The 112357-nt window shown below is 66.8% G+C and carries 106 protein-coding genes and 3 pseudogenes (1 of these 109 cut by a window edge); 50 read left to right on the top strand and 59 right to left on the bottom strand.

Going from position 1 to position 112357, the window contains the following annotated elements:
• Both HWX25_RS17990 and HWX25_RS17985 read left to right on the top strand, forming a co-directional pair.
• Positions 1-731, top strand: the 3' portion of a protein-coding gene (locus HWX25_RS17990) for an SDR family oxidoreductase (RefSeq protein WP_175909482.1). It extends 28 nt beyond the left edge of the window; only the last 731 of its 759 coding nucleotides appear in the window; its start codon lies beyond the left edge, outside the window; it ends in the stop codon at positions 729-731.
• 147 nt (positions 732-878) lie between these two features.
• A complete protein-coding gene (locus HWX25_RS17985) occupies positions 879-1856 on the top strand; it encodes a helix-turn-helix domain-containing GNAT family N-acetyltransferase (protein WP_175909480.1) in 978 nt (325 codons plus the stop codon).
• Between the two features lie 13 nt (positions 1857-1869).
• Here HWX25_RS17985 and HWX25_RS17980 read toward each other — a convergent pair whose 3' ends face one another.
• The 4 genes from HWX25_RS17980 to HWX25_RS17965 form a co-directional block, all read right to left on the bottom strand.
• Complete coding sequence (locus HWX25_RS17980; protein ID WP_059819300.1) at positions 1870-2202, bottom strand: cupin domain-containing protein; 333 nt, start codon at positions 2200-2202, stop codon at positions 1870-1872.
• A gap of 145 nt (positions 2203-2347) precedes the next feature.
• Complete coding sequence (locus HWX25_RS17975; protein WP_175909478.1) at positions 2348-3826, bottom strand: sensor domain-containing diguanylate cyclase; 1479 nt, start codon at positions 3824-3826, stop codon at positions 2348-2350.
• A 143-nt stretch (positions 3827-3969) separates the two neighbouring features.
• Positions 3970-5064 (bottom strand): potassium channel family protein, encoded by a 1095-nt coding sequence (locus HWX25_RS17970; RefSeq protein ID WP_175909476.1) that lies wholly within the window; start codon positions 5062-5064, stop codon positions 3970-3972.
• A 60-nt stretch (positions 5065-5124) separates the two neighbouring features.
• Positions 5125-6459: an FAD-binding oxidoreductase gene (locus tag HWX25_RS17965; RefSeq protein WP_175909474.1), complete on the bottom strand. Its 1335-nt coding sequence runs from the start codon at positions 6457-6459 to the stop codon at positions 5125-5127.
• 239 nt (positions 6460-6698) lie between these two features.
• Between HWX25_RS17965 and HWX25_RS17960 the strand changes: the two genes are divergently transcribed.
• Complete coding sequence (locus tag HWX25_RS17960) at positions 6699-7346, top strand: hypothetical protein (RefSeq protein ID WP_175909472.1); 648 nt, start codon at positions 6699-6701, stop codon at positions 7344-7346.
• Between the two features lie 211 nt (positions 7347-7557).
• Here HWX25_RS17960 and HWX25_RS17955 read toward each other — a convergent pair whose 3' ends face one another.
• Positions 7558-7767, bottom strand: coding sequence for a hypothetical protein (locus HWX25_RS17955; protein ID WP_059464641.1), 210 nt, complete (start codon positions 7765-7767; stop codon positions 7558-7560).
• Positions 7768-8299: 532 nt separating this feature from the next.
• On the opposite strand from HWX25_RS17955, the gene HWX25_RS17950 reads away from it, so the two are divergent.
• Both HWX25_RS17950 and HWX25_RS17945 read left to right on the top strand, forming a co-directional pair.
• Positions 8300-9154, top strand: coding sequence for a helix-turn-helix domain-containing protein (locus HWX25_RS17950; RefSeq protein ID WP_059464640.1), 855 nt, complete (start codon positions 8300-8302; stop codon positions 9152-9154).
• A 120-nt stretch (positions 9155-9274) separates the two neighbouring features.
• A complete protein-coding gene (locus tag HWX25_RS17945) occupies positions 9275-10942 on the top strand; it encodes an ATP-dependent helicase (RefSeq protein WP_175909469.1) in 1668 nt (555 codons plus the stop codon).
• 57 nt (positions 10943-10999) lie between these two features.
• On the opposite strand, the gene HWX25_RS17940 is transcribed toward HWX25_RS17945, so the two are convergent.
• Positions 11000-12559 carry a methyl-accepting chemotaxis protein gene (locus tag HWX25_RS17940; protein WP_059533983.1) on the bottom strand — a complete coding sequence of 520 codons (1560 nt, stop codon included), beginning with the start codon at positions 12557-12559 and terminating at the stop codon, positions 11000-11002.
• Between the two features lie 228 nt (positions 12560-12787).
• Here HWX25_RS17940 and HWX25_RS17935 point away from each other — a divergent pair, with 228 nt between their 5' ends.
• Positions 12788-14302: an MDR family MFS transporter gene (locus tag HWX25_RS17935; protein ID WP_175909467.1), complete on the top strand. Its 1515-nt coding sequence runs from the start codon at positions 12788-12790 to the stop codon at positions 14300-14302.
• 75 nt (positions 14303-14377) lie between these two features.
• Here HWX25_RS17935 and HWX25_RS17930 read toward each other — a convergent pair whose 3' ends face one another.
• Complete coding sequence (locus tag HWX25_RS17930) at positions 14378-15376, bottom strand: quinone oxidoreductase (protein WP_175909465.1); 999 nt, start codon at positions 15374-15376, stop codon at positions 14378-14380.
• Between the two features lie 125 nt (positions 15377-15501).
• Between HWX25_RS17930 and HWX25_RS17925 the strand changes: the two genes are divergently transcribed.
• The 6 genes from HWX25_RS17925 (at position 15502) to HWX25_RS17900 (ending at position 20078) form a co-directional block, all read left to right on the top strand.
• The gene (locus HWX25_RS17925) at positions 15502-16416 is read left to right on the top strand and encodes a LysR family transcriptional regulator (RefSeq protein ID WP_175909544.1); all 915 of its coding nucleotides are present in this window, start codon (positions 15502-15504) and stop codon (positions 16414-16416) included.
• A 95-nt stretch (positions 16417-16511) separates the two neighbouring features.
• A complete protein-coding gene (locus HWX25_RS17920; RefSeq protein WP_059819307.1) occupies positions 16512-17072 on the top strand; it encodes a GNAT family N-acetyltransferase in 561 nt (186 codons plus the stop codon).
• A gap of 9 nt (positions 17073-17081) precedes the next feature.
• Entirely contained in the window at positions 17082-17921 is an 840-nt protein-coding gene (locus tag HWX25_RS17915; protein WP_059819308.1) for a MerR family transcriptional regulator, read from the top strand.
• Positions 17922-18046: 125 nt separating this feature from the next.
• On the top strand, positions 18047-19027 hold the full coding sequence (locus HWX25_RS17910; RefSeq protein ID WP_059698331.1) for a sulfonate ABC transporter substrate-binding protein: 981 nt from the start codon (positions 18047-18049) through the stop codon (positions 19025-19027).
• Positions 19028-19378: 351 nt separating this feature from the next.
• Positions 19379-19582, top strand: a complete 204-nt coding sequence (locus HWX25_RS17905; RefSeq protein WP_059691886.1) for a cold-shock protein — start codon at positions 19379-19381, stop codon at positions 19580-19582.
• A gap of 271 nt (positions 19583-19853) precedes the next feature.
• A complete protein-coding gene (locus HWX25_RS17900) occupies positions 19854-20078 on the top strand; it encodes a hypothetical protein (protein WP_175909463.1) in 225 nt (74 codons plus the stop codon).
• Positions 20079-20211: 133 nt separating this feature from the next.
• Here HWX25_RS17900 and speB read toward each other — a convergent pair whose 3' ends face one another.
• Positions 20212-21174 (bottom strand): agmatinase, encoded by a 963-nt coding sequence (gene speB, locus HWX25_RS17895; protein ID WP_175909461.1) that lies wholly within the window; start codon positions 21172-21174, stop codon positions 20212-20214.
• Positions 21175-21493: 319 nt separating this feature from the next.
• On the bottom strand, positions 21494-21616 hold the full coding sequence (locus HWX25_RS33745) for a hypothetical protein (protein ID WP_257792235.1): 123 nt from the start codon (positions 21614-21616) through the stop codon (positions 21494-21496).
• Here HWX25_RS33745 and HWX25_RS17890 point away from each other — a divergent pair.
• The 5 genes from HWX25_RS17890 (at position 21606) to HWX25_RS17870 (ending at position 26879) form a co-directional block, all read left to right on the top strand.
• Complete coding sequence (locus HWX25_RS17890; RefSeq protein ID WP_175909459.1) at positions 21606-22280, top strand: lysoplasmalogenase; 675 nt, start codon at positions 21606-21608, stop codon at positions 22278-22280. The two genes, HWX25_RS33745 and HWX25_RS17890, sit on opposite strands and share 11 nt — an antisense overlap.
• A 243-nt stretch (positions 22281-22523) precedes the next feature.
• Positions 22524-24101, top strand: coding sequence for an NAD(P)/FAD-dependent oxidoreductase (locus HWX25_RS17885; protein ID WP_175909457.1), 1578 nt, complete (start codon positions 22524-22526; stop codon positions 24099-24101).
• A 21-nt stretch (positions 24102-24122) separates the two neighbouring features.
• Complete coding sequence (locus tag HWX25_RS17880; RefSeq protein WP_175909455.1) at positions 24123-25061, top strand: SDR family NAD(P)-dependent oxidoreductase; 939 nt, start codon at positions 24123-24125, stop codon at positions 25059-25061.
• Positions 25058-25963 carry a metal-dependent hydrolase gene (locus HWX25_RS17875; RefSeq protein ID WP_059819313.1) on the top strand — a complete coding sequence of 302 codons (906 nt, stop codon included), beginning with the start codon at positions 25058-25060 and terminating at the stop codon, positions 25961-25963. Before HWX25_RS17880 ends, HWX25_RS17875 begins: the two co-directional genes overlap by 4 nt.
• A 4-nt stretch (positions 25964-25967) precedes the next feature.
• Entirely contained in the window at positions 25968-26879 is a 912-nt protein-coding gene (locus tag HWX25_RS17870; RefSeq protein ID WP_175909454.1) for an alpha/beta fold hydrolase, read from the top strand.
• Here the strand turns inward: HWX25_RS17870 and HWX25_RS17865 are convergent.
• Complete coding sequence (locus HWX25_RS17865; RefSeq protein ID WP_175909452.1) at positions 26834-27394, bottom strand: putative glycolipid-binding domain-containing protein; 561 nt, start codon at positions 27392-27394, stop codon at positions 26834-26836. The two genes, HWX25_RS17870 and HWX25_RS17865, sit on opposite strands and share 46 nt — an antisense overlap.
• Positions 27395-27668: 274 nt before the next feature.
• Here HWX25_RS17865 and HWX25_RS17860 point away from each other — a divergent pair, with 274 nt between their 5' ends.
• From HWX25_RS17860 to HWX25_RS17840, 5 genes and pseudogenes are all read left to right on the top strand, one after another.
• Positions 27669-28562: an urea transporter gene (locus tag HWX25_RS17860; RefSeq protein WP_175909450.1), complete on the top strand. Its 894-nt coding sequence runs from the start codon at positions 27669-27671 to the stop codon at positions 28560-28562.
• The gene (locus HWX25_RS17855) at positions 28537-29313 is read left to right on the top strand and encodes a class II aldolase/adducin family protein (protein ID WP_059526390.1); all 777 of its coding nucleotides are present in this window, start codon (positions 28537-28539) and stop codon (positions 29311-29313) included. Before HWX25_RS17860 ends, HWX25_RS17855 begins: the two co-directional genes overlap by 26 nt.
• A 59-nt stretch (positions 29314-29372) precedes the next feature.
• Positions 29373-29561, top strand: coding sequence for a 4-oxalocrotonate tautomerase (locus tag HWX25_RS17850; protein WP_014898956.1), 189 nt, complete (start codon positions 29373-29375; stop codon positions 29559-29561).
• A gap of 116 nt (positions 29562-29677) precedes the next feature.
• Positions 29678-29898, top strand: a pseudogene (locus tag HWX25_RS17845) (hypothetical protein).
• A 154-nt stretch (positions 29899-30052) separates the two neighbouring features.
• The gene (locus HWX25_RS17840) at positions 30053-34894 is read left to right on the top strand and encodes an NAD-glutamate dehydrogenase (RefSeq protein ID WP_175909448.1); all 4842 of its coding nucleotides are present in this window, start codon (positions 30053-30055) and stop codon (positions 34892-34894) included.
• 25 nt (positions 34895-34919) lie between these two features.
• On the opposite strand, the gene HWX25_RS17835 is transcribed toward HWX25_RS17840, so the two are convergent.
• The 6 genes and pseudogenes from HWX25_RS17835 to HWX25_RS17810 form a co-directional block, all read right to left on the bottom strand.
• Positions 34920-35780 (bottom strand): class I SAM-dependent methyltransferase, encoded by an 861-nt coding sequence (locus tag HWX25_RS17835; RefSeq protein ID WP_175909445.1) that lies wholly within the window; start codon positions 35778-35780, stop codon positions 34920-34922.
• A 25-nt stretch (positions 35781-35805) separates the two neighbouring features.
• A pseudogene (locus HWX25_RS17830) lies at positions 35806-35886 on the bottom strand (VOC family protein); the annotation flags it as partial.
• Positions 35853-36065 carry a ribbon-helix-helix domain-containing protein gene (locus tag HWX25_RS33905; RefSeq protein WP_175909443.1) on the bottom strand — a complete coding sequence of 71 codons (213 nt, stop codon included), beginning with the start codon at positions 36063-36065 and terminating at the stop codon, positions 35853-35855. The pseudogene HWX25_RS17830 and the gene HWX25_RS33905, both read right to left, overlap by 34 nt.
• Positions 36066-36162: 97 nt before the next feature.
• Complete coding sequence (locus tag HWX25_RS17820; RefSeq protein WP_175909441.1) at positions 36163-36996, bottom strand: arylamine N-acetyltransferase; 834 nt, start codon at positions 36994-36996, stop codon at positions 36163-36165.
• A gap of 141 nt (positions 36997-37137) precedes the next feature.
• Positions 37138-37833, bottom strand: a complete 696-nt coding sequence (locus HWX25_RS17815) for a hypothetical protein (protein WP_059526404.1) — start codon at positions 37831-37833, stop codon at positions 37138-37140.
• A gap of 246 nt (positions 37834-38079) precedes the next feature.
• Positions 38080-39564 carry an amidase gene (locus HWX25_RS17810; protein WP_059819326.1) on the bottom strand — a complete coding sequence of 495 codons (1485 nt, stop codon included), beginning with the start codon at positions 39562-39564 and terminating at the stop codon, positions 38080-38082.
• Between the two features lie 415 nt (positions 39565-39979).
• Here HWX25_RS17810 and HWX25_RS17805 point away from each other — a divergent pair, with 415 nt between their 5' ends.
• The 3 genes from HWX25_RS17805 (at position 39980) to HWX25_RS17795 (ending at position 42649) form a co-directional block, all read left to right on the top strand.
• Positions 39980-40414 (top strand): universal stress protein, encoded by a 435-nt coding sequence (locus tag HWX25_RS17805; RefSeq protein ID WP_059526413.1) that lies wholly within the window; start codon positions 39980-39982, stop codon positions 40412-40414.
• A gap of 469 nt (positions 40415-40883) precedes the next feature.
• Positions 40884-41132 carry an adhesin gene (locus tag HWX25_RS17800; protein ID WP_175909439.1) on the top strand — a complete coding sequence of 83 codons (249 nt, stop codon included), beginning with the start codon at positions 40884-40886 and terminating at the stop codon, positions 41130-41132.
• A gap of 230 nt (positions 41133-41362) precedes the next feature.
• Positions 41363-42649 (top strand): divalent metal cation transporter, encoded by a 1287-nt coding sequence (locus HWX25_RS17795; RefSeq protein ID WP_175909438.1) that lies wholly within the window; start codon positions 41363-41365, stop codon positions 42647-42649.
• A 36-nt stretch (positions 42650-42685) separates the two neighbouring features.
• Here the strand turns inward: HWX25_RS17795 and HWX25_RS17790 are convergent, their stop codons facing one another.
• The 16 genes and pseudogenes from HWX25_RS17790 to HWX25_RS17715 form a co-directional block, all read right to left on the bottom strand.
• Positions 42686-43087, bottom strand: a complete 402-nt coding sequence (locus HWX25_RS17790) for a PPC domain-containing DNA-binding protein (protein WP_175909543.1) — start codon at positions 43085-43087, stop codon at positions 42686-42688.
• Between the two features lie 119 nt (positions 43088-43206).
• A pseudogene (locus tag HWX25_RS17785) lies at positions 43207-43383 on the bottom strand (hypothetical protein); the annotation flags it as partial.
• Between the two features lie 80 nt (positions 43384-43463).
• The gene (locus tag HWX25_RS17780; protein ID WP_059819331.1) at positions 43464-44864 is read right to left on the bottom strand and encodes an MFS transporter; all 1401 of its coding nucleotides are present in this window, start codon (positions 44862-44864) and stop codon (positions 43464-43466) included.
• Between the two features lie 28 nt (positions 44865-44892).
• On the bottom strand, positions 44893-46137 hold the full coding sequence (locus HWX25_RS17775) for an FAD-dependent oxidoreductase (RefSeq protein WP_175909436.1): 1245 nt from the start codon (positions 46135-46137) through the stop codon (positions 44893-44895).
• Positions 46134-47096 (bottom strand): VOC family protein, encoded by a 963-nt coding sequence (locus tag HWX25_RS17770; RefSeq protein WP_059698302.1) that lies wholly within the window; start codon positions 47094-47096, stop codon positions 46134-46136. Before HWX25_RS17770 ends, HWX25_RS17775 begins: the two co-directional genes overlap by 4 nt.
• A gap of 18 nt (positions 47097-47114) precedes the next feature.
• Positions 47115-48605, bottom strand: coding sequence for an aldehyde dehydrogenase (locus tag HWX25_RS17765; protein WP_175909434.1), 1491 nt, complete (start codon positions 48603-48605; stop codon positions 47115-47117).
• A gap of 89 nt (positions 48606-48694) precedes the next feature.
• Positions 48695-49522 (bottom strand): aspartate dehydrogenase, encoded by an 828-nt coding sequence (locus HWX25_RS17760; RefSeq protein ID WP_175909432.1) that lies wholly within the window; start codon positions 49520-49522, stop codon positions 48695-48697.
• Positions 49515-51185 (bottom strand): thiamine pyrophosphate-binding protein, encoded by a 1671-nt coding sequence (locus HWX25_RS17755; RefSeq protein ID WP_059819335.1) that lies wholly within the window; start codon positions 51183-51185, stop codon positions 49515-49517. The genes HWX25_RS17760 and HWX25_RS17755 overlap by 8 nt, the downstream gene beginning before the upstream one ends.
• Entirely contained in the window at positions 51178-51975 is a 798-nt protein-coding gene (locus HWX25_RS17750; protein ID WP_175909430.1) for an SDR family oxidoreductase, read from the bottom strand. The genes HWX25_RS17755 and HWX25_RS17750 overlap by 8 nt, the downstream gene beginning before the upstream one ends.
• Positions 51972-52829: an IclR family transcriptional regulator gene (locus HWX25_RS17745; RefSeq protein WP_059819336.1), complete on the bottom strand. Its 858-nt coding sequence runs from the start codon at positions 52827-52829 to the stop codon at positions 51972-51974. The genes HWX25_RS17750 and HWX25_RS17745 overlap by 4 nt, the downstream gene beginning before the upstream one ends.
• Entirely contained in the window at positions 52826-53722 is an 897-nt protein-coding gene (locus HWX25_RS17740) for an alpha/beta fold hydrolase (RefSeq protein WP_175909429.1), read from the bottom strand. Before HWX25_RS17740 ends, HWX25_RS17745 begins: the two co-directional genes overlap by 4 nt.
• 18 nt (positions 53723-53740) lie before the next feature.
• Positions 53741-54268: a cupin domain-containing protein gene (locus HWX25_RS17735; RefSeq protein ID WP_059526452.1), complete on the bottom strand. Its 528-nt coding sequence runs from the start codon at positions 54266-54268 to the stop codon at positions 53741-53743.
• Positions 54269-54302: 34 nt separating this feature from the next.
• A complete protein-coding gene (locus tag HWX25_RS17730) occupies positions 54303-55073 on the bottom strand; it encodes an SDR family oxidoreductase (protein ID WP_175909427.1) in 771 nt (256 codons plus the stop codon).
• On the bottom strand, positions 55066-56136 hold the full coding sequence (locus HWX25_RS17725; RefSeq protein WP_059819338.1) for an aromatic ring-hydroxylating dioxygenase subunit alpha: 1071 nt from the start codon (positions 56134-56136) through the stop codon (positions 55066-55068). The genes HWX25_RS17730 and HWX25_RS17725 overlap by 8 nt, the downstream gene beginning before the upstream one ends.
• Positions 56137-56190: 54 nt before the next feature.
• The gene (locus tag HWX25_RS17720; RefSeq protein WP_059526461.1) at positions 56191-56502 is read right to left on the bottom strand and encodes a recombinase-like helix-turn-helix domain-containing protein; all 312 of its coding nucleotides are present in this window, start codon (positions 56500-56502) and stop codon (positions 56191-56193) included.
• Position 56503: 1 nt separating this feature from the next.
• Positions 56504-56821: a non-heme iron oxygenase ferredoxin subunit gene (locus tag HWX25_RS17715; protein ID WP_006758060.1), complete on the bottom strand. Its 318-nt coding sequence runs from the start codon at positions 56819-56821 to the stop codon at positions 56504-56506.
• A gap of 449 nt (positions 56822-57270) precedes the next feature.
• Here HWX25_RS17715 and HWX25_RS17710 point away from each other — a divergent pair, with 449 nt between their 5' ends.
• Entirely contained in the window at positions 57271-58350 is a 1080-nt protein-coding gene (locus tag HWX25_RS17710) for a porin (RefSeq protein ID WP_175909425.1), read from the top strand.
• A gap of 112 nt (positions 58351-58462) precedes the next feature.
• On the opposite strand, the gene HWX25_RS17705 is transcribed toward HWX25_RS17710, so the two are convergent.
• The 3 genes from HWX25_RS17705 to HWX25_RS17695 all read right to left on the bottom strand — a co-directional run bounded on the left by HWX25_RS17705 (position 58463) and on the right by HWX25_RS17695 (position 60889).
• Entirely contained in the window at positions 58463-59407 is a 945-nt protein-coding gene (locus HWX25_RS17705; protein WP_175909423.1) for an IclR family transcriptional regulator, read from the bottom strand.
• A gap of 352 nt (positions 59408-59759) precedes the next feature.
• Positions 59760-59966, bottom strand: coding sequence for a hypothetical protein (locus tag HWX25_RS17700; protein WP_044843168.1), 207 nt, complete (start codon positions 59964-59966; stop codon positions 59760-59762).
• Between the two features lie 317 nt (positions 59967-60283).
• Complete coding sequence (locus HWX25_RS17695; RefSeq protein WP_175909421.1) at positions 60284-60889, bottom strand: alpha-ketoglutarate-dependent dioxygenase AlkB; 606 nt, start codon at positions 60887-60889, stop codon at positions 60284-60286.
• 252 nt (positions 60890-61141) lie between these two features.
• Here HWX25_RS17695 and HWX25_RS17690 point away from each other — a divergent pair, with 252 nt between their 5' ends.
• Complete coding sequence (locus HWX25_RS17690; RefSeq protein WP_059526477.1) at positions 61142-61726, top strand: malonic semialdehyde reductase; 585 nt, start codon at positions 61142-61144, stop codon at positions 61724-61726.
• A 6-nt stretch (positions 61727-61732) separates the two neighbouring features.
• On the opposite strand, the gene HWX25_RS17685 is transcribed toward HWX25_RS17690, so the two are convergent.
• Complete coding sequence (locus HWX25_RS17685) at positions 61733-62881, bottom strand: metallophosphoesterase (protein ID WP_175909419.1); 1149 nt, start codon at positions 62879-62881, stop codon at positions 61733-61735.
• Positions 62882-63383: 502 nt separating this feature from the next.
• Between HWX25_RS17685 and HWX25_RS17680 the strand changes: the two genes are divergently transcribed.
• The 5 genes from HWX25_RS17680 to HWX25_RS17660 all read left to right on the top strand — a co-directional run bounded on the left by HWX25_RS17680 (position 63384) and on the right by HWX25_RS17660 (position 69337).
• Complete coding sequence (locus tag HWX25_RS17680) at positions 63384-63677, top strand: hypothetical protein (protein WP_059819343.1); 294 nt, start codon at positions 63384-63386, stop codon at positions 63675-63677.
• Entirely contained in the window at positions 63674-64723 is a 1050-nt protein-coding gene (mdtN, locus tag HWX25_RS17675) for a multidrug transporter subunit MdtN (RefSeq protein WP_175909417.1), read from the top strand. Before HWX25_RS17680 ends, mdtN begins: the two co-directional genes overlap by 4 nt.
• A complete protein-coding gene (locus tag HWX25_RS17670) occupies positions 64704-66764 on the top strand; it encodes an FUSC family protein (RefSeq protein ID WP_175909415.1) in 2061 nt (686 codons plus the stop codon). The genes mdtN and HWX25_RS17670 overlap by 20 nt, the downstream gene beginning before the upstream one ends.
• Positions 66751-68298, top strand: a complete 1548-nt coding sequence (locus HWX25_RS17665; protein WP_059819346.1) for a TolC family protein — start codon at positions 66751-66753, stop codon at positions 68296-68298. The genes HWX25_RS17670 and HWX25_RS17665 overlap by 14 nt, the downstream gene beginning before the upstream one ends.
• A gap of 331 nt (positions 68299-68629) precedes the next feature.
• Positions 68630-69337, top strand: coding sequence for an MgtC/SapB family protein (locus HWX25_RS17660; protein WP_059526501.1), 708 nt, complete (start codon positions 68630-68632; stop codon positions 69335-69337).
• Between the two features lie 46 nt (positions 69338-69383).
• On the opposite strand, the gene HWX25_RS17655 is transcribed toward HWX25_RS17660, so the two are convergent.
• Positions 69384-70103 carry an autoinducer binding domain-containing protein gene (locus tag HWX25_RS17655; protein WP_175909412.1) on the bottom strand — a complete coding sequence of 240 codons (720 nt, stop codon included), beginning with the start codon at positions 70101-70103 and terminating at the stop codon, positions 69384-69386.
• A 73-nt stretch (positions 70104-70176) separates the two neighbouring features.
• Between HWX25_RS17655 and HWX25_RS17650 the strand changes: the two genes are divergently transcribed.
• The 3 genes from HWX25_RS17650 (at position 70177) to HWX25_RS17640 (ending at position 72251) form a co-directional block, all read left to right on the top strand.
• A complete protein-coding gene (locus tag HWX25_RS17650) occupies positions 70177-70620 on the top strand; it encodes a DUF4902 domain-containing protein (protein ID WP_175909410.1) in 444 nt (147 codons plus the stop codon).
• A 209-nt stretch (positions 70621-70829) separates the two neighbouring features.
• Entirely contained in the window at positions 70830-71438 is a 609-nt protein-coding gene (locus HWX25_RS17645; RefSeq protein ID WP_059526508.1) for an acyl-homoserine-lactone synthase, read from the top strand.
• A gap of 51 nt (positions 71439-71489) precedes the next feature.
• On the top strand, positions 71490-72251 hold the full coding sequence (locus HWX25_RS17640) for a hypothetical protein (protein WP_175909408.1): 762 nt from the start codon (positions 71490-71492) through the stop codon (positions 72249-72251).
• A gap of 576 nt (positions 72252-72827) precedes the next feature.
• On the opposite strand, the gene HWX25_RS17635 is transcribed toward HWX25_RS17640, so the two are convergent.
• Both HWX25_RS17635 and ribA read right to left on the bottom strand, forming a co-directional pair.
• Positions 72828-73397, bottom strand: a complete 570-nt coding sequence (locus tag HWX25_RS17635) for a GNAT family N-acetyltransferase (protein WP_244138779.1) — start codon at positions 73395-73397, stop codon at positions 72828-72830.
• A 263-nt stretch (positions 73398-73660) separates the two neighbouring features.
• Positions 73661-74311, bottom strand: a complete 651-nt coding sequence (ribA, locus tag HWX25_RS17630) for a GTP cyclohydrolase II (RefSeq protein ID WP_059819351.1) — start codon at positions 74309-74311, stop codon at positions 73661-73663.
• A 177-nt stretch (positions 74312-74488) separates the two neighbouring features.
• Here ribA and HWX25_RS17625 point away from each other — a divergent pair, with 177 nt between their 5' ends.
• Positions 74489-74950: a CBS domain-containing protein gene (locus tag HWX25_RS17625; protein ID WP_059468448.1), complete on the top strand. Its 462-nt coding sequence runs from the start codon at positions 74489-74491 to the stop codon at positions 74948-74950.
• A 153-nt stretch (positions 74951-75103) separates the two neighbouring features.
• Here HWX25_RS17625 and HWX25_RS17620 read toward each other — a convergent pair whose 3' ends face one another.
• On the bottom strand, positions 75104-75433 hold the full coding sequence (locus HWX25_RS17620; RefSeq protein WP_059526514.1) for a DUF4148 domain-containing protein: 330 nt from the start codon (positions 75431-75433) through the stop codon (positions 75104-75106).
• Positions 75434-75946: 513 nt separating this feature from the next.
• On the opposite strand from HWX25_RS17620, the gene HWX25_RS17615 reads away from it, so the two are divergent.
• Entirely contained in the window at positions 75947-76345 is a 399-nt protein-coding gene (locus tag HWX25_RS17615; RefSeq protein WP_059526516.1) for a GreA/GreB family elongation factor, read from the top strand.
• A 168-nt stretch (positions 76346-76513) separates the two neighbouring features.
• Here the strand turns inward: HWX25_RS17615 and HWX25_RS17610 are convergent, their stop codons facing one another.
• Positions 76514-77596, bottom strand: a complete 1083-nt coding sequence (locus HWX25_RS17610) for a porin (RefSeq protein WP_059698265.1) — start codon at positions 77594-77596, stop codon at positions 76514-76516.
• Between the two features lie 565 nt (positions 77597-78161).
• Here HWX25_RS17610 and HWX25_RS17605 point away from each other — a divergent pair.
• Entirely contained in the window at positions 78162-78536 is a 375-nt protein-coding gene (locus HWX25_RS17605; protein WP_082725381.1) for a YXWGXW repeat-containing protein, read from the top strand.
• A 285-nt stretch (positions 78537-78821) separates the two neighbouring features.
• Here HWX25_RS17605 and HWX25_RS17600 read toward each other — a convergent pair whose 3' ends face one another.
• Positions 78822-79208 (bottom strand): helix-turn-helix domain-containing protein, encoded by a 387-nt coding sequence (locus HWX25_RS17600; protein WP_059526520.1) that lies wholly within the window; start codon positions 79206-79208, stop codon positions 78822-78824.
• Between the two features lie 253 nt (positions 79209-79461).
• On the opposite strand from HWX25_RS17600, the gene HWX25_RS17595 reads away from it, so the two are divergent.
• A complete protein-coding gene (locus HWX25_RS17595; protein WP_175909404.1) occupies positions 79462-79938 on the top strand; it encodes a nuclear transport factor 2 family protein in 477 nt (158 codons plus the stop codon).
• Positions 79939-80101: 163 nt separating this feature from the next.
• On the opposite strand, the gene HWX25_RS17590 is transcribed toward HWX25_RS17595, so the two are convergent.
• Together HWX25_RS17590 and HWX25_RS33740 are read right to left on the bottom strand one after the other, a co-directional pair.
• Complete coding sequence (locus HWX25_RS17590; protein ID WP_175909402.1) at positions 80102-80713, bottom strand: cysteine hydrolase family protein; 612 nt, start codon at positions 80711-80713, stop codon at positions 80102-80104.
• Between the two features lie 233 nt (positions 80714-80946).
• Positions 80947-81072, bottom strand: a complete 126-nt coding sequence (locus HWX25_RS33740; RefSeq protein WP_279610119.1) for a hypothetical protein — start codon at positions 81070-81072, stop codon at positions 80947-80949.
• Between the two features lie 189 nt (positions 81073-81261).
• Here HWX25_RS33740 and HWX25_RS17585 point away from each other — a divergent pair, with 189 nt between their 5' ends.
• Positions 81262-81795 carry a VOC family protein gene (locus HWX25_RS17585; protein ID WP_175909400.1) on the top strand — a complete coding sequence of 178 codons (534 nt, stop codon included), beginning with the start codon at positions 81262-81264 and terminating at the stop codon, positions 81793-81795.
• A gap of 40 nt (positions 81796-81835) precedes the next feature.
• On the top strand, positions 81836-82591 hold the full coding sequence (locus HWX25_RS17580; protein ID WP_059691849.1) for a glucose 1-dehydrogenase: 756 nt from the start codon (positions 81836-81838) through the stop codon (positions 82589-82591).
• Between the two features lie 138 nt (positions 82592-82729).
• On the opposite strand, the gene HWX25_RS17575 is transcribed toward HWX25_RS17580, so the two are convergent.
• The 4 genes from HWX25_RS17575 to HWX25_RS17560 all read right to left on the bottom strand — a co-directional run bounded on the left by HWX25_RS17575 (position 82730) and on the right by HWX25_RS17560 (position 90463).
• On the bottom strand, positions 82730-84247 hold the full coding sequence (locus HWX25_RS17575; protein ID WP_244138778.1) for a cytosine permease: 1518 nt from the start codon (positions 84245-84247) through the stop codon (positions 82730-82732).
• 321 nt (positions 84248-84568) lie between these two features.
• Positions 84569-86065 (bottom strand): efflux transporter outer membrane subunit, encoded by a 1497-nt coding sequence (locus HWX25_RS17570; protein ID WP_175909396.1) that lies wholly within the window; start codon positions 86063-86065, stop codon positions 84569-84571.
• A complete protein-coding gene (locus HWX25_RS17565; RefSeq protein ID WP_175909394.1) occupies positions 86062-89235 on the bottom strand; it encodes a multidrug efflux RND transporter permease subunit in 3174 nt (1057 codons plus the stop codon). The genes HWX25_RS17570 and HWX25_RS17565 overlap by 4 nt, the downstream gene beginning before the upstream one ends.
• A gap of 13 nt (positions 89236-89248) precedes the next feature.
• Positions 89249-90463: an efflux RND transporter periplasmic adaptor subunit gene (locus tag HWX25_RS17560; protein ID WP_175909392.1), complete on the bottom strand. Its 1215-nt coding sequence runs from the start codon at positions 90461-90463 to the stop codon at positions 89249-89251.
• A gap of 79 nt (positions 90464-90542) precedes the next feature.
• Between HWX25_RS17560 and soxR the strand changes: the two genes are divergently transcribed.
• Positions 90543-91019, top strand: a complete 477-nt coding sequence (gene soxR / locus HWX25_RS17555; protein WP_175909390.1) for a redox-sensitive transcriptional activator SoxR — start codon at positions 90543-90545, stop codon at positions 91017-91019.
• Between the two features lie 45 nt (positions 91020-91064).
• Here soxR and HWX25_RS17550 read toward each other — a convergent pair whose 3' ends face one another.
• Entirely contained in the window at positions 91065-91826 is a 762-nt protein-coding gene (locus tag HWX25_RS17550; RefSeq protein ID WP_175909388.1) for an SDR family oxidoreductase, read from the bottom strand.
• 114 nt (positions 91827-91940) lie between these two features.
• On the opposite strand from HWX25_RS17550, the gene HWX25_RS17545 reads away from it, so the two are divergent.
• On the top strand, positions 91941-92852 hold the full coding sequence (locus tag HWX25_RS17545) for a LysR family transcriptional regulator (protein WP_059819361.1): 912 nt from the start codon (positions 91941-91943) through the stop codon (positions 92850-92852).
• Between the two features lie 22 nt (positions 92853-92874).
• Here HWX25_RS17545 and HWX25_RS17540 read toward each other — a convergent pair whose 3' ends face one another.
• Positions 92875-93528, bottom strand: coding sequence for a TetR family transcriptional regulator (locus tag HWX25_RS17540; RefSeq protein WP_059819362.1), 654 nt, complete (start codon positions 93526-93528; stop codon positions 92875-92877).
• A gap of 148 nt (positions 93529-93676) precedes the next feature.
• Between HWX25_RS17540 and HWX25_RS17535 the strand changes: the two genes are divergently transcribed.
• Together HWX25_RS17535 and HWX25_RS17530 are read left to right on the top strand one after the other, a co-directional pair.
• Positions 93677-94969: an NAD(P)/FAD-dependent oxidoreductase gene (locus tag HWX25_RS17535; RefSeq protein WP_175909386.1), complete on the top strand. Its 1293-nt coding sequence runs from the start codon at positions 93677-93679 to the stop codon at positions 94967-94969.
• Positions 94970-95017: 48 nt separating this feature from the next.
• Positions 95018-95407 carry a DUF3331 domain-containing protein gene (locus HWX25_RS17530; RefSeq protein ID WP_175909384.1) on the top strand — a complete coding sequence of 130 codons (390 nt, stop codon included), beginning with the start codon at positions 95018-95020 and terminating at the stop codon, positions 95405-95407.
• Here the strand turns inward: HWX25_RS17530 and HWX25_RS17525 are convergent.
• Together HWX25_RS17525 and ggt are read right to left on the bottom strand one after the other, a co-directional pair.
• Complete coding sequence (locus tag HWX25_RS17525; RefSeq protein ID WP_175909382.1) at positions 95404-96732, bottom strand: dicarboxylate/amino acid:cation symporter; 1329 nt, start codon at positions 96730-96732, stop codon at positions 95404-95406. The two genes, HWX25_RS17530 and HWX25_RS17525, sit on opposite strands and share 4 nt — an antisense overlap.
• Before the next feature lie 230 nt (positions 96733-96962).
• The gene (ggt, locus tag HWX25_RS17520; protein ID WP_059526557.1) at positions 96963-98714 is read right to left on the bottom strand and encodes a gamma-glutamyltransferase; all 1752 of its coding nucleotides are present in this window, start codon (positions 98712-98714) and stop codon (positions 96963-96965) included.
• Positions 98715-99057: 343 nt separating this feature from the next.
• Here ggt and HWX25_RS17515 point away from each other — a divergent pair, with 343 nt between their 5' ends.
• A complete protein-coding gene (locus tag HWX25_RS17515; RefSeq protein WP_059526560.1) occupies positions 99058-99936 on the top strand; it encodes a MurR/RpiR family transcriptional regulator in 879 nt (292 codons plus the stop codon).
• Between the two features lie 27 nt (positions 99937-99963).
• On the opposite strand, the gene HWX25_RS17510 is transcribed toward HWX25_RS17515, so the two are convergent.
• The 3 genes from HWX25_RS17510 to HWX25_RS17500 all read right to left on the bottom strand — a co-directional run bounded on the left by HWX25_RS17510 (position 99964) and on the right by HWX25_RS17500 (position 103381).
• Entirely contained in the window at positions 99964-101310 is a 1347-nt protein-coding gene (locus HWX25_RS17510) for a nitrate/sulfonate/bicarbonate ABC transporter ATP-binding protein (protein ID WP_175909380.1), read from the bottom strand.
• A gap of 11 nt (positions 101311-101321) precedes the next feature.
• Complete coding sequence (locus tag HWX25_RS17505) at positions 101322-103076, bottom strand: ABC transporter permease subunit (RefSeq protein WP_175909378.1); 1755 nt, start codon at positions 103074-103076, stop codon at positions 101322-101324.
• Between the two features lie 80 nt (positions 103077-103156).
• Positions 103157-103381 (bottom strand): phosphate transporter, encoded by a 225-nt coding sequence (locus tag HWX25_RS17500; protein WP_175909376.1) that lies wholly within the window; start codon positions 103379-103381, stop codon positions 103157-103159.
• 255 nt (positions 103382-103636) lie between these two features.
• Between HWX25_RS17500 and HWX25_RS17495 the strand changes: the two genes are divergently transcribed.
• The 3 genes from HWX25_RS17495 (at position 103637) to HWX25_RS17485 (ending at position 106201) form a co-directional block, all read left to right on the top strand.
• Complete coding sequence (locus HWX25_RS17495; protein ID WP_175909374.1) at positions 103637-104581, top strand: metallophosphoesterase; 945 nt, start codon at positions 103637-103639, stop codon at positions 104579-104581.
• Positions 104582-104604: 23 nt separating this feature from the next.
• Positions 104605-104946 carry a cupredoxin family copper-binding protein gene (locus HWX25_RS17490; RefSeq protein ID WP_059692210.1) on the top strand — a complete coding sequence of 114 codons (342 nt, stop codon included), beginning with the start codon at positions 104605-104607 and terminating at the stop codon, positions 104944-104946.
• Positions 104947-105061: 115 nt separating this feature from the next.
• Positions 105062-106201 carry a patatin-like phospholipase family protein gene (locus HWX25_RS17485; RefSeq protein ID WP_175909372.1) on the top strand — a complete coding sequence of 380 codons (1140 nt, stop codon included), beginning with the start codon at positions 105062-105064 and terminating at the stop codon, positions 106199-106201.
• Positions 106202-106228: 27 nt separating this feature from the next.
• Here the strand turns inward: HWX25_RS17485 and HWX25_RS17480 are convergent, their stop codons facing one another.
• Complete coding sequence (locus HWX25_RS17480; protein WP_175909370.1) at positions 106229-106933, bottom strand: SDR family oxidoreductase; 705 nt, start codon at positions 106931-106933, stop codon at positions 106229-106231.
• Between the two features lie 122 nt (positions 106934-107055).
• Between HWX25_RS17480 and gcvA the strand changes: the two genes are divergently transcribed.
• Positions 107056-107955, top strand: coding sequence for a transcriptional regulator GcvA (gene gcvA, locus HWX25_RS17475; RefSeq protein WP_175909368.1), 900 nt, complete (start codon positions 107056-107058; stop codon positions 107953-107955).
• 605 nt (positions 107956-108560) lie between these two features.
• Here gcvA and HWX25_RS17470 read toward each other — a convergent pair.
• The 3 genes from HWX25_RS17470 to HWX25_RS17460 all read right to left on the bottom strand — a co-directional run.
• Complete coding sequence (locus HWX25_RS17470) at positions 108561-109556, bottom strand: TniQ family protein (RefSeq protein WP_175909366.1); 996 nt, start codon at positions 109554-109556, stop codon at positions 108561-108563.
• A complete protein-coding gene (locus tag HWX25_RS17465) occupies positions 109540-110919 on the bottom strand; it encodes a TniQ family protein (protein WP_175909364.1) in 1380 nt (459 codons plus the stop codon). The genes HWX25_RS17470 and HWX25_RS17465 overlap by 17 nt, the downstream gene beginning before the upstream one ends.
• Positions 110920-110965: 46 nt before the next feature.
• A partial coding sequence (locus HWX25_RS17460) for an ATP-binding protein (RefSeq protein ID WP_208457047.1) occupies positions 110966-112357 on the bottom strand: 1392 nt, incomplete at its 5' end.

Here is a 112357-nt window from a genome sequence, read left to right as displayed (position 1 = left end):
TCACGGGCGCCGGATCCGGCATCGGTCGCGCCGCGGCAATCGCACTCGCGAACGCCGGATATACCGTCGCACTGATCGGACGCAAGGAAGCCTCGCTGCGTGAGACGAAAGAAGCGATCGGCGCCGCCCACGGCGACGCGCATGTCTTTCCGGCCGACGTCACCGACGAAGCATCGGTCGAACACGCGTTCGCGCAAATCGCGCAGCAGTTCGGGCGGCTGGACGTCCTCTTCAACAATGCCGGCCGCAATGCACCGGCCGTCCCGCTCGACGAATACGATTTCGGCGTATGGAACGACGTCGTCGCGACGAACCTGACGGGCGTCTTTCTCTGCGCGCGGGCCGCGTGGCGCGTGATGAAGGCGCAAACGCCGCAGGGTGGCCGGATCATCAACAACGGCTCGATCTCCGCCTATACGCCGCGCCCGAACACGATCGCATACACGGCCACCAAGCATGCGGTGGCCGGCATCACCAAGTCGCTCGCGCTCGACGGCCGTGCGTACAACATCGCGTGCGGGCAGATCGACATCGGCAACGCGGCGACGTCGTTGACGGATCGCATGACGGAAGGCGTGCCGCAGGCCGATGGACGCATGGCGCCCGAGGCGCGGATGGACGTCACGCATGTCGCGAATGCGGTCGTTCAGATGGCGAGCCTTCCGCTGGATACGAACATCCTGAACATGACGATCATGGCGACCACGATGCCGTTCGTGGGGCGCGGGTAACGCCGGACGCCGCGCAGCTTCCGCCGCTTCCGCCGCGCCCGGCCGCGCTGCCGGCCAAGCCGCCCGACCGCCCGGCGTCAATCGTCCTTGACAAGTTGCGCATCGCAACTAATATGAGTTGCGACACGCAACTTTCCCGGATCCGGCATGGACCTCATCGATATTCCGCCGAAGACTCGCGAAGCGACGATCCTCGAGCTTCGCGATTTTTCCCGCAAGCTGGTTCGCGAACTGGGCTTCATGCGCGCGACCCTGGCCGACAGCGATCTGGCGCCGTCCGCCGTTCACGCCGTTCTCGAAATAGGCATGGCGCCCGGAATCAGCGCGAAGGATCTGGGCAGCATTCTGCGCCTCGACAAATCGAACACGAGCAGGCAGCTTTCGCGGCTGGAAACGGCTGGCTTCGTCACGCGCCGCATCTCGCCCGACGACGCGCGTACGACGGCGTTGTACCTGACTGCCGACGGGCAAAAACTTCGCAGGAAGATCGACCAGTTCGCGACGCGTCAGGTGTCGAATGCGTTGCGCCGGATGGTCCCGGCGGACCAGCAAACCCTCGTCCGTTCGCTGGCGCTTTATAGCGACGCGCTCGCACAGGACAATGCCGCCGACGCGCGTCCGCCGAAAGTGGACGCCACGCAGATTGTCGACGGCTATCAGCCCGGCTGTATTGGCGACATAGCGAGCCTTCATGCACGGTTCTATTCGGAACACTGGGGGTTCGGCGCGTTCTTCGAGAAAAAGGTTGCGACGGAACTCGCGGAATTTGTCGGCACCCTGCCAATCGAGGGCAAGGCCCTGTGGCTCCATGCCGAAAACGGCCGCGCGCTCGCGTCCGTCGCAATAGACGGGAACAAGGCCACCGGAATCGCACATTTGCGATGGTTCATCGTCGACGATGGATTGCGCGGCTCCGGCATCGGGCGGCAACTGATGACGCGCGCAATGCATTTCGTCGACGAGCAGCAATTCGACGAGACATACCTGTGGACGTTCAGGGGGCTCGATTCGGCGCGTCACCTGTACGAATCGTTCGGCTTTACGCTGACCAGCGAATCGGAGGGCGCGCAATGGGGAACCAACGTCGTCGAGCAGCGCTTCAGCCGGCGCCGGTCAGGCACATGAGCCGCCGCGCGTTTCAACGGTCGTGATAAATCGCGAGCCAGACGCTCGGCTCGTCGGGATGCGTCCACGCGACGCGATGCCGGCAATGCGGTTCGATCAGCACGTAGTCGCCGGGACGCATGTCGTGCAGCGTCGCGTCCGCTTCGAACTCGAGCACCGCCGCGCCCGACAGCAGCACCACCCATTCGGCGCGCGAATCGTCATACCAGAACCCGTCGGGGCTCGTATGCCCCATCGACACGATCCGCTCGACGTTCAGGCGCGCGCCGGTGACGAGCACATCGACCCGCTCGTCGTCGCCGCGCGTTCCTTCGACGCTGAACAGGTTGCCGGTTTGAAGTTGCATGGTTCGACCTCGGGTCGGCCTTCGGCGGAAGGCGAATGACGCCCACTGTAGCGCGAAGGCCGACATCGCGGCGAACTTGTTTTACGGGTGCCGGCAACGCCTGGTGTACGTCATGAAGTCTTGCGGCCGCATGTCGTGACGCGCGTCATGCCGGCGGATGAAAGGCGACGACCTTGTTCCGGCCAGTCGCTTTCGCGTAATACAACGCCTCGTCGGCGGCCTTGATCACGGCGTCGGCCTCGGCATCGTGCTCGGGCGTCCAGATCGCCAGGCCGATACTGGCCGTGACGTGCCCGTGTTCGCTGCCGGCGTGTTCGAGCGGCAGCCCGTCGATCGCCGCGCGAATCCGCTCGGCAATCTGGGCGGCGCCCGGCTCGGATGTATCGGGGAGCAGCACGACGAATTCCTCTCCGCCATAGCGGGCCGCAGTATCGGCCGGCCGTCGGATGTTGTCGCCGATGCAGCGTGCGACCGCGGCCAGCGCGTCGTCGCCTGCCTGATGGCCGTAGGTATCGTTATAGGCCTTGAAGCGATCGACATCGACGAACAGCAACGAGAAAACCGATCGTGCCCGCCGCGCGCGACGCCATTCGCGATCCAGCACTTCCGCGAAGCTGCGGCGATTGTTCAGGCCTGTGAGACCGTCGGTGCGGGCCAGCAGCACGAGTTCCGACTCGGCGCGCATCCGGTGCCGTAACTGCGTGCCGAGCATGAAGGACACCGCGATGAACGCGGCGCCGAAGGTCGCCACCAGCGCGCCGATCGTCACGGCCCGGTGCCGCCATGCCGCATAGATATCCTGCTCCGCTTCCGCGACCATGATGATCAGCGGCAGCTTCGGCAAGTGCCTGAAGTAGTAGAGACGACGCACGCCGTCGAGCACCGAGGTTTCGGAGAACACGCCCTCACGCGCGGCCTGGAACCGCTTGAACGTCGCGGCCTGGCTGATGTTGCGACCGATGGTGTGGACGTCGTACGGCTGACGCATCACCATCACGCCGTCGTTGCCGATCAACGAGATCGATCCATGTTGTCCGAGCGACAGGCCGGCAAACAGGTGATGGAAATACTCGAGGTTGACCGCGATGAGCACGATGCCGGCAAACGAGCCGTCGGGGTTCGAGATCCGCCGCGTGAGCCCGATGCTGGGCGAACCACCCCGCAGGCGGGACGTGAACGGGTCGCTGACATAGAGCCCCGCATCCGGATTGTCGCGGTGGACGGTGAAGTACTTGCGATCGGCGAAATTGCCGTGGCGTGGAACGTCGTTGGCCGAATCGAGGACGATGTTGCCGCCGGCGTCGAGCACCAGCATCGAGCCGAGAAACTGTGCCGTCATCGCGTTATCGAACAGCACCGCGCGCCGCAGGCCCGCAGGCGCCGCCATCACGTCGTGACGTTGAAGCCCGGCGATGACCGCCTGCAGCGACAGGTCGTAGAGTTCGAAATTGCGTTCGATGTCGCGCTCGGCGATCAGTCCCAGATTGCGGGACGTTTCGCTCGCCCGCTCGAGCGCGTCGTTGCGGCTCTGGAACAATTGCAGCACGCACAGACCCATGAGCGCACAGGCGATCACGATACCGATCACGACGATCGTCTGGGGAGCCGCCGACCTGAATTTCATGTGTCTCCTCGATGATCACGCTCGTGCGCGGCGCACGACGCGATTACTTCATACTAAATAACGCGCGGTGGCATATCAAGCGGGGGATCCACCGGTCACGGCGCGCCAAATGCATGCGATGGCGGGCGTTGCCCAACCGGCCCTCACACGTCCGGGTCCGGAATCCTCGCCGACTGGATCACGACCAGCGTATCGCCCGCCTCGATCCGGCACGGCGGATCCTCGTAGAACGAATGAATCTTCCCGCAGCGATCGAGCCCGACGACGATCGCGCCCGGCACGACGTTCGTCATGCAGCCGATCTCGTGCGGCAATGCCTCGCGCTCGAGCAGCGTCGCCCGCCCGCGCGTCGACAGCATGTCGTTCACGAACGGCACGATGTAGCGGCTATGCACCGCGTCCGCGAGCAGCAGCGCGCCGATCTTCGTCGACGACACGATGACGTCCGCGCCCGCCTGCCGCAGTTGCCGCTGATACAGGTTCTCCTGGATCCGCACGACGATCTTCGTCTCCGGCGCGATGCTGCGCACCGACAGCGTCAGCAGGATCGCGGTCGGGTCGTCGGTCACCGAGATGATCACGGCCTTCGCCGCGCGCACCTGCGCCTGCTGCAGCAGATCCTCGTGCGCGGGATCGCCGAGCAGCCCGGTCACGCCTAGCGACGTCGCGGCCTCGAGCGCCTGTTGCTGCGCATCGATCACGATGATCGTCGATGGATCGACGCCGCTTTCGAGCAGCTCGCGCACGGCGATCGACCCCGACAAGCCGTAGCCGCATACGACGATGTGATCGGACAGTTGCTTCTGCAGGCGTTTCATGCGGAATTCCTCGATGACGCGCTGGATCACGAACTGATAGGCCGTGCCCAGAAAGATGAACCAGATGCCGATGCGGATCGGCACGATGAAGAACGCGTCGATCAGACGCGCGCGCGCGGTGACCGGCACGATGTCGCCGTAGCCGACCGTCGCGACCGTGACCATCGTGAAGTACACGAGGTCCGCGACGTTCATCGGCGTGCTCTTGGTCGAATCGCGCAGGCCGTCGCGATCGAGATACAGCACGAGAAACGCGAGCATGCACAGCACCACGACCGCGCCGAGACGAAACAGCAGCGTACGCCGCGGCGACGTCGCCGGACGCGTGAACAGCGTGCGCGCACGCGGCGCCCGCCATGGGTCGCGCGTGCGACGCAGGCGTGAGCGCAGCGAGCGGCGCTTGTCGGTGGGCGTTGCCAACGGGAAATCTCCTGAAGATTGCGGGCTCGATTCTACGACGGGAACATGCAGGCGCGTCCGCTACAGCATGCTGCGCGGCCGGACCATCGTGCCGTCGGCAAAACGCCGTGCACGGAACGCCGACAGGTCGAGCGACGGCTCGCCCGCATCTACCCATTCGGCCAGCAGCCGCCCGACGATCGGCCCCATCGCGAAGCCGTGCCCGCAAAAGCCGGTCGCGATCGCGAGCCCGGACGGCGTGCCGGGCGCGTCGATCACCGGAATCCCGTCGGGCAGCACGTCGATCAGGCCGGCCCAGGCCTCGACGATCTGCGCATCCTTCAGCGCAGGAAAGATCGTCTTCAACTTCGCGAGCGCGCGCGGCGCATGCGCGCGATTCGGCTGCGGCTGCGGATCGCGCGGCTCGATCGGGCCGCCGCCACCGCTGATGCGCGCGCAGGCATCGCGCCACGCCGCCGCATTCAGATGCAGCCGGAACTTCTCGCGCTGCGACCAGAACTCCGGCCAGAACAGGCTCAAGCCGCGCAGATGGCCGAGCGTCAGGTCGACGTCGACCTGCATGTCGTCGGCAAGGTTGATCGTGCCGTTCCTGCGTTGCCGAATGCCGAGGCCGTGGCCCCAGATCGTCGATGCGGACACGTCGGGCAGCACGTTGGTGCGCATGCAGGTGCCGCGCACGGCCTGTTGCGGCAGCCGGATGCCGACACCGTCGAGTAGCCGGAAGCTGGTCGCGCCGGCCGCGCAGATCACGCGCCGGGTGCGAATCGTGCCGCGCTCGGTCACGACGCCGACGACCGCGCCGCCGGCCGTCTCGATCGCCGTCACGCCGCAGCCTTCGAAGAAACGCGCGCCGGCTTCGTTCGCGCGCGCCGCGAACGCGGCAGCCACGCGGCGCGGCTCGGCCTGCCCGTCGGTCGCCGTATACAGCCCGCCGAGCGTGCGCGCTTGCGTCGCCAGGCCGGTCACGCGCGCGTCGATTTCCGCGCGTGTCAGCGTGCGCGTGTCGAGCCCGTGTTCGCGTGCGACGGCGAGCCATGCCTGGAACGATGCCCAGTCGTCTTCGTTGTCCGCCATATAGAGGCAACCGCCCTGGCGCCATTCGAGATCGAAGCCGAGCGCTTGCTCGAGCCCCTCCCAGATCCGCATGCCGGCCATCATCAGCGGCACTTCGGCGGACTCGCGGCCCTGCTGCCGCACGAAGCCCCAGGCACGCGTCGATTGCTGGCCGGCGATGCGCGACTTGTCGAGCACGACGGCCTTCAGGCCGCGCAGGCCGAGGTAATAGGCGGCCGCGCAGCCCATGATGCCGGCGCCGGCGATCACGATGTCGGCTTCGGCCGGAAACGCCGTGTCGGCGTGCGTCAATGCGTCATGCAGCGGATAGGTTGTCGTCATTGTTCTCTGTTGGCGTCGATACGTCGGGCGCATCCATCGACGTCCGCGATGGCGTGCACCGGATCAGGCGGTCGGGTCCCGGACAAGGCTGGCGAATGTGCGGGACGCTCGATGAACGGTCCGGCATCGGCCCTGCCGCCGGTCGTTTTTGCTCATCGGCCGTCCCCATTTTTTCGCCTTGACGGCGCTATGTTACCGCGCGATAAACTGTACATCCATACAGTATCGCTGCAGTAAAAATGATCCTCCCCCCATTCGATCCCCCGAAGCTGAACGACCTCACCGAATGGTGGACGAAGTGCACCTACGCCGACGTACAGCGCCTGATACTCGAAGTGCAGCACCTTCGCCTGACGCTGTGGGAACTGAAAGCGCACGTCGCGGATGCGTCGCGCCGGATCCGCGTGCTCGATCCGGCCATGCTCGCGCATGGCTCCGCGCTGCGGCGGCTCGGCTATCTGCTCGACAAGGAGATCGAACGCGCGAATCCGATCGGCCGCACGCGCGACGTGTATGCGCCGTTTTCGGATGAGTGGCGCGCCCGCGAAGCGCTGCGCTGTGCATTGCGTGCACGGCCCGAGCCCGCGGAAGCCGGCACGCTCCCGCGCGCGATTCCGGAATTTCAGCGCGTCACCTGGGCGGAGCTTCGCGATCGCTGGCGTCATCTGAGCGACAAGCAATCGACGCGGCAGAACATCGAGCAACGCATGGTGCTCGAGATCGCGCGCCAGCGATCCGTGATCCTCGCGCGAGCGAGGAAACTCGTCGATGCCGCGATAGCCGAAGCGGCGGCGGAAGGCAAACAGCTGTTCGCGCTCGATCAACTCAAGCGGCTGCTGTCGGTCGAGCGGGAGGATGGCGAACCGTTCACGTACATGCCGGCGTAGGTCGACAGCATTCGGCTGCCATCGATCGATGGGCGCGCCGGCGCGTGCGTCGATTCATCGGTTCGCACTTCTCAACAGGTGGAACATGGGGGGTCGTGGAATCGACGATCCTGCGGTGCTTCGCCAATGCCACCCACGCCGCGCATTCGGAACGTCCGTCGTGTTTTTCGCCGTGAATGAGCGTGCCCGCCCTGCACGGGCGAACGACGCGCTACGCGTAGCGGCTCAGCCACTCTTCGGAGAACTTCTTCGCATAGGCGACGGCATCCGCTTCGGTATCGAATTCGCCCAGCTTGCGGAATGCCGCCTCGCGGCTGAAACCCAGCTTCGTGACCTCGACCTGGGCGGCGTACTTGCCGTCCTCCGTCACGCGCGGTTCGCAGTTCATCTCGTACCCGCGCATCACAAATTTCTTCTGCATCGCTTCAACACTATTTTGAGACGGCGAAATCGTAGCATGGGCCCGCGCCGCATTCACGCCGGCTCCCGAAACGGGGCAGCATCGGCTTCATTAGAGTAAACCGTCAAACGATCCGCGTATAAGATGCGCTGCGTCGAGCCCGACGCACGACGTCCTGTAAAAATTTGTCGCGCCCAGGATGGCACGATGCCGCGATTCCGATCACGAACGTGCCCTGCACTGGTGCATTTCGTTGGCAGCGCGATGCGATTCCGTACTGCCGGACGAGGAATCCTGTCCCGGCCCCTCGCGATCCGCGCCTGAAGGTTGCGAACGGGCCAGCAGCGCGCGGCACACGCCGCCGGATCGCGCGTAACGTCGTGACACACCTTTCACAGAAACGCACCTTTCGCGACATGGAATGGCAGTCGTTTTGCGGTAAAGTTATCTTTTCCGCGCGTGGCCGGTCGGCTCGCCCCCTGGACGTCGTCAAGACTGTCCGCCGAGACTGCCGCAAGGCGTCGTTCTGAACGTCACGATCCGTTCCCGTAGCATGACCACTGAAGCAATCACCACGGATTCCCTCGCGGTTGCCGAGCGCGTGCGCGAGCTAATGACTCGCAACGGCATCGGCAAGCGCCAGCAAACCACCGAGCTGTGCCGCATCCTCGACCTGAGCTTTTCGCAGGGTCACCGCAAACTGCGCGGCAGCAGCCCCTGGACACTCGCGCAGATCAAGAAAGTCGCCGAAGCGTACGGCGAGCCCGCCGCTCAACTGTTCGGCGCGCAGACGCTCGACCCCGGCATGGTCGGCGCCTATTCGCAGGAAGCCGTCCTGTACGCCGGTGTCGCCGAAATTCCATGCACCGCCTGGATCGGCGCGCCGCTCGAAGCCGGCGCACGCCCCGAGTTCGTCGCGTACGAACAGAACGGCCGCTGGCGCGTGCTGCGCCACACGGGCGTGCTGTACCAGAACGCGTACGACGTGCACAAGATCGAGATCTATCCGCGCCGCGCGGAGAGCGACAAGCTCGTCGTCGCGGTGATCGATCCCGATCGCGTCAGCGCGACCGAGCTGTGCCGCTATCTCGAGCGGCAAGGTTTCGCGACGGCCGCATTCGACGGCCTCGCGCCGTTCGTCGACGCGCTGCAGGGCCAGGCGTTCGATGCGGTCGTCACCGAATGGCTGTTCGACGACAGCACGGCCGCCACCGCGATCAAGGCGGTGCGCACGTCCGACAATCCGGGCGCGCCCATCTTCGTGCTGACGGGCGACCTGCTCACGGGCCGCGCGAGCGAAGCGGACATCAGCGAAGTGATCCGCGCATTCGATGTCGTCTGCTACGAAAAACCCGCACGCATGGCGATCCTCAGCGCCGATCTCGCGAAGCGGCTCGCACGCGGGTAATTCCCGCACGCACGCCCCCTCTTTCGCATGGCCGGCGCCCGCGCGGCGCGGCGGCCGTGAACAGGTTCCTCAGTACAATAGCCGGACCCTGTTCACGACCGGCCTCAGCCGCCCGACCTCATGGCCCGCCTCATTCCCGACGACTGGAGAAGCCTCGCCGCCACCGGTGCGGCCGAACGCGAGCGCGAGACGCTTGCCGCCCTTGAACACACGCTGCCGGACAGCTACACCGTCTATCACGGCGTGCACTGGACGCGTGCCGACCAGGGCTTCTCGGTGTTCGGCGAAGCGGCGTTCGTCGTCGTGAGCCCGTCCGGCCGCGTGCTGCTGATCGAGCAGAAGGCCGGCTTCCTGCGCGAAACGCCGAAGGGGCTCGTGAAGGTCTACCTGCAGAAGGAGCGCAACGTCCCGATCCAGCTTGCGCGCACGCAGGAGACGCTGCACAGGCGCCTGACCGCCGCGCTCGGCGCGGGCGTCTATGGCGTCGAGGCGCTGCTGTACTGCCCCGACTACTCGATCCGCGAGACGGCGATCGCCGGCGTCGCGGCCGACCGCATCGTCGACGCATCGCGCAAGGCGCAGCTCGCTCAGGCGATCCTGCAGATCCTGCCCGAGCACGACGAACCGTTGCCGAACGCCGCGAAGCTGCATCATTTCTTCGCGGATGAGCTGGCGCTCACGCCCGACACGAGCGCGCTCGTCGGGCAGGCCGGCACGCTCGTCACGCGGCTGTCGGGCGGGCTCGCCGCGTGGGCGCGCCAGCTCGAGTTCACGCCGTTCCGCTTGCGTGTGACGGGCACCGCGGGTTCGGGCAAGACGCAGCTCGCCGTGCAGGTGATGCGCGACGCGGTCGCGGCCGGCAAGCGCGTGCTTTACGTATGCTTCAACCGGCCGCTCGCCGACTACATCGCGCGCATCGCGCCGCCCGGCGCGAAGATCGCGAACTACCATCAGCTGTGCGACTGGGTGGCCCGCGACGGCGGCTATACGCCCGACTTCGACGCGCCCGGCGCGTTCGAGCGGCTCGAGGCGTGCTTCGCGGAAGCGCCGGTGCCGGAACGCTGGCGCTTCGATGTGCTGATCGTCGACGAGGGGCAGGATTTCCACGCGCCGTGGGCGGCGGCGCTGGAGCGTCTGCTGGCGCCGAACGGTGCATGGTGGTGGCTGGAAGATCCGCTGCAGAACCTTTATCTGCGCGAACCCGTCGCGCTGCCCGGCTGGGTCACGCTGAAGGCGCTGACGAACTACCGCAGCCCGCGCGACCTGCTCGAATTCGTGCGCGACGTGGTCGGCCGCGTCGAGCCGCTCGCGGCCGAACTGCGCTCGGGCAGCCCGTTCGACGGTTCCGATCCGTCGGTGTCGTCATACGGGGAAGACGACGCGGCGGGCGACGCGCTCGCCGACGCGTGCATCGACGCGACCAAGCGCGCGATCACGCACGCGCTGTCGCTCGGCTTCCGCAAGCAGGACATCGCGGTGCTGTCGTATCGCGGCCGCGAAAGCTCGGTGCTCGCGCGGCTCGATCAGCTCGGCCCGCATCGGGTCAAGCGCTTCACGGGCAAGTACGACCTGTTCGGCAACCCTGAATATCGCGAAGGCGACGTGCTGCTCGATTCGATCTATCGCTTCAAGGGGCAGTCCGCGCCGTGCGTGATCCTCACCGAGATCGACTTCGACACGCTCGATGCGCGCGCGGCCCGCAAGCTGTTCGTCGGCGCGACGCGCGCGACGATGAAGCTGCTGCTCGTCGCGTCGGCGCGCTCGGCCGCGCAGCTCACAAGCAGCTGACGCGGCGGTCAGCGGGCGGCGGGGGCGCGTGGAACCGACGCCCCGCCCGCCAGCGCGTCACGCGACGCGAAACGCCCCCACCGCCCGGCGCAAGCCGTCGGCCTGCTCCTCGAGCGAAGCGGCGGCGGCCGCCGCCTGCTCGACCAGCGCCGCGTTCTGCTGCGACACCTGATCCATCTGCGACACCGCGCGATTCACCTGCTCGATCCCGTCGCGCTGCTCGTTCGACGCGGCCGCGATCTCGGTCATGATGCCCGTCACGCGGCCGATCGCCTGCTGGATGTCCTGCATCGTCGCGCCGGCCACGCCGACCAGCCGCGACCCCGTCGCGACACGCTCGACCGACTCGCCGATCAGCGTGCGGATCTCCTTCGCGGCCGACGCCGAGCGCTGCGCGAGCGTGCGCACCTCGCCCGCGACCACGGCGAAGCCGCGGCCCTGCTCGCCTGCGCGCGCGGCTTCGACCGCCGCATTCAGCGCAAGGATGTTGGTCTGGAACGCGATGCCCTCGATCGTGCCGATGATGTCGGCCACCTTCTGCGAACTCTGGTCGATCTCGTTCATCGTGCCGATCACTTCGCCGACGACCGTCGCGCCGCGCGTCGCGATCTCGCTCGCGTTGTCCGCGCACGCCTGCGCCTCGACCGCGTGATCGGCGTTCTGCTTCACGGTCGCCGTCAGCTGTTCCATGCTCGCGGCCGTCTCCTGCAGCGCGGACGCCTGCTCCTCGGTGCGCTGCGACAGGTCGGTGTTGCCGGCCGCGATCTGGTGCGTCGCGGTCGAGATCGCTTCGGAGCCCTGGGTGACCTGACGCACCGTATCGGCGAGGCTGCGCTGCATGCCCGTCACGCCCTTGACCAGCTCGGCCATCTCGTCGCGCGACGACCAGCGCACTTCCGACGTCAGGTCGCCGTCCGACAGGCGGCGGAAATGCGACAGCAGGCGGTTCACCGGTTGCGTGATCGCGAAATGCAGGCCGATCGCGCAGCCGAGGCACGCGGCGAGACCGAACGCAATGCCGGCGATCGCGCCCGCGCGCATCCAGCCGTAATAGGTCTGCGCGGTGTCGTAGACGTCCTTGCCGCGCGCGGCCTGGTACGCGTCGAGCGCATCGGTCGCCTGCGTGAGCGCGACCGACAGCGGCGGCGCGACCGTCATCAGCAGCCGGTCGGCATCGTCGCGATGGCCCGCGCGGATCGCGTCGATCATCGGCTTCAACGCCTGTCCGATCAGCGCCTGGCGCGCGGTGTCGAGCCGCGTCGCGAGCGGGCCTTCGTCGCCGTCGTGCGGCATCGTCGCGTAGGTGCGCCACGCGGCGTCGGCCTTCGCGAGATAGTTCTCGGCCTTGCTGACGAGATCGGGCACTTCGGGCGCCTCGGGATGCAGCAGCGCGCGGTCAAGCGTGGTGCGCACGATCGTGAGGTTCAGGTTCGCGGCGGACAGCGCGGTCTTCGCGGCCAGCTCGCGTGTATAGGCTTCATCGAGCGCGCGGTTCGAGCGCTGCATGCCGGTCAGGCCGATCAGGCCCGATACGACGAGCAGCGCGGCAACGAGGCCGAGCGTGGAAAAAATCCGCGTACGGATCGAGAAGCGGGAAAACAGGGCGTTCAGGTTCATGACGGGACGTGAGCGGTAAAGAGTGCCGCGGCAATCGGTCCGCGGCACTCTGGATTACGGTTTGCCTGCAAAAAACTTGAGCCCTGTCCTTTCTCGGGCTGATCGCGATCAATTTTCCGGTCGGCAATCTTCTGTTACCGATGCAACAAATCAAGGCTCGGCAGAAATTGACCAGGCAATGACTTACCTCTATATTCCGGTCAATTCCCTGCCACGGCAGATATCTCGATGAGAACCGATACCCTCCTTGCCCCACCGGCCGCCGAAGCGGCCCGCCGCGACGCACCGACCGGGCTGATCATCGCTGCGCTGCTGCTCGTCATGCTGCTGTCTGCGCTCGACCAGACGATCGTATCGACCGCGCTGCCGACCATCGTCGGCGAGCTCGGCGGCCTCGACCAGTTGTCGTGGGTCGTCACCGCCTACCTGCTGTCGTCGACGGTCGTGCTGCCGCTGTACGGCAAGCTCGGCGACCTGTATGGCCGCAAGATCGTGCTGCAGGCCGCGATCGTGCTGTTTCTCGCCGGTTCCGCGCTGTGCGGCATGGCGCAGGACATGACGCAACTGATCGTGCTGCGCGCGCTCCAAGGGCTCGGCGGCGGCGGGCTGATGGTCGTCACGATGGCCGCGATCGGCGACCTCGTGCCGCCCGACCGCCGGGCGCGCTATCAGGGGATGTTCGGCGGCGTGTACGGCCTCGCGACGATCGTCGGGCCGCTGCTCGGCGGCTTCCTGGTCGAACATCTGTCGTGGCGCTGGATCTTCACGATCAACCTGCCGCTCGGTTTCGTCGCGCTCGCGGTGATCGGCATCGCGTTCCGGCCGCATACCGCGCACGTGAAGCACCGGATCGACTACATGGGCGCGGCGTTCCTCGCGACGGCCCTCACCTGCGTGATCCTGTTCACGAGCGAAGGCGGTTCGCTGCTGCCGTGGTCGTCGCCGCAGCTGTGGATGACGCTGGTGCTCGGCATCGTCGCGGTCGGCGGCTTCATCTACGAGGAACGGCTCGCGGCCGAGCCGATCATGCCGCTCGAACTGTTCCGCCAGCGCACCTTCGTGCTGATGAGCCTGATCGGCTTCGTCGTCGGCATCGCGCTGTTCGGTTCGGTCACGTTCATTCCGCTCTATCTGCAGGTCGTGAAAGGCTCGACGCCGTCGCAGGCCGGAATGCAGCTGCTGCCGATGATGGGCGGGATGCTCGCGATGTCGGTCGCGAGCGGCCGGCTGATCTCGCGGCTCAGCACGTATCGGCCGTTCCCGATCGCGGGGACGCTGATCGGCGGCATCGCGATGGCGCTGTTGTCGACGCTGTCGCTCGACACGCCGCTGCACACGATGTACGCGTACATGGCGCTGCTCGGGATCGGGCTCGGCATGGTGATGCCGGTGCTCACGCTCGCGGTGCAGAACACCGTCGAATTCCGGCACATGGGAGTCGCGACGTCGGGCGCGACGCTGTTCCGCTCGATCGGCGGCTCGCTCGGCGTCGCCGCATTCGGCGCGCTGTTCTCGCACGGGCTGCAGTCGCGGATCACGCAGGCACTGCCGGCCGGCACGGAGCTGCCGCCCGCCCTCGGTCCGGCGGCCGTGCACCAGTTGCCGGATGCGGTGCGCGACGCGTACCTGCATGCGTTCGCCGGGTCGCTGCACGTGGTGTATCTCTCGGCCGCGGGCGTGATCGCGATCGCCTTCGTGCTCGCGTGGTTCGTCGAGAGCGCGCCGCTGCGCAAGCATCACTGATCGGCGGGCACGCAGCGGCACCGTGGCTCCGCCGCCAGCCCGCCGAGACGACCATTCACGACGCGCGGTCCGCCGTCACGGCACCAGCACCACCCCACCCGTCGTCTGTCGCGATTCCAGCAAGCGATGCGCGTCGGCCGCCTGCTCGAGCCGCAGCCGCGCGCCGATCTCCACGTGCATCCCGCCCGCGAACCGCTCGAGCGTCGCGTGCGCCGCCTCGCGATACCCCGCCACGTCACGCGCGATGAAGCCCAGCACGCTCGGCCGCGCCAGCGCGATCGAGCGGGCCGGGCCCAGTTCGTCGAGGTCGATCGTCTGCCGGGCGCCGATCGCGGCAACCTGCCCGATGCTCGCGACCATCCCGAACGGCCGGACCGCGCCGAGCGTACGCGTCAGCACATCGCCGCCGATCCCGTCGATCGCATAGTCGACGCCCGCGCCGCCGCCGAACGCACGGGCCGCCGCGACGAAATCCGCCTCGCGATAGTCGACCACCACTTCCGCCCCACGCGCGCGCACCAGTGCCGCCTTCGCGGCCGAGCCGACCGTGCCGATCACCCGCGCGCCGAGCGCGCGCGCCCACTGCGTCGCCAGCAACCCGACGCCGCCGGCCGCCGCGTGCACGAGGACGGTGTCGCCGGCCGCCACCTGGCGCACGCGGTGCAGCAGCATGTAGACCGTGATGCCTTTCAGCAGCCCGGCCGCGACCGCGTCGTCGCTCACGCCGTCGGGCACCGGCACCACGCGCTCGGCAGGCAGCGTTCGCACGCTCGCGTAGCTGCCGGTCGGCAGCCCCGCATACGCGACGCGCTGGCCCGGCACCAGCCCCGTCACGCCGGGCCCGACCGCATCGACCACGCCGGCTGCCTCGACACCGAGCGCGTCCGGCAGTGTCGGCAACGGATGCGCGCCGGTCCTGAAATAAATGTCGACGAAATTCACGCCGACGGCGGTCTGGCGAATCCGCACCTCGCCCGCGCCGGGCGGCACCACAGGCGCATCGAAGCGGCGCAGCACGCCGGCGTCGCCGTAGCGGTCGATCCCGATCCGGGTGGCGGTGGCAGTTTGGGTCATGACGTTCCTCGCAATCGAATGATGTGACACGATCATCGCATCGTGCATAATCGATCGGAATTCCCGTTTCACGCCCATCTACCGTGCAAAATTCGACCGATCCGACGCCGGCGCCCGCGCCGCCGATGAGCTGGGACGACCTCCGCTATTTCCTGGCGGTGATGCGCGGCGGCAGCCTGTCGGCCGCCGCGCGGGCGCTGCAGGTGCAGCACTCGACGGTCGCCCGGCGCATCGATGCGCTGGAGTCCGCGCTCGGCATCCGGCTGTTCGACCGGCTGCCGCGCGGCTGGCCGCCGACCGACGAAGGCCTGCACCTCGCCGAGCATGCCGCGCGCGTCGAAGCCGACGTGCATGCATTCGCGCGCGCCGCGCAGGGGGCGGCGGCGCTCGACGGTGTCGTGCGCGTGTCGGCGTCGCCGGTGTTCGCGAGCCACTTTCTCGCGCCGCGGCTCGCCCGCGCGCAGCGCGCATGGCCCGCGCTGCGGATCGACCTGATGGGCGAAATGCACGCGGCCAATCTGTACGCGCGCGAAGCCGACCTCGCGGTGCGCCTGTCGCGGCCGAGCGAGCCGGGGCTGGCCGCGCGCCGGCTCGGCACGATGCGCTTCGCGCTGTGCGCATCGCCCGACTGGGCCGCCGCGCCGCCCGACACCTGGGCATTCCTCGGCTACGACGACGCACTCGCACAAATGCCGCAGCAGCAATGGCTCGAACGCTTCGCGGCCGGGCGCCGCTTCGCGTTCATCGCCAACGACCTCGCCGCGCTGCATCGTGCGTGCGTGGCCGGCGCGGGCGTCGCGTTGCTGCCGCGCTTTCTCGTCGACACGTCGGCGACGGAGGCAGACGCGGGCACGCCGGCTTTGGCCGATCCGTCGCTGTCGACCGCCGCCGCGCTCGTCGAGTTGACGTCCGCGCCCCGTTGCGATGTCGAGCGCGAGATCTGGCTCGTCGTGCACCCGGACGTGCGGCGCTCGCCGCGCGTGCAACGCGTCGCGGATGCCATCGCCGACGCGGTTCGCGACGCGGACGGCCATTTGTAGGCTCGGCTTCTCCTGACCGCGCAACGCGACCCATGCCTTTACGGCGCCGCCTCGCGGCGGGCATAGTAACGGTTTCATCCGCCCGCTCCGCCACCATGCCCGCCGCCCCCGCCTGCGTCGTCCGCGACGCGACCGACGCCGATCTTGCCGCCATTCACGCGATCTACGCACATCATGTGCGCCACAGCGTCGCGTCGTTCGAGGAGACGCCGCCCGACGTCGACGAACTGCGCGCGCGCCGCGACGCGGTGCTGCGTCACGGGCTGCCCTATCTCGTCGCGGAATGCGACGGCCGCATCGCCGGCTACGCGTATGCGACGCCGTATCGCACGCGCAGCGCGTACCGCCATACGATCGAGGATTCGATCTACATCGACGACGCGCAGCGCGGCCGCGGCATCGGCCGCGCGCTGCTCGCGGCGCTGATCGCGCGGTGCGAGACTGGCCCGTGGCGGCAGATGATCGCGGTGATCGCCGACGGCGGCAGCGGCGGCTCGACGTCGCTGCACAGCGCATTCGGTTTCGAGCCCGCGGGCGTGCTGAAAGCGGTCGGGTTCAAGCACGGCCGCTGGATCGATACCGCGCTGATGCAGCGCGCGCTCGGCGACGGCGCACGCACTCTTCCCGCCTCGCCCGAGCCTGTCGCGTCGCGCTAGAATGGCCGCATGCCAAAACAGACTCAAACCATGCCAGACGAGGCCGCACCGGATTCCCGCAACGAGTACACGGTCGACGAACTCGCGCGCGTGTCCGACACGACCGTGCGCAACGTCCGCGCATACCAGGATCGCGGACTGCTCGCACCGCCCGAGAAGCGCGGGCGCGTCGGCATCTACGACGACACGCACGTCGCCCGCCTGAAGCTGATCAACCACCTGCTCGCGCGCGGCTACACGCTGTCGAACATCCAGGACCTGATCATGGCGATCGACGAAGGTCACGACCTGCGTTCGATCCTCGGCCTGGAAAACGCGATCGGCGGCCGCTGGTCGCACGAACTGCCGAAGACCTATTCGCTCGCGCAACTCGCGCAGATGTTCGGCCCGCAGACGGCGTCGCAACTGTCGCGCGTGACCGAACTCGGTCTGCTCGAACGGCGCGGCCTGTCGTTCGTCGCGAAAAGCCCCGCGCTGCTCGAAGCAGCCGCCGCGATGACGAAGGAAGGCATCCCGCCGCGCGAGCTGCTCGACGTGATCAGCCTCGCGCGGCCGCATTTCGACGCGATCGCGCGGCTGCTCGTCGATCTCGTCGTGAAGCGGCTCGACCGCTACGACGCCGGCACGCTGCCGCCGGTCACCGACGTGCCCGCGCTCGTCGACGCGATCTGGCGCCTGCGCCCGCTCGCAGCCGTGTTCGTCGAAGGCGAGACGAACCGCGCGCTCGAGACCGCAGCAAGCGCCTATCTCGGCGGCCGCGTCGCGACGATCCTCGACAAGAAACTCAGCGACGAAGCCGCGCGTCAGGCCGGCACGCCGGATCCGCAAGACGGCGGCGACAAAGCATAGGACCGCCGGCGTCATATTCATATCGGCAATGCTTGGTTTGCGGGCTCGACCGCCCATGCGACGATTCTTCCAACCGAGCGGCACACGCGCCGCTCCCCGAAGACGTTTCGCATGGAGTCCGTTCGATGATTCGTTTCACCCGCTGGATCACCCGCGCCGCCGCGACGGCGCTCGTCGCCGCAGCAGCCACATCGGCGTTCGCGCAGGGCGGCGCCGACAAGGTCGTGCGCATCGGTTATCAGAAGGCCGGCCTGCTGTCGGTCATCAAGGCGCAGGGGTCGCTCGAAGCGCGCCTCAAGCCGCTCGGCTACAACGTCCAGTGGTTCGAATTCCCGGCCGGCCCGCAACTGCTCGAGGCGCTGAACGCGAACAGCATCGACTTCGGCTATACGGGCGCGCCGCCGCCGGTGTTCGCGCAAGCGGCCGGCGTGCGCTTCGTGTACGTCGGCGCGGAACCGCCGTCACCGCACAACGAAGCCGTGTTCGTGAAAGCCGATTCGCCGGTCCGCTCGCTCGCCGACTTGCGCGGCAAGAAGGTCGCGCTGCAGAAAGGCTCGAGCGCGAACTACCTGCTGCTCGAAGCGCTGAAAAAGGCCGGCGTGCGCTACGACGAAATCCGCCCCGTGTACCTGCCGCCCGCCGACGCGCGCGCCGCGTTCGAGAGCGGCAACGTCGACGCGTGGGCCGTGTGGGACCCGTACTACGCAGCCGCGCAGAATTCGCTGAAGATCCGCACGCTGTCCGACTACACGGGCCTCACGCCCGCGAACAACTTCTACGAGGCGACGCGTGATTTCGCGGAGCAACATGCCGACGTGGTCGGCGCGATCCTGAAGCAGGCGCGTGAGACGGGGCTGTGGGTCAACGGGCACCCGGCCGAAACCGCCGCGCTGATCGCGCCGAAGGTCGGGCTGCCGCTGCCGCTCGTGGAAACGTGGCTCAAGCGTGTGCCGTTCGGTGCGGTGCCGGTCGACGAGAAGATCGTCGCGGTGCAGCAGGGGGTGGCCGATGCGTTCTACGCCGCGAAGCTGATTCCGCAGAAGCTGAGCGTCGCGGATAATGCGTGGACGGACAAGCGCGTGACAACTGCGCTGGCGGCGAAGTAACGCGCGGGGCGCTGCTCATTCGGAACAGGCCGACGGGTGCCATCTACTCCAGGAAACGCACATCGGAAGGGGCGCACTCGGCCACACCAGGGTCGGAGTGTTTCTCTCCGCGTCGGCCATGCGTCGGGCCAGACCTCCTGGCCTCAAACGGACTGCCAAGTAACACAGTTACAAGATAACCATTGACTCCGGAATCGCCGGAAGTTAGTGTGTACGCCGAAGTCCAAGAAGTCCGATTGCTGTTCATCAATTTCTCGCTCCCCCAGCGGTATTCGTTGTCCTCTCCCTCCTTGACGCTTCAAGCGCTCTTCAACAGAGCTAATCTTCGTATTGTTTTCTCAAGGAATTATCATGGATACCGGTATCGTCAAGTGGTTCAACGACAGCAAAGGCTTTGGCTTCATCACGCCGGACAAGGGCGGTGACGACCTTTTCGCTCACTTCTCCGAAATCCGAGCCGACGGCTTCAAGACGCTCGCTGAAAATCAAAAAGTAAGCTTCGAAACGAAGCAAGGCCCGAAGGGTCTGCAAGCGGCCAACATCACGCCGCTGTAAGTTTGAAGGGCCCGGCCTCCCGCGACGGATGCCGGGTCGCAGCGACACCCTCACGGAGCATCGTCTCCTAAAGTTGGCGCGAACGCTCTTGGCTGCATCTGCTTGTTCAGCATGCTTGCCACGCGCCACATGCCTCGTTGCACTTCACTCTCCCCTCCGGCAGCAACGCCTTTTTTGCGCTTTCCGATTGCTTGAGATTCAGCTCGCAATGGCTTTGAATCGGTGCACATTTCGCACGGCACGCGCGCACTCGAACATCATTAAAATTAAAATGCAAACCAAACGAATTCAACAGTACAACGGCTATGCCGTCCAACCTTCGGCGCATCGCTTGCCCGACGGTAGCTTTTCATCCAACCTGCTGCTCGAACGCACGGATAGTTCGTACGGCGAAGGCCGCTACCAATTCTATTCACTCGATTACTTCCCGAGCGAAAAACAGGCGCTGCAACACTCGGCACGCTGGGCACGCAACTGGGTCGACACACGGGGTTAATGGCAACGCCATGTAAATCGGGAAGCCCCCTCCACGGGACATGCGCGACAAGCATTCCACCCACCGCCATTGATCCGCCGCAGTTGCGCGCAACCCATGAAAGAAGGCCGGCTGCCCGCCGGCCTTCCCCGCTTCAACGCCCCGCCACCTTCTTCTGCCGCCACAGACACAGCAAATCGCATGCGACATGCGCAGCGGCGATTGCGGTGATGTCCGCGTGATCGTAAGCAGGCGCAACCTCGACGACATCCGCGCCAACCAGATTCACCGCACCGAGCGCGCGCACGATCGCGAGCGCCTGCGCGGACGACAACCCGCCCGCGACCGGCGTCCCCGTGCCGGGCGCGAACGCCGGATCAAGACAGTCGATATCGAACGTCAGGTACGCGGGCCGCGCGCCGACGATGTCGACGATCCGCTCCACCGCCGCGCGCGGGCCATGCTCGTGCACCCATGCGGCATCGAGCCGCTCGATCCCGAGGAAATCGTCGTTCCACGTGCGGATGCCGACCTGCACCGACGTCGCCGGATCGATCAGCCCTTCCTTCACCGCCTTGTAGAACATCGTGCCGTGATTGAGGCTGTCCGGCTCGTCGTCGGCCCACGTATCGCAGTGCGCATCGAAGTGGATCAACGACAACGGCTTGCCGTAGCGCTCCGCGTGCGCGACCAGTAGCGGATACGTGATGTAGTGATCGCCGCCAAGCGTCAGCATCTTCGCGCCCGAGCGCAGGATCGTGCGCGCATGCTCGACGATCGCCGGCTTGATCGACAGCGGGTTGTGCGCGTCGAACCAGCAATCGCCGTAATCGACGGCCGCGAGATCGTCGAACGGATTGAAGCCCCACGGATACGGATGGAGCTCCGCGAGCTGCACGCTCGCCGCGCGGATCGCGGCCGGCCCGAGCCGCGCGCCCGAGCGATAGGTCGTCGCGAGGTCGAGCGGCACGCCGGAAATCGCGACGTCGACGCCGTCGAGCACGCGCGAATAGTTGCGGCGCATGAACGACAGTACGCCCGCATAGGTGTTTTCGATCGAGGAGCCGTATGGCGTCGGGCGACGGATCGCGCCGTCGCCGTGGAGCAGTTCGGTCATGTCGAACCTGTTGGTCATGAAGACCGGGCCCAGCCACTGCATCGGGTGCGCTGGCGGGACCCGGCACGGATTCATTGAAAACGCGGCGGCATGCCCTCGTCGGGCGCGGCCGTCGCGCCGGCCTGCGAATCCTGTAGCGCGGCCGGGCGGGACAACGTCGATACGCGGCGATGATAGCAAGCCGAAATCTCGGCGTTGCCCCGGTTCGACCGGGGCAAACGCATCGGAACAACCGGCACGGCGGCAGGCGCACCGGCGCCGCATGCCCCGAACCGGCACCGCCTCATCGCCGCACCGTCGCACCGTCGCCATGCCGCGCCTAGAAGGATTCGCCGGTTTTTACCCGCCCGTTCTTCCGGATAATGGCCTGCAGCCGCGCCCACGCCGGCGCGCCGTCCGCCGCGGACAACAACAATCCGGAGACACCCGCCTTGATCGCCATGCTTCCCGCCACCTATCGCCGGCTCTGGCCGCTCGCGGTCGCCGCCGCGCTGCTGTACGGCCTGTCGCTCGCCGCCGCGCCCTATCCCGGCCAGGCCGTCGCGAAAGCCGCGATGGGCATCCTGCTGCTGGCAGCCGGCAGCACCTGCGCGGCACCGCGCGAACGTGCGTGGCTGTGCGCGGCGCTCGCCACGGCCGTCCTCGGCGACGTGCTGCTCGCACTGCCCGACTGGCCGCTGTCGTTCGTCCTCGGCCTCGGCGCGTTCCTGCTCACGCATCTGTGTTATTGCGCGATCTTCGTGCACTGGCGCGCGCGGCCGCACGGCTGGCGCATCCTCGCGCTGATCGGGCTGTGGATCGCCGCGCCGGCGTTCTACGCGGCATTCCTTCCGCACCTGGGCGAGCTGCTCGCGCCGGTCGCCGTCTACATGCTCGTGCTGTGCGCGATGGCGAGCTTCGCGCTCGCGGCCCGCACGCACGGCCCGCTGATCGCCGTCGGCAGCCTGATCTTCGTGGGCTCCGACACGCTGATCGGTGTCGGGCGCTTCCTCGGCGGCTTTCCCGGCATCGACTACCTGATCTGGGGCCTCTATGCGCTCGCGCAGGTCACGATCGTCGCCGGGGTTTTCCATGAGACGGCCGCCCGCCCGTTCCGTCCCCGATAGTGTTTCAAACAGGCCGCCGTGCGTCGGCGGCCTCGTCTCCCGCCTCTCCAGCCCTGCCGACGGCCGTTTCCGCGCATTCCGCAATGCGGAAACCGCTCCGTTCCAAACCCCGCTGAGCCTTTTCCCACGCGGTTTCCGGCCCTTAGAGCGCCGCTTCTAGCCTCTTGCGGTTTCCGGGTTCACCCACTATCGTTACATCAAACAATGTAACATTAGAAAATGAGCCAAATCGGAGACACCCGGATGAATGCTCGCACGTTGCCTTTCGGCCCGCCCGGCCACGACGGCCCGGACGAAACCACCGACATCGCCATCATCGGCACCGGCTTCGCCGGTCTCGGGATGGCCATTCGCCTGCGGCAGACAGGCGTGACCAACTTCGTCGTGCTCGAGAAGGCGACGTCGGTCGGCGGCACATGGCGCGACAACCATTACCCCGGGTGTGCCTGCGACGTGCAATCGCACGTCTATTCGTTCTCGTTCGCGCCGAACCCGCGCTGGACGCGCATGTTCGCGCCGCAGCCGGAGATCCGCGCCTACCTGGAAGACTGCGTGCAGCGCTTCGGCGTCGGCCCGCACCTGCGCCTGAACCACGAGCTGCAGCGCGCCGAATACGACGAGGCCGCGCAACGCTGGCGCCTCACGTTCGCGAACGGCAAGCGGCTGTCGGCACGCGTGCTGGTGTCGGGGATGGGCGGGCTGTCGCGCGCCGCGCTGCCGGCGATTCCCGGTGTCGAGAACTTCAAGGGGCGCGCGTTCCATTCGCAGCAGTGGGATCACGACTACGCGCTCGAAGGCAAGCGCGTCGCGGTGATCGGCACCGGCGCGAGCGCGATCCAGTTCGTGCCGCAGATCGCACCGCGCGTGAAGGAACTCGCGCTGTTCCAGCGCACGCCGCCGTGGATCATGCCGAAGCCCGACCGCAACCTGACCGGCTTCGAGAAATGGCTGTTCCGCACGCTGCCGTTCACGCAGAAGGCGGTGCGCAGCAGCATCTACTGGATGCTCGAATCGCGCGTGCTCGGCTTCGCGATCCATCCGTCGCTGATGAAGAACGTGCAGAAGCTCGCGCTGCGCCATATCCGCAAGCAGATTCCCGATCCGGAACTGCGCAAGACCGTCACGCCGAACTACACGCTCGGCTGCAAGCGCGTGCTGATCTCGAACGACTACTACCCGGCGCTGTCGCGCAAGAACGTCGACGTGATCACGACCGGCATCGACCATATCGAAGCCGACGCGGTCGTGACGACCGACGGCCGCCGCCATGAAGTCGACTGCGTGATCTACGGTACGGGCTTCCAGGTCGCCGATCCGTTTCCGCGCGGCGCGATCATCGGCCGCGGCGGCCTCGACATCGTCGACGCCTGGCGCGACGGCGCGCACGCGTATCTCGGCACGACGCTGCCGGGCTACCCGAACTTCTTCATGATCGTCGGCCCGAACACCGGCCTCGGCCACAACTCGATGGTGTTCATGATCGAGTCGCAGATCGAATACATCCTCGGCGCGCTGAACGCGATGCACCGCGAACGCGCGGATGCGATCGAGGTGCGCCCGCTCGTCGAGGCGCAGTTCAACAGCGACCTGCAGGGCAAGCTGAAGAAGGCGATCTGGTCGACGGGCGGCTGCAAGAGCTGGTACCTCGATCCGCGCACCGGCAAGAACACGACGCTGTGGCCGGGCTTCACCTGGCGCTTCCGCCAGGCGACCGCGCACTTCTCGATCGCCGATTACCACGCGTATCGCGCGCCGCACCACGACACGAGCGCGCGGCCCGCCGTCGCGCCTGCCGCTTCCGCTTCCGCCGAAGCGGCCTGAGTCAGACAAGGAGCCACCGACATGAGAGATTTCGCCAACAAGGTCGCCGCGATCACGGGCGCGGGCTCGGGCATGGGCCGCTCGCTCGCCGTGCAACTCGCGCAGGCCGGCTGCCACGTGTCGCTCGCCGACAAGAACGGCGTCGGCCTCGCCGAAACCGAACGGATCGTCCGCGCGATCGCGCCGAACGTGCGCGTGTCGACGCACGTGCTCGACGTCGGCGACCGCGACGCGATGTTCGCGTGGGCCGACGACACCGCGCAGGAACACGGCAAGGTCAACCTCATCTTCAACAACGCGGGCGTCGCGCTGTCGAGCACGATCGAAGGCATGGAATACGGCGATCTCGAGTGGATCGTGAACATCAACTTCTGGGGCGTCGTGCATGGCACGAAGGCGTTCCTGCCGCACCTGAAGGCATCGGGCGACGGTCACGTGATCAACACGTCGAGCATCTTCGGGATCTTCGCGCAGCCGGGGATGAGCGGCTACAACGCGACCAAGTTCGCGGTGCGCGGCTTCACCGAATCGCTGCGGCAGGAACTCGACATGATGAAGTGCGGCGTGTCGGCCACCTGCGTGCATCCGGGCGGCATCCGCACCAACATCGCGCAATCGAGCCGCGTCGCGAAGAACATGGTCGGCTTCATCGTCGAGAGCGAGCAGCAAGGCAAGGACAGCTTCGAGAAGTTCTTCATCACGACCGCCGACGACGCCGCGCGCACGATCCTCGCCGGCGTGCGCAAGAACAAGCGCCGCGTGCTGATCGGCCGCGACGCGAAGGCCGCGGACTGGATGGCGCGCACCCTGCCGGCCGCATACCAGGCGCTCGTCGTGCTCGCGACGCGCCGCGAGGCCGCGAAGGCCCGCCGCGCGGCCGCGCGCTACGGCGCACCGGCGGCCGCACCGCTTCACGCCACCTACAACAATGCAGGCAATCAGGGAGGAGAACAATCATGACGACCCCGAACATGATGCCGGTGCGTCGCGACATCCGTTTCGCGCTGCCGCCCGAACGCGCGAAGGACTGGCACGTCCAGGGCGTGCCCGTCACGCATTTCATGAACGCGCTGTCGCTGCTGTTTCCGGCCGGCGAGCGCTTCTTCATGGATTCGGTGCGCAACTACCGCGACCGCATCGAGGATCCGGAGCTGAAGAAGCAGGTGCTCGGCTTCATCGGGCAGGAAGCGATGCACACGCGCGAGCACATCGAGTACAACGACCTGCTGCAGTCGTCCGGCCTGCCCGCGCACAAGCTCGACAAGCGGCTGTGGACGATCCTCGGCTTCTTCAAGAAGACGCTGCCGCATTCGATGCAGCTCGCGATCACGATCGCGCTCGAGCACTACACGGCGATCCTCGCGAACCAGCTGCTGTCGGGCCACGAACACCGGATCGACGGATCGGTCGAAGGCTATCAGCAGATGTGGATGTGGCACGCGATGGAGGAAACCGAGCACAAAGCGGTGTCGTACGACGTATGGAACGCCGTGATGAAGCCGGGCCTCGGCAGCTACCTGCTGCGCACGGGCACGATGCTGACGACGACGGTATTGTTCTGGACGATCGTGTTCGACTTCCACGTTCGCCTGATGCGCGCGCACCGTCGCGAACACGGCAGATTCGGCGGCATGTGGCGCCTCGTGAAGTATCTGTACAGCCCGAGGACCGGCGTATTCCCGAGCATCGCGCGCGAATGGCTCGACTACTTCCGTCCGGGCTTCCATCCATGGGACCACGACAACCATCAGTACCTGCAGGGGCTCGACACGCTGCTCGCGAACATCGACGCGACCAACGCGCGCCATGCCGCGCAGGCCGCCCCGCGACGCGTGCCGCTGCATCCGGTTCCGCAGGCATGACGTCATGGCGCGCGCACACGAGATGCTGACCGTCCACTCCGGCGACGTGAAACTCGCCGTCTACGTTAGCGGACCGCGGCGCGCGCCGCCGCTGATCCTCGTGCACGGTTATCCCGATTCGGCGACCGTGTGGGCATCGGTCCGCGCGCGGCTCGCGAAGCGCTATCGCGTGATCGCGTACGACGTGCGGGGCGCCGGCGCGTCCGATGCGCCGCGCCGCCGCGCGGACTACACGCTTGCGCGGCTCGCGGAAGACCTGAAGGCGGTGGCCGACGCGACCTGCGGCAACCGGCCGTTCCATCTGGTCGGTCACGACTGGGGGTCGATCCAGTGCTGGGAGGCCGTGACCGATCCCGCGTTCCGCGGCCGGATCGCGTCGTACACGTCGATCTCCGGCCCGTGCCTCGACCACGTGTTCCGCGCGAAAATGCGGCTCCGGCAAAGCCTGAAGTCGTGGTACATCGCGTTCTTCCACCTGCCGGTCGTGCCGTCGCTGGTGTGGCGCCTCGGCGCCGCCGCGCTGTGGCCGCGCTGGCTGCAATTGACCGAGCGCGTGCGGCCGGAGCGCGACCCCGCGCAGTTGAAGAACGCGCTGAACGGGTTGCAGCTTTACCGCGCGAACTTCCTCGCGCGGGCGAGAAAGCCGCGCGAGCGGTATGCGCAGGCGCCGGTGCAGATCCTCGTGCCGGTGCGCGACCGCTACGTGACGCCCGAAATGTCGATCGATCTCGATCGCTGGCTCGGCGAGCACGTGCGCGAGGAAATCGACGGCGCGCACTGGATCGTCATGCGCAATCCGGAGTTGATCGCGGCGCGGATCGACCGGTTCGCGGCGGCGCATGAAAGGCCGGCGGTCGCGAACGCCACGGTTCAACGCCCCGTCAGCGCGGGCAGGCGCTTGAACAGCGTTTCGTAATCGATCACGAGCCCATCGGCGTCGATGTCCATTTCCGCCGTGAAGTTCCGGAAAATGCCTTCGTAGCGGTAGCGCCGGCCAGGCTCGATGCACGTATACGCCTGCTTGACCGGCGTCATCTTCAGGTCCGGCGTCGAGACGTATGCGACGTCGATCGGCCGCCGCTCGCCGCGCGCAAGACCAAGGCGGCCGATCGGCAGCGAGTTCGTGAACGGCGTCGCCGCGATGTCGATGTCGACGCAGCCGTCCAGTTCCGGCAGCGCACGGCCTGCCCCGTCGCGCCAGTGCCCGGCGCCGTCGCCGTGTAGCTCCAGCGTGCCGCCGCCCATCACCTTGAGCGCCGCGTACGTCACGCGCCAGTGCGGATCGCACTCGACACGATACGCGAGCCCATATGCGCGGCCGTACCGCTGGCCGACCACCGCGCTTTCGACGACGATGCCGCCGCCACTCCGGTCGAACGTCAGATGTTCGACTCCGTCGCCCTCGAGCGACGCCCAACGCACCTCGCGCATTCCTTCGCCTCCGGTTGGTCCGATGCAGGGGATCGTCGCACGAATCCCGATCGAAGAAGTGAACCACGACGCGTACCTGGGCCAAAAGAACCGGCCATTGCCCGAACTCACTTCCGAAACCGCAATTCGCCCGAAAACGCCAATGCGGCAGCCCCCGAACATCGCCATTCCCCAATTCGGGGCATCCGCCACAAATCCTGACTATCCAGAATTCCCTATTCCGGTGCACGGGATTGTGTCCTATGCTCGCGGCTCATCCTGCTCCACCGCCGCCATGCCTACCGCCCGCCCTGCCTCGCCGTCGATCGACCTGCGCACCCTGCTGCGCGGCATCGGGCAGATCGTCCTGCAGGCGAATGCAGTCACCGGCGCCCTGCTGCTCGCCGCGCTGGCGCTGACCGACTTGCGGCTTGCGTCCGCGGCGCTGGTCGGCTCGGCCGCCGCCAGCATGACCGCCGTGCTCACGGGCATGGAGCGCCGCGACGTCGAACAGGGGCTTCACGGCTTCAACGGCGCGCTCGCCGCGCTGATCGCCGTGCTGTTCGCCCCGTCTTCGCTTGCCGCCATCGCGCTGGTGCCGGTGGTCTCGATCGGCGCGGCGCTCGTGCAGCGCGCGATGCGCGTGCCGCTTGCCCGCTGGCGTCAGTGCCCATATTCGAGCCCGTGCCTCGTCATCACCGCGCTGTGGCTACCGTTTGTCGCGCCGCAGCATGCGGGCGACGCGACGGCAGGTGCACCTCTTACGCTGCCTTCCCTCGCCGATGCGCTGCTTTCGGGCATCGCACAGACTACCTTCGCGCAAGGCCCGTGGGCAGGCATGCTGATCGTCGCCGGCCTCGCCGTCGCGTCGCGTCGCGCGGCCGCCTTTGCGCTCGGCGGCGCGATCGTGTCGACGGTGCTGCTGGTCGCGTCCGGCGCGAACGGCACGTCGTTCGCCGACGGCCTGTTCGGCTTCAACGGTGCGCTCGCCGCGCTTGCGCTGATGCCGCGCGGCCCGCGCGCGGCTTTCGCGGCCGCCGCACTCGCCGCGCTGCTCCAGTGGCTCGCGACGCGCGCGGGCTTCCCCGCGTTCACGGCCCCGTTCGCACTCGCGTCATGGATCACGGTGCTCGTCACGCGCCGCTTCACCCTCGGAGAACCCGATGTCGTCATTCGCACACCGTCCTGACACCGTGAAGCCCGGCGGCCCGATCTCGGACGCCGAGCGCCGGCTGCGCGTCGATCTCGCCGCCGCGTATCGCCTCGTCGCGCTGAACGGCTGGGACGACCTGATCTACACGCATCTGTCCGCGACGGTGCCGGGCGAGCCCGGGCATTTCCTGATCAACCCGTTCGGCCTCACGTTCGACGAGGTCCGCGCATCGAATCTCGTGAAGATCGACCTGGCCGGCAACCGGATCGGCGACGGCGAACACGCGGTCAACGTGACCGGCTTCGCGCTGCACGCGGCCGTGCATGCCGCGCGACCGGATGCCGTCTGTGTGATGCACCTGCACAATACGGCCGGCATCGCCGTGTCGATCCAGCGCGACGGGCTGCTGCCGGCGTCGCAGCACGCGCTGCGGTTTCACGGCGATCTCGGGTATCACGACTACGAGGCGCTCGCGTTCTCGCCGGCCGAAGGCGCGCGACTGACCGCCAGCCTCGGCGCGAAATCCGCGATGCTGTTGCGCAACCACGGCACGCTGACGGTCGGCCGGACCGTTGCCGAGGCGTATGTGTTGATGGATACGCTGATCAAGGCCTGCGACATCCAGATACGCGCGCAGGCAGGCGGCGGGCCGCTCGTGCTGCCCGAGCCGGCCGTCGCGGACCGCACGGCCGGGCAGTTGCGCGACGGCGGCGCGATCGAGGGCGAACTGGAATGGCCGGCGCTGCTGCGCCGCCTCGACCGGATCGATCCTTCGTATCGCGACTGACGGCGCAATCGCCACTCTCCCGACGAATCGTTTACCCCCAACCATCGGAGCATTCAGTCATGCCGACTTTCAATATCCAGTTGTTCGAAGGCCGCACGGTCGAGCAGAAGCGCGCGTTCGTCGAAGCGATCACGCGCGTCACGTGCGAGACGCTCGGTTGCGACCCGGGCTCCGTCGACATCATTCTCGCCGACGTGAAGAAGGAAAACTGGGCGACGGCCGGCAAGCTGTGGAGCGACGAGCGCTGACACCGGCAAGTTCGGTGCCGGTGGGACCTGCCTGGCGACCTACGCTCGAATTGTGGTGACGTTGCGGTGACATCCGGTCGCACGCGCCGCACGATGCGGCGCGCTCGGGCTACCGCATGATCGACGCGCTGCGTATCGCCACTGCACTGAACGACATGATCCTTTCGATGGGCGCGCAACCGGATCGATCGCTTCGGCAGGTCGACGAGGCCTGCCTGCGACACGAATCCGTCGCCTGTCGCGAATTCGTGTCGCGCTGCGGCCCACGATGCTGCCCGACATCATGAATCCGCTCTCCGCGCGACACCCCGATCCGAAGCCGCCGGCGCCGGCCTGACCTCCCATGCGACGCCGGCTGCCGGCGTTGCATGCGGCCTCCCTTCCCTGCTCCGCGTTGTGCGCCCGCACATCGCTTCGTCACGCAACCGGCACATCAATCGGCGCATAATGCCGAACACACGCAGCAGCCAATGGCCACCCGGGAGACCGCCATGGAAGCGAAGAACGAGGAAGTCGTCGCACACCTGCTCTCCGATGTCGTCGAATTCGCGCGCGGGCGCCTGCCCGAAGCCACGTTCCGGATCGTCGAACCGTTCCTGCGTCATTACTACGATTTCGTCGACGCCGATGATCTGCAGAATCGCAGCATCGTCGACCTCTACGGCGCCGCGATGGCGCACTGGCAGACCGCCCAGAAATTCGTGCCCGGCAGCGAGCGGCTGCGCGTCTACAACCCGATCCTCGAACAGCACGGCTGGCACTCGGACCACACGGTGATCGAGATCGTCAACGACGACATGCCGTTCCTGGTCGACTCGGTGACGATGGCCGTCAATCGCCTCGGGCTCGCGCTGCATTCCGCGCTGCACCCGGTGTTCCGCATCTGGCGCGGCGGCAACGGCGGAATCGAGCGCGTCGACGCCGGTGGCGCGACGCCCGGCGACGGCCGGTCGCAACTCGCGTCGTTCATCCATTTCGAAGTCGACCGCTGCGGCGACGCCGCGCTGCTCGACACGCTGCGCGACGACATCGCGCGCGTGCTCGGTGACGTGCGCGCGTCGGTCGAGGACTGGCCGAAGATCGTCGACATCGCGCGCGCGACAATCAAGGATATGAAGGCCCGCGAATCCACCGCGGAAGACATCGAGGCGCGCGCGTTCCTCGAATGGATGGCCGCCGATCACTTCACGTTCCTCGGCCAGCGCGACTACGCGCTCGTGTCGGACGGCACGGGCTTCAGCCTGCGCGGCGTCGAAGGCTCCGGCTTCGGCCTGTTGCGCGAATCGCTGCGCGCACCCGGCGCGCCCGACGTGACGCCGCTGCCGCCGGCCGCCGCCGAGATCATCACCGGCCCCTGGCCCATCTTCCTGACCAAGGCGAACTCGCGCGCGACCGTGCACCGGCCCGGCTATCTCGACTACGTCGGCGTCAAACTCGTCGGCGCCGACGGCAAGGTGAGCGGCGAACGCCGCTTCATCGGGCTGTATACGTCGACGTCCTATTTCGGTTCGTACACCGATATTCCGATCGTGCGCCGCAAATGCGCGAACATCGTGAAGCGTGCGGGCTTCCTGCCGAAGGGACATCTCGGCAAGTCGCTGGTGACGGTGCTCGAAACCTATCCGCGCGACGAGCTGTTCCAGGCCGACGAAGACCAGCTCTACGACATCGCGCTCGGCATCCTGCGCCTGCAGGAACACCAGCGCACGCGGCTGTTCGTGCGGCGCGACCGCTTCGACCGCTTCGTGTCCTGCCTCGCGTTCGTGCCGCGCGACAAGTACAACACCGACCTGCGCCGCCGCATCGCGAAGCTGCTCGTCGACGCGTACAACGGCGTGAACGTCGAATTCACGCCGCTGCTGTCGGAATCGGCGATCGCGCGAATTCATTTCGTTGTCCATGCCGAACCGGGCACGATGCCCGACGTCGACACGCGCGAACTCGAAACGCGGCTCGTGCAAGTCACGCGCCGCTGGCAGGACGATCTCGCCGACGCGCTGCTCGACGCCTTCGGAGAAGAACAAGGCAACCGCCTGCTGCAGCGCTATGCGGACTCGTTCCCGGCCGGCTATCGCGACGACTACCCGGCGCGCACGGCCGTGCGCGACATCGAACTGATCGAGCGCGTGAAGGAGTCGGGCCAGCTCGCGATGAACCTGTATCGCCCGATCGAGGCCGAGGCCCGCGCGTTCCGCTTCAAGGTGTATCGCGCGGGCGACCCGATCGCGCTGTCGCGCAGCCTGCCGATGCTCGAGCATCTCGGCGTGCGCGTCGACGAGGAGCGGCCGTACCGGATCCAGACGCAGGATGCCGCGCCTGCGTGGGTGCATGACTTCGGCCTTGAACTCGCGGACGATACCGAATTCGACATCGAGCGCGTGAAGGACCTGTTCGAGGACGCGTTCGACCGCATCTGGAGCGGCCGGATCGAGAACGACGACTTCAACCGTCTCGTGTTGCGCGCGCACCTGAGCGCACGCGAGGTCACGATCCTGCGCGCGTATGCGAAATACCTGCGGCAGGTCGGCTCGACCTTCAGCGACGCGTACATCGAGCGCGCGCTGACCGGCAACCCGGCGATCGCACGGCAGCTCGTCGAGCTGTTCCTGCTGCGCTTCGACCCGGCCACCGGCGGCACGCGCGACGTGCAGGTCGAACGCGTGCTGAAGGCGATCGAGACGGCGCTCGACCAGGTCCCCAACCTCGACGAGGACCGGATCCTGCGCCAGTTCCTCGGCGTGATCAACGCGACCGAGCGCACCAACTATTTCCTGCGCGACGCGAACGGCGAATCGAAGCCATATCTGTCGTTCAAGTTCAATCCGGCGAAGGTGCCCGGCCTGCCCGAACCGAAGCCGATGTTCGAGATCTGGGTGTACTCGCCGCGCGTCGAGGGCGTGCACCTGCGCGGCGGGCGCGTCGCGCGCGGCGGGCTGCGCTGGTCCGACCGTCGCGAGGACTTCCGCACCGAGGTGCTCGGGCTGATGAAGGCGCAGATGGTGAAGAACGTCGTGATCGTGCCGGTCGGGTCGAAAGGCGGCTTCGTCGTGAAGAATCCGCCGCCGCCGAGCGATCGCGAAGCGTGGATGCGCGAGGGCGTCGCGTGCTACCAGACGTTCCTGCGCGGCCTGCTCGACCTGACCGACAATCTCGCCGGCAACGCGATCGTGCCGCCGCCCGACGTGGTACGGCACGACCCCGACGATCCGTATCTCGTCGTCGCGGCCGACAAGGGCACGGCCACGTTCTCCGACTACGCAAATGCGATCTCGCACGAATACGGCTTCTGGCTCGACGATGCATTCGCGTCCGGCGGCTCGGTCGGCTACGACCACAAGAAGATGGCGATCACCGCGCGCGGCGCCTGGGAATCGGTGAAGCGGCACTTCCGCGAGATGGGTGTCGACACGCAGACGACCGACTTCACCGTGGTCGGTGTCGGCGACATGTCGGGCGACGTGTTCGGCAACGGGATGCTGCTGTCGCCGCATATCCGGCTCGTCGCGGCGTTCGATCATCGGCACGTGTTCCTCGACCCGAACCCCGATCCGGCGACGAGCTTCGCGGAGCGCCAGCGGATGTTCGCGCTCGAACGCTCGAGCTGGGCCGACTACGACACGTCCGTGATCTCGGCGGGCGGCGGCGTCTATCCGCGCACCGCGAAGACGATCCCGCTGTCGCCGGCCGTGCAGGCCGCGCTCGGCATCGACGCGCACGCGCTGCCGCCGACCGAGCTGATCCGCGCGATCCTGCAGGCGCCGGTCGACCTGCTGTACAACGGCGGCATCGGCACCTACGTGAAAGCCGCGCGCGAAACCCACCAGCAGGTCGGCGATCGCGCGAACGACGCGGTACGCGTAAACGGCGCGGACCTGCGCTGCAAGGTCGTCGGCGAAGGCGGCAACCTCGGCTGCACGCAGTTCGGCCGCATCGAGTTCGCGCAGCGCGGCGGCCGCATCAATACCGACGCGATCGACAACTCGGCCGGCGTCGATTGTTCGGATCACGAAGTCAACATCAAGATCCTGCTCGGGCTCGTCGTCACCGACGGCGAGATGACCGAGAAGCAGCGCAACGCCCTGCTCGCGGAAATGACCGACGAAGTCGGGCTGCTCGTGCTGCGCGACAATTACTACCAGACGCAGGCGCTGTCGATCGCGGGCCGCTACGGCGTCGAGCTGCTCGACGCCGAGGCGCGCCTGATGCGCTGGCTCGAACGCGCGGGCCGCCTGAACCGCGTGATCGAGTTCCTGCCGACCGACGACGAGATCGCCGAGCGGCAGGCCGCGAAGCAGGGCCTCACGTCGCCGGAGCGCGCGGTGCTCCTCGCCTACAGCAAGATGTGGCTGTACGACGCGCTGCTCGAATCCGACGTGCCCGAGGATCCGCTCGTCGCCGCGATGCTCGTCGACTATTTCCCGAAGCCGCTGCAGCAGCGCTTCAGCGAACCGATGCATCGCCACCCGCTGCGCCGCGAGATCCTCGCGACGCATCTGACCAACGCGCTCGTCAACCGGGTCGGCTGTGCGTTCGTGCACCGGCTGATGGAGGAAACCGACGCGAAGCCGGGCGACATCGTGCGCGCCTGCATCATGGCGCGCGACGTGTTCGATCTCGATGCCGTATGGCGCGACATCGACGCACTCGACAACCGCGTTGCCGACGACGTGCAGGCGCGCATGTTCGTCGACGTCGCGCGGTTGCTGGAGCGCGCGGCGCTGTGGTTCCTGCGGCAGTTGCAGTCGGGCGCGGTGGCCGACGGCGGCGTCGCCGGACTGATCGCGCGCTGCCGCGACGCGGTGCAGCGCATCGCGCCGCAATTGCCGTCGCTGCTGCCGGCCGACGATCTGGAAGCGCTGTCCGAGCGGCAGCGCGTGCTGGTCGATGCCGGCGTCGACAGCGCGCTCGCGGTGCGTGTCGCGAGCGGCGACATCTCCGCCGCGCTGCTCGACATCGCCGAAGTGGCCGCGACCTGCGATCGCAGCCTCGAACTGGTCGCGGGCGTCTACTTCTCGCTCGGCACGCTGCTGAACTACGGGTGGATCGGCGAACGCGCGGCCACGCTGCCGACCCCGACGCACTGGGACATGCTGGCGCGCGCGGCCGCGCTCGCGGAAATCGCGCGGCTCAAGCGTACGCTCGCCACCAGCGCGCTCGCGGAATCGCCCGACTCGACGGCGCCCGAGACGATCGTCCATGCATGGCGCGAACGCCGCGAAGCCGCGCTGCAGCGCTACGAGCACCTGCTCGCCGACCTGCGCGCGTCGGGCGGCGCGAGCCTCGCGGTGCTGCTGGTGGTCGTGCGCGAGATGGCCGTGCTCGAACGCGCGTGACGGGTGACCCCGGGTCGCGCCGGGATCACACCGTCGCGACGAGCAACTCTTCCGCGTTGTCCGGCGGGCGCAGGCCGTCCGTACGATCGGCGAAGTAGCGACGTGCAAGTTCCGCGGCCGACACGTGCCCGGCCCGCGCGAAGCCGGCCTCCGTCGCGAGCGCGCGGATCTCCGCCGGCAGGAAGAAGCTGATGAACGGCGTGCCGCTCGCGCGTGCGCCTTTCGCGGCCATCTCGAGCCCCGGACGCACGTCCGGATCGGCAAGCTCAAGCGGCAGCAGGAACGTCATCGCGAACGTCGACCCCGGCGCGAGCGACGCGGCTTCGCGCAATGCCGCCGCGTTCGCGTCGCGCGTCAGGTACATGCTGACGCCCGTGGACACGACGACCGCCGGCTTGCCCGGATCGAAGCCCGCGCGCACGAGCGCGTCGCGCCACGACTGCTTCGCCTCGAAATCGACCGGCACGAACCGCAGCCAGTCCGGCACGCCGAAGCCGAGCTCGGTCAGCCGGCGGCGCTTCCACGCCTGCGGCGCGGGCGGATCGACCTCGAAGACGGTCAGGCGCGACGCCATCTCGGGCCGGCGCTGCACGAAGCTGTCGAGGCCCGCGCCGAGGATCACGTACTGGCTCACGCCCCGTGCGGCCTGCTCGACGACGAGATCCTCGATGAAGCGCGCCCGCGCGACGATCGATGCGCGAAACGGCCGCGTGAACTGCGGATCCATGTCGCCGCGCTGCTGCCAGCCGGGCGCCGGCGCGAGCAGGCGCAGGCCGACTTCGTCGGCGAGCACGTGCGGCGGCGCATCGAGTTCGACGTGCAGCGCGCGCCACAGCGCGACGCGTGCGGCGGTGCTGTCGGGGGCGTCATGATGGAGGTCGGTCATCGTCGCGGCCTCACGCGCCCGGCTTGCCCGGCGCCTGGAAGAACTTCGCGGAATTGCCCCAGTTGTGCGTCGTCAGAAACACGGCCTCGATTCGCTCGTATGACATGTCATTCCTCCGTGGTGGACGGCCCGGCCCCCCGGCTGCGGTGCCGTCAGATACGCGCGCAATGCGTCGGCCACCAGCGCGGACAGCGACTGCTGCGTTTCGATGGCGCGATGCTTGACGTACCGGATCAGGCTCAGCGGCAGATACACGTTGAATCGCTTCACTTCTTCGTCGGTCATGCGCGCTAGCATGCTAGCAATCCAGCAAATGTCAATCGGGACACCGGAGCCAGCGGCGCGGCGGACGTCGACGCCCGCCCACGCAGCTCCAACGTGTTTATATCGAGTTCACCCGCGCCGCCACCCGCGCGAACAGCACGTCGAGATCGAAGCCGGTCGTATCGATGCCGATCGTGTCGCGCAGGCACGCGCCCCACGCAGCCGCGTCGTCGAAGGTGACGGTGCGTCCCGCGCCCGCCGCGTCGCGCAGCGTCAGCACGGTGTTGAACAGCGCCGCGCGGCCGTCTGGCAGCACGCGGCAGGCAATCAGGTCGTTCACGAAGATCGATTCGGGATAGGTCGACGTGAACCAGTTCGCGGCGTCGTAATCGATCCACTCGGCCGGTTTCAGCGAGAAGCGGTAAGTCGTCTGCCAGCCGTCGGGGATCTCGAACTGCATGTCGAATTCGCCGTCGACCGGCGCGCCGACGACACGAAACGCGCCGTGCGGCGTCATCTGCCGCTCACCCGGCACGAAGCGCAGCGGCGCGGTCAGCGTCGCGCTGCCGAAGCCGATGTCCGCGAGCCACGCCGCGCCGTCGAGATCGATGCGCAGCAGCATGTGCGTCTGCGCGGTGACGATCTCGGGCGGCCGCATCCAGCGCACGCGCGCGATCAGCGGCGTCACGCGAAAACCGATCGTCGTGAGCGCGGTGTAGAAGAGCTTGTTGAGTTCGAAGCAGTAGCCGCCACGGCGGCGCCCGATCACCTTGTCGACGATCGCCGGCAGGTCGAGCGCGACACGCGCGCCGGTCAGCGGATTGAGGTTTTCGAACGGAATCGCCTGCGGATGCAGCAAATGCAGCCGGCGCAGCACGTCGAGCGTCGGCTCGGCCGGGCCGTCGTAGCCAATGCGGGCGAAGTAGCGCGGGAGGTCGAACGAGTCAGTCATGAACCGGCACCGGGAACGGGGAACACGCAACGATAGCATCGCGCGATATCCCCATGTTGCGCAGGGCCATCCCGAATCCGCGCGCGCCGCCGGCACCGCGGCGCGCGGTTCGCGGTTCGCGGTTCGCGGTTCGCGGCAACGTTACGGCAGCAGCTTCAGCGCGGACGACGCGACCGCCGGCACCGAAATGCCCTGGCTCGTCGCGAACTGCACGGCCTGGCTGAGCGTCGATGCGAGCGACTGCAACTGGCCCGGTGCGCTCTGCGCGATATACGACGCGGCCTGCATGTTCTGCGGATTCAGGCCCGACTGCAGCAGCGATGCGGCGCTGGTCGAACCGAGATTGCCGAGCCCCGATTGCAGCTGCGAATACTGCGTGAGGCCCTGGCCGAGCGATGCGAGGCCGTTGCTGAACGCCTGCTTGTCGACCGGGCCGTGCGTCGCGCCGCCGCTCGCGAACGCCTGGCCGAGCGCCTGCGACACCGACTGCTGCGCGCCGCCCATCTGCGACAGCGCGGCCGGCGTCAACGCGTTGCCGCCACCGAGCAGGCTGGCGGCCTGCTGCGCCTGCCCGGCCGCGCCGGTGAGCCCCATCGCCGACGCGAGCGACGACTGGCCGGCCAGCACCTGCTGATTCGCGCCGACGTATGCCTGCATCAGCTGCGCGACGCCGCCCTGCGCGGGTGCGGCCTGTTGCTGCCCCCCGCCGCCGAGCAGCGCCGAGCCGATCGATTGCAGGTCGAGCTGCGCATGCGCGGCGCCGTTGGCGCCCAGCAGGATGCCGAGTGCGATGCCCGCCGATGCCAGCTGCTTGCCCGTCACGCGAATATGCTTCATCTGTTTGCCTCGTGCCCGAATGATTGAGGCCGATATTGTCGAAGCGCGTCGCGCGCCGCCGCAACGACTGAAACACATCGAAACGAAATCGCGCGCCGCGGCCGCTTGCAATTCCGCGGCCGTCCCGACTCGCCGCGCACATTCGTCCGCGTTTGCCGCGCGATGCCGGGCACGCGTCCGGATTCGTTCCTTTTCCGCATCAATAGCGCTTGTTTCGGGAATCCGCGATCGACGCCGCAGCGCGCATCACGCAGCCATCCACGCCGGCAGACGCTGGCCGACCCAGTCGGCCGCCTGCTCGTAGCCGCGCGCGAGCTGCAGCACCGCGAGGTCCGCGCGCGGCCGGCCGATCAGTTGCATCCCCATCGGTAGCCCCGCGTCGTTGAAGCCGACCGGCACGCTGATCACGGGGCAGCCGGCCAGCGTCCACGGCACGACCGTTTCCATCCAGCGGTGGTAAGTGTCCATCGCGCGGCCCGCGATCTCCTTCGGCCAGCGCTGCTCGACGTCGAACGGGAACACCTGCGCGGTCGGTGCCGCGATGAAGTCGTAGCGATCGAAGAAACTCAGCACCGCCTGGTGCCACGCCGTGCGCTCGATGCTCGCGTCAAACACCTCGGCACCCTGCATCGCGAGCAGCCCTTCGACCTCGTAGATCGCCTCGGGCTTCAGCAGCGCGCGCCGTGCCGGATCGCGATAGTGCGCGAGCAGCCCGCCACCGGACAACAGATGCCGATGCGCGAGCCACAGGCGCCAGATGCGCTCGGGCGCGAACGCCGGCAGCGCCGCATCGACGTCGCAGCCGATCTCGCGCAGCGTCGCGAGGCCCTTTTCGCACTGCGCGAGCACGCCCGGCTCGGTCGCGAGATAACCGTTCCAGTCGCCGACCCAAGCGATGCGCTCGCCGCGCAGGTCCTTGTCGAGAGGCTTCGCAAACACGGCCGGATCCTCCGCGAGCGACAGCGGATCGTTCGGGTCGTAGCCGGCCTGAATCGCGAGCAGCTGCGCGACGTCGCCGACCGTGCGGCCCATCGGCCCTTCGATGCCGAGCTGCTGCATGAACACGTCGACGCCCGGCCAGCGCGGCACGCGGCCCTGCGACGGCCGGAACCCGTAGATGTTGCAGAACGCGGCCGGATTGCGCAGCGAGCCGCCGAAGTCGCTGCCGTCCGCGACCGGCAGCATGCGCGCGGCGAGCGCCGCCGCCGTGCCGCCGCTGCTGCCGCCCGCGCTCTTCGTCAGGTCGTACGGATTGCGTGTCGCGCCGTGGATTTCGTTGAACGTGTGCGAGCCGAGGCCGAATTCCGGCGTGTTGGTCTTGCCGATGAAGATCGCGCCCGCCGCACGCATTCGCCCGACGCCGACCGAGTCGGCCTGCGGCACGTTTTCGCGGAAGATCGGCGAGCCGTAGGTCGTCCGCAGCCCTTTGGTCATCGCGAGATCCTTCGGCGCCTGCGGCATCCCGTGCAGCCAGCCGTGATACTCGCCGCGGGCCAGAGCGGCGTCCTTTTCCGCGGCTTCGGCGAGCAGCACGGCGCGCTCGCGCAGCGAGACCAGTGCGTTCACCGCGCCGTTCACGCGCTCGATGTGATCGAGATATGCACGCATCGTCTCGACGCACGAAACCGCCTTGCCGCGGATCGCCGACGCGAGCTCGCCGGCCGACAGGCGCACGACCGGGTCGACGGTAATGGAAGCGGGAGCGAGAAGCTGCGGGGCGCCGTGCGGCATGCGAGGTCTCCTGGAATCGGTATGGAATGGCGGGCCGCATGGTGGCGGCGGTCCGTCGCGAACGGCCGGGAAGGCGCCGGAATGTCGCCGGGAAGAGGCAACGGCGGGCCGCGGCGCGGTCGATGCTCTACTCTACGCGACGCCGGATGCTCGACCTCCGATATTTTCCGCCGCGATTCATTGAGGATTCGACTAAATCGGCGGGGGTGCGCCGCTCGACTGCCAGCCTCGGGCTGCCGCCCGGCCGATTGGTGTAAACGTTTATGCGCATAAACCAAAATTTCTTATATTTCTAATAGGCGCGACACGAGGCGACGGAAGTTGACGACATTTTTACGCGCCCGCCCAATCTATTTAGGTCGCGCGATCCGGCGGCGCACTACGCTGGGAACATCTCGACTACGGAGCATATTCCATGCTCAAACTGCTGGTTCCGGTCGGACACTCACCCCGCTCGCTGCAGGCGGTCCGCCACGCGACCTTCCTGTATCGCGAACGCTGTGCATCCGAAATCGTGCTGATCAACGTGCAGGCGCCGCTCGAGTCGACGCGGCTCGAGGCGTTTCACCCGCTGTCGCGGCTACAGTCGATCGAGGACAAGTTCGCGTGCGACGATCTGGCGATGGCGGAGCGGGTGCTGCGGGAAGCCGGTGTCCGGTACAGCATCGTGAAGAAGGTCGGGCCGGTGGCCGACACGATCGCGGCCGTCGCGGCCGAGACCGGCTGCGACGAAATCGTCGTCGTCGCGCCGCGGCAAGATCCGTTTCACGCGATGCTCTCGATGTTCCGTCGCAGCGTGATGGACCGGCTCGTGCGGATCTCGAATGTGCCGGTGACGGCAGTGCGATGAACGGTGCGGCGCTTACTTGATGACCTTGCGCCAGAACACGAGGTAGGTCGCGGCGGAAGATGCAATCAGCAGAATGGCCCACAGCGGCGCGAGACTGATCAGGACGGAAGAGACGTTAAGCATTTGGATTCCTCACTATTTCGATAGCGATGTTCGGCACGTACCTGCTGTGTCCGGAGCCGCTGCGCCCATCGCTTGCCGCGCATCGCGTTCCGTTGAAACATGCATTCATGCTATCGCTTTGACTGCCGGCGCGACCGTCTCGCCCTGCCCCTAACCTGACATTCGTCAAACTCGCGTCAATCGCGCGCCGGTGCGGCCGGCCACCGCTCCTTTCCTTGTTCGCGTGCCAGAAAGCGGTATGCGAGCGCCACGGCCTGCCGTCATTTCCGCAGACGTTTACCGGGGGAAGCCCCAAGTGCTTCCCGAAACGTGTCCGCGTTACGCTTGCGTAACAAGGAGACGAATCATGAGACGAGTGGTGCACATCGCCTTTTTCGCGCTGCTGGCCTACCTGATCGGCGATCGGGCACTGCTGCACGCGCAAGGCCGCGACGCCAGCCCGATGGCGTGCTCGCAGGGCGCCGAGCAGGTGAAATACGACGCGCTCAGCCGCGGCTTCGGCAACGCGGCCGCCGACAGCCAGCGCGAGGCGTTCATGTCCGGCTGCCTGGTGAGCGGGCGCGGCGATCGGAACGTTGCGATGGCGGCTCGCTGACGCCGACGCGTATCGCCCCTGCTGCGTCGCTCTCGCCGCTGCCCGGCCGCACGCTTTCACGAGCGCAGTCCGTTTTCTCCCGCATCCCCCGGCTTCCCCCACATCGGCCAAGCCGGTTTTCTGCTGCGCCGCGTTCGGTATTCAGAGCGCGTTGACCGACCGTCACCGCCCGCCCCCCGGCCCGGGCACGCCGATTGCGACTCGACTGCCCCTCCCCACGGGTCGCCGCCATGAACGACAACGAGTCCCTCGATACCGTGCAGCCGCGTCCGCGCGCGGCAACATGGCTCCGGCGCCTCGGGCCGGGCCTCGTCACCGGTGCCGCCGACGACGATCCGTCAGGCATCGGAACATACTCGCAGGCAGGCGCGCAGTTCGGACTCGAACTGCTCTGGTCGCTGCTGCTGACCTACCCGCTGATGACGGCGATCCAGCTGGTCAGCGCGCGCATCGGCCGCGTGACGGGCAAGGGCCTCGCGTCGAACATGCGCGCGCACTACCCGCCATGGTTGCTCTACAGCGCCGTGGCTTTGCTGTTGATCGCGAACGTGATAAACATCGCGGCCGACCTGTCGGCGATGGGCGCGGCGGTCAATCTTCTGCTGCATGGCCCTCAGGAACTCTATGTCGTCTGCCTGGGCGGCGTGTCGGTCGTGCTGCAGATTTTCGTGCCGTACGACCGCTATGCGCGTCTGCTCAAATGGATCGCGCTGGTCCTGCTCGCGTATGTCGCGGTGGCGCTCATCGTGCCCGTCCACTGGGGCGAGGTCGGCCGCGCGATCGTGCGGCCGCATGTCCAGTTCACCGCCGCCTATCTAACCACGGTCATCGCCGTGCTCGGCACCACGATCAGCCCGTATCTGTTTTTCTGGCAGGCGTGGCAGGAGGTCGAGGAACTGCATGCGGAGCCGAGCCAGCATGCGTTACGGCGCGCACCGCATCAGGCGCCCGCGCAGTTGCGACGAATCAACTTCGATACCTGGGTCGGCATGGGCGTATCGAACGTCATTGCGTTCTTCATCACGCTGACGGCAGCGGCCACGCTCTACATGCACCACATCGAAGTGAAGACGTCCGCCGACGCCGCGCGTGCGCTCGAGCCCATTGCCGGACACTTCGCGTACATGCTGTTTGCGCTCGGGATCGTCGGCACCGGCCTGCTGGCCTTGCCGGTGCTCGCCGGCTCGGCCGCCTATGCGGCCGCAGGTAGCTTCCGCTGGCGCAACAGCCTCGCGCTGCGGCTCGGCGTCGCGCCCGAATTCTATGCGGTGATCGCCTTGGCGATCGTCGGCGGCGTCGCGATCACGTTCATGCATTTCGACCCGATCCGCGCGCTCTACTGGAGTGCGGTCATCAACGGCGTCACCGCCGTTCCGATCATGGTCGTGATGATGCTGATGGCCGGCAGCCGGCGCATCATGGGCAAGTTTGCCGTGACGCGCGCGCTGGCGTGGGGCGGCTGGGCCGCGACGCTCGCGATGGCGATCGCGGCGATGGGGGTGTTCGTGCCGGGGTAGGCCGCATCGGTCACATGCGCCGGACCGTGCGCACGATCAGCCTGGCTCCGGACGAATCACCAGCTCGTCGAACCCGGTCCCTGCATCGGGTTCACGCGAGAAACGATGTGCGGGCAACAGCACGAGCAGGATCTCGGCGGTCGTCCGCACCACGCAGCCGCGCGCGACATGTCCGCCCGCTACGCAGCCGTTCGCGTCGGACACCGACATATGAAGGTGTGCGCCGTCCGGTGAGACCGAGCCGGCCAGCGTCAGGATTTCGAGGTCGCCGCGCAGTTCGGTCGGCGCGTCGACACCGGCAAAGCGAAGCTGCGCGACATTCAGGCTGCCGATCCCCTGGATCACGAATGCCGCGTGTGCGTCGAGCCGACGCAACGCCTGCTCGATCGATGCGCGCAGATCGTCGCCGGGGGAAAGACGCAAAGGATGGGCTTGCATGGTGGATAACCTGCGGGTGGGCCGGGTGTCGACAAAGAGTACGTTCGACCCGGCCATTCGGCAAGTCGCCCGCCGGATGACGCGCCGCACCTGTGTCACCGCAACGTGCGGCACGCGCATCACGCAGTGAATCGCTCGCTCGCGAATTGCGCATCCGGCACGCCGGCCGCGACGGCAATTTCCCGCGCGTCGCCCATCTCCTGATACTCGGCCATGCGCCTGAGCATCGACAGGACCGGCGCAAGCCCCGTGCCGCCCGCGACGAACCAGCGCGGCCGCAAGCTGTCCGCGAACAGGCGCGAACCCTAGCGCCGGAAAACAGAAAGGCCCGGACGATGTCCGGGCCTCCCATGTCAGCCGTTGCGACCGGCCGCGCTTACGCTTCCAGCGCTTCGAGCACTTTCCCCTTCGTCTCGATTCCGACGAAATGAACGGTCACGGCCGCGATCAGCGGCACGATGCCGATCAGGTAGAACGCCGGCGCGAGGTTGCCGCCGATGATCGCGTGCGGCACGATCATCGGCGCCGCGAACGACGCGATCTTCAGCCACGCGCTGCCGAGCCCGCAGCCCGACGCACGGATGCTCGTCGGATACTGCTCCGGCGTATAGACGTATGCGGTGATGAAGCCCGATGCCATCAGCCCCAGCGACAGCGAGCAGAAGGTCGCGACGACATACACCGACGCCGCGTGATAGAAGCCCGCGAACGCCAGCGACAGCGCGCACATCACGAACGACCACACGATCACCGGCTTGCGGCCGAGCTTGTCGACCAGCAGCGCGGACGCGAGCGAACCGAGCACGCCCATCACCGAGCCGATCACCGCGAGATTCAGCGCGAGCTGCAGCGGCGCGTGATAGAAGTTCTTGTAGATCGTCGGCAGCCACGTGGACAGCCCGTACTGGATGAACCCGCAGGTCGCCCACAGCGTCGCCACCGCGAGCGTGCGCTTGCGATACGCGGCGCTGAACAGGTCGCTCATCCGGCGCTTCGGGTGCTGGCGGACCATCTCGTCGTACGCGGCCACCTGCGTGACCGGCGGCAGTTCGCCGCGCACCGACGATTCGAACACGCCGACCGCGCGCCCGGCTTCCGGGAGGCGCCCGCGCGAGGCGAGCCAGCGCGGCGATTCCGGCACGAGATGCGTAAGCACCAGCGCGAGGATCAACGGCAGCCCGCCGACGAAGTACATGATCTCCCAGCCGAACCGCGGCACGAGCCATGCGCCCAGCGCCATCGATACCAGCAGACCGATCGGAAACACGATTTCATACAACAGCACGAAGCGGCCGCGGCCGTGCGCACGCGTGATTTCGTTGATGTACGTGGCCGCGACCGGCAGTTCGCCGCCGAGACCGAGCCCCTGCAAAATTCGCAGCAGCACGAACACCTCGAACGTCGGCGCGAAACCGCACGCGATGCTCGTGATGCCGATCACGGCGGAACTCCACGCGATCGCCTTCACACGGCCATGCTTCTCCGCGAGCGCGGGAAACAGGAACGCGCCGATCAGCTGGCCGATCGCGCCGGACGCGATCAGCATGCCGATCTGCGTCGGCGACAGCCCCCACTTGTGAATCAGCAGCGGCAGCGTCGCCGCGATCGTGATCACGTCGAAGCCGTCGAAGAACGTGGCGGTGCCGATCAGCACGCGTGCACGAATCTGCATCGCGTTGGCCGGAAGCCGCTCGAGTCGCGCGATGATCGCGCCGGGCGTGGAGGCGGCAGCTTCCATCGTGGCCCTGCCGGCCACGACGTTGTCGAAAGTGCTCATGCGGGGTGTCTCCTGGATCGTTCGCCGGTCAGGCAAGCGCTTTGGTCGTGTCCGCCAGGGCTTCCGTATCCACTGCCCGGCCCTGGTTCATCCACTTGCGTGCGAGCTTGAGCTCGCGTGCGTTGTTGATGGCGATGACACCTCTCACATGCCCATCGCCTACGAAAAACAGCGTCGCGCGTCGCGCGGCGATATCGCCGCGCACGACGAGCTGCGCGTCGGCCGGCAGATCGCCGAGGATCTGCAGGTTCACGTCGTACTGATCGGACCAGAACCACGGAATCTCCGCGTACGGCGCGCGCACGCCGAGCACGGCCTTCGCGGCCGCGATCGCCTGGTTCTGCGCGTTCGCCCACGATTCGAGCCGCACGCGCCGCTTCAGCCAGCCGTTGTGATGGTTCGCAACGTCGCCGCACGCGAAGATCGCCGGATCGCTGGTCGCGCCGAATTCGTCGACGACGATGCCGTCGTCGATCGCCAGGCCCGCGTCGCTCGCCAGCGTCGCGTTCAGCGCGAGGCCGATGCCGGCCACCGCGAAATCCGCATCGATCGTCGTGCCGTCGGCGAGGGTCGCGCGCACCTTCGACGCGTCGTCCGGTTGCGCGTCGAGCGATGCGAGCGCCGCGCCGAGGCGCACGTCGACACCGTTCGCGCGATGCAGGTCGAGCAGGAAATCCGACACGATCTGCGGCACCGAACGCCCGCACAGACGCGGCGCGCCTTCGACGACGACCGCTTCGACCCCGAGCTTGCGTGCGGTCGCGGCGACTTCGAGGCCGATCCAGCCGCCGCCGATCACGAGCACACGCTGGCTCGCACGCAGCTTCTCGCCGAGCGCGGCCGCTTCGTCGAGCGTGCGCAGGTAGTGCAGATTCGGCGTCCTGACGATAGCGTCGGGCAAGCGACGCGACGTTCCGCCGGTCGCGATCACGAGACGGTCGTATTCGATCACGAGGCCGCTTTCGGTCTTCACCACGCGGCGCGCACGGTCGATCGACGCCGCGCGTTCCGGCTGCCACGCCTCGACGTTCAGCGCGTCGAATTCGTCAGGGCGCACGACGCGCACCGTTTCGATGTCGGCGTCGCCCGCCAGCACGGCTTTCGACAGCGGCGGGCGCTCGTACGGCAGGTGCGGCTCGTCCGCGATCATCACGAGACGGCCCGCGAACCCTTCCGCGCGCAGCGTCTTCAGCACCCAGCCAGCGGCCTGGCCGCCGCCGACCACGACGACCGTGCCCGGCACGGCCGGCGCTTGCGTGTTCGCTTCGGTCATGATTTGCGCTCCGTCATGAACTTGCCTTCCGGCGCCTTCGCGTTCTTTTGCCTGCGCGTATTGCCGTCGAGGCCGCCGTCGACGGCCCATTCGGCGAACACGGTCGGGCCCGGTTCGAATTCGCGCGGCTGCCATTCGGGCGTCAGCACGTCCTCGTCCGCGTAGTACTCGATCAACGCGCCGGCCGGATTCTGGAAGTACCAGAAGTACGCGGACGACACCGGATGACGCCCCGGGCCGAGTTGCGTTTCCCAGCCGCAGCGGTCGATGTGCATGCCGCCGCCGAACACTTCGTGGATATCGCGCACGGTGAACGCGACATGGTTCAGGCCGCGCTTTCCGTTCGGCAACGCGAGCAGGAACAGGTCATGGTGGCCGCCGTGCGGCGCGCAGCGCATGAACGCGCCGCGGCCCGGATAGCGATCCGACGTCTCGAAGCCGAGCAGCTCGTGATAGAACTTTTCCTGCGCGTCGAGGCAGTTCGTGAAGAACACGACGTGGCCGACCTCGACCGGCTCGGCGCGCGCATAGATCGGGCTCGGCTGGTCGACCCGCGCCGTCCGGCCCCACACGTTCGACGGCGAGCCGGTGATGTCGAGCGCGCGCTTGCGCGTCACCTCGATGCGGATCGCCATGCCGTTCGGGTCGATGCAACCGACCGCATCGTCCTGCGCGTAATAGCCGGGCTGGCCGGCCAGTTTCGCGCGCAGCGCGTCGACTTCCTGCTGCGTCGCGACGCCCCAAGTGACTTCGCGCAGCGTCGGGCCCGCTTCGAACGCAGGCGGCAGCGACGGATCGTCGGCCTTGACGACCAGCACGGTGCAGCCGTTCAGCGTTTCGAAGCGTGCGCGCGTGTCGTCGTGCGCGACTTCCTTCAGCCCCCAGTCGGCGAAAAAGCGCCGGCACGTCGCGAGGTCGTCGACACCGTACGTGATCTGCTCGATACCCAAGATGCTCATTGCGTCATTCCCCTTCGCTCAGTTCGCCCACGGCAGCGGCGCGTCGTTCAAGCCCCAGTAGAGGCTCTTCTGCTGCATGTACTCGCGGATGCCGAGACGGCCCTTCTCGCGGCCCATCCCGCTCTCCTTCCAGCCCGAGAACGGCGTGGAGATCGAGAACAGCTTGTACGTGTTGATCCAGACGGTGCCCGTCTCGAGCGCGCGCGCGATGCGCCATGCGCGCTTGTAGTCGCGCGTCCAGATGCCGGCGGCGAGGCCGAACACGCTGTCGTTCGCCTGCGCGATCAGCGACGCTTCGTCGTCGAACGGCATCGCGACCAGCACCGGTCCGAAGATTTCCTCCTGGCAGATGCGCGCGCTGTTCGGCAAGCCTTCGAGAATCGTCGGCTGGTAGAAGAAGCCGTCCTCGCGCCCGTCGCCCGACGGACGCTCGCCGCCGCACAGCAGACGGCCGCCTTCCTCCAGCCCGAGCGCGACGTAGCGCTCCACCGATTCGCGATGCTTCGCGGTGATCAGCGGGCCCATCTGTGTGTCGGGCCGCGTCGGGTCGCCCACGCGCAGCTTGCGCGCGCCGGCCACCAGCCGCTTCATGAATTCGTCGTACACCGAGCGCTGCACGAACAACCGCGAACCCGCGATGCACGCCTCGCCCGACGAACTGAAGATGCCGTACAGCACGCCGTTGACCGCGTGGTCGAGATCCGCGTCGTCGCACACGATCGTCGGCGACTTGCCGCCGAGCTCCAGCGACACGGGCATCAGCTTTTCCGCCGCGATGCGCGCGATGCCGCGGCCCACTTCGGTGCCGCCGGTAAACGACACCTTCTTCACGAGCGGATGGCGCACCAGCACGTCGCCGATCACCGAGCCCTTGCCCGGCAGCACGCTCAGCACGCCCTTCGGCACGCCGGCCTCCTCGCAGATGCGGGCCAGCGCGAGCGACACGAGCGGCGTGACTTCGGCCGGCTTGAGCACCACCGCGTTGCCGCCGGCGAGCGCCGGCGCGAGCTTCTGCGCGTCGGATGCGATCGGCGAGTTCCACGGCGTGATCGCCGCGATCACGCCGATCGGCTCGTGCACGCTCATCGTCAGGTAGTCGCCGCGCGACGGCGTCAATTCTTCGTCGAGCGTTTCCAGGCACGCCGCGAAATAGCGGAACGTGTTGGCAGCGCTCGCCACCAGCACGCGCGTCTCGCCGATCGGCTTGCCGTTGTCGCGGCGCTGCAGGTTCGCGAGCGCCTCGTGACGCTGCATGATCAGGTCGGCGATCCGGTACAGCACCAGCGCGCGCTGGTGCGGCTTGAGGCCGGCCCAGTCCGCGCGGCGCCACGCGGCGTCGGCGGCCACGACGGCTTCGGCCGCGTCTTCCGCGTTCGCCGTCGATACTTCCATGTTCAGCGACTGGTCGGCCGGATAGATGCTCGCGTAAGGCGCGCCGCGACCGCGCCGCCACTCGCCGCCGATCAGGATGTCGCCGTTGGGTACGAGGCTCGTATCGAATGGAGTCATGTCACAAGTCCCACAAATCTGTCTCTGCGCAGCCGCCCGCGCCGTGGCGCCGGCGGCCGTTCAATGGCCCGAATGGCTGCGTCGCCCGCTCAGATTACGCAGCGGGCCGCGCGGTTGCGCAGCGCGCGAATCGCGCTGTACGCGGTCAACGCGGACGTCTTCGGGTTGTCGGGCAACGGCTTGCCGCTCATTTCGAGCGACATCTCGCCGAACGCGCCGCGTGCGGTGATGCGGTGCACGTTGCGCGCGACGGCCGGATCGGCGATCAGGCGCACGCGCGTCGCGTCGAGGCCGAGGCCCGCGAGCGCGACCGTCGCCGCGACATTCGCGTTCTTCGGATACAGCCGCGCGGCGTCGCGTGCGGTGCCTTCGAAGATGACCTTCTCTTCGGTCATCGCGCGCAAGTCGCACAACGCCTCGGCGGGTGTGCCGAGCCAGCCGAGCGGCGGCTTGCGGCCGACGTACAGCACCTCGTCGAGCCCGCCCTGCTTCGCCGACGCCAGCGCGTCGATTCCGCCGATCGCGCCGGACAGCAGCGTCAGCGTCGCGTCGCCTTCGTCGGCGGCCTGCGACAGCACGTCGAGCAGCGCGAGGTCGGACAGCGCGCCGATCGATGCCACCGCGCAATCGGTGCCGGCCTTCAGCAGCGGCACGACGTGATCGACGAGCGCGCTGTGACCCGCGCACTCGAGCGCGAACTCGGGGCGGCGGGCCAGTGCGTCGACCGACGACACGACCTCCACCGCGCCGCCGAGCTCACGCTGCACCGCGTCGCGCTGGTGCTCGGGCACGATCACGTGCGCGACGCGCAACGAGGCGTCGTGCTCGACCGCGCGATACACGGCCGCACCGATCGCGCCGAAGCCGATCATCGCGATGTCGACGGGCTCATGCCCGCGGGCGTGGCCGTTACGCATACTGCCGCTCCGACGGCGTTTCTTCCTTCTTCACCGGCGGGCCCGCGAATGCCGATGCGAACGAGCCGACCGACAACATGTCGACCTCGACCATCACCGGCCCTTCCTTCGCGATTCCTTCGCGCACGATCGCTTCGGCTTGGTCGAGCGACGAGATTCGGTAGTGCGTGAGGCCGAAACTTGCGCAGAACTGCGCGAAATCCGGCTGGTGCAACTGCACGAAGCAGCGGCGGCCGCCATAGTGCGCGTCCTGGATGTTGCGGATCACGCCGTAGCACTGATCGTTCATCAGCACGATCATCACGTTCGCGTTTTCCTGCACGGCCGTCACGAGCTCGCCGACGTTGACCATCAGGCCGCCGTCGCCGACCAGGCAGACCGTCTTCGCCGCCGCGCCGGCCAGCGCCGCGCCGATGCCCATCTGGATGCCCTGGCCGATGCCGCCGCCGAGCGCATGCACGCCCGCGCGCGGTTCGAAGATCTTCAGCAGGCGGTTGCCCCACGTGCTGTTCGAGATCGTTACGTCGCGCACCCAGTTGTAGTCGCGGCCCACCGCGCCCTGCAGCGTATCGACCAGCTTCTTGTAGGGCCCGAGGCCTTCCGACACGCTGGCGACGGCCTGCTCGCGCGCCGCCGCGAGATCGGACGCGAACCGCGGATCGACGGACAGGCGGCCTTCGAGGCGATCGGCCAGCTCGGCCAGCACGCGCTTCGAATCGCCGTGCACGAACAGCTCGTTGCGATAGCCGCGGTTGTCGGCGAGCGCGTCAGCGTCGATGCGGAACAGCGGCTGCGGCAGCGCGAGCTTGTACTTCAGCGTCTCGTTGCCGCGCAGGCGCGAGCCGACCACGACGAGCGCGTCGCAGGTCTTGTAGAACGCCTCGACGGACGCATGCACGTTGAACGCGCCGAGCGTCGCCGGATGATCTTCCGGCAGCACGCCGCGGCCCTGCACGCTGGTCACGACGCCGAAGCCGAGCTTCACCAGGCGTTCGACTTCCGCACGGGCGTGGCGCGCACCGCCGCCGATCCACAACAGCGGACGGCGCTTGGCCGCCAGCGCGTCGGCGAGCTTCGCGACGCGTGCTGCGTCGTGCTCGCGCACCGCTACGTGCGCGGGTGCGAGGTCTTCCGGCCATTCGATTTCGGCGGCCTGGATGTCGATCGGAATCTCGACCGACACGGGGCCCGTCGGCGCGGTCTGCGCGATGCGCACCGCTTCGCGGATCGTCGGCAGCACGGTCTCGACCGTGCGCACGCGGAACGCGGCCTTCGAGATCGCGTCGAGCATCGTGAGCTGATCCGGCGCTTCGTGGATGTAGGCCAGATCCTGATCGAGATACGGCGTCTCGATCTGCCCCGTGATGTGCAGCAGCGCCGTGCCGGCCGTCAGCGCCTCGACCATCGCGCCGGCCGCGTTGCCCGCCGCCGTGCCCGTGCTCGTGAATGCGACGCCGAGGCCGCCCGACACGCGGGCCAGGCCGTCGGCCATGTTCACCGCGCCGGCTTCACCGCGCGCGCCGACATACCGGATGTTGCCGCGCGAGTTGATCGCGTCGAGGATCGGCATGTTGTGGATCGAGATGACACCGAATGCGGTTTTGACGTCGCACTGCTCGAGAAAGGCGGCAATCAGCTCGCCAACCGTGGTTTTTTTAGACATGGCGTGCAAAGCCTCCAGAAACGTCGATATGGCTGCCCGTCGTATAGGACGACAGATGCGTTGCGAGATAAAAAAGTGCCCAGGCGGCCTCGTCAGGCTTGCCGAAGCGGTTCAGCGGAATGTTCTTCTTGCGGGCAAGCGCGCCCGTCCAGTCCTCCCAGCTTTCGCCGGCCTGCGCCTGTGCTTCGTAGCGGCGGCGCCACTGACCCGACTCGACGATGCCGATCAGGATCGAGTTCACGCGGATGCGCTGCGGCGCGAGTTCGGTCGCGAGCGACTTCACGAGGCTCAGCACGCCCGCGCGCGCCGACGACGTCGCGACCATGTGCGGCTCCGGCTGTAGCGCGAGCAGCGAATTCACGCAGGTGATCGTCGGCGCCTGCGCGTCGCGCAGCAGCGGCAGGAATGCGCGCGTCGGGCGGATGATGCTGAAGTACTTCAGTTCGAGCTCTTCGCGCCATGCGTCGTCGGTCGTGTCGGCGAAGGTCGACACGCGGCCCTGGCCCGCGTTGTTGACCAGCATGTCGGCGCGGCCGAAGCGGTCTGACACGGCCTGCGCGAACGCGGCCACATCGGCTTCGTCGAGCACGTTGCAGCGCACGGCGAGCAGTTGCGCGCCCGGATATTTCTCGCCGAGCAGCGCTTGCGCGCGCGCGAGGCGTTCGCCGTCACGGCCGCAAATCGCGACCGACGCGCCGGCCTGCAGGAACCGCTCGGCAGTCGCGAGGCCGATGCCGGACGAGCCGCCCGTCACCACCGCCACCTGCCCGGTCAGATCGATCTGGATCATCGGAGTCCTAAAGCCTTCATAAACGTGTGCTCGTCATCCGAGCGGTAATTGAGCCGCCGCGACAGTTCCGCCGCCGCGCGCTGCACCTTGTCGATCAGGCCGTCGGCGATCAGCGCCGCGTCGATCTCCGGCCGAGGCACCGTCACCGTGATGCACGCGACGATCCGCTGCGTGTCGTTTCGCACCGGCGCCGTGACCACCGAAATGCCGCGTTCGAACGACGAATTGCTGACGCCGTAGCCGCGCAGCGCATCCTCGCGGATCACTTCGTACAGCGCATCGACCGTCTCCGGCGTCGCGCTCGTCATCCGGTTCAGCGTGCCTTCCGGATACAGCGCGCGCAGCGCCTGAAGCGACAGGTCGCCCATCAGCACGTGGCCGTGAGTTGTCGCATGCGCGGGCAGCCGCGTGCCGACGTTCACGCGAATCGAGCTGAACACCGGCGACTGGCTCTGCGCCTTCGCGACGAACACCACGTCGCGGCCATCGCGGATCACGATGTGCGTCGTGAAGCCGGTCGCGTCGCGCAGGCTCTCGATCACCGGCAGGCCGAGATCGGTCAGCTCGAGCGAGCTCAGGTATTCGAAGCCGAGCCGCAGCACGGCGATGCCGAGCTTGTAATTGCGATCCTTGTCCGCGCGCTCGAGAAAGCCGAGCGATTCGAGCGTCTGCAGCAGACGGAACACCGTCGTGCGCGGAATGCCGAGCCGCTTGGACAACTCCGGCGCGCCGAGCACCGGCTCGCGCGGCGAAAATTCGGCGAGGATTCGCAAACCGCGTTCGAGGCCCGGCACCACGTAGTTGGCCTCGGACTTCGCGGCGTCCGCGTCCTGTTGTTGCAACGGTTCGCTCATTCCAGCCCCCGTTGGCGATCGCATTGGCGGCAGAACGTGTCGATCAGCGACGAATAAACCGCCGGTGCTTCCACATAACCCGCATGACCGGCCTGCGGAATCACCTGCAATCCGACGTGCGCGGCCGCTGCGATGCGCTCGCACGCGGCAGGCGGCGTGATCGCGTCGTTCGCGCCGACCGCCACCGCGGTGCGGCCACGAAAGCCGGCGAGATCGGACGCGAGATCGGCGTTCGCGAGCAGATGCGTGGCCTGTGCATAGCCGGCCGGCACGATGCGCGCCATGTTCCAGCGCACCCACGCCCGCGCATCCTCGCTCGCGAAACCCGACAGCATGTTGCCGCTGCGCTGCTCGGCGAGCCCGGCCGGGCCGAGTTCCTCGAGCATGGCAAGGCGTGCATCGCGGCGCGTGTCGCGCGTTTCCGCGGGCGCGCTGCCGTAACCGCCCGCGGGCGAGATCAGCAGCAGGCCGGCGATCCGCGCGGGCATCACGCGGGCCAACCCGCCCGCGACGATCGCGCCGAGCGAATGCCCGACCAGCACGCAGCGTTCGATGCCGAGTGCCTCGAGCCACGCGTTCAGCGACGCCGCGTAATCGGCGGCCGCCGGCGACGCGCCGTGCACGGGCGTCGACACGCCGTAGCCGGGCGCATCCCACGCGAGCACGCGCCGCGACGCGCCGAGCGCGTCGAGCTGGCGCACCCACGATGCGGCGCCCGAGCCGATCCCGTGCAGCAGCACGACGGGCAGCGCGTGGCCCGCATGTTGCGCGCCGGCCTCGCGATAACCGATCGTGCCCGCCGCGCCGGCCGCGCAGCGCTGTTCGGGAAACTGCCCGAGCAGCGCGGCGAACGCCGCGGTGCGGTCGCGTTCACGTTTGTCGATGACACTCATTGCTTGCTCCGCCCCGTCTCAGCGCTTGATCTTCGCGAGCGGCGAATCCGGCGGATACGTCGGCGTGATGGGCTTCGGCGAACCGAGCATCACACACATCAGCGCGTCTTCCTCGCCGATGTTGATTTCCGTGCGATACACGCCCGGCGGCACCGAGATCAGGTCGCGCTCGCCGAGGATCGCTTCCCAGGTCTCGCCGTCGCGCTCGCAGATCACCTTCATCTTGCCGCGCAGCACGAAGAAGATTTCCTCGACGTCGATGTGGATGTGGCTCGGGCCGATGTTGCCGGCCGGAATGACCATCGTCGAAAACGTGAAGTTGCCGGCCGGCACCGTGTTGACGTCCTTCGCGACGCCGGTGCCGCCCGTGCCGACGTAGCGCATCTGCGCACGGCGGTACTTCGGGTCGTAGTCGGCCTGGAACTTCAGCGCGTCCCAGTCGTAGCGCCGCGTCGCGTAGCGCGCGACACGCCCTTCCATCCAGTCGCCGAAGCTTGCGCCGTCCGGCTGGTCCCACGACTTGCGTTCGAGATCTGCGTCCGCCATCGTCCTCTCCTTCATTCAGAGTGAAAACTTCAATTCAATTCATTACGAAGCCGCCGTTCACCGGCAGCAGTTGACCCGTCACGAAGCGCGCGCCGTCCGACAGCAGGAACAGCACGGGGCCCGTCACGTCGTCGGGCACCTGCGCGCGCGTCAGCGCGCGGCCCTGCATGTAGAACGCGTGCCGTTCGGCCGGCACGTAGGCCGTCGCCTCGACTTCGGTGAGCCCCGGCGCGATCGCGTTGACCGTCACGCCGTGCGCGCCGAACTCGCGTGCCTGCGCATGCGTCATCGCGATCACGGCGCCCTTGCTGGCGACGTACGCGAGGAGCTTCGGCGCGCCCCAGAGCGCGGTGTCCGATGCGAGGTTCACGATCGCGCCGCGCCCCGACTGCGCGAGGTGCGGCAGCGCCGCATTGCTGACGAGCCACACGCCGCGCACGTTCACGTTCATCACGGCATCCCAGGTCGACACGTCGAGTTCCGTCGACAGCTTGCCGCCCGAGTTCGTGATCGCCGCGTTGTTGATCAGCGCATCGACGCCGCCGAGCGCCGCCGCGCCCTGCGCGACGAATGCGTCGACGCTCGCCGGATCGGCCAGGTCGAGCGCGAAGAAATGCGCGGTGTGGCCGGCTTGCGAGAGTTGCGCGGCCAGCGCACGGCCCTCTTCGACGAGCACGTCGCCGAACGCGACCCGCGCGCCCGCGGCGACCAGCGCCTTCACGAATGCCGCGCCCAGACCGCGCGCGCCGCCCGTGACGAGCACGCGGCGCCCCGGCAGCGACACTACCGGTGCGAACTCAGCCATTCGCGGGCTCCGCCGCGGCCTGCGCCGCACGGTGCGCGTCGAGCGCGGACAGGTGCTCCTGCGCGCGCTGGCGCAGCATCCGGCGCACGCGCGTGATGCCGACGTCGTGCTGGTACAGGTATTCGTGATCGCGCGCGTGCGGCGCAAGGCTTTCGAGGACGTAGCGGTCCTGCTCGAGCACGTCCCAGTGCAGGCCCTCGAGGCGGTTGCGATACATGAAGCGCCACACGTCGCGCTGCCAGCCGCTGACCTTGCGGGTGCGCCAGAAGTAGACCTGGCAATTGTCGCCGTCGACCGGCGTCGCGAAACCGATGATCCCGAAGTTGCCGCCCGGGCCGAACTTCTGCTTGTACGGAATCGCGAGACGCATCCACAGGCAGCCCGTTTCGCCGAGCTCGACCCAGTCGAAGTTCACGTCGCGCTGGCCGATCTTCTCGAACATCAGGCCCGTTTCCGTCTTGCGCACGCGCATGTCGGCCTGCTTGTCGCCTTCGGCCATCGAGTGCGACGTCGCGTGGAGGTATGCGCCGTGCATCGGGTCCATCACGTTGTCGATCGCGTACTGGTAATTGCACTTCCAGTTCGACACGCACAGGAAGTGGCCGTATTCGTCGGCCACCAGTTCTTCCGGCAGGTTCAGCGGCGCCGGCTCGCCATGCGCCTCGTCGCCGAACCACAGGAAGATCGCCCCGGCCTTCTCCTCGACCGGATACGACTTCACGCACTTCATGCCTTCGAGCGGACAGTTCGCGACCGCCGGCACGCGATTGACGGTGCCGCCGCCGTCGACTTCGATGCCGTGATACCAGCAGGCGATGTTGCCGCCGAGGTTCCAGCCCAGCGACAGGCGCGCGCCGCGATGCGGGCAGCGATCTTCCAGCGCGTGAACCTTGCCCTCGTGATCGCGCCACAGCACGATCTGCTCGGACAGGCGCGTGAGGCCGACGGGCGCGTTCGACACCTGCCAGCTCGGGGCGACGGGATACCAGTAGTTCTTGATGCCGCGATCGAGATAGTCGCGGACCGGGTCGTGTTGTGTTTCGTGTTGTGCGGGGGACGTCATCAGTGTGCTCCGGATGCGGTTGTCGTCGGGTCGGCGGTCACGCGGCGCGTGCGCTCATTCCGCCAGCGAGGCCATTTCGGCGCGGAAGCGCTCAGGCGTCCACGCCGTGCCGTCCGGCGCGCGGAAGCCGATGCGGTTCAGGCCCGCGACGACATCGTCCAGCTCGGTCGCGCCGCTCTCGAACACGCGTTCGAGCGCATCGCCGAGGTCGTTTTCATATTGGGTCGGTTCGGCCTTGCGGTTCTGCCAGACGCGGTTCTCGACCTGGCCCGGGATCTCGATCTGCCCTTTGCCGGCGACGTTGTTCGGCTGCGGCGCCACCCACGGCTTCAGGAAGGGATTGAAGTTGACGGTCGCTTCTTTCATGTCATTCCACCTTGATCTGGATTTCCTCGCCGGCCAGCCGCACCGCGTACTGCTTCAGCGCGCGCCCGCCCGGGCCCTTCAGGCATTCGCCCGTCTTGATGTCGAACACGGCCTCGTGCAGCGGGCATTCGACCGTGCCTTCGTCGACGAACCCCTGCGTCAGCAGCGCGTATGCATGCGGGCACACGTTCTCGAGCGCATACACCTCGTCGCCGACGCGGTAGATCCCGATTTCGACGCCGTCGGTCCGCTTGAACTCGATCGGCGTGTCTTCCGACAGCGCGCCGGCGTGCCCGGCACAAACCCATTGTTCAGACATCTCACACCCTTCCTTCTGATCGACTCTCGGTTCGCTCCGGATTTGTTCCATATCCGGAACAGCAGTTTATGGATGGTGATTATAGGAGCGACTTTCCACGAGTAAAACAAAAAGCTGCACGTCCTAGGGAAAACACCGACCGCCCGGTCGACGGTCGGCCCCGTCACCCGCGCCAATTGTGATTTTTTGTTTTATTGCGGGGATTTAAGCCCGATTTCCAGGATTCTCGAACTGCTGTTGCGGATCGTCTTCAAGCCCATCAGGCCCGATAAATTTATTTTTGATACTTTGCGTGACACCTCTATACTCCATTCCATCAGAGGCACGTTGTTCCTTATATGGAACACAAAAATGCCCGCCGGTGGTGAAGAAAGCGCGCGACGGCCGGCCGTCCTCGTGCCCGCCGCCACGGCACGTTTCTCATCAGGTTTGGAGAGTCAGGAGATCAAATGGTCAAGCATGCGGTAGCAGCAGCAATCATCGGAATGGGCGCGGTCTCGGGCGCCTGGGCACAGAGCAGCGTGGTGCTGTACGGCAGCATGGATGCCGGCGTCGCCTATGTGAACAACGTCGGCGGCCATGCGAAGTGGGCAATGATCCAGGGCAACACGCAGCCCGACCGGTGGGGCCTGAAAGGCAAGGAAGACCTCGGCGGCGGCCTGTCGGCGATCTTCCAGCTGGAAAACGGCTTCTATACGAACAACGGCCAGTTCGCGACCGCGAACACGATCTGGAACCGCGCGGCGTTCGTCGGCCTCAGTTCCGACCGCTACGGCACGCTGACGCTCGGCCGGCAGACGCCGCTGTCGTTCGACTACCTCGATCCGCTCAGCACCGCGTATCTCGCGATGAGCTGGTATGCGTTCCACCCGGGCAACATCGACGGGCTCGCCGCGACCGGCAACGTGCCGTACAACAACGCGGTCAAGTACCGTTCGCCGAGCTTCGCCGGCTTCTCGGCCGCAGCGGCGATGGCGCTCGGCAACACGACGAACTTCTCGACCGGCAAGTCGGTCGGTGTCGCACTGAACTATGCGAACGGGCCGCTCAAGGCGTCGGCCGTGTATTCGAACGAGCACGACCGCGCGATCCTGATCGGCCAGACGGGCATCACGTCGTTCCAGGGGCAGAACACCGCGAACGGCTACCTCGCGAACAAGGTCGAGAACATCGGCGCGGGCGCGTCCTACCAGTTCGGCGACTTCCTCGTGCACGGCCTCTACACGCGCACGAAGATGCAGTCGAACGGGTTTTCCGACACGTTCCAGAGCTACGACGCAGGTGTGAACTACCGCAGCAGCGCGTTCAACACGATCGCGGGCGGCGCGGCGACCACGACGCTGGCCGGCCGCCGCTGGACGCAGGTCGAACTGGGCGACATCTATTCGCTGTCCAAGCGCACGCAGCTGTACGCGAACGTGCTGTACGAGCACGGTTCGGGCGGCGCGAAGGCCGCGTTCTTCACGGCCGGCGCGTCGAGCACCGCGAACCAGGTGATCGTGCTGACCGGCATCCACCATTCGTTCTGAGCGGCGACGGGCGCACGCGCCCGAGGCCGGAAACGAAAAGAGCAGCCCGCGGGCTGCTCTTTTTCATTGGCGATGGATCGATAAGGCCGCACGACGCGGCCCGTGCGGCGGATCAGAACATCGCGACCCGGTGGCGCGCATGCGCGAACGTCGGGTCGCTTTCGAGCGGCCGGTAGTTCAGGCGCTGCGACAGGTCGACCGCCGCACCGCACACCGCTTCGACGAGCCGCTCTTTCTCGCCGGCCTCGCCGATCTCCGAGCGCGGCACCGTCGCGGTGATCGCCGCGACGATCGCGCCCGAATGGTCGCGCACTGGCGCAGTCACGGCCGAGATGCCGCTCTCGAACGCGGCCTCGCTGACCGCATAGCCGAGCCGCGCGTAGTGACGCATGCGCTCGTACAGCTCGTCGACCGTGCCAGGCGTGCGCTCGGTGAACTGTTCGAGCCGTTTTTCCGGATACAGCTGGCGCAACGCGTCGCGCGTGAGGTCGCCCATCAGCACATGGCCGTGCACGGTCGCGTGCGCGGGCAGCCGCGTGCCGACGTGCACCTTCACCGAACCGAACATCGATGTGTTGCTCTGCGCCTTCGCGACGAACACGACATCGCGCTGGTCGCGGATCAGCAGGTGCGTGGACAGGCCCGTCGCGTCGCGCAGCCGTTCGAGCACGGGCGTACCGAGATCGGTCAGTTCCAGCGAATTCAGGTATTCGAAGCCGAGCCGCAGCACACCGACGCCGAGCCGGAAATAGCGGTCGCCGTTCACGCGCTCAAGAAAGCCGAGCGCCTCGAGCGTCTGCAGCAGGCGGAAGGTGGTCGTGCGCGGGATGCCGATGCGCTTCGACAGCTCGGGCGCGCCGAGCACCGGCTCGCGCGCGGAGAATTCGGCGAGGATCCGCAGCCCGCGTTCGAGGCCCGGGACCAGATACGACGACGCGCCGCCGGACGATTCGTCGTCGCCCGCGCCCTGCTTCGGCGCGTCGTGGTCGACGTCGTCGCCCGCTGTCGCGCGCGGCGCGCTTGCCGGCTTCGCCGGCGGTTTCGATGCGCCGCTCATCGTTGGATTGACCCTCTGCACATGGACGGAATGGAAGCGTTCACGAAAGACCCGCAATGCTTGATTATGGATTTTCGACCGGACCGGATCAACACGATCCGGCTCACGCGGCCGACGGTCCGATGCGCCCGACCGGACCGCCGAGGCGGCATATAGCCTGATGCGATCGAAAGAATAACAGCGATAGACAGGACTGCCCACCGGAACGTCGCCGGGTGCGGCGGCTGGCAACCGGCAATGCTCGATATGCGTTCGGGGGCGTCGGGCGCCACTGCCCCGGCCAATGCGCGAAAGGAAACGAATGGAAACGAGCGACCGCGCCGATCCGCGAACGGGATCGGCGCGACGGCGTTCAGGCCGTCACTGCTGCGTCATACTCGGCGCGCGCGAGCTGGCCGGCGGCATAGGCGTCGGCTTCGCCGCGGAAGCCGTCCGTGCTGAATGCGACGACTTTCACACCGACGCCGGATGCCCGCTTCACCGTCAGCGCCCATTGCCATCCGCCGTCTTGTTCGAAGACGTGCAGCGAGGGTTCGAGGGATGAGTCCAGTACGGTCAAGGGTTGTGCTCCTGCCCTGCGCGTCGCATCGGCCACGCGTCGGGCATGTCGAAAAGATGCGCCGATTCGCGGCGCGTTTCAGCCATTCGACAGTCTAGTCAAGGAATGTTGCGACGCACCATCAGGGCTTACACCTGCCTATCAGAACCCGGCGGTCGATGAAATCCACCTGAAATCCTTATGGCACGGGCCTCACGGGCCTATTTCCGCCGCGCGTACGCCACGTGTGCGGCAACGTGCCGCATGGACGGTCGATCAATCGGATCGGTTTAAAAACGGGTCGCGACCCCGGGTAGTAAACCCTTCGATCGGCGCGCTTACGTGCCCGCCTCGGCCGTCACCACCCGCCGGAACGTCAGGTTGACCCGCTCGCCCTGCACGGCCGGCGCCTTCGGCACGCGATGCTGCCATTCGGCCTGCGTGCGGCCGCGCATCACCAGCAGGCTGCCATGCGTCAGCCGGTACGCATGCACGACGCCGGTCGCACGATGACGCAGATCGAACACGCGCATCGCGCCAAGGCTGACCGACGCGATCACCGGCGCGTCGCCGAGCTCCGGCTCGTTGTCCGCATGCCAGCCGAGACTGTCCTGCCCGTTGCGATAACGATTGAGCAGCACGCTGTTGAAACGCGCGCCGCAGATCGCCTCGACGGCACGCTTCAGGTCGAGCACGGCCGGCGTCCACGGCGCGGGCACGTTGCGGATTCCCGAATACACGTAGACGGCGTCGGGCTCGCCCTGCCACGCGGTGAGCCGCGGCAGCGGAATGCGTCCGCGTGGCGTGCGGATCGTGTCCTGCCGCCACGCGACCTCGTCGATCAGCGCGGCCAGCACGCGATCGGCCTCGGCCGGCGCGAGCCAGTCCGGGTACCAGTCCACGTCGGGCGCGGGCGTATCGGCGAAAAGATCGGGCGTCGACATGTCGGAATCAGGCAGGCGTGAACGATGCGGGCGAACCATGCCTGCATGGTAGCCAACGGCGACGCGCGCCGCCATGCGCTGTCATTCCGGCGCGTCACACGCCCGGGCGCTCGAATCGCCGATCTCGAAGCCGGTGCGTTTTCGCGTGCCACGCTATCATCGCGCCGTGTCGCAGCGCGTCCTTATCCAGGACGCTGCGTTCTTCCGCAATGCCGGCCGGCGCGACCCGGCCGATTTCTTCCAGGACCCGCCATGACGCTCTCCGATTCCGCCCTCGACCAGTTGTTCCGCACCGCGCGCACCCACAATGCCTGGCAGGACAAACCCGTCGACGATGCGCTGCTGCACCGGCTGATCGACCTGACGAAATTCGGCCCGACGTCGGCGAACTCGAGTCCCGCGCGCTTCGTGTTCGTCAAGTCGGCCGAAGCGAAGGCGCGCCTGAAACCGGCGCTGTCCGAAGGCAATCTCGCGAAGACGATGGCCGCGCCCGTCACCGTGATCGTCGGCATGGACTTCGCGTTCCACGAGCACCTGCCGCGCCTGTTCCCGCACGCCGACGCGCGCAGCTGGTTCGCCGGCAACGACGCGCTGATCGAAGCCACGGCGTTCCGCAACGCGTCGCTGCAGGGCGCGTACCTGATCCTCGCCGCGCGCGCGCTCGGCCTCGACGCGGGCCCGATGTCGGGCTTCGATGCCGCCAAGGTCGATGCCGAATTCTTCGCCGGCACCGCGATCCGCACCAACTTCCTCGTGAACCTCGGCTACGGCGACCCGGCGGGCCTGTTCCCGCGCAGCCCGCGCTTCGATTTCGACGATATCGCGCGCATCGTCTGACGCGCGCTAGCGGCCGCGCGCCAACCGGATCAGCGTGATTTCGGACGGCACGCCGAAACGGTTCGGCGGCCCCCAGTAGCCGGTGCCGCGGCTGGTGTACAGCCACATCGCGCCGAACCGGTTCAGCCCGCCGATCACCGGCTGCTGCAGGCGCACGAACGGCGGCCACGGCAGGAACTGGCCGCCGTGCGTATGGCCGGACAGTTGCACGGTGAACCCGGCGCGGCTCGCCGCTTCCGCGCTGCGCGGCTGGTGCGCGAGCAGGATCTTCGTGGCGACGTCGTGCGGCGCGCCTGCGAGCGCCTGCTCGGGGTCGCTGCGATGTTCGGGATCGAACCCGCCCGCCGTGAAATCGGTGACGCCCGCGAGCACCGCGCGCGCGCCGTCGTGCTCGATCAGCACGTGCTCGTTGAGCAGCACCGTCAAACCGATCCGCCGGAACTCGTCAATCCATGCGTGCGCGCCGGCGTAATACTCGTGGTTGCCCGTCACGAGGAAGCTGCCGTGCCGCGACTGCATGCGGCCGAGCGGCGCCGTGTGCTCGCGCAGCCGCTTGACCGAGCCGTCGACCACGTCGCCCGTCAAGACGACGAGATCGGCCTCGAGCGCATTGACCGCGCGCACGATCCGCTCGATATAGGGCCGCTTGATCGTCGGCCCGACGTGAATGTCCGACAGTTGCACGATCGTCAGGCCGTCGAGCGCGGCCGGCAGCCCGTCGACCGGAATCGACACGCGCTTGACCGCGGCCGTGCGGCGCGCGCCGACGAATCCGATCGCGCTGATCAGCACCGCGCCCGCCAGCACGCCGAGCGCCGTGTCGGATGCCGCGCCGCTCCAGGCGCCGTCATGTCCCAGATGCCGCCATGCGACGACGCCGAGCAGCACCGGCTCGCGCAGGAACGTCAGCACCAGCAGCGACGAAAAGAAGCCCATCGCGATCGAACCGGCCCAGCCGGCCAGCGTCGCTGCCCAGCCTTCGTCGAAGCGGCGCGAGAACATGCCGACCGGAATCAGCACGACGAAGCTCGCCAGCACCAACGCCGCGATCGTGCGCGCGAGCGGCGACGCGAAGGCGTCGGGAATGATCCGCAGCCCGACGTACAAGTGGAACAGCACGCCGATCGCAATGAACCGGACAAAGAAACTTCGCATGGAACACTCTTCCTCGTTGCGGTACCGCTTCCGCGCCGCGCATCGGACGGGACCGTGCCGTCAGGCCTCGTCACACGTCACGCGTCGCGCTCTTCGCACGATGGTACACAGATACCGGCCGACACGACCGGTCACGGCCACGGCGGACGCACCGCGCGGCCCGAACGCGGATTCATCCGCGGTTACGCGTCAATTCTGCATTCGGCTCGCCGATTCCCTCTTCATCGGCAGGCAAACGGCATCGACCCGGTTACGTCTGACGATCCTTTACAGTCCGACAGCAACTCTGCCAGCGCATGCGCTGGCAGAATCGCGAACCGCTATCGACCGTCCCGAAGCGCCCGCCGGGCGGCCCGATGCGTGCCACATGTGCGCGGGGCATCGCTGGCGGTCCGCATCGCGCTGATTTATGATCGGCTCCGTATCGCGGAATCGCCGTCGCGGCGACGCACCGCATTGCGCCGCGCCCGGCATTCACCCCCAACGTCGAGCTCGTCACACCATGAGAAAAACAACGCCGCGCGCGCCCCTGCGCGTCGCCGCCGTCCTGGTGCCAGCCCTGCCGCTCGCGGGCTGCACGTCGCGCGGCGCACCGTCGTACGTCCTGTTCGGCGCGTATTTCCCGCTCTGGCTCGTCAGCGCGATCGTCGGCATCGTCGGCGCGATCGTCGCGCACCGCGTGTTCGTCGCGACCGGCTGGGCCGCCACGGTGCCCTACCAGCTCGCCGTCTGCACCGCGATCGGGCTCGTGGTCGCCGTGATCGTGTGGCTCGCCGGCACGGGGCCGTTCGCATGAAGGCCGCCGGCATCGCCCGCCCGTCCACGAAAGGCCGCGTGATCGCACTGGCGATCGTCGCGCTCGGCATCGCGGCGCTCGCGTACGCGTACCACCGCACGACGGCCTACCCGTCCACCGACGACGCGTCGATCGACGCCGACGTCGTGCACGTCGCGTCGCCCGTCGGCGGCCGCATCGTGCAGCTCGCGGTACACGAAAACCAGCGCGTCGCGAAAGGCGACCTGCTGTATGCAATCGATCCGGTGCCGTACCGGCTGACGGTCGCGCAGGCGCAGGCCGATCTCGAGCTCGCGCGTGCGTCGCTCGACACGCGCCGCCGGTCGCTGATCGGCGAGCGCTCGAACGCGACCGTGGCCGCCGAGCAGGTCAAGCGCGCGACGCAGAATCACGATCTTGCGACGCGCGACGTGAACCGGCTCGCGCCGCTCGCCGCGCAGGGCTACGTCAGCGCGCAGCAGTTCGACCAGGCGAAGGTCCGGCAGCGCGACGCGGCCGTGTCGCTCGCGCAGGCGCAGGAACAGCAGCGCTCGTCCGCGCAGACGATCGGCGACGACGCCGACGCGATCGCCACGCTCCATGCGCGCGAAGCCGCGCTCGCCCGCGCGCAGCACGCGCTCGACGATACGGTCGTACGCGCGCCGCACGACGGGCTCGTGACGGGCCTGACCGTGCTCGCCGGCGAAACCCTCGCGCCGAACCAGTCGATCTTCACGCTGATCGATGCGAGCGAATGGTTCGCCGTCGGAAATTTCCGCGAAACGTCGTTGAACCGCATCGCGGTCGGCGACTGCGCGACGGTCTATTCGATGATCGACCGCAGCCGCCCGCTGACGGGCAAGGTCGTCGGCATCGGCGCCGGCATCGCGGACAGCGATCGCATCAACCTGCCGCGCACGCTGCCGATCGTGCAGCGCTCGGTGAACTGGGTGCACGTCGCGCAGCGCTTCCCGGTGCGCGTGAAGCTCGACGAACCCGACGGCAAGCTCGTGCGTGTCGGCGCGAGCGCGATCGTCGAGGTCCGGCATGGCTCAGCCTGCCGCTGAAGTCCGCTCGCCCGGCCCGCGCGAAGTCCTGCGACTGCTCGCGCCGTTTCCGGGGCGCGCCGCGATGGCCGTGCGGGTCGCGCTGATCTGCGCGCTCGTCGTGCTCGTGACGAGCGGCTACGGCACGCCGGAAGCCGCGATCTCCGCCTACGTGGTGTTCTTCCTGAATCGCGCCGACCGCGTGACGAGCGTCGTGCTCGCGGTCGCGATGCTGCTGCTCGTCACGGTCGTGATCGCGCTCGTGATCGGCGTCGCGATCTTCAGCATCGAATATTCGGTGCTGCGCGTCGCGTGCATGGCCGTGCTGTCGGTCGGACTCCTGTATCTCACGTCGGCCAGCAAGCTGCGCCCGGTCGGCGCGATCCTCGCGATGATCGTCGGCTTCGGGCTCGACGAGCTCGGCCTCGCGCCGGTCGGCGAAGCCGCGACGCGCGCACTGCTCTACGCATGGCTGATGGTCGCGATTCCGGTCGGCGTCGCGATCGTCGTCAACCTGCTGATCGCGCCGTCGCCGCGCAAGCTCGCGCTCGCGCAGCTCGCGAAACGGCTGCGGCTCGCCGCGCGGCGGCTGCGCGGCGACGAGGACGCACGCACGGCCTTCGACGCGAGCCTGCGCGAAGGCGACAAGCAATTGCTCACGTGGCTCAAGCTGTCGACGCTCGAAGGCTCGACGCGAGCCGCGGATGCACCGGCGCTACGACAGGCCATCGCATCGAGCACCGCACTGCTCGTCGCGGTCGCGCTCGCCGACCGGGAACCGGACGCGCGGCTGCCCACCGCATTCGCGGAACCGGCCGCGGCGACGCTCGACGAAATGGCCGGCATCCTCGATCAGGGCGGCTATCCGGTCGACGTGACGCTCGCACTGCCGCCGGCCGATACGCTGCCGCCGCTCGCGCGCGTCGTCGCAACCGACCTGCACGCGGCCGTCACGCATTTCGCCGAGCCGACCGCTCCGGCTACACCGGCCGCGGCACCGACCCACGCATCCGCTTCGCCGACGAACGCGCCCGCCGCACCGCCCGCGCCACGCGGCGGCTTCTTCCTGCCGGACGCCCGCACCAACCCCGACCACATCCGCTACGCACTGAAGACGACCGTCGCGGCGATGTTCTGCTACCTGCTGTATTCGCAGCTCGACTGGTCGGGCATCCACACCTGCTTCATCACCTGCTACATGGTGTCGCTCGGCTCGACGGCCGAAACGGTCGAGAAACTCACGCTGCGGATCGCCGGCTGCATCGTCGGCGCGCTGATCGGGACCGCGGCGCTCGTGTTCGTCGTGCCGGCGCTGTCGTCGATCGGCGAGCTGATGGCCCTCGTGTTCGTCGGCGCGTGGCTGTCCGCGTGGGTCGCCTTCGGTTCGCCGCGCATCGCGTACGCGGGCTTCCAGGTCGCATTCGCGTTCTTCCTGTGCGTGATCCAGGGCGCAGGCCCCGGCTTCGACCTCACGCTCGCGCGCGATCGCACGATCGGCATCCTGCTCGGCAACGTCGTCGTGTATCTCGTGTTCACGCGCATCTGGCCCGTCAGCATCGGCAAGCAGATCGATGTCGCGTTCGCGGCGCTGCTCGACCAGTGGCGCCGTATCGCGCAGGTCGTGCAGCCGGCCGAACGCCGCACGCTCGCCGCTGAAGCCTTCGCGCGCCACGGCGCGATCGCGCAGGAACTCGGGCTGATCCATTACGAACCGTCGTGGGTGCGCCCCGCCGCCGCGTGGCTCGCGACCCGGCGACGCGCACTTGCGGAACTCGGCGCGCTCGAAGGCCCGCTGTTCCTGCTCGCCGAACGCACGCCAGGCGATGCGGCGATCGGCGCGCGGCTCGCGCGCGTGGTCGAACTGCGCGACGGCGACCCGATTGCCGACGCCGCTTCGGCGCCACCGTCGTCGACGGCAGGCGCAGCAATCGCGCCGGCCGCCACCTCCACTGATCCTGCACGCGACGCGCTGCTCAACCTGATCGACACGCGGCTCGCGCACATCGCCGACGCCGCGCGTCCAGCCCCCCCGAAGGAGTCTGCCCCTCATGCGCGTCCCTGAACCGCCGGCCGCGCCGATCGCCGCCACCGTGCTCGCGACCGCCATCGCGCTGACCGGTTGCGCCACGTCGTCGGTCGACCTGGCGCCGGAGGCACCCGACCGCCCGTGGCAGCCGCAAACGTCGGCCGCCGGCGACATCGTGCCGGCCCCGCCGCTCGCTTCCGCTCAACGCGCGCCGCACGACTACACGCTGCCGGCCTCGCCCGCGCTCGCGTCGGTGTCGCCGCCCGCCGCGCTCGACACCGCGCATCCGTACACGCTGCCCGAGCTGATCGATCTCGCCGAATCGACGAACCCGCTGACCCGCATCGCATGGAACGACGCGCGCAACGCCGCGCTCGCGGTCGGCATCGCGAAGGCTGCGTACCTGCCGAACCTGTCCGCGACCGCGATGGGCGCGTACCAGACGAGCCACGGCTCGACGTCGACGCTCCTCGGCGACGCGTCGAGCAACACGACCGTGCACGGCACGATCTCGGCGCTGTCGCTGCAATGGCTGCTGTTCGATTTCGGCGGCCGCGCGGCGCGCGTCGAGGCGGCCGAGCAGGCGTCGGTCGCGTCGAACGTCGCGTTCACGGCCGTGCACCAGCAGGTGATTCACGACGTGACCGTCGCCTATTACCGCTACGAAGCCGCCCGCTCGCGCGCGGCCAGCGCGCAGCAGGGCCTGGTGAACGCCGACGCGATCCTCGCGGCGTCGCGCGCGCGGCTCAGGCAAGGCGTCGGCACCGTCGTCGAACTCGCGCAGGCAACGCAGAATCGTGCGCAGGCAAATCTCGCGCTCGTGCAGGCGAACGGCGCGGAAAGCGACGGCTACCTCGCGCTGGTTTCCGCGCTCGGCATCTCGCCGCTGTCGAAGCCGTCGATCGCCGCGCTTCCCAAGCGTCCGCTGCCGCCCGCGCTCGCTTCGTCGGTCGACGCGATCGTGTCGGACGCGATCGCGCGCCGCCCCGACCTGCAGGGCGCGTATGCGCTCGAGCAGGCCAACCGCGCGAAAATCAAGGCCGCGCAAGCCGCGTTCATGCCGAAAATTTTCCTGTCGGCGTCGACGTCGTATGCGAGCGGCGGCACGGCGATCACCGCGCTGCCCGCGATCGGCGACCAGGCGCCGACCGTGAACCTGAACGGCAGCCGCTACGGCGGCGGCGTGTTCCTCGGCGTGACGATACCGTTGTACGACGGCGGCCTGCGCTCGGCGGTGCTGATGCAGGCGCGCAACGATGCGCAAAGCGCATCCGCACGCCTCACGCGGACCAAGGAGGAAGCCGTCCGCCAGGTCGTCGCCGCGCAGAACGCGGTGCAGACGAGCCTCGCGTCGCACGACGCGGCCAAGGCGCTCGTCGATGCCGCGCAGACGAGCTACGACGCGGCCCTGACCGCGTACCGCAACGGCGTCGGCTCGGTCACCGATGCGACGATCGCGCAAAGCCAGCTGCTCGCGGCCCGCAACGCGGAGGTCGACAGCTATGCCGGCGCGCTGTCGGCTGCCGCCGCGCTCGCGCTCGCGACGGGGACGATCGGCGCGTCGCAATGACCGTCGCCGTGACGCACCGGCCGTTCGCGGCCGGCCGCCGGACGGGTTGACGCCTGCGCGGGCGGGCCACTAGAATGCCGCCCATTCTTCCTTCAGGAACCATCGTGGACAGTTGCAGCACTCCGTTGCGTGCGCCGCTTGCCGCCTGAACGCCTGTCCGACGCAGTTCTCCTGCCGCGGCTCGCGTTCCGCGAGCCCGCACGCCCCCCGTTTCACACTGAATGACGCATTCGCGCGGTACAGTACCGCGCGATGACGGCCATCGTGCCGCGTTCGGCCTCGCGCCGCCGCGACGCGGGCCGGCATGCGCACTTGGCACGGCAGGACAAACATGACTCTCGATTTCGCACTCCGTCTTTTCACTGCGTTCGCCTGCGGCGTCGCGATCGGCCTCGAACGCCAGATGCGGCAACGCACGGCGGGCCTGCGCACGATCACGCTCGTCGCGAGCGGCGCCTGCCTGTTCGTCACGCTCGGCGTGCTGACCGGCAACGGCGTGGCCGGCGTCACGCAGATCGCCGCTTACGTCGTGTCGGGCGTCGGCTTTCTCGGCGGCGGCGTGATCATGCGCGACAAGGGCTCGATCCAGGGCATCAACACGGCCGCGACGCTGTGGTGCTCGGCCGCCGTCGGCGTGCTGGCCGGCTCCGGTCACTTCGTTCCGGCGCTGGCCGGCACGGGCGTCGTGCTGCTCACCAACACGGTGCTGCGCGGCGTCAGCCAGGCGATCAACGCGACCCCCGTGTCGAACGCCGACCTCGTGCGCGAATACCAGATCACCGTGATCTGCCTGGCCGACGACGAAGTGCACATCCGCACGCTGCTGTCGAACGCGATGTATGCGAAGCCGCTGTCGTTCCAGAGCCTGACGAGCGAGGACGTGCCCGAGCAGCCGGACCGCCTGAAGGTGACCGCGACGCTGAAGCTGCACCCGAAGGATCAGCAGAAGCTCGAGCAGATCGCGAGCCGGATGAGCATGGAGAAGAGCATTTCCAGCGTGAGCTGGACCGCGAAGGAAGCGGAGCCGATGATGGAGTGAGCGGCGGCCGCCGACGCGACACGACCGCCCCGCCGCCAGCGCCGGGTCAGGGTGTATCGATGAGTCCGGCCGCGATCGCCTTGACGACCGCCTGGACCTTGTTGGTCGCGCCGAGTTTCTCGAGGATGTTGTTCACGTGGAAGTTGACCGTGCGCTCCGAGATGCAGAGGATCTGGCCGATCTCGCACGCGGTCTTCCCTTCGGCCGTCCAGCACAGCACCTCGCGCTCGCGCGCGGTCAGCGTGACGCTCGACTCGGGCGACAGCTTCGGCACCATGAAGCGGCTCATCAGCGAATGCGACAGGTTCGCGAGCCAGTTGGTCTGCAGCGTCAGCATGTTGATCTCGGCCGGCGTGAGCCGGTCCGCATGACGCGCGATGCTCAACAGCCCGAATGCGCCGCGCGCCGCCCAGCTCGACTGCGCGACGCCCACCGACAGCCCGAAATCGCGCGCGTCCTGCCACAGCGGGCACGGATCGATCCGGTCGACGTCCGGCCAGACGATCATGTTGGTGCTGAGCGCGCCGTCGCGAACCGTCGAATCGATCTCGATGTAGTTCTGCGCCTGATAGTGCGCCATCCAGCCGTCCGGATAAGTATTGAAGATCGCGACGGCCGGCTTCGACACCGGCAGCGGCACGCGAATGCCGTAACAGCAATATTCGAAGCCGAGGCGTTTAGAATAAGCGGCGATCCGCTGGAAGAGCTGCTGCTCGTCTTCCGCGGCGCTGAATTGTTGGTAGGCATCCTGCCAGCGCAGTTCCATTCGTTCTCCGACAACGTTACGCTGTCATACCTGTCAGGTGCCAGCACCGGTTCGGGGCTGATACATTCCGCGCATGACTTCACCTTTGTTGCATCCGGTCCGCGGCCCGTCTCCGGACGGCTACGTGCGCCTGTCCGAAAGTGCACTGGCCGGGCTCGTGCTCGACCACGTCGCAAGCGGCCTCGATGCATCGCTGCTCGCGGAACTGCGCGACAGCGCCATCGACGCGCGCCTGGCCGGCTATACCGAATGGCATCGCCCGGCCAGTGCCGGCGTCGCATACCTGACGGTCGGCTGGGACTGGTATCTCGAGCGCGCGACGGGCGCGTTCGTGATCGCGGGCGGCGACGTTCGCAGCAACATCATGGCCGTCGATGCCACCGGCGCCGACCTCGGCATGTTTCGCACCGCCGCCGTGCTCGCCGCGCGGCTCGTACACGTCGACTGGCCGGCCGCGGTCGCGTCGTCGCTGCTCGGTCGCAACGACGCCTATCATGCCGGTCCCACGCTCCAGTGACAACCGGCCGCGCTTTCCTCTGACATTTCCGCAAGACTGGCGCTCTTTATAAGCAAAAGCCGCCCGTATTTCAATCCCGCCGATCAAGAAACCGATACCACCGGTCGAATGGTATCGGCCTCCCCTCACCCTGTAAGAGTTACCAGTTACCGCCCCCTCGGGACGCGCGATGTAATGCGTGCATACCAAAGTACAGATCCGAGGACACCATGCGGACCTTCGTTCACGAGGAAGGGCGGTTGCCACACGAACTTGCAGCGGATCTCGGGCGCTATCGGCGCCGCGTGTTCGTCGAGCAGCTCGGTTGGGCGCTTCCGTCGGCGAACGAAAGTTTCGAACGCGACCAGTTCGATCGCGACGATACCGTCTACGTGTTCGCGAGAAACGCTGGCGGCGAAGTGTGCGGATGTGCGCGCCTGTTGCCGACCACGCGCCCGTATCTGCTGAAGTCGCTGTTCGCCGACCTGATCGCCGACGACGTCGCGCTGCCGCAATCGGCAGCCGTCTGGGAGCTGTCGCGGTTCGCGGCGACCGGCGACGAAGGCGGTCCGGGCAATGCCGAGTGGGCCGTCCGCCCGATGCTCGCCGCGGTCGTCGAATGCGCGGCGCAACTGGGCGCGCGGCAGCTGATCGGCGTGACGTTCGCGAGCATGGAAAGGCTGTTCCGCCGGATCGGCGTGCACGCGCACCGGGCAGGTCCCCCGAAACCGGTGGACGGTCGTCTGGTTGTCGCGTGCTGGATCGATATCGATCCGCAAACGTTTGCCGCACTTGGAATCGAGCCGGGACGGGCCACCCGGCAGGCCATCGCCGCCTGAGCCGGAACGCGCGTAGTCCGGCCGGGCGGCATCGTAACGAAGGAGAACCACGTGGACCAGTCTCAGGTCTTTCGCGCGATGATGCCCGGGTTGACGGGTGCCGGCGGCGCCCGCATCGCAGTCACCTACCCGTCGTTTCCGCGGCCGCTTCCGCTCGTGCGGCTCGATCGCCACGGGCTCGTGTTCCGGGCGGCCGGCGCCGCACCGCTCGTGTGCGGGTTGCCGCGCGCGGCGACGCTGCTGGTTGCGGACGAGCCGCTCTGCTCGCTGCGCCTCGTGATCCGCGACGTCGCTGCTGTCGGCGACGGCCGGCACGACCTGACGATGCAGCCGTCCGGGGCCGCCGGCGACGAACTGCTGTGGCACGCGCTGCGCGACCGCGAACCATACCGGCAGATCGGGCAGCCGCTTGCGCCCGTCGATGCGGCCATGGCGCCGAACGGCGAGCCCCAGGCCGTCGGCGGCGCCGCGCAGCGTCCGTCGCGCAGTGCGGCGTTCCGTCTGCGCTGCCACAGCGATGCGCTGTTCTTCGCCGACTGGCTCGAATATCACTTCGATGAGCTGCGCGCGCTGTCGCAACGGCACGGGCCGCAATTGCAACTCAAGCAGCTGCAGCGGCAAGTCACCGACGATGAGGTGGGCGTGCGCTTCGTCTACGACATCGACGGACACACGACGCGGCACGCGCTGACCGACTGCGCGCGAGAGGCCTGCGCGTGGATCGAGACGGAAATGCGCGACAAGTACGCGGTGCCGGTCGCGCAGGAGCGGTTCGGCGCGTTTGCCGCGCACGCGCGGGCGGGCGGAATGTGAATGCGCCGGCGGCTTCGCGGTTACGCGAAGGCCGCCGCACCGAGGGACGTCGTTTTTTCGGCAGGACACTGCGGGATACCCGCAAGGGCTGTATGGCGCGCCACTCCACCCTTGTCGGGAAGGCCCGGCAGCGCTGCGTTGCACAATTACAACTAGGGCTTGCCAGCCCTCGGGTTTTCCCTTAAAGTTACATCCGTCTCCTCCATGTCTCCAAACATGGATTCAGCCCGCTCCAGTAGCGGGCTTTTTCTTGCCTGCGTGATTTATGAGGGCCGCATCAAAGCGCCCTATCATCCGCTACCAGTACGCGCGGGCCTACCCCAGCGGCTTACCATCGGCGAACGGCTTACATATAGCCGATGTCGTCATGCACGCCCACCGGTGTATTGCCCGTCCACCGTGACGCGTTCGAGATGTCTGGATGCACGCGCATGCGCCGCCGCGCACAGCTTCATGCGAGTGGGCGTCATTCAATCTGTATTGGATGCATCCAGACAGGCGTTCGAGGACGCGGGCGGCTACCGGATCGCGCTGCAGAACGCGGAGTGGCGCTGACGGGCGCAGATGCCCGGGCCGTTATGTGCTGACGTGGCCGTCGAGACGAACGGACGTTGCGTGCTTGACGAACACCACATGCTGCCGCAAGGCATGTCCCCTCGGCAACGCAGGATGATCGAAATCGCGCAAGGGCTGTGGCGCCATCCCGAGCCGCTGCGCCACGTGCCGCGATCGCAAGTTGGCGGCGGCCGTCCACGCGAAGATTTCGCCGAGCCCGATCCGGCCGAATCCGTCGGCCAATACCGCGGCGGCCGCTTCGCCAACATGGCCATGCCCCCACGATGATCGGGCCTGGCGCCATATGATCTCGACACACGGCGCCATCGGGTGCTCGTCGCGAACTTCGCGCGACAAACCGCAGAGCCCGATCAACGCGCCATCCGCACGACGCTCGATCGCCCACACACCGAAACCGTGCGCATCGAAATGCGCTTCGAAGCGCACGATGGTGGCCGCCGCCTCATCGACGGACATCGGGCCACGCGCGAGCCACGCGGTCACATCGGGATCCGCATGCATCGCAGCCAGCGCACCGGCATCGTCCGGTCGCCAGCGACGCAAAGTCAAACGTTCGGTTTCAATCTTCACTGGCCGGTTCAACCGAGATCGGGATATGCAGGAGGCACGGGATGCGCCGGGCCGTGCGCACGCAATTCTCGCAGCGAAAGAACACGCCCGAAGGCGCAGCGGCGAGACGAGTCAATCACGAGCGCCACCTGCGCCGGCAAGGAACGTCGACGGCCGCAAGAACCGGCGACAGGAATTGAATGCAGCGCGACGCGTCGTCCCGCCCGTCGTTCGCCGAACGAGCGCACGACGCCCGCGCGCAGGCGCCAGCGCGTCGAATGCGATTACTCGTTTTCCTCGAAGTAATGCCCAAACTTCGCCTGCTTGGTCCGGATGTAACGCTCGTTTTCCTCGCGCACGGGTACCGCGAGCGCCACGCGTTCGCAGACGGGAATGCCGTGCTTCACGAGCGTATCGAATTTCTTCGGGTTGTTGCTCATCAGTCGCACCGACGTCACGCCGAGGATCCGGAGGATCGCTGCGGCCGAGTCGTATTCGCGGGCGTCGTCGGGCAAGCCGAGGTCGAGATTTGCCTCGACGGTGTCGCGCCCCTGCTCCTGCAACGCGTATGCACGGATCTTGTTGCTCAGGCCGATGCCGCGCCCTTCGTGGCCGCGCAAATAAAGCAGCACGCCGCGGTCTTCCGCCGCGATGTAACGCAGCGCGAGGTCGAGTTGCTCGCCGCAATCGCAGCGGTAGGAACCGAACACGTCGCCGGTCAGGCATTCGGAATGAAGCCGCGTCAGCACGGACTGTTCGCCGGTGACGTCACCCATCACGAGCGCGAGATGTTCGGCATCGCTGCCCGATACGCGGAAGGCGTACGACGTGAACGTACCGTAGCGCGTGGGCAGCGACGCCGTGGCGACGAGCGTCACGCACTCGTCGGCCTGGCCATTGCCCGGCGTGGGCGATTGGGGACGCGAAGACATCATGAATTCAATCGAAACGATCAGGAATGTAGGAATTGTGTGGATGGTGCGTTACCGGAGTTTACCGCTAATCTGGAAACGTCACGCGACTGCCGCAACGGGCCCGGCTATACTGGGCCCGTCGGGTGCCGCGCATCACGCCCTGCCTTCCCTGCATCGTCCCGCACACGGAGAAAGCAAATGAGCACGACTGTCGCGCAAATTCTCAAAGCCAAGCCGGATTCCGGCCGCACGATCTACACCGTCACGAAAGCCGATTTCGTCTATGACGCCATCAAGCTGATGGCGGAAAAGGGAATCGGCGCATTGCTGGTCATGGACGGCGACGACATCGCGGGCATCGTCACCGAGCGCGATTACGCGCGCAAGGTCGTGCTGCAGGACCGTTCGTCGAAGGCCACCCGCGTCGAGGAAATCATGACGGCCAAGGTGCGCTACGTCGAGCCGTCGCAATCCACCGACGAGTGCATGGCGCTGATGACCGAACACCGGATGCGCCACCTGCCCGTCCTGCAGGACGGCAAGCTCATCGGCCTGATCTCGATCGGCGACCTCGTGAAGAGTGTGATTGCCGACCAGCAATTCACGATCAGCCAGCTCGAACACTACATCCACGGCACACCGACGGTCACGTCCGCCTGACCCATCCCAGCAAAAAAGGCCCAAACGCGCGAGCGTCTGGGCGGAAAAGCCGCCGGAATGCGGCGACGGAGGTTCTGCTCTGCTGACGCGGACGCGCGCGAGTGGCGCGCGCCCCGTCGGTCACATGCTATGCGCGGGCAGACCCGGGGATATTCAGTTGCCGAAGTAGACCGAGTTCACGGGATTCGGGGCTTCACGCGTCATGCGGCGGCCCGACTGGCCTGCGCCCGTCGCCACCGCACCATAGCCGCTCGTGTCGGCTTGGGCGAGCATCGGCTGATTCGGCTGGCTCCGTTGTTCTGCGGCCTGGATGTTCTGCGGATATTGCGCGTCGCTCGCGAGCGGCTTGTAGCCGTTCTGTTCGAGTTGCACGAGTTCGGCCCGGACCTGATCGCGGGTCAAGCCCTGCTCGGACTGCGCGAACGATGCGATCGGGGCGGCAAGGACGGATGCAGCGATCGCTGCGTAGATGATCGACTTCATGATGGACCTCCGAAATATGTTCTCTTTTGGCGTCGCTTCCGGCTGGACTGTCTGAAGCGATGGATCAAGTGTAGTGCTCGCGATACCAAGGGGAAACCCTTGGTTTGAACATACAGCGTTGCATTTTCGGAAAAAATAGACCGGTGCCCTCGCGCAAGATCGCGATTACTTCAATCATTTCCACAACAATTCCTGACGAAAAGCCGACAGCCTGATCACCGACCCGGAAGGTTGTGTTGTAGAATCGAAAGGTTTTATTCGCCTGTCGATACCCCATTCACCATGCACGCGCCCACGCCTCTTTCGGTTTCGCCGTCCGGCCCGTCCGGCGTGCGTGCGCGCGCCGGCCACCCGGCGCACCCCTGCCTTCGACGCACGGCCCAGGCACCGCTCGCCCCTGCCCGGCGCCTGATCTGACAGCACGGCCTCCTCCCGGAGCCAGGTCAGACAGGCTCCGGGCGATCCCCATAGGCACGCCACGCCTGCCCCATGCCGATCATTTGGAGAACTGCCATGAAACAACGCCTTTATCAGTTGACCGAACTCGACGTCGCTCGTCTCGAGAAGCACGCCGAACACAACCCGCGCTTCCAGACGATGCTCGACACGCTGCTCGAGCGCGCGGACATCGTGCAGCCCGACGCCATCAAGTCGAACGTCGTCACGATGAACTCGCAGATCACACTGCTCGACGAAGCGTCCCAGGAACAGGCCACCTGGACGATTGTTTATCCGGATGCAGCCAATCTCGAACTCGGGCGCCTGAACGTGTTCTCGCCGGTCGGCATGGCGCTGCTGGGCACGCAACGCGGCCAGCTGGTGAAGGTGCTGCAGCCGAGCGGCGCTGAAAAGCTGATGAAGGTCGCGGCGATCGTGTTTCAACCGGAAGCCAACGGCGAATACACGCGCTGATCCACGGATCAAGCGCAACACCTGCGCGGAATGCAAAAAGCGAGGCCTGTGCCTCGCTTTTTTGCATCCCAACGATCCGGATTATCGTCATCGTATTTCACATGCGAAAAAAAGGCGCCCGAAGGCGCCTTTTTCGATGCTGCGTAGCTGGTTACCCAGCCGTCACGCTTAGAAGCGGTGACGCAGACCAACCGTTGCTGCGGTTTGGTTGATCGACGAGCTTGCCGGCGTCGTGTTGTCGCCGTTGTAGATCGACGTGCCGATCGCGTTGCCCTTCGCACCACGCTGGTACACAGCTTGTGCGTACACGTCCGTGCGCTTCGACAGCGAGTAGTCAGCTTGCACGCCGAACTGGTTCCAGTGCGAGCTGCCACCGTCGACCTTCGTGTTCGTGTACGTGTAAGCTGCGCCCAGGCCGAGAGCCGGCGTCAGGTTGTACTTTGCGTTGACTTCGTAGTTGTCCGTGCGGAACGCGCCGGTCAGGCCCGGGACGTTATCGATACGCGATTGCGTCCATGCAGCACCGACTTGTGCCGGGCCGAATGCGTAGCCAGCACCAGCACCGTACGTACGGATACGGCCTTGCGAAGCGATGTTCGTCGCGCCGTTGGCGTTGGTACCGTCACCGAGGTTGGCTTGCGAGTACGCTGCACCCAGCTTCAGGCCTTGGAACTGGTACGACAGACCGCCGCTGTAAGCACGGTTGTTGCCGAAGTTCTGGTTGTTCGAGAACGAGTACGTGCCGCCGAACTGCAGGCCAGCGTAGTTAGCGCTCGTGAACTTGACCGAGTTGTTCAGTGCGACGTCGCCGTTCGTGCTCAGGCGGTCGTTGTTGCCGCGGTGCGCGAAGTACGTGCCGCCCCACGTGCCTGTTGCCGTCAGCGGCGCCAGGTAGTCTTGCGTTGCGTCGTACTGCTTGCCCAGCGTGACCGTGCCGTATTGGCTCGACAGGCCAACGAATGCTTGACGGTTGAACATGCCGCCGTTGTTGCCCAGCTTGCCGTTACCGATGCCGAAGCCGCTTTCCAACGTGAAGATTGCCTTCAGGCCGCCACCGAGGTCTTCCGAGCCACGCAGGCCGAAACGGCTCTGGTCGATGCCCGAGCCCATCGACCACAGCGACTTGCCGTTGACGTTGCTTTGGTAGGTGATGCCTGCGTCCAGCACGCCGTACAGCGTGACGCTGCTTTGCGCGTGAGCGACGGTAGCGAACGATGCTGCAGCTGCTGCAACGATCAGAGTCTTGTTCATTCGTGGAGCTCCCTTCTAAAAAGAGGCAGGTCTCGCGACCTTGTTCATAAACGGTCTGCAACCGCCCGGGAGCGCCATCGGTCCTTCTGGCCGCGCCCGGATAGTTGCCCGTTTGGGAACCGTGAGTTTAGGGGTGTACCCTAGGGGCGCGATCTGCAAATAAAGAAATAAGCTTTTCCAGAACTAGAAATAATGAAAGCGGGCTCACCTTATAAGTATTTGTTTTAACGTATTTTTTTGACTGATTGACGGATGCTTTTTGGAGGCTTTCATCGCACCATTCTTTCATGTCATCGTCTTGACGGTTGCATAGAAACAACAAACGGAATCGATGGAACCACGCAAAACCGGTAATTTTTACCCGAATCAGTCTCAAATATTGGGCCTACCCGCCTAAAACGCTGCGACCGAACTGTAAACACGCGGCGGTCCAACAGGGACGGCAACGGCTGCCCGCAGGTCGTCGTGACATGCGGTAACAGCCTTAACGCCCCGCGTAACCCGGCCCCGCGACCAGCCAGCTAACGTAAGGCAGCCCGAATACCTATTAGATAGAGGACTCGCCATGAATCGACGCTCGCTGTTGCGCGCCATCGGACTGACCGCCGCCGTCGCCGCCACCGGCGGTTGGCTGCGCACCGCCTCGGCCCAACCCGCACCGCCCGGGTATCGGCCTCCCGGGCCGCCTCCAGGCCCCGGCAGGCCGCCTTATTCCGATCGCCCGGGCTTCGCGCCGCCCGCACTGCGACATGATCGCCGGCCACCGCCGCCGCGGCCGCATGGCTATATCTGGACCGACGGCTACTGGCGCTGGCAGCGCGGTCGCTATATATGGGTGCCCGGACGCTGGGTCGCTCGTCGCCCCGGGCGCAGGTGGGTGCCTGGATACTGGCGTCGCCAGGGGCGAGTGTGGGTCTACGTCGACGGCACCTGGCGATAAGTCGCCCGCGCCGGCCATCGGCCGGCGCAGTGCCGCTGCTTCCACGGCCTTGTCGATCGACACGTCGCGCCGTCCTGCATACGAATCGACCGACCGACCAAGCGGAGGCGGATCGCCCCGCCACGACAGTTCATATCCGTCATACGCCGATCGCCGCGCGTGCGTCGGCCCCTTCGCGACGCCGCATGCGGGAGCAATTCGCTCAAGACATTCGGATAACGAAATCATCTGATGCTGCCGCAACACACGCATACAGTCGCGGATCGCCACACGCCCGCACTCCGCTCAACGCCCGTTGCTCTCCAGCTCGCATGCGCGGCGACGTGCGGCGCATATCGCACGATGATGTTCGTCGGCCCAACGAATCATCGCGTCCATCGGCGTCAGGAACGAACGCCCGAGGTCCGTCAGCGCATATTCGACGCGCGGCGGCACCTCGGCATACAGCGTGCGGCTGACGAAGCCGTCCTGCTCGAGCCGCTTGAGCGTGCGCGACAGCATCTGCTTCGATACGTCGCCGATCGCGCGGGCGAGTTCATTGAAACGCATCGTGCCGCCGGACAGCGCCTCGAGCACGAGCAGGCTCCATTGGTCGCCGATGCGATCAAGCACATCGCGGATCGGGCACGGCTGATCGAGTTCGACAGATTCGTCGGCGGACGTAAACGGCATGACGGGATTCTCTTTCACGGGCGATGCACGGTCACCGCGGCGTGACCTGCTCACTCCGCGGTGACTTCTTGTGACGGGTTCGCGGCAACTGTACCATTCGATCGACCCGATGGCCGCACGGATTTTCAAGTTCTGCGAAGCATACGGATGCGCACAGTCGGCACTCCTTCGCCCGCCGATGATGACGATCGGCGTCATCCGCGGTCGCGCACCGTGCGCCCACCCACGAACCCCCAGACAAGGAACCCGCCACATGTCACCGCTCCGCTCCCCCGTCCGCGCCGTTGCCGCGTTCGTCCTGCTTGTCGCATCGACCGCCGCGCCGGCCGCCGGTCATGTCACGCGCGACCTGGCCGCCGAGGAAGCCAACCGCCAGCTCGTGCTGACGTTCTACGACCGCTTCTTCAACAAGCACGAAGCGGTCGAGGCTGCCGCCGTCGTCGCCGACGACTACAAGCAGCACAACCCGCACGTGCCCGACGGCAAGAAGCCGTTCGTGTCGTACTTCGTCGGCGCGTTTCAGAAGAACCCCGAATCACGCGCGCAGATCGTCCGCAGCTCGACCGATGGCGACCTCGTCTATCTGCATGTGCATGCGACCGAGCGGCCGGGCGATCGCGGCGACGCGGTGGTCGACATCTTCCGCGTGAAGGACGGCAAGATCGTCGAGCACTGGGACGTGATCCAGTCGGTGCCCGAAAAGACCGCGAACGCGAACACGATGTTCTGATCGGGCGGGCCGTGGACCGATGCTCGGCCGACCTCGCGACACGACGCTGCCCGACACGCGCAAACGCCCCTACATCGGGCTTCGCCGCCACGCCCGTCCGACCTCGCCAGGGCCGTCGTCCGCTTGCGCGCGGCCGCGCACGGCTCGAGCCCGGCCGCGCGCATCAGGCGACGTCAAGCGCGAGCACCTGCCCGGTCGTCAGCACGTCGCCGAACGTGTCCGACAGCGCTGCCAGCGTGGCGCGGTGAAGGTCGCGGTGCGGCACCGTGCCGCCGTCCGCGACATCGAGGTCGCGCGTCGCGCACGCGTCGTCGACGACCATCACCGCGTAGCCGAGCGGCACGGCATCGCGGGCCGCGCCGGCGACGCACGCATGCGTCATCAGCCCGGTGACGATCAGCGTGTCGATGCCGGCCGCCTTCAGGCGCGCGTCGAGGTCCGTCGTCGGAAACACGCTCACCGACGTCTTCTTCACGACCGCGTGATGCGGCGCCGGCTGCAGGTCCGCATGAAAGCGGAAGCCGTCGCTGCCGTCGGCGAAGAGCGGGCCGCCGGCAGCGCCGACGTGCTGGACGTGGAATACCGGGATGCCGGCGCGATCGGCGAACGCGATCACGCGTCGCGCATTGCCCAGCGCGCGCGGCCCTTCCGGAATCGGCAGGCGGCCGCTGAAATATTCGTTCTGGAAATCGATCACCAGCAGCGCGGTGCGGGCGGCGTCGATCGACGTCGGCGCGCTCGCGCCGGCCAGGGTACGGATGGTCGGATGTTGCATGGGTCGCTCTCTACTCAAGGTTGGCACATCGAACGAAACGGCGGCCCGGCAAGGCCCGCGCCACCGCACGCAGCCTTGCGGCAGGTCGCCACCGTGCGTGGGCTGGCCTGCCGTGACCGCGAGGCGCCAGTGTCGTGCCGTGCGGCCCCGCGCGACAGCGGCCCGCAGGACAACGTCCGACAGGATCGGGCCAACCTGCACACAGCCGTCTGCGACAACGCGGCCGCGCGTCCTCAGCGCACCATCATCACGAAGCTGAGCGGGAAGCCCGAGCCGCCGATCCACAACAGCCCGGTCTCGCCGAATACGGGCAGCAGGTTCGTGAGCGGCTCGCCCGAAAACTGCCGGCTGACGGTCAAGGCCCCGAACGCGCGACAATGCGCAGACGCGCCCACTCGCTTCTCCCCCACCGCGCCGCGTCCCCGCGGCTAGTCCGTTTGGATGGCACGAAGCGCAAGGTTTATTGCCATCATGGCCGTCATTCGTCGCACGCCGCATGCCGCATCGAACGGCGCCGCGCACGCTCGCGCCCCCGCCACGGAGACATCATGAACGCCCCCGTCCTCGGCCCCGTCGACCAGATCGGCTATGTGGTCGCCGATCTCGACCGCAGCATCGCGCGCTGGCGCGCCCGCCACGACGCGGGCCCGTGGACCGTGTTCCGCGACGTGCGTCTCGACGGCCGCTACCTCGGTGAAGCTGTGACGGTCACGATGGATGTCGGGCTCGCGTATCTCGGCGACGTGCAGATCGAACTGATCCACGTGACGAACGATGCGCCGTCGCCATACCGCGACGCGCACGGGCAACCGCTCGCGGGCCTGCATCACGTCGCATGGGTGATCGACGATCTCGATGCCGCGGTGGCGCGGCTCACGTCGCGCGGCCTGCGCGTCGTGTTCGAAGCGCGCAATCCGGCCACGCGCGTCACCTACCTCGACGACGCCGACGATCCCGGCGTGCGCGTCGAAGTGATCGAAGGCGCCGGCATGCGCGACATGATCGCGCGCGGCATCGCCGAAGCACGCGCATGGGATGGCGCCGATCCGGTCCGCATCATCGACGCGCCGGCCGCCGCATGAGCGGGCTCGTGCGTCCCCCTTCACTCACTGGAGCAACACGATGAAACGACTCGAAGGCAAGGTGGCGCTGATCACGGGCGGTGCCCGCGGCCAGGGCGAGGCGGAGGCACGCCGGTTCGTCGCCGAAGGCGCACGCGTGGTGATCGCCGACGTGCTGGACGACGCCGGCCAACGCGTCGCGGCCGAACTCGGCGACGCCGCACGCTACCAGCATCTCGACGTGACGAACGAAGACGACTGGCACACCGCCGTTCACGCGACGCTCGCGCACTTCGGCCGGCTGGACGTCCTCGTGAACAATGCGGCGATCCTGAAGCTCGTGCCGATCGAGTCCTGTTCGCTCGACGACTATCGCAGGGTGATCGACGTGAACCAGGTCGGCTGCTGGCTCGGCATGAAATCGGCATTGGCCGCGCTGAAGGACGCGGGCGGCGGCTCGATCGTCAACGTGTCGTCGACGGCCGGGATGGAAGGCGTGGCCGGCGGCAGCGCGTATGTGTCGAGCAAGTTCGCCGTGCGCGGGATGACGAAGGCCGCCGCGCTCGAGTTCGGCCGCTATGGAATCCGCGTGAACTCGGTCCATCCGGGCGGCATCGACACCGTGATGGCACGCCCGCCGGAATACGCCGATTTCGACCCGTCGTCGATCTACAGCGGGCTGCCGATCGCGCGCATCGGCAAACCCGACGAAGTGGCGAGCCTCGTGCTGTTTCTCGCGTCCGACGAATCCGCGTATTGCACGGGCTCGGAATTCATCGTCGACGGCGGAATGCTCGCGGGCAGCACGTTCCACTGATCCGCGGCGGGGTCGACGGGCAGGTCCGGCCGCCCATCCGCACCGACCAGCTCGCGTCCGAAAACGACCATGCCGCCGGCGGCTTCCCCGCGCCGCGGCACGATGATTTCCGAAACGAAGCAGCCAACGATGCGGCGCTCAATACCCCTTCGGCTGGATCGCCGGCGCGCCGACAGCACGCGCCGCCTGCCCGCGGCCGCGCACCAGGAAGCGTCCGTTCGGACCGTACACGCCGTCCGCTTCCGGATGCACCGTCAGCAGCACGAAATACAGCAATCCGCCGACCAGCAACGACACCGGCACGCTGAGATCGAGCCCGCCCGCCAGGGCGCCGAGCGGCCCGACGAACTGGCCCGGCAGATTCACGAACGACAGCCCGATGAACGCCGCCGGCAGCCACGCGCCCATCGCGCGCAGGTTCCAGCCGCGCGTGAACCAGTAGTGGCCGCCGCGCAGCCCGCGATTGAATACCTGCAGGTCGTCGGCGAGATAGAAGCCGCGACGCGTCACGTAGCCGATCACCATGATCGCCATCCACGGGCAGCTGAACGTGTCGATCAGCGTCGAGAACGTCGCGACGCTTTCGACGAGGTTGAACCAGAAACGCCCGACGAAGATGAACGCGATCGCGATCGTGCCGATCAGCAGCGTCGCACGCACACGGTTCAGGATGCGCGGAAACATGCTCGACACGTCGAGGCCCGTGCCGTACAGCGCGGTCGTGCCGGTCGACATCCCGCCGATGATCGCGATCAGGCACATCGGCAGCAGGAACCAACGCGGCGACACGGCGAGCAGCCCGCCGACGTAGTCGTTCGACGCGATGAACGCGGGCGCCTTCGACGCGATGATCGTCGCGGTCGCGAGGCCGAAGAAGAACGGCACGAAGGTCGCGATCTGCGCGGCAAACACTGCGCCCATCACGTGCCGCTTCGGCGTCTGTTGCGGGATGTAGCGCGCCCAGTCGCCGAGCGTCGACGCGAACGACACCGGGTTGCTCAACGCGACCAGCACCGCGCCGACGAACGCGGCCCAGAAACCCGCACTGCCCTGGCCCAGCGTGCCCGCGTAGTTCATGTCGAACATCCCCGCGAATGCGAACAGGCCGGCGACGAACAACAGGCTCGCCGCCCACACGGCGATCTTGTTGACCCACAGCATGAAGCGAAAGCCGTAGACGCAGACGATCAGCACGAGCACCGCGAACACCATGTACGCGGCGCCGAGCGTGAAGCCGTTGACCGGCACGCCGACCATGTTGTGCGCGCCGCCGACGAGCGCGTCGCCGGAACTCCACACCGCGAGCGAGAAGAACGCGATCGACGTGAGCAGCGCGAGAAACGAACCGACGATCCGGCCGTGGATGCCGAAATGCGCGCCGGACGACACGGGGTCGCTCGTACCGTTGCGCGGACCGAACAGGCTCATCGGCGCGAGGATGCAGGTGCCGGCGAGCACGCCGAGCACGATCGCGCATACGCCCGCCTTGAACGACAGCCCGACCAGCACGGGGAAGCTGCCGAGCACCGACGTGGAAAACGTATTGCAGCCGCCGAACAGCAACCGGAACAGATCGATCGGACGTGCATAGCGCGATGCGTCGGGAATCCGCTCGAAACCGAACGATTCAACTTGCGTAATCCTGCCTTCAGCCATTTGTCTCCAACTCCTCTGGTGCATCGGTACGGCCTGCGACTTCGGCCATACGACACATCGTCATCAATTTGCGGCCACTCTAAACCGGATCGGGCGGCGCAAATATCACGCATTCAAGACGTTTACGACGAAGGAGAACAATGTTTCGCGGCCGGAAATCGGCCGCGTGCCGCGCCGCGCATGCGGTGCGGGCGATGCAAGGCAGGTACGACGGCGAAGCGCGGGGCCGCCGCCAGCAGACAGCGGAACCACAGCCCGGCGCTCACTCCTGCTGAACGGCGGGCAGACGCACCGCGCCCGCCCGCCGCGCGGCCCGGCGTGCTACTGCACCGATCGCGCGAGCGGCCCCGGTGCGGCCTGCGCCGTTCCCGCCGGCCAGCCGCCCGCGAGCGCCTTGTACAGCGCGACCGTCGACGCCGCGCTGCGCACCCGCCCGTCGGCCGCCGCGTCCTGCGCCTGCAGCAGCGTCCGCTGCGCGTCGAGCACTTCGTAATAGTCGATCGCGCCCGCCGAGAAGCGCGTCTGCGCGAGCTGCGCCGCGCGTGCGCTGTCGTCCGCCGCCCGCACGAGGTGGGCGGTCTCGTCCCGCGTGCGGGCGACACGCAGCAGCGCGTTCTCGGTTTCCTCCAGTGCGCCGAGCACGGTCTGACGGTATTGCGCGAGCTGGCCGGCCGCCTCAGCGTCGCTCGCCGCGATCCGCGCGCGCACGCGGCCGACGTCGAGGAACGACCAGTCGACGCCGAGCGCGATCAGGTTCGTGTCACTGCCCGCACGGAAGAACCCATAGCTGCTCGTCGCGCTGCCGAGCAGCCCCGACAGCGTGAAGCGCGGAAACAAGTCGGCCGTCGCGACGCCGACCCGCGCGGTCGCCGCATGCAGCCGCGCCTCGGCGGCCGCGACGTCGGGGCGCCTGCGCAGCAGGTCGCCCGGCGTGCCGGGATCGATGTCGACGGCAAGCGCCGGCAGCGGCACTGGCGTGCCTTTCGATGCGTCGGCGTTCGGCACGTCGAACCGGCCGATCAGCGCATCCGGCGTCTGTCCGGTCAACACCGCGAGCCGGTGCTCGTCGACGCCGATCGCCGCTTCGTACACGGCGATCCGCGACGTCGTCGATTCGAACTGCGCGCGCGCCCGCGCCGCATCGAGTTCGGAACCGCGCCCCGCGCCGACGCGCGCATTGATCAGCGCGAGCGTCTGCTTCTGGTTGTCGGCGTTCTCGCGTGCGATCCGCAGCCGCTCCTGCGAGCCGCGCAGATCCACGTACGTGCTCGCGACCTCGCCCGCGATCGCGACACGCACCGCGCGTACGTCGGCCGCGCTCGCGGCCGTTTCCGCGCGCTGCGACTCGATCGACCGGCGCACGCGGCCGAACAGGTCCAGTTCCCACGCCGCGTTGATCCCGACATTGGAGATCGGCGTATCGCGCTGGCTGCGCGGCGCGCCGAACGCCTGGTCCTTGCTCATCAGCTGGTGGCCGATCCGGCCGCTCGCGGTAATCGTCGGATAGCGGTCGAACGTGGCCTGCGACAGCAGCGCGTTCGATGCGTCGTAGCGCGATACGGCGACCTGCAGGTCCTGGTTCGCCGCGAGCGCCGCGTCGATCAACTGCGTGAGCGCCGGGTCGCCGAAGCCGCGCCAGAATGTGGCATCGGCAGCCGCCGACGCATCAGGCGACGACGCATCCTGCGTGGCCGGATGCGCGTCGCGTGCGAAGCGCGCGGCAGCCGCGGTGTCGGGCCGTTTGAAGTCGGGGCCGACCGCGCACGCGGCAAGCGTCACCGACATCGCGAGCGCGGAAAGACGGAAAGCGGCGCTCATCGGTTTTCTCCTTCGAGGGTGCCATGCTGTTCGCTCCACACGGCCGGCGTGCCGCCCGCGAGCTTGCGGATCGCCACATAGAACACGGGCGTGAGGAACAGCCCGAACAACGTGACGCCAAGCATCCCCGCGAACACGGTGACGCCGGTGGCCGCGCGCACCTCGCTGCCCGCGCCGCTGCCGACCAGCAGCGGCACCGAGCCCGCGATGAACGCGACCGACGTCATCACGATCGGCCGCAACCGCAGCCTGCACGCCTCCAACGCCGCGTCGATCACGCCCTTGCCCTGGATTTCGAGCTCGCGCGCAAACTCGACGATCAGGATCGCGTTCTTGCACGCGAGACCCATCAGCACGACGAGACCGACCTGCACGAACACGTTGTTGTCGCCGCCGGACAGCCATACGCCGAACAACGCCGCGCACATGCACACCGGCACGATCAGGATCACCGCGAGCGGCAGCGTCCAGCTTTCGTACAGCGACGCGAGCACCAGGAAAACGAGCATCACCGCGAGCGGAAACACGACGATCGCCGCGTTGCTCTGCGTGACCTGCTGGTAGCTGAGGTCGGTCCATTCGAGCGTGATGCCCGGCGGCAGCACGTCTTTCGCGATCTGCTGCAGCTTCGCGATCGCCTGCGACGACGACATCGCCTTCGGGTCCGCGTCGCCGATCAGGTCCGCGGCCGGATAGCCGTTGTAGCGGACGACCGGATCCGGGCCGTACGCGGGTGCGACCGTCACCATCGAGCCGATCGGCACCATCTCGCCTTTCGCGTTGCGCGTGCGCAGGTTCGCGATGTCGGCGGCCGTCTGCCGGTGACCGGCATCGGCCTGCGCCATCACGCGGTACACGCGGCCGAATGCATTGAAGTCGTTCACGTACATCGAGCCCAGATAGACCTGCAGCGTGTTGAACAGATCGGTCAGCGCGACGCCCTGCGCCTTCGCCTTAAGCCGGTCGACCTTCACCTCGAGCTGCGGGATGTTCGCCTGGTACGCGCTGACGGGGTAGCTCATCCCCGGCGTCTTCGCGACCGCGGCCTGGAATGCCGTCAACGCTTTCTGCAATTCGCCGTAGCCGAGCCCGCCGCGATCCTCGAGATACAGCGAGTAGCCCGAACCGTTTCCGAGGCCCTGGATCGGCGGCGGCATCAGCGCATAGGTGATGCCGCCGCCGATTGCCGCGAAGCGCGCGTTCAGGTCCGCGTTGATCTGCGCGGCGCTGCGGTGACGCTGGTCGAACGGCTTCAGGATTACGTACGAGTTCGTGATGTTCGGTGTATTCACGCCCTGCAGCGCGTTCAGGCCGGCGAACGCCGGCACCATCTCGACGCCGTCGGTGCCGAGCGCGATCTTCGTCATCTGCTCGGTCACCGCGCTGGTGCGCGCGAGCGACGCGCCTTCCGGCAACTTCGCGCCGGCGAACAGATACAACTTGTCCTGCACGGGAATGAAGCCGCCCGGCACCGCGTTGAACAGCAGCGCGGTTGCCGCGAGCAGCGCCGCATAGACCGCGAACACCGCGCCGCGCCGCTTCAGCGTGCGCGCGACGACGCCGTGATAGCGACCGGAACTGCGCTCGAAGAAGCGGTTGAACGGATGAAACAGCCAGCCGAATGCGCGGTCGAGCGCACGCGTGAGCGCATCCTTCGGCGCGCCGTGCGGGCGCAGCAGTTTCGCGGCGAGCGCGGGTGACAGCGTGAGCGAATTGACGGCGGAAATCACCGTCGAGATCGCGATCGTCACCGCGAACTGCTTGTAGAACTGGCCGGTCACGCCCGACATGAACGCCATCGGCACGAACACCGCGCACAGCACGAGCGCGATCGCGACGATCGGCCCCGACACCTCGCGCATCGCCTGATGTGCAGCGTCGCGCGGGCTCAGCCCCTGTGCGATGTTGCGCTCGACGTTCTCGACCACCACGATCGCATCGTCGACGACGATCCCGATCGCGAGCACGAGCCCGAACAGCGTCAGCGTATTGATCGAATAGCCGAGCAGGTAGAGCCATGCGAACGTGCCGACCACCGACACCGGCACCGCGACGAGCGGAATGATCGACGCGCGCCAGGTCTGCAGGAACAGGATCACGACGAGCACGACCAGCACGACGGCCTCGATCAGCGTGTGCTGCACCGCGCGGATCGATTCGCGCACGAACACGGTCGGATCCCACACCGGGCGATACGCGATGCCCGGCGGGAAGCGCTTCGACAGCTCGTCGAGCTTTGCATACACGGACTTCGCGACGTCGAGCGCGTTCGCGCCCGGTGACAGGAAGATGCCGACCACGGCCGAATGCCGGTCGTTGAAATACGAGCGCAGCGTGTAGTCGCCCGCACCGAGCTCGATGCGCGCGACGTCGGACAGCTTCACGACCTGGCCGTCGTCGCCATTGCGCAGCACGATGTCGCCGAATTCCTGCACCGTGCGCAGCCGGCCGCGCACGTTGATCGACACGAGGAAATCGTTCTTCTTCGGCGTCGGCTCCGCACCCAGCTGGCCGGCCGATACCTGCACGTTCTGCTCGCGCACCGCGGCGATCACGTCGCTCGCGGTCAGCCCGCGCGATGCGAGCCGGTTCGGGTCGAGCCAGAGCCGCATCGCGTAATCGCCGGAGCCGTACACGCCGACGTCGCCGATGCCGGTCAGGCGCGACAGCTCGTCCTTCACGTTCAGCGTCAGGTAGTTGCGCAGATACAGCGAATCGCGGCTGTTGTCCGGCGAATAAAGGCTCACGTACATCAGCGGCGTCGGCGACTGCTTCTGCGTGGTCACGCCGTACTGGCGCACCTCGTCGGGCAGACGCGACAGCGCCTGGCTCACGCGGTTCTGCACGCGCACGGCGGCCGTGTCGGGATCGACGCCCTGCAGAAACGTGACGACGACCTGCAGGCTGCCGTCCGAGCCCGCGACCGACTTCATGTACATGATCCCTTCGACGCCGTTGATCGCTTCTTCCAGCGGCTCGGCGACCGATTCGGCGATTTCCTTCGGGTTCGCGCCAGGGTACGTCGCACGCACCACGACGCTCGGCGGCACGACTTCCGGATACTCGCCGGCCGGCAGCATCGGGATCGAGATCAGGCCGATCGCGAAGATGACGATCGACAGCACGACCGCGAAGATCGGCCGGTCGATGAAGAATCGGGAGAAATCCATCGCAGGTCTCCCGTTATTGCGCGGCCGGCGCGCCGGTGTCGGCCACGGCCTGCGTGCCGCTGCCCGGCCCGGCGCCGGTGCCCGCATCCGCGCGTGCGGGCAGCGCCTTCGGCTTCACCTGCGCACCCGGATAGTAGATCCGCTGCACGCCGTCGACGACCACGCGATCGCCCGACTGCAGCCCCTTTTCGACGATCCGCTCGCCGTCCAGCACACGGCCGATCGTCACGTCGCGACGCATCGCCTTGTCGCCGGCATCGATCACGTAGACATACTTACGATCCTGGTCGGTGAGCACTGCCTTGTCGTCGACGAGCAGCGCATCCTGGTCGCGGCCGCTGACGAGCTGCACGCGCGCATAGAGGCCCGGCGTGAACGTGTGATCCGCGTTCGTCAGCCGCACGCGCGCGCGGATCGTGCCGGTTTGCGGATCGAGCCGGTTGTCGAGGAAATCGACGGTGCCCGCATGCGGGAAGCCCGTCTCGTTGGCGAGGCCCACGCGCACCGGATCCGCGCCGATCGCCCGATGCTTCGGGTCGGCGCGCCGCGCGTTGTAGCGCAGGTAGCTCTGCTCGTCGCAATCGAAATACACGTAGACGGGGTCCTGCGACACGACCGTCGTCAGCAGCGTGTCGTCCGCGCGCGCGAGGTTGCCGGCGGTCGCGATCGCACGGCCGACGCGCCCCGCGATCGGCGCACGCACTTCGGTGAAGCCGAGATTGAGCTTCGCGTCGGCGACGGCCGCGTCGGCCGCCTGCAGGTCGGCGCGCGCCTGCTCCGCGGTCGCGCGCGCGTTGTCGAGTTCCTCCTGGGAGGTTGCATGCGCATCGATCAGCGTCCGCACGCGCTTGAGCTGTACATCCGCGAGGCTCGCGGCCGCGCGCGCCCGCTGCTGCTGCGCGTTCGCGCGGTCGAGCGCGATCCGGTACGGGCGTGGATCGATCTCGAACAGCACCGCGCCCTGCGCGACGAGGTCGCCCTCCTTGTACGCGATGCGCTGCAGATAGCCGCTCACGCGTGGCCGCAGCTCGACCGCGTCGACCGCTTCGACGCGTCCGTTGAATTCGTCCGCGAGGCGGATCGTGCGCGGCGCGACGGTCGTCACGCCGACTTCGGGCAGCGGATGGGCCGACGATTCGCCTTTGCCGTCGTGACAGCCCGACAACGCCAGCAGCAATGCGCAGGCCGCGCCCAAAGGCGACGTCCTGCGTAGGGATAAGAAGAGCATGATGCCTCGCGACGGGTTAAACTGCCGCGTAGCATAAAAGTTGAAGTTAACTTCAAGTCAAGCTTTCCCGGAGGGCGTCATGGGTATCGACGAAACCCCGCAATGGCCGCTGATGTCGATCCGCGAAGTGGCCGCGCGCAGCGGCGTGCCGGCATCGACGTTGCGCTTCTACGAGAAGCGCGGGCTTATCAAGTCGCACCGCAACGGCTCGAGCCATCGTCACTATTCGCGTGCGGTGCTGCGGCTGATCGCGTTCATCGTATTCGCGCAGAAGATCGGCTATTCGCTCGACGAGATCGCCGAACAGCTCGTGAGCCTGCCGGAAGACGCCGCGCCGACCAACAAGGACTGGCAGCGGCTGTCGCGCGGCTGGAAGCAGCGCGTCGCGAACCGGATCGAGGAACTGCAGCGGCTCTACATCAACCTCGACGAATGCATCGGATGCGGCTGCCTGTCGCTGAAGCGCTGCAAGCTGACCAACCCCGAAGACCGCGCGGGCCGCAACGGGCCCGGCGCGCGGCGCTGGCTCGGCGACGCGCCGCCCGATCTCGACTGACGCGGGCGGCCGACGCGATGCCCGTCGCCGCGTCGGCTCCACGCATCATCCGACCCGCCAGCCGCCGTTCACCGCGATCGTCGCGCCGGTGACGAACGACGCGCGCGGGCCGGCGAGCCACGCGACCGCGTCCGCAACGTCGTCCGGCTGGCCGGCGCGGCCGACGGGCGTCTGTTCGCGAATCGTCGCCGCGATGGCCGGCGCGACGCCTGCATCGCCGAAGAAGCGCGTATCGGCGACATAGCCGGGCGCGACCGTATTGACCGTGATGCCGCGCGCCCCGAGTTCGCGCGCAAGCGCGACGGTGAACCCTTCGACACCGGCCTTCGCCGCCGCATAGGCGAGGCCGCCCGGCAGCAGGCTGCCCGCGCGCGCCGCGATCGACCCGATGTTCACGATCCGCGCGGCGCGCTCGGCCAGATGCGGCAGCACGGTCAGCGTCGTGATGAACGCGCTTTTCAGGTTCGCCTCGAGCACGGCGTCCCACACGGCCTCGGCATCGCCCGCGTCCGTGTCCGCGCCGACCCGCCCCGTCAGCCCCGCGTTGTTGACCAGCACGTCGATGCGCGGCCAGCGCGCGACGATCGCGGCGACCGCCGCCGCCGCGTCGCGACGCACGCTCAGGTCGGCCGCGTGCCCGATCGCCGCATTGCCGAGGCGCGCGACGGCCGCCTCCAGGCGCCGCGCGTCGCGTCCGACGATCGCGACGCGATACCCTTCCTCCACCAGCCGGTTCGCGATCGCAAAGCCGATCCCGCTCGCCCCGCCCGTGACGATCGCCGTGCGTTGCCTTTCGCCGTCTGTCATGGCCTACCCTCCTTTCCTCGGTGTTGACGGTTGATGACACTGGCAGTCTGGGCAATGCACGACGATAGGTAAAATACGAATTCGATGACCGACTGATACGTAAAAGGTATCGCAATGATCGATCTGCGCCAGTTCCGGCAATTCATTGCCGTCGCCGAAACGCTGAGCTTCCGGCGCGCCGCCGAGCGCCTGCACATGGCGCAGCCGCCGCTCAGCGCGGCCATCCGCAAGCTCGAGGAAGAGCTGGGCGTCGCGCTGTTCGAGCGCGACAACCGCGGCTCGACGCTCACGCCGGCCGGCGATGCGTTCCTGCTCGAAGCGCGCCGCGCGATCGAGCAGGCCGAGCGTGCGGTGGCAGTGGCGCGCCGCGCCGGTGCCGGGCTGGGCGGCACGCTGCGGTTGCGGTTCGTCGACAGCACGGTCAATAGGCTGCTGCCGCTGATCCTCCGCGCGTTCCAGCAACGGCATCCGGATGTCGATTTCCAGCTGGAAGAAGGCACGACCGCCGAGCAGGTGCTCGCGCTGCGGCAGGATCGCACGGACGTCGGTCTCGTCGTGCTGCCGGTAGCCGATGCGGGCGAGCTGCACGTCGAGCCGCTGCTGCGCGACAGGATGGTCGCCGCGCTACCCGACGGTCACCGGCTCGCGCGCCGCCGCCGCATCGCGCTGGCCGAGCTGGCGGACGAACCGTGGGTGTTGTTTGCCGCGCATCACGGGCCCGGCATGTACGCGCGAATCGTGACGGCATGCGCGCAGGCCGGCTTCGCGCCGCGCGTGATCCAGCAGCCGCGCCAGATGCAGACGACGGCCGGACTCGTCGCGGGCGGCATCGGCGTCGCGCTGATGCCGCGGCTGTTCGTGCCGATGCAGCCGCAAGGCATTACGTTCTGCGAACTGACGGGCGCGGGCAGCCCGCTCGCATACGAACTGGCGATCGCCTACCGGACGCCGTCGCCGCTCGTCGACGCGCTGCGCGAGAGCGCGCGGCACGCGGTCGACGCACTGGGGCTGGTGGCGGCAACGTGACCGCGCGTCGTGCGCGCGGCGCTCAGACGCGCAGAATGCTGAGCGCGACGTCGAGCACGGCCTGCCGGAACGCATCCTGCCGCGTGGGCAGCGACGTGAACTCCAACATCATGTGGCTGTACGACACCGTCGTGCCGACCGCGCTCGCGATCATGAAGAACAGCACGTTCGGATCGACCGGACGGATTTCGCCGGCCTCGACCGCGTCGGCCAGCAGCGGAAACATCGCGTCGTGATACGGGCGCACGATCCGCTGCTGCAGGCAGTCGAGCCGCCCGCCCTCTTCGGTCGCCGCCGTCGAGAAGAACATGCCGATGTCCGGCTCCTCGAATTCATGGTCGACGCACAGCTCGATCGCGCGCCGCACGCGCTCGCGATGCGGCAATGACGACGTGCGCAGCGCGCGCAACGCTTTAAACAGCGGCTCGGCGAGATCGACGATCTGCTCGACGACGGCCAGCCACAACGTTTCCTTCGCGCCGAAATGGTGGGCGATCAGCGCGGCGTCGATGCCCAGCTCGCGCGCGACCTCGCGCACGCTCGTCGCATCGTAGCCGCGCTTCGCGAACGTGCGACGCGCGGCCCGCAATATCACGTCCGGACCGACGGACGCCTCCGCCAGCGGCCGCCCCCGCGTACGCCGCTTCGACGGCGCGCGCTCAGTGACTTCAGCCACGTTTTCCTGCTCCCGTTGAATGAATCGAATGCCCGCGTTCGGGCCCCGGTTCCACATCGCCAGAACCGGGTCGCCTGCCCCGCTCCGTTGACACGCGAAGCCGGGAAGCGCTAGGATCATACATTATTCATCACATGATGATTTATTCATGACAACCCCTACTCGCATCGTGATCGTCGGCGGCGGTATCGCCGGATTGCAGCTCGCGACCCGCCTCGGCGAACGTCTCGGCCGCACCGGGCGCGCCCAGGTCACCGTCGTCGACCGCAGCCCGACCCATATCTGGAAGCCGATGCTGCACACGATTGCGGCCGGCACGCGCGACGTGCAGCAACAGCAGGTGATCTTCCTCGCCCATGCGCGCGATCACGGCTACACGTACCAGCCCGGCGAACTGACGGGGCTCGATCGTGCACGTCGCCGCGTGCAGCTCGCCGAGATCCGCTCGCAGGACGGCGAACGAATGATCGACGCGCGCGAGCTCGAGTACGACGTGCTGATCCTCGCGCTCGGCAGCCAGGCCAACGATTTCGGCGTGCCGGGCGTGCGCGAGCACTGCTACTTCATCGACAGCCAGCAGCAAGCCGAAACCTTCAACGAAGCGTTGCGGATGCGCGTGTTTCGCAGCATCGCGCGCGACGAGCCGTTTCGCGTCGCGATCGTCGGTGCGGGCGCGACGGGCGTGGAGCTGGCGGCGGAACTGAGCCGGCTGCTGGAAGTGGCGCAGGCATATGGCGACGAGACGGTGCGCGAACGGCTGCGGCTGACGCTGCTCGAAAGCGGCCCGCGCATCCTCGCCGCGTTTCCGCCGCGGATTTCCGCGTCGGCGCAGCGGCGGCTCGAGCAGATCGGCTTTCACGTGCTGACGTCGACGCGCGTGACGGCAGCCGATGCGAACGGCTTCCACCATGGCGATGGTTCGTTTGCCGAAGCGGATCTGATGGTGTGGGCGGCCGGCGTGAAGGCGCCCGATTTCATGCAGGCGCTGGGCGGGCTCGACACGAACCGCGCGAACCAGATCCTGGTCGGGCCCACGTTGCAAGCCACGGCCGACGAGCACGTGTTCGCGATCGGCGATTGCGCGAGCCTGCAGCTCGACGGCCACGAGCGGCCGCTGCCGCCCACCGCGCAGGTCGCGGCCCAGCAGGCGGAGCATCTCGCGAAGCACTTGCCGGCATGGCTCGACGGCAAACCGCTGCCGCCGTTCGCGTTCCACGACTTCGGCTCGCTCGTGTCGATCAGCGACTACGACGCGTTCGGCACACTCGGGCAATTCGGGTTCTTTCGCGGCGGCTTCATCCAGGGGCGTTTCGCGCAATTCAGCCATCTGATGCTGTATCGGCGCCACCAGCAGGCGCTGCACGGATTTTCCAAGGCGACGCTGCTGTGGATCGCCGAACGGATCAACGGCTGCGTGCAGCCGCGCATCCGCCTGTCGTGATGCCGCACGTCGCGGCATCGCGTAACGTTTCGAGGGAAACAAACAAAGATGAGCAACAGTGCAGTAGCCTGGCTCAAGACGGTCGCCGCGATCGGCTGCTTCGACATGCCGTCCGTCTCATGGGCCGCACCGCGACGGCGCAGCATCACGCGCGATCGCCTGCCGTCGTGGGACGCGACGAGCCAGCCGACGATCAGCGTGCTCGAACGTCCCACGGCCGACACCGTGATGATTTCGTGGCGCGACGCGTGCACCGGCCACTACGGTTATCAGAAGTGGCGGCTGTTCACGACGCGCAAGCGCGGCGTCTGTGCGCTGTCGGGGCAGCCGATCGCGCCCGGCGACAGCGTGTATGCGCCGCAACTGCTCGGCTCGGCGCCGGGCAACGCCGCCGCGATGGTGCTGGCGGCGTCCATCGACGAGGTGTGTGCCGCTTAAACGGACGTCGCCTGACCGGCACCATAGGCCGGTTCGTTGTTCTGCCGTTCCAGTTCCGCATCGAGATGCGCGGCATGCGCCAGCGCTTCGGACTCCGACATCAGCTCGCCTTCCCACTTCGCGACCACCGCGCTGGCGATCGAATTGCCGACCGCATTGGTGGCCGAGCGGCCCATGTCGAGGAACGTGTCGACACCGAGGATCAGCAGCAGCCCCGCTTCCGGGATATCGAACTGATGCAGCGTCGCCGCGATCACGACGAGCGATGCGCGCGGCACGCCGGCCATCCCCTTCGAGGTCAGCATCAGGACCAGCAGCATCGTGATCTGCGTGCCGAGCGACAGATGAATGTTGTACGCCTGTGCGATGAACAGCGACGCGAACGTGCAGTACATCATCGAGCCGTCGAGGTTGAACGAATAGCCCATCGGCATCACGAAGCTCGAGATCTTGCGTCGCACGCCGAACCGGTCGAGCGCGTCGAGGATCTTCGGATACGCGGCTTCGGAGCTCGCGGTCGCGAACGACAGCATGAACGCTTCCTTGATCAGCACGAGCAGCTTGAATACGCGGCGGCCGAGGAACAGCAGGCCGGCGATCACGAGCGTGCTCCACAGCAGGAACAGGCTGACATAGAAGTCGCCCATGAACACCGCGAACTTCAGCAGCACCGACAGCCCGTTGACCGCGACGGTCGCGGCCATCGCCGCCAGCACCGCGAGCGGCGCGAGCTTCATCACGTAGCCGGTGATCTTCAGCATCACGTGCGCCAGCTGGTCGATCGCGGCCACGAGGATCTTGCCGCGCTCGCCAAGCGCCGACAGCGCGACGCCGAAGAACATCGAGAACACGACGATCTGCAGGATCTCGTTGTTCGCCATCGCCTCGGCGATCGACTTCGGCACCATGTGGCTGACGAAATCCTTCAGCGTGAACTTGGACGTCGCGAGATGCGCGGATGCGCCGATGTCCGGCAGCGGCAGGCCGAGGTTCTCACCGGGGCGCAGCAGGTTCGCCATCAACAGCCCGAGCAGCAGCGAGATCAGCGACGCGGTGACGAACCAGCCGAACGCCTTCACGAACACGCGCCCCACCGACGATGCGTCGCCCATGTGCGCGATGCCGACGACGAGCGTGGAGAACACCAGCGGCCCGATCACCATCTTGATCAGGCGCAGGAACACGTCGGACACGAGGGAGATGTAGCCGGCGATTTCGGTCGCCGCCTGCTTGTCGGGAAACTGCGTGTAGATCATGTAGCCGATGAAGATGCCGGCCGCCATCGCGAGCAGGATCCAGACTGCCGCAGACATTCGTTTGTTCATAACGGAACTCGACGCACGGTGCAGGAGTGAAAGAAAAAATACGCGCGCCGATGCCGTGCCACGGCGCACGTTGCGAGCAAGGCGGGCCCGGGACTCCGGGCACCCGCCACGCTCGATACTGCGAACGTCCGAGAACGGACGCGCTGTCGCTGCCGCGGCGCTCGCGCGATGGCGAACGCCGTGGCAACCATTCAGCCTGACGCAACCAAATCGAATCTCATCCGCTCAGGTCAGTAGCCGATCGCCGAACCGGCCGGCCGGCGCGGATCGTTGACGCCGTAGATGTAGCCGACGCGCACGTTGCCGGACACCGACGAGTCGTTGCCGGAACTCTGACGGCTCGCCGCCTCGGTGCCGGGCAGGCCAACCAAGATCAGCTCCGCTGCGCCCCACGGCGTCTGCTCGACCATCTTGTAGCCCATGTTGCGCAGGATCGCGAGCGTGTCGGGCGACAGGCCGCGGGTTTCGTAATAAACCTGATCCGGCAGCCATTGATGATGGATGCGCGGCGCCCCGACCGCATCCTGCGGCGTCATTCCGTAGTCGATCACGTTCAGCACGGTCTGCAGCGTGATCGTGATGATGCGCGAGCCGCCCGGCGAGCCGACCACCATGAACACCTTGCCGTCCTTCTTCACGATCGTCGGCGCCATCGACGACAGCGGACGCTTGCCCGGTGCGATCGAGTTGCGCGTGCCCTGCACGAGGCCGAACAGGTTCTGCGCGCCGACCTTGACCGTGAAGTCGTCCATCTCGTCGTTCAGGAAGAAGCCCGTGCCCGGCGCGATCACCACGGCGCCGAAGCGGCCGTTGACCGTGTACGTGGTCGACACCGCGTTACCGTCGCGGTCGATGATCGAATAGTGAGTCGTCTCCGGCTTTTCGTGCACGCCGACACCCGGCTGCACATCGACCGACGCCGTCGCCGTGTCGCCGCTGATCTGCTTGCGGATCTCGGCCGCATACGCCTTGCTCGTCAGCTTCGCGACCGGATTGTCGATGAAGTTCGGGTCGCCCAGCAGCGTGTTGCGATCCTCGTACGCGTGGCGCATCGCCTCGGTCATGTAGTGGACCACCGAAGCCGACTGGTAGCCGAACTTGCGCAGGTCATACCCTTCGAGGACGTTCAGCGTCTCGCACATCGTCACGCCGCCCGAGCTCGGCGGCGGCGCCGACACGAACTCGTAGCCGCGATACGTGCAGGTCAGCGGCGCCATGTCCTGCGCACGATACGACGCAAAGTCGGCCGCCGTGATCAGCCCGCCGCCGCGCTTCGCGGCCGCTTCGACGATCTTCGGAATCTCGCCGTGATAGAACGCGTCGGGGCCCTGCTCCGCGATGCGCTCGAGCGTGCGCGCCAGGTCCTTCTGCACCAGGCGGTCGCCCGGCTGCAGCGGCGTACCGTCCGGGCGCAGGAAGATGCGCGCGGCTTCCGGGTCCTTCTTGAAACGGTCGATCGTCGTGTCGAGGATGTCCGTATCGCCGCGCGTCAGCACGAAGCCGTCGCGCGCGAGCCGAATCGCCGGCGCCATCACCTGCCGGCGCGTCAGCTTGCCGTACTTGCGCTGCGCGAGGTCGAGACCCGCGACCGTGCCCGGCACACCGACCGCGCGATAACCGTACAAGCTGTCGTCCGGAATGACGTTGCCGTTCGCATCGAGATACATGTTCGCGGACGCCGCGGCCGGCGCGGTCTCGCGGAAGTTGATGAAGCGGTCGCGGCCGTCCGCCAGGTGCAGGGTCATGAACCCGCCACCGCCGATGTTGCCGCAGCACGGGTTGGTCACCGCTTGCGCGTAGCCGACCGCCACGGCGGCGTCGACCGCGTTGCCGCCTTCCTTCAGGATGTCGACGCCGATCTGCGACGCGAAGTGCTGCGACGACACGACCATGCCGTTCTTCGCTTCCACCGCGGGTTCCGAAGCGGCGAGCGCGCCTGCGCTCAGGGCCGACAACAGGGTGAGTACGACGAGCCGCCTCATGACGGAATCCTCCAGACGAATGACCAGGCCTTGCCGGTCGACGTTGCTGATCCGGCATGTAATGAACGATACATTCCGGCGAGGCCGCGATCATACATCGGCATTTTGATCTCAAAACCTAGGGTTATCACTCAGCTTATGCGTGAGATCACGCGCTGATCGACGGCGTGGAATGTTCGTTTTATTACACATATGAATGTTTGATGCCCGGAGTGATGCGTCCCTCTAATCTGCGGCCTCACGCGATTGGCGGCCTGTCGATGGGCTAACATGCATGGAGTCGCCGGCAGACGCATGTCTGCCGTTTGTCGTTCATTCAGATAAGAGCAAGCCGGAGTGCCCGATGGGGACAAGCATCAGGGCGTTGCTGCTATCCCAGATGGATAGCTTCACGCCGTCGGAACAGAAGGTCGCGCACGCGCTGCTGGATCGCTATCCGAGCCTCGGGCTCGGGCCGATCGCGAGCTTCGCGAAGCAAGCCGAAGTCAGCGACCCGACCGTGTTTCGCTTCGTCGTGCGGATCGGCTTTCCGAACTACCCGTCGTTTCAGCAGGCGCTGCACGACGAGATCGACACCGCGATGAATTCGCCGCTCGCGCGGATGGACGCCTTCCACTCGGAATCGGGGATGCGCGACAGCCATGCGGCGATCTTCCAGCGGCTTTCGCAATCGCTCGCCACCACGATCGAAGGACTCGATGCGGCGGCGTTCGACGAAGCGGTGACGCTGCTGGCCGATCCGGATATCCGCGTGTTCTGCGGCGGCGGACGTTATACCGCCCCGCTTGCGTCGCTGTTTTCCTTCACGCTCGCGTATGCGCGCCCGCATGTGCAATACGTCGAGCCGAACGTGAATCTCGCGTCGGTCTCGCTGACGGACATGGGGCCCGGCGACGTGCTCGTCATTTTCGATTTTCGCCGCTATCAGAAGGACAGCATCCGGTTCGCGCAGGCCGCGCACCGGCTCGGCGCGCGGATACTGCTGATCACCGACGAATGGCGCTCGCCGATCAGCGCGTTCGCCGAGATCGTGCTGCGGATCCAGGGGCGCCCGTTCGCGATGCTGCAGACCAATGTGCCGGCGCTCGCGCTCGCCGAAGCGCTGGTGATCGGCGTGACGAACCGGCTTCCCGAACTGGCGCGGCAGCGGATGGAAAAGATCGAGCGGCTGAGTACGGGCGGCAGCGAGCAGGATGCGAATCAGTGGGATTTGCCCGAATGACGGTCGGCCATCATTCGGGCGCGGGCGTCAGCTCTCGACATCCTCGAGACTGAACACCTCCGTCTTGTCGTTGTACGAGAAGACTTCGCCGTAACGGCCCCAGTCGATCACCGCGTCGAGCGTTTCCTCGGCCGCCTCGTCCGACAGGAAATCCTCCAGCTCCTGCTCGAAACGCACACGCGGCGCGCGATGTCCGGGGCGCTCGTTCAGCACCTTCCTGATTCGCGCGGCGAGCGGCACGTGCTTCAGCAGGTGATCCGCGAACATCAACTTGCGCTCCTGCGTGCCGAACTCCGCGAACACGCGCGCGGGCGGCGTGAGGAACACGTCACCTTCGCGCACGTCGGCGAAGCCGAGGTATTGCAGCACTTCGGCGATCGGGAACAGTTCGTCCACTTCCAGATGCAGCGTGCGCGCGATTTCCGGCATGTCGGCGCGGCCGTGGTACGGCGCCATCGCGAGCGTCTCGATCAGGCCGGCCATCAGGTTGGTCGACACCTGCGGCAGCCAGCTACCGAGCTCGAGCCCCTTCTTCGTCGCCTCGCCGGTCTGGCGCGCGGTCATCTTCGCGTAGATGTCGTCGACGAGCTTGCGGAAATCGGGATCCAGCCGGTTGCGCGGATGCTTGAACGGCACCTTGATCTCGGCGATCACGCGGCCCGGGTTCGACGACAGCACGAGAATCCGGTCGCACATGAACACCGCTTCCTCGATGTTGTGCGTGACGATCAGCATCGACTTGATCGGCATGCGGCCTTGCGTCCACAGATCGAGCAGGTCGGTGCGCAGCGTTTCGGCCGTCAGCACGTCGAGCGCCGAGAACGGCTCGTCCATCAGCAGGATCGTCGGGTCGACGACGAGCGCGCGCGCGAAGCCCACGCGCTGACGCATGCCGCCCGACAGCTCGCGCGGGTATGCGTTCTCGAAGCCGTCGAGACCGATCAGGTCGATCGCGGCGAGCGCGCGTTCGCGCCGCTCGCGCGCGCCGACACCGAGCGCTTCCAGCCCGGCTTCCACGTTCTGCAGCACGGTCAGCCACGGGAACAGCGCGAAGGTCTGGAACACCATCGCGACGCCTTCGGCCGGGCCGGTCAGCGGCTTGCCGAGGTAGGTCACTTCACCGCCGGTCGGCTCGATCAGCCCGGCGATGATCCGCAGCAGCGTGGACTTGCCCGAGCCCGAACGGCCGAGCAGCCCGACGATCTCACCTTCGCGCAGCGACAGGTTCGCGTCGTCGAGCACGAGCAGTTCGCCCTGCGACCTGTTGAAGCCGCGGTTCACGTGCTCGACGCGCAGGATTTCTTCACCGAGGCGCGGCGGCTGAAGCGGCTGAGACGTCTGGGCGGGGGCGTTGATTACAGTCGAATTTTGCATCGCGCTTACTCTCAATCGAGACGGAGCCGGGATTCCGCATAGGCATACATCGGACGCCACAGCAGGCGGTTGAACAAGGTGACGAACAGGGACATCACGGCGATGCCCAGGATGATCTTCGGGAAGTCGCCGGCCGCGGTCGTCTGTGCGATATACGAGCCGAGGCCGTGCGCGACGACCTTCGTGTCGCCCCACTGCACGAACTCGGACACGATGCTCGCATTCCACGCGCCGCCCGACGCGGTGATCGCGCCGGTCACGTAATACGGGAAGATGCCGGGCAGCATCGCCTGCCGCCACCACTGCCAGCCGCGAATGCGGAAATTCTTCGTCGCCTCCTTGTAGTCGTTCGGATAGGACATCGCGCCGGCGATCACGTTGAACAGGATGTACCACTGCGTGCCGAGAACGATCAGCGGCGACAGCCAGATGTCCGCGTTCAGATGGAAGTGGACGATCACGATCACGAACACCGGGAACAGGAGGTTCGCCGGGAACGCGGCGAGGAACTGCGCGAGCGGCTGGATCTTCTCGGCCAGCGCGGGGCGCAGCCCGATCAGCACGCCGAGTGGCACCCAGACCACCGACGCGATCGCGATCAGCACGATCACACGCAGCAGCGTGATCAACCCGAGCGTCAGCACGTGGCCGACCTCGCTCATCGTCACGCCGGTCGCGACGAAGCTGACGACGCGCCACGCGACGTACACGGTCATCAGGATCACGAATGTTCCCCACACGATGTCGCCGACGCGCGACGACCCGCGCGCCGACGTGCCGCGCGAACGCTTGCCCGCAAGCGACGGCACGCGCAGCGGAATCCGTGCGGCCTGAGACAGCAGCCAGCCGGCCGGCACCAGCAGCTGATGGATCAGGTGCGTGCGGCGCAGCATGTCGAGCAGCCAGGACTGCGGCGCATCGCCCGACGCGGTGTTCTCCATCCGGAACTTGTCGGCCCATGCGACGAGCGGGCGGAACAGGAACTGGTCGTACGCGAGGATCACGACCGACATCGCGACGATCACCCAGCCCACCGCGCCGAGGTTCTTGTCCGAGATCGCCTGCGCGAGATACGCACCGATCCCGGGCAGCGTGATGGTCTGGTTGCCGACGGTGATGGCCTCCGATGCGACGACGAAGAACCAGCCGCCCGACATCGACATCATCATGTTCCAGATCAGCCCCGGCATCGAGAACGGCACCTCGAGCTTCCAGAAGCGCTGCCACGACGTCAGGTGAAAACCGCGCGACACTTCGCTCAGGTCGCGCGGTACCGTGCGCAGCGACTGATAGAAGCTGAACGTCATGTTCCAGGCCTGGCTCGTGAAGATCGCGAAGATCGCCGCGAGCTCGGCGCCGAGCACGCGGCCCGGGAACAGTGCAAGGAAGAACGTGACCGTAAACGAGATATAGCCGAGCACCGGCACCGACTGCAGGATGTCGAGAATCGGGATCAGCACCATGCCGGCGCGACGGCTTTTCGCGGCGAGCGTGCCGTAGATCAGCGTGAACGCGAGCGACGCGACCATCGCGGCGAGCATTCGCAGCGTGGTGCGCAACGCGTATTCGGGCAGGTTCGACGGATCGAGCGAGATCTTCTGCGTCTGCAGGGTCGCGATCGGCGCCATCGTCTCGTGGAAGCCGACGATCGCCATCGCGAGTAGGCCGATGATCAGCGGAAACGCGACCGCATCCCAGCGGTTGGGGAGCACGCGCCACGCGGACGCGTTGGCGGTGCGATTCGGATCGAAGAAACTGATGTCCATCGGTAGCGTCTGGTTCGAATTGAAAATCGATGGGATCGGCCGCGTGCCGCACGGCCGGGTATGGCATCGGCCGGCGCGGCTCAGAACAGCGTGTGAATCGCCCAGTACAGTGCCGCCGACAGCGCGACGAAGCGCAGCACGATCGGCAGGACCGAACGCTCCTTGACGGGACCGGGATCCGCGCTCAGGCGAGCGCCGACATGAACGATGCCGCAGGCAACGCTCGGAAAGAACGATGCGAGGCCGATGGTGCGCGTGCTTCGACCGCCCGCACCACGGGTTTCCGTTGCCGCGAGATTCGGCATGAGGGGCTCCGGAGAGGTGATTCGGTGTCGCAGGCTATCGGGCGAACATGACGCAAACGTGACGTGTCACTTACAGGACATTGACAGGTCATCCGTCAGCGATCCGTCATCGCGCCGCAAGCCTCGAACGGCCGCATCGGGCCTCGCAAATAAACGGGAATAAATCCGTCGCCGCATCGGTATGGCATGCGAAGGCGCCGGCTAATTCCAGGACGATCCGGCCGTCCGGTTCCGTCATACGAATGCGAGGCAAACATGTCTTCATCGACTCCCACCCGCCCGTCGCGCCGCAAGGCCCTGCAATGCATGGCGTTCGGCGGCCTCGGCACGCTGTTTACGCTGTCGGGCGGCATCCTCACACCGTTCGATCTCGCGCTCGCGCAAAGCGGCGCCGCGCTCCCTGCGAATGCGGGCCGGCCGCTGTTCGTGCAGATCAGCGACACGCACATCGGCTTCAACAAGGACGCGAATCCCGACGTCGCGGCCACGCTGCGGCAGACCATCGATCTGGTCAACGGAATGCCTGCCACGCCCGCGCTCGCGATCCATACCGGCGACATCACGCACCTGTCCAAAGCGGAAGAATTCGATCACGCGTCGCAACTGCTGTCCGCGCTGCGCGTGCCCGAGCTGCACACGGTGCCCGGCGAACACGACGTGACCGACGGCTCAGGCGCCGAATATTTCAGCCGGTTCGGCAAGGCGTCCGACAACCGCGGCTACTACAGCTTCGATCACGCGGGCGTGCATTTCGTCGCGCTGGTCAACGTGATGCACTTCAAGCCGAACGGGCTCGGCAGCTTCGGCGATGAACAGCTCGCGTGGCTCGCGCAGGATCTGAAGGGGCAATCGTCGAGCACGCCGATCGTCGTGTTCTCGCACATGCCGATGTGGACCATCTACGAGCCGTGGGGCTGGGGCACCGGCGACGCGCCGCAGACGATGGCCCTGCTGCGCCGCTTCGGCTCGGTCACCGTGCTGAACGGGCACATCCATCAGATCGTGTCGAAGGTCGAGGGCAACGTGACGTTCCACACCGCGCGCTCCACCGCGTTCCCGCAGCCGACCGCCGGCAACGGGCCGGGCCCGGTGCCGCTCACGGTGCCGCGCGACCGGCTGCCTGCGATGCTCGGCGTGACGACCGTCGACTTCGCCGGCCATCCCGTCGCGGCCTCGCTGCACGACACGACGCTGGCCTGATGCCGACACACAAGGAGACCAACATGACCTTCCTCAAGCCCTCGACGCTGGCGGCCGCACTCATCCTGAGCGCGGCTGCCGTCGGCACGCCGCTCGCCGCATGCGCGCAGACCCCGGCCGGCCCGCTCGTGACGATCCGCAATTTCATGTTTTCGCCGATGTCGACCACGATCAAGGCCGGCACGACGGTCACGTGGAAAAACCTCGACGCGGAACCGCATACCGTCGTCAACGACGCGGGCATCTTCCACTCGAAGGCGCTCGACCAGGACGAAACCTACTCGTTCCGTTTTGACAAGCCGGGGGTCTACAAGGTGTTCTGCGGGATTCATCCGTACATGAAGGAGACCATCACCGTGGAATGACGCGGCGCGCCGCAAGGCCCCGCGAACATCCGCACCGCGGACGCTGCCCGACGATCGCCTACACTGGTTCCATCCGGCCGGCCCCCGCCGGCCGTCACCGACCACGAGGCAAGCGATGACGGCAAGTCAACCCGCACATCCGAAACTGCCGGGCCAGGTCGTGCTCGTGCTCCAGGGCGGCGGCGCGCTCGGTGCGTACCAGCTCGGCGTATTCGAGGCGATGGATGCGGCGGGCATTCAGCCCGACTGGGTCATCGGCACGTCGATCGGCGCGATCAACGCGGCGCTGATCGCCGGCAACGCGCCCGGACACCGCGCGCAACGGATGGCCGAATTCTGGCGCCATGTCACCGAACGGCCCGCCGTGAACGTGCCGGGCTTCCCGACGAGCTGGGACAAGATCGGCTCGGAACTCGCGGTCATCGGCGCGGGCCTCCCGGGATTCTTCCGGCCGAATCCCGCCGCGTGGTTCGGGCCGCTGGCGCGGGTCGGCGTCGAGCGCGCGTCGTACTACGTGGTCGAGCCGCTGCGCGACACGCTTGCGTCGCTCGTCGATCTCGACCTGCTGAACGCGTGCCGGCCGCGACTGACCGTCGGCGCGGTCAACGCGTGCACGGGCACGATGCGCTATTTCGATTCGCGCGACCGGCCGCTCGGCATCGACCATGTGATGAGTTCGGGCGCGCTACCGCCCGCGTTCCCGGCCGTGCGAGTCGACGGCACGCCCTACTGGGACGGCGGCATCTACTCGAATACGCCGGTCGAGGTCGTGCTGGACGACGCGCCGCGCCGCAGCTCGATCATCTTCTCGGTGCAGATGTGGAATCCGGTCGGGCCGGAACCGCAAAGCATCTGGCAGGTGTCGGAGCGGCAGAAGGACATCCAGTACGCGAGCCGCACAGACAGCAACATCGCGCGGCAGCAGCAGATTCACCGGCTGCGCCACGTGATCCGGGAACTGGTCATGCGGCTGCCCGAGGCGGAGCGCACGACGGCCGATGTGAAGGCACTCGCCGCGTGGGGCTGCCAGACCACGATGCACGTGATCAAGCTCGCGGCGCCGCGGCTCGACGGCGACGATCAGTGGAAGGACATCGATTTCACACCCGCCGGCATCGCGGCCCGCCGGCAGGCCGGGTTCGACGCGACGATGCAGGCGATCGCCGCGCGGCCCTGGGACGTGCCGATGGACCCGACGGAAGGGCTCAGCGTCTGGAGTCCGGAAGAAAACCGGATCGGCGAGCGGCACAACTGATGGCGCGGGCGGCGCGCCCCTTTCCGCTTACAGTGCGCGCACGATCCCGCCGTCGACGCGGATGTTCTGCCCGGTGATGTAGCCGGCGCCTTCCGACAGCAGGAACGTCACGGTCTGCGCGATCTCCTGCGTCCTGCCGAAGCGGCCGACCGGAATGCGGGCGACGATCTCGGGCGTCTCCGGCCAGCTGTCGATGAAGCCGGGCAGCACCGAATTGATGCGGATGTTGTCCTTCGCATACCGATCGGCGTACAGACGCGTGACGGAGCTCAGCGCCGCACGCAGCGCGGACGACACCGGCATCGCCTGCTCGGGCGCGTCGGCCGCGAAGCTCGAAATGTTGACCACCGCGCCGCCGCCCTGCTTCAGGAAGACGGGCGTCACCCGGCGCAGCACGCGAACGACGTTGAGCACGATCAGGTCGAGCCCTGCGTGCCACTGGTCGTCCTCGATGGCGAGCAGGTCGCCCTTCGGCGGATGCCCGGTGTTGTTGACGACCGCGTCGATGCGGCCGTACTTCGCGAGCGTCCCGTTTACGAAACGCTCGATGTCGGCGTCTTCGGTGACGGACCCCGCCATGCCGAAACCGCCGAGTTCCCCGGCAAGCTCGACCGCGCTGCCGGACGGCGACATCAGCGCGACGCGATAACCGTTGCTCGCAAGATCCCGCGCGATCGCCGCGCCCATGCCCTTGCCCGCCGCCGTCACCAATGCCACTTTCTCTACAGTCATGCTGTTCTCCCGGATAGGTCGGCTCAATGCCGCGATCGTCGTTCCAAAGCGCCAACTCTAGAACTCTATAATCGCCTTGTCGAACGATGATTTCTCCACACACCCTGTAGATTTTCTACTGCATGAAAGCTCTGTCGCGTACCCGCCGGTTCCCGCCGCTCAATGCGCTTCGCGCGTTCGAGGCCGCCGCGCGCCACCTCAATTTCCGGCTGGCCGCCGACGAACTCGGCGTGACCCAGGGCGCGGTCGCGCAGCAGGTCCGGCATCTGGAGGACGTCGTGGAGATTCAACTGTTCCGGCGGCTGCCGAGGGGGCTGGCGCTGACGCGCGAAGGGCTCGAGTATTTTTCGTCGGTCCAGCGCGCGCTGCAGATCATCGCCGATGCCACGGACGCCCTGGGCCAGCGCCCCATGGTCCTGGCGGTCAGCACGACGCCTTCGTTCGCGTCGAAGTGGCTGATCCCGCGCCTGTCGGACTTCGGTCGCCTGCACCCCGACATCGAGGTTCGCGTCATCGCCGACGAGCGCCTTGCGTCGTTCCGCGCCGACGGCGTCGACATCGCGATCCGGCTCGGCAAGCCCCCGTTCCCGGCCGGCCTGGTCGCGCAATTGCTGTTTCCGCTCGACATCTTCGCGGTCGCCAGCCCGACACTGCTCGACAGCGGCCCGCCGATCCGCACTCCCGCGGACTTGTCGAAGCATGCGTTGTTGCACGACGCGCACGACCTGTGGCCGGAGTTCATCGAGAAGCTCGGCGGAACGGGGCAGACCGATCCGACGAAAGGGCCGCGGTTCAGCCAGTCGCTGCTCGCCATCGACGCCGCCGTCGCGGGTCAAGGCATCGCGCTGACCAGCGAGCCGCTCGTCGAACGCGATTTCGCGGAAGGCCGGCTGCGCCGCGTGTTCGATTTTTCGTTTCCGATGTCGCTCGGGTTTTACGTCGTCTTTCCGCAGGCCAATGCGCATTCGGAAGCGCTCGAGGCCATGCGCCGCTGGCTGTTCGCGCAATACGGGGGCGCGTGATTCGCTGATGCTCCGGCCGATCGTGTGGGTACACAAAAAAGACCGTACATCGACTGCTTGTCTGCACGGGGTTCGGGAGTTCCACGTTTACTGCCTGAAATCGTGGAAAGTCTGCACCTAGCGTGATAACGTGACTGCATCGCCGCCGTAGATACACGAGTATCCGCACTCGGCAGTAGCGACGAGCAGTTTGGAGCAAACATTAAATGGGGGTGCATCGAAAGACTAGCGAACGTTGACGGCACAAGTAGCGACGTCCGCTCGTTGAGGAGTTTTCTTGTGTATCGAAGCTACCGGCACGAACGATGTTTCGGCGATTTCCGCGATGCAATCGGCGTACTCGGCTGAACACGAGTACGTAATCGCTCGCCGATCGATAACATAGAAGAAACGGCGGCTTGGGGCGCCCCAATTCGACGGGCGATTGCTGCGGCCTTCATGCAAAATCTTTTTAATCGACGCGCCTCATTATCGCAATCAGCCGACCATCGAGTGCACGTAACAATATAATATCTTCCGCCGTCACAGCACATATAAAACGCATAATGCAATCACGATCGACATGCAACGACCCCAATCGCCGATGCATCTTCGGAAATATGTGATCAGATTATCCGCGGCAAATTCTTTCTCGCTTGCCGAACTGGAATTTCGCGCGGCGGCAAATAGTCGCAGATATCTTTAAATCGCCAGTCAGCGAGAAGCGACGGTTGCTCCTCAACGAGACGCATTAACGATAACGCAATCACGTTGCGGATAGGATATTCCCTACTCCGCTCACAAAGAGTATTGAAAAATGGCAGACCCCTTCTTAACACACCATGCATTCTCAAATATTCGTCACCAAAACACTGGCTCATTAATCTATTCATGCAGTCTCCATGCTTCGCGCCGCACAGATAGCCTGAGGTACTACGCATAAATTCCCGAAAGCTTTCTGCAAATCTAAAAGTGGCAATCGAAAGACTACCGCTGAGTAGATCTACGGACACTTGCGCGACCCGCTGGCAACACTTCTTTTGTCGATTGGTCAGATTCAGGTCGATCCGTGCAGCGCCACCGATCCGAATGGCTGCGGAAGGCGACACATATCCCGAGCGCCAGTTATTGGCGTACTTGCCAAGTTCCCATAGCACCTCCCCGTGCACAGGACAGACAACGACACCGGGAAGTTGGTGACTCCGGCGCCAATGCGTAACGCCATCTGCCATCTTGTCCTCGCGAAGACACGCGCGACAATATCGATGCCCGTGCCAACCAATGGTCCTGCTCGCCACCATGTGCACGCTCTTCATTCCGACGGGTCGATTTCCGCACATCCTCTCAAGAATGAGTTGGGTTCGTGCCGGTGATAAAATTGCAGCGCAATACGGAAAGACCGTCATCTTTTCTGCAATCTGCACCGGCAAAAGGCCCCAACAGGCTTCGGTTTCGCGCGCCACGTGATCCAGTCCATCGTTCATGTAAGACGCTCGGAATTCCCGCCCGAACAAGCGGTGAATCGTCGGCTTGATAGCATGAGCAGGCCCGGACTCAAGGTAGCGAGCTATGATACCAAAGAGCGGTTCGTCGTCCAGTTGCTCATCAAGATAGATCGCCATGTTTCGCCACCTTAGGAGACGCACCTTTCGTTGGGATCAATTGGTTCGGCAGACTGCGTTCCAGAGCAGCGATAAAACGCCAATGCCTACAGTCCATTGCCAGCGCAGTGTCCGCTTCGCCACATCGATCAATAAGCTCAATCCAGGCAGCAAGATGTCTCGCACGCCCCCGTTGACATCGCCACGAACTGACATTGATCTGCTGTTCCAGCATGCTTTCTAGCGCTCCCTTTTTGACACCCAAACGATGGGCCACTTTGGCAATCGAATAGTTACGATTGATAAGGTACGCAGCAGCCATCGAAAGATCGAGGCCGTCATGCGTCGGCTGCAAAGCTTTGGTGCCACTAACCGGATCGCTGACGTAGAGAAATGAGAACCCACACATACAAACGCAGTGTGCTTCGCATTCGGACAGATCCCGAACCATGAGCCGATGTCGGCGATCGTGCGCTGACGCGGCTCTAGGACATACGGGAACTCTCATCATTTCCATTCGGTCTGCGCGGTCTTGAAGCAGAAATTCCACGAGCATGTATTTCAAGACACTGCTAGGTTCCCCCCTACTTCGAAAAAAAGCACGACGTATCCACGATTCGTTATGCAAAGATATGCCGACCTTCTCAAAATAAGCAGGTCCCAACATATCCACGAGATCGTCGGCCATACGCGCGATGTCGACGAAGTCGTTGTTTGAATATCCGACGGTTCGCGCGCAATTGATTCGGACGCCTCTCTCGAGATACCGGCAAGCGTTGCTCGTGCCAAGTAGCACCTTGGCGCAGAGCGAGGCGAATCGAAAGCGTGCTTCACACTGATCTGTTGAGCCGCGCAGTTCCATGCGGTGTCCCACGTCGAACCGAGTGCTGGTTTCAAGGAGTGTTTGCGAGGCCCCACAACCGCTATAGTTAAGCGGATGTCGGTGCGACAAGCATGTGAGCACGCCGGGTATTTGATGTGTTCGCCGCCAATACCGAGGAACGCCGATAGCAATATCCTCCTTCCAGCACATTTCGCAATGTCGCAAACCTAGGCGACCCAGAGTCGCGCTACTCGCCCCCGACAGCCGATAGACTCCGTCGCCTTTTATTGATTCGGCCGTGCTCGTGTTGCACAGCACCACATAGTATGGGTAAAGTGTCAACCGATCGCGTATTTCGGCCGCGCTCATTCCCCATATCATGGTGGTTTCGCTAGCGATGCGATCCAGGCTGCGTGCAATACCAGTCAACAGGCTGACGCTTGGGTCGGTGGTGGCTTTCAGAAACGTGTTACGAGGCGTAACTCTGGCGTCCACCAGATACCGTGCAATTACGCTGAACAGCGCTTCATCAGGCAATGGTTCATCGAGAAAGAGAGCCACCGGGACCTCCGTTTACCTATCTGGCGCGAGATTTTGCGGATGCAAGTCAGGTGCGTTTCGACCTCGCCCGCCCGCGCGCCTTTGGTGCAGTAGACGCATTTGGCGATTCCGCCTCTGCCAGAGCTCGACGTATCACTTCTTCGGAAGATAATTTTCGGTCGGTCTCCAGAATTCGACGTACAAGGGATTCAGCTTCGATCTCCGTCCGCCCCATTTCAATCAGCATCGCGACGGAGAGCGAAAACGTTAACAGGAATCGTTCGCTCGCCGCATCTGTACCGAGTTGGTGCCGCCGACCTTCACGCTCCACCCTTTCTCGAAATGCGTCGACGTCCGCGGTTGCCAGGTCTTCGCATTTGGCCAGGGTCACGTAGTCCCTAGTACGCAACGCTTGTAGCAAGCCGTCAACCGGACCGAAGCCGACCTTGACCGCTTTCCGGATTAACACCGGTGTAATCCTCTTTTCTCCCGCGCGCAGCCCCATGTACTGCGTGAGCGTCAACGCAAGTTTGGCGAAAGCGGGTAATCCAGCACTCACCTCATGCAACACGCGTATGATCTCGTCGGGATCGCTCGGCGGAAGCGGAAGGAAATCGATATTGATAATTGCTTTCGCTAGACGCGTCCATTGCTCATCTGCCGAAAACGGGTCAATCGGTATATACCCGTCACTGCTCGCACGACGGGAAGTACGCAAGCTCTTCACGATGTATCGGCGGGCGTCAGGCGTTCCGAGCAAGATGAATGTGCAGTGGTTACTATTGAGCAGATTAGTTAAAAAGTCTATCAGCTGAGTCTTCTCTGCTGACTTCAGAGCAAATTGGATTTCATCAATCACCAGGGTGCCCGCAAAATGGCGACGCAGCACGTCATCCACCTTCAAGATGTAGTCCGCAGTATTCGAGCCGTGCTTCACTTCGTTGACATAGTGTGTTCCAAGGTGGAGATCAAACCAATGCAAGATACCCTTCATCAGCGTCAAGACAGAACCGTTGGGCGGACAAGAAACCAAAACCCATACCACCTGCACGAACCGTGCAGCAACTCCCTGATACTCTCGATGCTCGATGATCATCGGAAACGTGCTCAATACCATCTTCGCAAGTGTCGTCTTTCCCGCGCCCGAAATGCCGAATATCAGTTTGCATGCTGCATGTGAATCGCCCGGATGACAGATCGGCCTCGGAGTTCCCGCCTGAGTCAAGGCATAGTTTTCTTGCGCACGCTTCTTCAAGGAGCGCGTCGGTGTAAGGCCGTGGTAGCGATGTCGCAATGCGATATGCAGCCAACTCAACAACTCAACATGAGCAGTGTGTTGATGTCCGCACAGAACTGACCCACTAGAGCTGAAAATTTTCATCGAATTTTGACCCACGTGATTGAATGCCCTGCTCAATCTTTGAGCAGGGGATACAAAGGTGATCACGGTGGGCATATT

The organism is Burkholderia sp. BCC1640 (assembly GCF_902833125.1).
Taxonomy (GTDB): Bacteria; Pseudomonadota; Gammaproteobacteria; order Burkholderiales; family Burkholderiaceae; genus Burkholderia; species Burkholderia diffusa.
Note: the sequence above shows the minus strand (reverse complement) of the source record. Positions and strands in the feature narration are given on the sequence as shown.

Excerpts from the sequence above, each read along its gene's own strand:
- HWX25_RS17985 (WP_175909480.1), top strand. The coding sequence starts at position 879 with ATGGACCTCATCGATATTCCGCCGAAGACTCGCGAAGCGACGATCCTC.
- HWX25_RS17980 (WP_059819300.1), bottom strand. The coding sequence starts at position 2,202 with ATGCAACTTCAAACCGGCAACCTGTTCAGCGTCGAAGGAACGCGCGGC.
- HWX25_RS17975 (WP_175909478.1), bottom strand. The coding sequence starts at position 3,826 with ATGAAATTCAGGTCGGCGGCTCCCCAGACGATCGTCGTGATCGGTATC.
- HWX25_RS17965 (WP_175909474.1), bottom strand. The coding sequence starts at position 6,459 with ATGACGACAACCTATCCGCTGCATGACGCATTGACGCACGCCGACACG.
- HWX25_RS17960 (WP_175909472.1), top strand. The coding sequence starts at position 6,699 with ATGATCCTCCCCCCATTCGATCCCCCGAAGCTGAACGACCTCACCGAA.
- HWX25_RS17955 (WP_059464641.1), bottom strand. The coding sequence starts at position 7,767 with ATGCAGAAGAAATTTGTGATGCGCGGGTACGAGATGAACTGCGAACCG.
- HWX25_RS17950 (WP_059464640.1), top strand. The coding sequence starts at position 8,300 with ATGACCACTGAAGCAATCACCACGGATTCCCTCGCGGTTGCCGAGCGC.
- HWX25_RS17945 (WP_175909469.1), top strand. The coding sequence starts at position 9,275 with ATGGCCCGCCTCATTCCCGACGACTGGAGAAGCCTCGCCGCCACCGGT.
- HWX25_RS17940 (WP_059533983.1), bottom strand. The coding sequence starts at position 12,559 with ATGAACCTGAACGCCCTGTTTTCCCGCTTCTCGATCCGTACGCGGATT.
- HWX25_RS17935 (WP_175909467.1), top strand. The coding sequence starts at position 12,788 with ATGAGAACCGATACCCTCCTTGCCCCACCGGCCGCCGAAGCGGCCCGC.
- HWX25_RS17930 (WP_175909465.1), bottom strand. The coding sequence starts at position 15,376 with ATGACCCAAACTGCCACCGCCACCCGGATCGGGATCGACCGCTACGGC.
- HWX25_RS17925 (WP_175909544.1), top strand. The coding sequence starts at position 15,502 with ATGAGCTGGGACGACCTCCGCTATTTCCTGGCGGTGATGCGCGGCGGC.
- HWX25_RS17920 (WP_059819307.1), top strand. The coding sequence starts at position 16,512 with ATGCCCGCCGCCCCCGCCTGCGTCGTCCGCGACGCGACCGACGCCGAT.
- HWX25_RS17915 (WP_059819308.1), top strand. The coding sequence starts at position 17,082 with ATGCCAAAACAGACTCAAACCATGCCAGACGAGGCCGCACCGGATTCC.
- HWX25_RS17910 (WP_059698331.1), top strand. The coding sequence starts at position 18,047 with ATGATTCGTTTCACCCGCTGGATCACCCGCGCCGCCGCGACGGCGCTC.
- HWX25_RS17905 (WP_059691886.1), top strand. The coding sequence starts at position 19,379 with ATGGATACCGGTATCGTCAAGTGGTTCAACGACAGCAAAGGCTTTGGC.
- HWX25_RS17900 (WP_175909463.1), top strand. The coding sequence starts at position 19,854 with ATGCAAACCAAACGAATTCAACAGTACAACGGCTATGCCGTCCAACCT.
- speB (WP_175909461.1), bottom strand. The coding sequence starts at position 21,174 with ATGACCGAACTGCTCCACGGCGACGGCGCGATCCGTCGCCCGACGCCA.
- HWX25_RS33745 (WP_257792235.1), bottom strand. The coding sequence starts at position 21,616 with ATGGCGATCAAGGCGGGTGTCTCCGGATTGTTGTTGTCCGCGGCGGAC.
- HWX25_RS17885 (WP_175909457.1), top strand. The coding sequence starts at position 22,524 with ATGAATGCTCGCACGTTGCCTTTCGGCCCGCCCGGCCACGACGGCCCG.
- HWX25_RS17880 (WP_175909455.1), top strand. The coding sequence starts at position 24,123 with ATGAGAGATTTCGCCAACAAGGTCGCCGCGATCACGGGCGCGGGCTCG.
- HWX25_RS17875 (WP_059819313.1), top strand. The coding sequence starts at position 25,058 with ATGACGACCCCGAACATGATGCCGGTGCGTCGCGACATCCGTTTCGCG.
- HWX25_RS17870 (WP_175909454.1), top strand. The coding sequence starts at position 25,968 with ATGGCGCGCGCACACGAGATGCTGACCGTCCACTCCGGCGACGTGAAA.
- HWX25_RS17865 (WP_175909452.1), bottom strand. The coding sequence starts at position 27,394 with ATGCGCGAGGTGCGTTGGGCGTCGCTCGAGGGCGACGGAGTCGAACAT.
- HWX25_RS17860 (WP_175909450.1), top strand. The coding sequence starts at position 27,669 with ATGCCTACCGCCCGCCCTGCCTCGCCGTCGATCGACCTGCGCACCCTG.
- HWX25_RS17855 (WP_059526390.1), top strand. The coding sequence starts at position 28,537 with ATGTCGTCATTCGCACACCGTCCTGACACCGTGAAGCCCGGCGGCCCG.
- HWX25_RS17850 (WP_014898956.1), top strand. The coding sequence starts at position 29,373 with ATGCCGACTTTCAATATCCAGTTGTTCGAAGGCCGCACGGTCGAGCAG.
- HWX25_RS17840 (WP_175909448.1), top strand. The coding sequence starts at position 30,053 with ATGGAAGCGAAGAACGAGGAAGTCGTCGCACACCTGCTCTCCGATGTC.
- HWX25_RS17835 (WP_175909445.1), bottom strand. The coding sequence starts at position 35,780 with ATGACCGACCTCCATCATGACGCCCCCGACAGCACCGCCGCACGCGTC.
- HWX25_RS33905 (WP_175909443.1), bottom strand. The coding sequence starts at position 36,065 with ATGACCGACGAAGAAGTGAAGCGATTCAACGTGTATCTGCCGCTGAGC.
- HWX25_RS17820 (WP_175909441.1), bottom strand. The coding sequence starts at position 36,996 with ATGACTGACTCGTTCGACCTCCCGCGCTACTTCGCCCGCATTGGCTAC.
- HWX25_RS17815 (WP_059526404.1), bottom strand. The coding sequence starts at position 37,833 with ATGAAGCATATTCGCGTGACGGGCAAGCAGCTGGCATCGGCGGGCATC.
- HWX25_RS17810 (WP_059819326.1), bottom strand. The coding sequence starts at position 39,564 with ATGCCGCACGGCGCCCCGCAGCTTCTCGCTCCCGCTTCCATTACCGTC.
- HWX25_RS17805 (WP_059526413.1), top strand. The coding sequence starts at position 39,980 with ATGCTCAAACTGCTGGTTCCGGTCGGACACTCACCCCGCTCGCTGCAG.
- HWX25_RS17800 (WP_175909439.1), top strand. The coding sequence starts at position 40,884 with ATGAGACGAGTGGTGCACATCGCCTTTTTCGCGCTGCTGGCCTACCTG.
- HWX25_RS17795 (WP_175909438.1), top strand. The coding sequence starts at position 41,363 with ATGAACGACAACGAGTCCCTCGATACCGTGCAGCCGCGTCCGCGCGCG.
- HWX25_RS17790 (WP_175909543.1), bottom strand. The coding sequence starts at position 43,087 with ATGCAAGCCCATCCTTTGCGTCTTTCCCCCGGCGACGATCTGCGCGCA.
- HWX25_RS17780 (WP_059819331.1), bottom strand. The coding sequence starts at position 44,864 with ATGAGCACTTTCGACAACGTCGTGGCCGGCAGGGCCACGATGGAAGCT.
- HWX25_RS17775 (WP_175909436.1), bottom strand. The coding sequence starts at position 46,137 with ATGACCGAAGCGAACACGCAAGCGCCGGCCGTGCCGGGCACGGTCGTC.
- HWX25_RS17770 (WP_059698302.1), bottom strand. The coding sequence starts at position 47,096 with ATGAGCATCTTGGGTATCGAGCAGATCACGTACGGTGTCGACGACCTC.
- HWX25_RS17765 (WP_175909434.1), bottom strand. The coding sequence starts at position 48,605 with ATGACTCCATTCGATACGAGCCTCGTACCCAACGGCGACATCCTGATC.
- HWX25_RS17760 (WP_175909432.1), bottom strand. The coding sequence starts at position 49,522 with ATGCGTAACGGCCACGCCCGCGGGCATGAGCCCGTCGACATCGCGATG.
- HWX25_RS17755 (WP_059819335.1), bottom strand. The coding sequence starts at position 51,185 with ATGTCTAAAAAAACCACGGTTGGCGAGCTGATTGCCGCCTTTCTCGAG.
- HWX25_RS17750 (WP_175909430.1), bottom strand. The coding sequence starts at position 51,975 with ATGATCCAGATCGATCTGACCGGGCAGGTGGCGGTGGTGACGGGCGGC.
- HWX25_RS17745 (WP_059819336.1), bottom strand. The coding sequence starts at position 52,829 with ATGAGCGAACCGTTGCAACAACAGGACGCGGACGCCGCGAAGTCCGAG.
- HWX25_RS17740 (WP_175909429.1), bottom strand. The coding sequence starts at position 53,722 with ATGAGTGTCATCGACAAACGTGAACGCGACCGCACCGCGGCGTTCGCC.
- HWX25_RS17735 (WP_059526452.1), bottom strand. The coding sequence starts at position 54,268 with ATGGCGGACGCAGATCTCGAACGCAAGTCGTGGGACCAGCCGGACGGC.
- HWX25_RS17730 (WP_175909427.1), bottom strand. The coding sequence starts at position 55,073 with ATGGCTGAGTTCGCACCGGTAGTGTCGCTGCCGGGGCGCCGCGTGCTC.
- HWX25_RS17725 (WP_059819338.1), bottom strand. The coding sequence starts at position 56,136 with ATGACGTCCCCCGCACAACACGAAACACAACACGACCCGGTCCGCGAC.
- HWX25_RS17720 (WP_059526461.1), bottom strand. The coding sequence starts at position 56,502 with ATGAAAGAAGCGACCGTCAACTTCAATCCCTTCCTGAAGCCGTGGGTG.
- HWX25_RS17715 (WP_006758060.1), bottom strand. The coding sequence starts at position 56,821 with ATGTCTGAACAATGGGTTTGTGCCGGGCACGCCGGCGCGCTGTCGGAA.
- HWX25_RS17710 (WP_175909425.1), top strand. The coding sequence starts at position 57,271 with ATGGTCAAGCATGCGGTAGCAGCAGCAATCATCGGAATGGGCGCGGTC.
- HWX25_RS17705 (WP_175909423.1), bottom strand. The coding sequence starts at position 59,407 with ATGAGCGGCGCATCGAAACCGCCGGCGAAGCCGGCAAGCGCGCCGCGC.
- HWX25_RS17695 (WP_175909421.1), bottom strand. The coding sequence starts at position 60,889 with ATGTCGACGCCCGATCTTTTCGCCGATACGCCCGCGCCCGACGTGGAC.
- HWX25_RS17690 (WP_059526477.1), top strand. The coding sequence starts at position 61,142 with ATGACGCTCTCCGATTCCGCCCTCGACCAGTTGTTCCGCACCGCGCGC.
- HWX25_RS17685 (WP_175909419.1), bottom strand. The coding sequence starts at position 62,881 with ATGCGAAGTTTCTTTGTCCGGTTCATTGCGATCGGCGTGCTGTTCCAC.
- HWX25_RS17680 (WP_059819343.1), top strand. The coding sequence starts at position 63,384 with ATGAGAAAAACAACGCCGCGCGCGCCCCTGCGCGTCGCCGCCGTCCTG.
- mdtN (WP_175909417.1), top strand. The coding sequence starts at position 63,674 with ATGAAGGCCGCCGGCATCGCCCGCCCGTCCACGAAAGGCCGCGTGATC.
- HWX25_RS17670 (WP_175909415.1), top strand. The coding sequence starts at position 64,704 with ATGGCTCAGCCTGCCGCTGAAGTCCGCTCGCCCGGCCCGCGCGAAGTC.
- HWX25_RS17665 (WP_059819346.1), top strand. The coding sequence starts at position 66,751 with ATGCGCGTCCCTGAACCGCCGGCCGCGCCGATCGCCGCCACCGTGCTC.
- HWX25_RS17660 (WP_059526501.1), top strand. The coding sequence starts at position 68,630 with ATGACTCTCGATTTCGCACTCCGTCTTTTCACTGCGTTCGCCTGCGGC.
- HWX25_RS17655 (WP_175909412.1), bottom strand. The coding sequence starts at position 70,103 with ATGGAACTGCGCTGGCAGGATGCCTACCAACAATTCAGCGCCGCGGAA.
- HWX25_RS17650 (WP_175909410.1), top strand. The coding sequence starts at position 70,177 with ATGACTTCACCTTTGTTGCATCCGGTCCGCGGCCCGTCTCCGGACGGC.
- HWX25_RS17645 (WP_059526508.1), top strand. The coding sequence starts at position 70,830 with ATGCGGACCTTCGTTCACGAGGAAGGGCGGTTGCCACACGAACTTGCA.
- ribA (WP_059819351.1), bottom strand. The coding sequence starts at position 74,311 with ATGATGTCTTCGCGTCCCCAATCGCCCACGCCGGGCAATGGCCAGGCC.
- HWX25_RS17625 (WP_059468448.1), top strand. The coding sequence starts at position 74,489 with ATGAGCACGACTGTCGCGCAAATTCTCAAAGCCAAGCCGGATTCCGGC.
- HWX25_RS17620 (WP_059526514.1), bottom strand. The coding sequence starts at position 75,433 with ATGAAGTCGATCATCTACGCAGCGATCGCTGCATCCGTCCTTGCCGCC.
- HWX25_RS17615 (WP_059526516.1), top strand. The coding sequence starts at position 75,947 with ATGAAACAACGCCTTTATCAGTTGACCGAACTCGACGTCGCTCGTCTC.
- HWX25_RS17610 (WP_059698265.1), bottom strand. The coding sequence starts at position 77,596 with ATGAACAAGACTCTGATCGTTGCAGCAGCTGCAGCATCGTTCGCTACC.
- HWX25_RS17605 (WP_082725381.1), top strand. The coding sequence starts at position 78,162 with ATGAATCGACGCTCGCTGTTGCGCGCCATCGGACTGACCGCCGCCGTC.
- HWX25_RS17600 (WP_059526520.1), bottom strand. The coding sequence starts at position 79,208 with ATGCCGTTTACGTCCGCCGACGAATCTGTCGAACTCGATCAGCCGTGC.
- HWX25_RS17595 (WP_175909404.1), top strand. The coding sequence starts at position 79,462 with ATGTCACCGCTCCGCTCCCCCGTCCGCGCCGTTGCCGCGTTCGTCCTG.
- HWX25_RS17590 (WP_175909402.1), bottom strand. The coding sequence starts at position 80,713 with ATGCAACATCCGACCATCCGTACCCTGGCCGGCGCGAGCGCGCCGACG.
- HWX25_RS17585 (WP_175909400.1), top strand. The coding sequence starts at position 81,262 with ATGAACGCCCCCGTCCTCGGCCCCGTCGACCAGATCGGCTATGTGGTC.
- HWX25_RS17580 (WP_059691849.1), top strand. The coding sequence starts at position 81,836 with ATGAAACGACTCGAAGGCAAGGTGGCGCTGATCACGGGCGGTGCCCGC.
- HWX25_RS17575 (WP_244138778.1), bottom strand. The coding sequence starts at position 84,247 with ATGGCTGAAGGCAGGATTACGCAAGTTGAATCGTTCGGTTTCGAGCGG.
- HWX25_RS17570 (WP_175909396.1), bottom strand. The coding sequence starts at position 86,065 with ATGAGCGCCGCTTTCCGTCTTTCCGCGCTCGCGATGTCGGTGACGCTT.
- HWX25_RS17565 (WP_175909394.1), bottom strand. The coding sequence starts at position 89,235 with ATGGATTTCTCCCGATTCTTCATCGACCGGCCGATCTTCGCGGTCGTG.
- HWX25_RS17560 (WP_175909392.1), bottom strand. The coding sequence starts at position 90,463 with ATGCTCTTCTTATCCCTACGCAGGACGTCGCCTTTGGGCGCGGCCTGC.
- soxR (WP_175909390.1), top strand. The coding sequence starts at position 90,543 with ATGGGTATCGACGAAACCCCGCAATGGCCGCTGATGTCGATCCGCGAA.
- HWX25_RS17550 (WP_175909388.1), bottom strand. The coding sequence starts at position 91,826 with ATGACAGACGGCGAAAGGCAACGCACGGCGATCGTCACGGGCGGGGCG.
- HWX25_RS17545 (WP_059819361.1), top strand. The coding sequence starts at position 91,941 with ATGATCGATCTGCGCCAGTTCCGGCAATTCATTGCCGTCGCCGAAACG.
- HWX25_RS17535 (WP_175909386.1), top strand. The coding sequence starts at position 93,677 with ATGACAACCCCTACTCGCATCGTGATCGTCGGCGGCGGTATCGCCGGA.
- HWX25_RS17530 (WP_175909384.1), top strand. The coding sequence starts at position 95,018 with ATGAGCAACAGTGCAGTAGCCTGGCTCAAGACGGTCGCCGCGATCGGC.
- HWX25_RS17525 (WP_175909382.1), bottom strand. The coding sequence starts at position 96,732 with ATGAACAAACGAATGTCTGCGGCAGTCTGGATCCTGCTCGCGATGGCG.
- ggt (WP_059526557.1), bottom strand. The coding sequence starts at position 98,714 with ATGAGGCGGCTCGTCGTACTCACCCTGTTGTCGGCCCTGAGCGCAGGC.
- HWX25_RS17515 (WP_059526560.1), top strand. The coding sequence starts at position 99,058 with ATGGGGACAAGCATCAGGGCGTTGCTGCTATCCCAGATGGATAGCTTC.
- HWX25_RS17510 (WP_175909380.1), bottom strand. The coding sequence starts at position 101,310 with ATGCAAAATTCGACTGTAATCAACGCCCCCGCCCAGACGTCTCAGCCG.
- HWX25_RS17505 (WP_175909378.1), bottom strand. The coding sequence starts at position 103,076 with ATGGACATCAGTTTCTTCGATCCGAATCGCACCGCCAACGCGTCCGCG.
- HWX25_RS17500 (WP_175909376.1), bottom strand. The coding sequence starts at position 103,381 with ATGCCGAATCTCGCGGCAACGGAAACCCGTGGTGCGGGCGGTCGAAGC.
- HWX25_RS17495 (WP_175909374.1), top strand. The coding sequence starts at position 103,637 with ATGTCTTCATCGACTCCCACCCGCCCGTCGCGCCGCAAGGCCCTGCAA.
- HWX25_RS17490 (WP_059692210.1), top strand. The coding sequence starts at position 104,605 with ATGACCTTCCTCAAGCCCTCGACGCTGGCGGCCGCACTCATCCTGAGC.
- HWX25_RS17485 (WP_175909372.1), top strand. The coding sequence starts at position 105,062 with ATGACGGCAAGTCAACCCGCACATCCGAAACTGCCGGGCCAGGTCGTG.
- HWX25_RS17480 (WP_175909370.1), bottom strand. The coding sequence starts at position 106,933 with ATGACTGTAGAGAAAGTGGCATTGGTGACGGCGGCGGGCAAGGGCATG.
- gcvA (WP_175909368.1), top strand. The coding sequence starts at position 107,056 with ATGAAAGCTCTGTCGCGTACCCGCCGGTTCCCGCCGCTCAATGCGCTT.
- HWX25_RS17470 (WP_175909366.1), bottom strand. The coding sequence starts at position 109,556 with ATGGCGATCTATCTTGATGAGCAACTGGACGACGAACCGCTCTTTGGT.